General features: G+C 65.4%; 86 protein-coding genes, 1 tRNA gene, 1 rRNA gene, 4 pseudogenes and 2 riboswitches. Of the genes and pseudogenes, 43 read left to right on the forward strand and 49 right to left on the reverse strand.

Annotated features, from left to right (window positions below):
• The 6 genes and pseudogenes from AC1DGI_RS14550 to AC1DGI_RS14575 all read right to left on the reverse strand — a co-directional run.
• Positions 1-247 (reverse strand): annotated as a pseudogene (locus AC1DGI_RS14550) (transglycosylase domain-containing protein); the annotation flags it as partial.
• Between the two features lie 247 nt (positions 248-494).
• Positions 495-1,619, reverse strand: a complete 1,125-nt coding sequence (locus AC1DGI_RS14555; protein ID WP_476899349.1) for a S1C family serine protease — start codon at positions 1,617-1,619, stop codon at positions 495-497.
• A gap of 209 nt (positions 1,620-1,828) precedes the next feature.
• Positions 1,829-2,950, reverse strand: a complete 1,122-nt coding sequence (locus tag AC1DGI_RS14560) for an enolase C-terminal domain-like protein (RefSeq protein ID WP_476899350.1) — start codon at positions 2,948-2,950, stop codon at positions 1,829-1,831.
• 137 nt (positions 2,951-3,087) lie between these two features.
• Complete coding sequence (locus AC1DGI_RS14565; protein WP_476899351.1) at positions 3,088-4,656, reverse strand: GMC family oxidoreductase; 1,569 nt, start codon at positions 4,654-4,656, stop codon at positions 3,088-3,090.
• A gap of 68 nt (positions 4,657-4,724) precedes the next feature.
• On the reverse strand, positions 4,725-5,378 hold the full coding sequence (locus tag AC1DGI_RS14570) for a gluconate 2-dehydrogenase subunit 3 family protein (RefSeq protein WP_476899352.1): 654 nt from the start codon (positions 5,376-5,378) through the stop codon (positions 4,725-4,727).
• Positions 5,375-5,833, reverse strand: a complete 459-nt coding sequence (locus AC1DGI_RS14575) for a hypothetical protein (RefSeq protein ID WP_476899353.1) — start codon at positions 5,831-5,833, stop codon at positions 5,375-5,377. Before AC1DGI_RS14575 ends, AC1DGI_RS14570 begins: the two co-directional genes overlap by 4 nt.
• Before the next feature lie 78 nt (positions 5,834-5,911).
• Here AC1DGI_RS14575 and AC1DGI_RS14580 point away from each other — a divergent pair, with 78 nt between their 5' ends.
• Positions 5,912-6,424 (forward strand): MarR family winged helix-turn-helix transcriptional regulator, encoded by a 513-nt coding sequence (locus AC1DGI_RS14580; protein ID WP_476899354.1) that lies wholly within the window; start codon positions 5,912-5,914, stop codon positions 6,422-6,424.
• A 12-nt stretch (positions 6,425-6,436) separates the two neighbouring features.
• Here the strand turns inward: AC1DGI_RS14580 and AC1DGI_RS14585 are convergent, their stop codons facing one another.
• The 5 genes from AC1DGI_RS14585 to AC1DGI_RS14605 form a co-directional block, all read right to left on the reverse strand.
• Positions 6,437-6,826, reverse strand: coding sequence for a hypothetical protein (locus AC1DGI_RS14585; RefSeq protein ID WP_441402164.1), 390 nt, complete (start codon positions 6,824-6,826; stop codon positions 6,437-6,439).
• Positions 6,823-7,845: an SDR family oxidoreductase gene (locus tag AC1DGI_RS14590; RefSeq protein ID WP_476899355.1), complete on the reverse strand. Its 1,023-nt coding sequence runs from the start codon at positions 7,843-7,845 to the stop codon at positions 6,823-6,825. Before AC1DGI_RS14590 ends, AC1DGI_RS14585 begins: the two co-directional genes overlap by 4 nt.
• Positions 7,846-7,904: 59 nt before the next feature.
• The gene (locus tag AC1DGI_RS14595) at positions 7,905-9,677 is read right to left on the reverse strand and encodes a glycoside hydrolase family 15 protein (protein ID WP_476899356.1); all 1,773 of its coding nucleotides are present in this window, start codon (positions 9,675-9,677) and stop codon (positions 7,905-7,907) included.
• Positions 9,678-9,784: 107 nt separating this feature from the next.
• On the reverse strand, positions 9,785-11,620 hold the full coding sequence (locus AC1DGI_RS14600; RefSeq protein ID WP_476899357.1) for a thiamine pyrophosphate-requiring protein: 1,836 nt from the start codon (positions 11,618-11,620) through the stop codon (positions 9,785-9,787).
• A gap of 126 nt (positions 11,621-11,746) precedes the next feature.
• Entirely contained in the window at positions 11,747-11,965 is a 219-nt protein-coding gene (locus AC1DGI_RS14605; RefSeq protein WP_476899358.1) for a hypothetical protein, read from the reverse strand.
• A 233-nt stretch (positions 11,966-12,198) separates the two neighbouring features.
• On the opposite strand from AC1DGI_RS14605, the gene AC1DGI_RS14610 reads away from it, so the two are divergent.
• The 7 genes and pseudogenes from AC1DGI_RS14610 to AC1DGI_RS14640 all read left to right on the forward strand — a co-directional run.
• Positions 12,199-13,263, forward strand: coding sequence for a sodium:calcium antiporter (locus AC1DGI_RS14610; protein ID WP_476899359.1), 1,065 nt, complete (start codon positions 12,199-12,201; stop codon positions 13,261-13,263).
• Between the two features lie 238 nt (positions 13,264-13,501).
• Entirely contained in the window at positions 13,502-14,122 is a 621-nt protein-coding gene (locus AC1DGI_RS14615; RefSeq protein ID WP_476899360.1) for a hypothetical protein, read from the forward strand.
• Between the two features lie 11 nt (positions 14,123-14,133).
• Positions 14,134-14,304 (forward strand): annotated as a pseudogene (locus tag AC1DGI_RS14620) (IclR family transcriptional regulator domain-containing protein); the annotation flags it as partial.
• 271 nt (positions 14,305-14,575) lie between these two features.
• Positions 14,576-15,484: a glutamate ABC transporter substrate-binding protein gene (locus tag AC1DGI_RS14625; protein WP_476899361.1), complete on the forward strand. Its 909-nt coding sequence runs from the start codon at positions 14,576-14,578 to the stop codon at positions 15,482-15,484.
• A gap of 10 nt (positions 15,485-15,494) precedes the next feature.
• The gene (locus AC1DGI_RS14630; protein ID WP_441402398.1) at positions 15,495-16,142 is read left to right on the forward strand and encodes an amino acid ABC transporter permease; all 648 of its coding nucleotides are present in this window, start codon (positions 15,495-15,497) and stop codon (positions 16,140-16,142) included.
• A gap of 13 nt (positions 16,143-16,155) precedes the next feature.
• Positions 16,156-16,998: an amino acid ABC transporter permease gene (locus tag AC1DGI_RS14635; protein WP_476899362.1), complete on the forward strand. Its 843-nt coding sequence runs from the start codon at positions 16,156-16,158 to the stop codon at positions 16,996-16,998.
• Between the two features lie 1,789 nt (positions 16,999-18,787).
• Positions 18,788-18,844, forward strand: a pseudogene (locus tag AC1DGI_RS14640) (hypothetical protein); the annotation flags it as partial.
• An 88-nt stretch (positions 18,845-18,932) separates the two neighbouring features.
• Here AC1DGI_RS14640 and AC1DGI_RS14645 read toward each other — a convergent pair.
• The 3 genes and pseudogenes from AC1DGI_RS14645 to AC1DGI_RS14655 form a co-directional block, all read right to left on the reverse strand.
• Entirely contained in the window at positions 18,933-19,772 is an 840-nt protein-coding gene (locus AC1DGI_RS14645) for an IclR family transcriptional regulator (RefSeq protein ID WP_476899407.1), read from the reverse strand.
• 71 nt (positions 19,773-19,843) lie between these two features.
• Positions 19,844-20,877, reverse strand: a pseudogene (locus tag AC1DGI_RS14650) (aminopeptidase P family protein).
• Complete coding sequence (locus AC1DGI_RS14655) at positions 20,865-22,364, reverse strand: purine-cytosine permease family protein (RefSeq protein WP_476899363.1); 1,500 nt, start codon at positions 22,362-22,364, stop codon at positions 20,865-20,867. Before AC1DGI_RS14655 ends, AC1DGI_RS14650 begins: the two are co-directional and overlap by 13 nt.
• A 145-nt stretch (positions 22,365-22,509) precedes the next feature.
• Here AC1DGI_RS14655 and AC1DGI_RS14660 point away from each other — a divergent pair, with 145 nt between their 5' ends.
• On the forward strand, positions 22,510-24,093 hold the full coding sequence (locus AC1DGI_RS14660) for a PucR family transcriptional regulator (protein ID WP_476899364.1): 1,584 nt from the start codon (positions 22,510-22,512) through the stop codon (positions 24,091-24,093).
• Here AC1DGI_RS14660 and AC1DGI_RS14665 read toward each other — a convergent pair.
• Positions 24,090-24,764, reverse strand: a complete 675-nt coding sequence (locus AC1DGI_RS14665) for a GntR family transcriptional regulator (RefSeq protein ID WP_476899365.1) — start codon at positions 24,762-24,764, stop codon at positions 24,090-24,092. The genes AC1DGI_RS14660 and AC1DGI_RS14665 overlap by 4 nt on opposite strands.
• A 170-nt stretch (positions 24,765-24,934) precedes the next feature.
• Between AC1DGI_RS14665 and glyA the strand changes: the two genes are divergently transcribed.
• From glyA to purU, 7 genes are read left to right on the forward strand one after another with little or no spacing between them, the layout of a single operon-like run.
• Complete coding sequence (gene glyA, locus AC1DGI_RS14670; protein ID WP_476899366.1) at positions 24,935-26,275, forward strand: serine hydroxymethyltransferase; 1,341 nt, start codon at positions 24,935-24,937, stop codon at positions 26,273-26,275.
• Positions 26,272-27,492 (forward strand): sarcosine oxidase subunit beta family protein, encoded by a 1,221-nt coding sequence (locus AC1DGI_RS14675; RefSeq protein WP_441399730.1) that lies wholly within the window; start codon positions 26,272-26,274, stop codon positions 27,490-27,492. Before glyA ends, AC1DGI_RS14675 begins: the two co-directional genes overlap by 4 nt.
• A 15-nt stretch (positions 27,493-27,507) precedes the next feature.
• The gene (locus AC1DGI_RS14680) at positions 27,508-27,837 is read left to right on the forward strand and encodes a sarcosine oxidase subunit delta (RefSeq protein ID WP_441399729.1); all 330 of its coding nucleotides are present in this window, start codon (positions 27,508-27,510) and stop codon (positions 27,835-27,837) included.
• Complete coding sequence (locus AC1DGI_RS14685) at positions 27,834-30,809, forward strand: 2Fe-2S iron-sulfur cluster-binding protein (RefSeq protein ID WP_476899367.1); 2,976 nt, start codon at positions 27,834-27,836, stop codon at positions 30,807-30,809. The genes AC1DGI_RS14680 and AC1DGI_RS14685 overlap by 4 nt, the downstream gene beginning before the upstream one ends.
• Positions 30,802-31,437 carry a sarcosine oxidase subunit gamma gene (locus AC1DGI_RS14690; protein ID WP_441399727.1) on the forward strand — a complete coding sequence of 212 codons (636 nt, stop codon included), beginning with the start codon at positions 30,802-30,804 and terminating at the stop codon, positions 31,435-31,437. Before AC1DGI_RS14685 ends, AC1DGI_RS14690 begins: the two co-directional genes overlap by 8 nt.
• The gene (locus AC1DGI_RS14695) at positions 31,437-32,828 is read left to right on the forward strand and encodes an L-serine ammonia-lyase (RefSeq protein ID WP_441399726.1); all 1,392 of its coding nucleotides are present in this window, start codon (positions 31,437-31,439) and stop codon (positions 32,826-32,828) included. Before AC1DGI_RS14690 ends, AC1DGI_RS14695 begins: the two co-directional genes overlap by 1 nt.
• Before the next feature lie 3 nt (positions 32,829-32,831).
• Positions 32,832-33,725, forward strand: coding sequence for a formyltetrahydrofolate deformylase (gene purU / locus AC1DGI_RS14700; RefSeq protein ID WP_476899368.1), 894 nt, complete (start codon positions 32,832-32,834; stop codon positions 33,723-33,725).
• Here purU and AC1DGI_RS14705 read toward each other — a convergent pair.
• Positions 33,722-34,330, reverse strand: a complete 609-nt coding sequence (locus AC1DGI_RS14705) for a glycosyltransferase family 2 protein (RefSeq protein ID WP_476899369.1) — start codon at positions 34,328-34,330, stop codon at positions 33,722-33,724. The two genes, purU and AC1DGI_RS14705, sit on opposite strands and share 4 nt — an antisense overlap.
• Positions 34,314-35,261 carry an ATP-grasp domain-containing protein gene (locus tag AC1DGI_RS14710; RefSeq protein ID WP_441399723.1) on the reverse strand — a complete coding sequence of 316 codons (948 nt, stop codon included), beginning with the start codon at positions 35,259-35,261 and terminating at the stop codon, positions 34,314-34,316. The genes AC1DGI_RS14705 and AC1DGI_RS14710 overlap by 17 nt, the downstream gene beginning before the upstream one ends.
• A 313-nt stretch (positions 35,262-35,574) precedes the next feature.
• Positions 35,575-35,687: riboswitch (SAM riboswitch) on the forward strand.
• 14 nt (positions 35,688-35,701) lie between these two features.
• Between AC1DGI_RS14710 and AC1DGI_RS14715 the strand changes: the two genes are divergently transcribed.
• From AC1DGI_RS14715 to AC1DGI_RS14725, 3 genes are read left to right on the forward strand one after another with little or no spacing between them, the layout of a single operon-like run.
• Positions 35,702-36,007, forward strand: coding sequence for a DUF1737 domain-containing protein (locus AC1DGI_RS14715; RefSeq protein WP_476899370.1), 306 nt, complete (start codon positions 35,702-35,704; stop codon positions 36,005-36,007).
• On the forward strand, positions 36,004-36,423 hold the full coding sequence (locus AC1DGI_RS14720) for a rhodanese-like domain-containing protein (protein WP_476899371.1): 420 nt from the start codon (positions 36,004-36,006) through the stop codon (positions 36,421-36,423). The genes AC1DGI_RS14715 and AC1DGI_RS14720 overlap by 4 nt, the downstream gene beginning before the upstream one ends.
• A complete protein-coding gene (locus AC1DGI_RS14725; protein WP_441403359.1) occupies positions 36,420-37,628 on the forward strand; it encodes an O-succinylhomoserine sulfhydrylase in 1,209 nt (402 codons plus the stop codon). The genes AC1DGI_RS14720 and AC1DGI_RS14725 overlap by 4 nt, the downstream gene beginning before the upstream one ends.
• Before the next feature lie 12 nt (positions 37,629-37,640).
• On the opposite strand, the gene AC1DGI_RS14730 is transcribed toward AC1DGI_RS14725, so the two are convergent.
• From AC1DGI_RS14730 to AC1DGI_RS14750, 5 genes are all read right to left on the reverse strand, one after another.
• Positions 37,641-38,885, reverse strand: coding sequence for a glutamate--cysteine ligase 2 (locus AC1DGI_RS14730; RefSeq protein WP_476899372.1), 1,245 nt, complete (start codon positions 38,883-38,885; stop codon positions 37,641-37,643).
• 59 nt (positions 38,886-38,944) lie between these two features.
• On the reverse strand, positions 38,945-40,468 hold the full coding sequence (locus AC1DGI_RS14735; protein ID WP_476899373.1) for a UDP-N-acetylglucosamine 1-carboxyvinyltransferase: 1,524 nt from the start codon (positions 40,466-40,468) through the stop codon (positions 38,945-38,947).
• A gap of 152 nt (positions 40,469-40,620) precedes the next feature.
• Positions 40,621-41,424, reverse strand: coding sequence for an energy-coupling factor transporter transmembrane component T family protein (locus AC1DGI_RS14740; protein WP_441400693.1), 804 nt, complete (start codon positions 41,422-41,424; stop codon positions 40,621-40,623).
• Entirely contained in the window at positions 41,421-43,016 is a 1,596-nt protein-coding gene (locus AC1DGI_RS14745; RefSeq protein ID WP_441400691.1) for an ABC transporter ATP-binding protein, read from the reverse strand. Before AC1DGI_RS14745 ends, AC1DGI_RS14740 begins: the two co-directional genes overlap by 4 nt.
• A 13-nt stretch (positions 43,017-43,029) precedes the next feature.
• The gene (locus tag AC1DGI_RS14750) at positions 43,030-43,662 is read right to left on the reverse strand and encodes an ECF transporter S component (protein ID WP_441400689.1); all 633 of its coding nucleotides are present in this window, start codon (positions 43,660-43,662) and stop codon (positions 43,030-43,032) included.
• 69 nt (positions 43,663-43,731) lie between these two features.
• A riboswitch (TPP riboswitch) is annotated at positions 43,732-43,876 on the reverse strand.
• 146 nt (positions 43,877-44,022) lie between these two features.
• Here AC1DGI_RS14750 and AC1DGI_RS14755 point away from each other — a divergent pair.
• Together AC1DGI_RS14755 and AC1DGI_RS14760 are read left to right on the forward strand one after the other, a co-directional pair.
• Positions 44,023-44,562, forward strand: a complete 540-nt coding sequence (locus tag AC1DGI_RS14755) for a heme-degrading domain-containing protein (protein ID WP_476899374.1) — start codon at positions 44,023-44,025, stop codon at positions 44,560-44,562.
• Positions 44,563-44,603: 41 nt separating this feature from the next.
• Positions 44,604-44,867 (forward strand): DUF4235 domain-containing protein, encoded by a 264-nt coding sequence (locus tag AC1DGI_RS14760; protein WP_441400685.1) that lies wholly within the window; start codon positions 44,604-44,606, stop codon positions 44,865-44,867.
• Between the two features lie 250 nt (positions 44,868-45,117).
• Here AC1DGI_RS14760 and mnhG read toward each other — a convergent pair whose 3' ends face one another.
• From mnhG to AC1DGI_RS14790, 6 genes are read right to left on the reverse strand one after another with little or no spacing between them, the layout of a single operon-like run.
• Positions 45,118-45,510: a monovalent cation/H(+) antiporter subunit G gene (gene mnhG / locus AC1DGI_RS14765; RefSeq protein ID WP_476899375.1), complete on the reverse strand. Its 393-nt coding sequence runs from the start codon at positions 45,508-45,510 to the stop codon at positions 45,118-45,120.
• The gene (locus tag AC1DGI_RS14770) at positions 45,500-45,778 is read right to left on the reverse strand and encodes an MrpF/PhaF family protein (protein WP_476899376.1); all 279 of its coding nucleotides are present in this window, start codon (positions 45,776-45,778) and stop codon (positions 45,500-45,502) included. Before AC1DGI_RS14770 ends, mnhG begins: the two co-directional genes overlap by 11 nt.
• The gene (locus tag AC1DGI_RS14775; protein WP_476899377.1) at positions 45,775-46,320 is read right to left on the reverse strand and encodes a Na+/H+ antiporter subunit E; all 546 of its coding nucleotides are present in this window, start codon (positions 46,318-46,320) and stop codon (positions 45,775-45,777) included. The genes AC1DGI_RS14770 and AC1DGI_RS14775 overlap by 4 nt, the downstream gene beginning before the upstream one ends.
• Positions 46,317-47,927: a Na+/H+ antiporter subunit D gene (locus tag AC1DGI_RS14780; protein ID WP_476899378.1), complete on the reverse strand. Its 1,611-nt coding sequence runs from the start codon at positions 47,925-47,927 to the stop codon at positions 46,317-46,319. Before AC1DGI_RS14780 ends, AC1DGI_RS14775 begins: the two co-directional genes overlap by 4 nt.
• On the reverse strand, positions 47,924-48,487 hold the full coding sequence (locus AC1DGI_RS14785) for a Na(+)/H(+) antiporter subunit C (protein ID WP_476899379.1): 564 nt from the start codon (positions 48,485-48,487) through the stop codon (positions 47,924-47,926). The genes AC1DGI_RS14780 and AC1DGI_RS14785 overlap by 4 nt, the downstream gene beginning before the upstream one ends.
• On the reverse strand, positions 48,484-51,507 hold the full coding sequence (locus tag AC1DGI_RS14790) for a Na+/H+ antiporter subunit A (protein WP_476899380.1): 3,024 nt from the start codon (positions 51,505-51,507) through the stop codon (positions 48,484-48,486). Before AC1DGI_RS14790 ends, AC1DGI_RS14785 begins: the two co-directional genes overlap by 4 nt.
• A 139-nt stretch (positions 51,508-51,646) precedes the next feature.
• Here AC1DGI_RS14790 and AC1DGI_RS14795 point away from each other — a divergent pair, with 139 nt between their 5' ends.
• The 3 genes from AC1DGI_RS14795 to AC1DGI_RS14805 are packed head-to-tail and all read left to right on the forward strand — an operon-like array spanning position 51,647 to position 54,771.
• Positions 51,647-53,047 (forward strand): MFS transporter, encoded by a 1,401-nt coding sequence (locus AC1DGI_RS14795; RefSeq protein ID WP_441402043.1) that lies wholly within the window; start codon positions 51,647-51,649, stop codon positions 53,045-53,047.
• A gap of 39 nt (positions 53,048-53,086) precedes the next feature.
• Complete coding sequence (locus tag AC1DGI_RS14800; RefSeq protein ID WP_138768089.1) at positions 53,087-53,569, forward strand: cation:proton antiporter regulatory subunit; 483 nt, start codon at positions 53,087-53,089, stop codon at positions 53,567-53,569.
• A gap of 5 nt (positions 53,570-53,574) precedes the next feature.
• Positions 53,575-54,771 (forward strand): cation:proton antiporter, encoded by a 1,197-nt coding sequence (locus AC1DGI_RS14805; RefSeq protein ID WP_441402044.1) that lies wholly within the window; start codon positions 53,575-53,577, stop codon positions 54,769-54,771.
• A 69-nt stretch (positions 54,772-54,840) separates the two neighbouring features.
• Here AC1DGI_RS14805 and dcd read toward each other — a convergent pair whose 3' ends face one another.
• On the reverse strand, positions 54,841-55,416 hold the full coding sequence (gene dcd / locus AC1DGI_RS14810; RefSeq protein WP_476899381.1) for a dCTP deaminase: 576 nt from the start codon (positions 55,414-55,416) through the stop codon (positions 54,841-54,843).
• A gap of 181 nt (positions 55,417-55,597) precedes the next feature.
• On the reverse strand, positions 55,598-57,061 hold the full coding sequence (locus AC1DGI_RS14815) for a glycerophosphodiester phosphodiesterase (protein ID WP_476899382.1): 1,464 nt from the start codon (positions 57,059-57,061) through the stop codon (positions 55,598-55,600).
• Positions 57,062-57,327: 266 nt separating this feature from the next.
• Here AC1DGI_RS14815 and AC1DGI_RS14820 point away from each other — a divergent pair, with 266 nt between their 5' ends.
• Entirely contained in the window at positions 57,328-58,446 is a 1,119-nt protein-coding gene (locus AC1DGI_RS14820) for a glycosyltransferase (protein ID WP_476899408.1), read from the forward strand.
• Here AC1DGI_RS14820 and AC1DGI_RS14825 read toward each other — a convergent pair.
• From AC1DGI_RS14825 to AC1DGI_RS14835, 3 genes are all read right to left on the reverse strand, one after another.
• The gene (locus AC1DGI_RS14825) at positions 58,415-59,710 is read right to left on the reverse strand and encodes a hypothetical protein (RefSeq protein ID WP_476899383.1); all 1,296 of its coding nucleotides are present in this window, start codon (positions 59,708-59,710) and stop codon (positions 58,415-58,417) included. The genes AC1DGI_RS14820 and AC1DGI_RS14825 overlap by 32 nt on opposite strands.
• Positions 59,711-59,827: 117 nt before the next feature.
• Positions 59,828-61,279, reverse strand: coding sequence for a tyrosine-protein kinase domain-containing protein (locus AC1DGI_RS14830; RefSeq protein ID WP_441401883.1), 1,452 nt, complete (start codon positions 61,277-61,279; stop codon positions 59,828-59,830).
• Between the two features lie 74 nt (positions 61,280-61,353).
• The gene (locus AC1DGI_RS14835; protein WP_476899384.1) at positions 61,354-62,964 is read right to left on the reverse strand and encodes a glycosyltransferase family 39 protein; all 1,611 of its coding nucleotides are present in this window, start codon (positions 62,962-62,964) and stop codon (positions 61,354-61,356) included.
• A gap of 130 nt (positions 62,965-63,094) precedes the next feature.
• On the opposite strand from AC1DGI_RS14835, the gene AC1DGI_RS14840 reads away from it, so the two are divergent.
• On the forward strand, positions 63,095-63,754 hold the full coding sequence (locus AC1DGI_RS14840) for an arsenate reductase/protein-tyrosine-phosphatase family protein (protein ID WP_476899385.1): 660 nt from the start codon (positions 63,095-63,097) through the stop codon (positions 63,752-63,754).
• Here AC1DGI_RS14840 and AC1DGI_RS14845 read toward each other — a convergent pair.
• Positions 63,725-64,657 carry a glycosyltransferase family 2 protein gene (locus AC1DGI_RS14845; protein ID WP_476899386.1) on the reverse strand — a complete coding sequence of 311 codons (933 nt, stop codon included), beginning with the start codon at positions 64,655-64,657 and terminating at the stop codon, positions 63,725-63,727. The genes AC1DGI_RS14840 and AC1DGI_RS14845 overlap by 30 nt on opposite strands.
• Positions 64,658-64,778: 121 nt before the next feature.
• Here AC1DGI_RS14845 and AC1DGI_RS14850 point away from each other — a divergent pair, with 121 nt between their 5' ends.
• The 5 genes from AC1DGI_RS14850 to AC1DGI_RS14870 are packed head-to-tail and all read left to right on the forward strand — an operon-like array spanning position 64,779 to position 70,053.
• The gene (locus AC1DGI_RS14850) at positions 64,779-65,825 is read left to right on the forward strand and encodes a glycosyltransferase family protein (RefSeq protein ID WP_476899387.1); all 1,047 of its coding nucleotides are present in this window, start codon (positions 64,779-64,781) and stop codon (positions 65,823-65,825) included.
• Positions 65,822-66,814, forward strand: coding sequence for a glycosyltransferase family 2 protein (locus AC1DGI_RS14855; RefSeq protein WP_476899388.1), 993 nt, complete (start codon positions 65,822-65,824; stop codon positions 66,812-66,814). Before AC1DGI_RS14850 ends, AC1DGI_RS14855 begins: the two co-directional genes overlap by 4 nt.
• 36 nt (positions 66,815-66,850) lie before the next feature.
• The gene (locus tag AC1DGI_RS14860) at positions 66,851-67,552 is read left to right on the forward strand and encodes a polysaccharide deacetylase family protein (RefSeq protein WP_476899389.1); all 702 of its coding nucleotides are present in this window, start codon (positions 66,851-66,853) and stop codon (positions 67,550-67,552) included.
• Positions 67,553-67,601: 49 nt separating this feature from the next.
• Positions 67,602-68,696, forward strand: a complete 1,095-nt coding sequence (locus tag AC1DGI_RS14865; protein ID WP_476899390.1) for a glycosyltransferase family 4 protein — start codon at positions 67,602-67,604, stop codon at positions 68,694-68,696.
• Positions 68,680-70,053 (forward strand): MATE family efflux transporter, encoded by a 1,374-nt coding sequence (locus AC1DGI_RS14870; protein WP_476899391.1) that lies wholly within the window; start codon positions 68,680-68,682, stop codon positions 70,051-70,053. The genes AC1DGI_RS14865 and AC1DGI_RS14870 overlap by 17 nt, the downstream gene beginning before the upstream one ends.
• 167 nt (positions 70,054-70,220) lie before the next feature.
• On the opposite strand, the gene AC1DGI_RS14875 is transcribed toward AC1DGI_RS14870, so the two are convergent.
• The 7 genes from AC1DGI_RS14875 to AC1DGI_RS14905 form a co-directional block, all read right to left on the reverse strand.
• Complete coding sequence (locus AC1DGI_RS14875; RefSeq protein WP_476899392.1) at positions 70,221-72,737, reverse strand: right-handed parallel beta-helix repeat-containing protein; 2,517 nt, start codon at positions 72,735-72,737, stop codon at positions 70,221-70,223.
• Between the two features lie 509 nt (positions 72,738-73,246).
• The gene (locus tag AC1DGI_RS14880; RefSeq protein WP_476899393.1) at positions 73,247-77,194 is read right to left on the reverse strand and encodes a LamG-like jellyroll fold domain-containing protein; all 3,948 of its coding nucleotides are present in this window, start codon (positions 77,192-77,194) and stop codon (positions 73,247-73,249) included.
• 95 nt (positions 77,195-77,289) lie between these two features.
• Positions 77,290-78,057 carry a hypothetical protein gene (locus AC1DGI_RS14885; protein WP_476899394.1) on the reverse strand — a complete coding sequence of 256 codons (768 nt, stop codon included), beginning with the start codon at positions 78,055-78,057 and terminating at the stop codon, positions 77,290-77,292.
• Positions 78,054-78,854 (reverse strand): CDP-alcohol phosphatidyltransferase family protein, encoded by an 801-nt coding sequence (locus AC1DGI_RS14890; RefSeq protein ID WP_476899395.1) that lies wholly within the window; start codon positions 78,852-78,854, stop codon positions 78,054-78,056. Before AC1DGI_RS14890 ends, AC1DGI_RS14885 begins: the two co-directional genes overlap by 4 nt.
• Positions 78,851-80,059: a DUF1972 domain-containing protein gene (locus tag AC1DGI_RS14895; RefSeq protein WP_476899396.1), complete on the reverse strand. Its 1,209-nt coding sequence runs from the start codon at positions 80,057-80,059 to the stop codon at positions 78,851-78,853. The genes AC1DGI_RS14890 and AC1DGI_RS14895 overlap by 4 nt, the downstream gene beginning before the upstream one ends.
• 104 nt (positions 80,060-80,163) lie before the next feature.
• Entirely contained in the window at positions 80,164-80,622 is a 459-nt protein-coding gene (locus AC1DGI_RS14900; RefSeq protein WP_441402239.1) for an FAD synthase family protein, read from the reverse strand.
• 10 nt (positions 80,623-80,632) lie between these two features.
• Positions 80,633-82,078, reverse strand: a complete 1,446-nt coding sequence (locus AC1DGI_RS14905; RefSeq protein WP_476899397.1) for a sugar transferase — start codon at positions 82,076-82,078, stop codon at positions 80,633-80,635.
• A 686-nt stretch (positions 82,079-82,764) separates the two neighbouring features.
• On the opposite strand from AC1DGI_RS14905, the gene AC1DGI_RS14910 reads away from it, so the two are divergent.
• The 4 genes from AC1DGI_RS14910 to AC1DGI_RS14925 all read left to right on the forward strand — a co-directional run bounded on the left by AC1DGI_RS14910 (position 82,765) and on the right by AC1DGI_RS14925 (position 84,844).
• Positions 82,765-82,838: transfer RNA gene (locus tag AC1DGI_RS14910), tRNA-Gly, on the forward strand.
• Between the two features lie 104 nt (positions 82,839-82,942).
• Positions 82,943-83,089, forward strand: coding sequence for a hypothetical protein (locus AC1DGI_RS14915; RefSeq protein ID WP_441402237.1), 147 nt, complete (start codon positions 82,943-82,945; stop codon positions 83,087-83,089).
• Complete coding sequence (locus AC1DGI_RS14920; protein WP_476899398.1) at positions 83,086-84,246, forward strand: N(5)-(carboxyethyl)ornithine synthase; 1,161 nt, start codon at positions 83,086-83,088, stop codon at positions 84,244-84,246. The genes AC1DGI_RS14915 and AC1DGI_RS14920 overlap by 4 nt, the downstream gene beginning before the upstream one ends.
• Positions 84,247-84,487: 241 nt before the next feature.
• Positions 84,488-84,844 (forward strand): hypothetical protein, encoded by a 357-nt coding sequence (locus AC1DGI_RS14925; protein WP_476899399.1) that lies wholly within the window; start codon positions 84,488-84,490, stop codon positions 84,842-84,844.
• 111 nt (positions 84,845-84,955) lie between these two features.
• On the opposite strand, the gene AC1DGI_RS14930 is transcribed toward AC1DGI_RS14925, so the two are convergent.
• The gene (locus AC1DGI_RS14930; RefSeq protein WP_476899400.1) at positions 84,956-88,477 is read right to left on the reverse strand and encodes a bifunctional proline dehydrogenase/L-glutamate gamma-semialdehyde dehydrogenase; all 3,522 of its coding nucleotides are present in this window, start codon (positions 88,475-88,477) and stop codon (positions 84,956-84,958) included.
• A gap of 289 nt (positions 88,478-88,766) precedes the next feature.
• Positions 88,767-90,230, reverse strand: a complete 1,464-nt coding sequence (locus AC1DGI_RS14935; protein WP_476899401.1) for an amino acid permease — start codon at positions 90,228-90,230, stop codon at positions 88,767-88,769.
• A 142-nt stretch (positions 90,231-90,372) separates the two neighbouring features.
• On the opposite strand from AC1DGI_RS14935, the gene AC1DGI_RS14940 reads away from it, so the two are divergent.
• From AC1DGI_RS14940 to AC1DGI_RS14955, 4 genes are all read left to right on the forward strand, one after another.
• The gene (locus tag AC1DGI_RS14940) at positions 90,373-91,281 is read left to right on the forward strand and encodes a LysR substrate-binding domain-containing protein (RefSeq protein ID WP_476899402.1); all 909 of its coding nucleotides are present in this window, start codon (positions 90,373-90,375) and stop codon (positions 91,279-91,281) included.
• Positions 91,282-91,359: 78 nt separating this feature from the next.
• Positions 91,360-91,788, forward strand: coding sequence for an aspartate 1-decarboxylase (gene panD, locus AC1DGI_RS14945; RefSeq protein WP_441403538.1), 429 nt, complete (start codon positions 91,360-91,362; stop codon positions 91,786-91,788).
• 107 nt (positions 91,789-91,895) lie between these two features.
• Positions 91,896-92,822 carry an AEC family transporter gene (locus tag AC1DGI_RS14950; RefSeq protein WP_476899403.1) on the forward strand — a complete coding sequence of 309 codons (927 nt, stop codon included), beginning with the start codon at positions 91,896-91,898 and terminating at the stop codon, positions 92,820-92,822.
• Between the two features lie 111 nt (positions 92,823-92,933).
• Positions 92,934-94,103, forward strand: a complete 1,170-nt coding sequence (locus AC1DGI_RS14955) for a GmrSD restriction endonuclease domain-containing protein (protein ID WP_441402719.1) — start codon at positions 92,934-92,936, stop codon at positions 94,101-94,103.
• 36 nt (positions 94,104-94,139) lie between these two features.
• On the opposite strand, the gene AC1DGI_RS14960 is transcribed toward AC1DGI_RS14955, so the two are convergent.
• Positions 94,140-95,144: an LLM class flavin-dependent oxidoreductase gene (locus AC1DGI_RS14960; RefSeq protein ID WP_441402720.1), complete on the reverse strand. Its 1,005-nt coding sequence runs from the start codon at positions 95,142-95,144 to the stop codon at positions 94,140-94,142.
• Positions 95,145-95,323: 179 nt separating this feature from the next.
• Between AC1DGI_RS14960 and AC1DGI_RS14965 the strand changes: the two genes are divergently transcribed.
• From AC1DGI_RS14965 to AC1DGI_RS14980, 4 genes are all read left to right on the forward strand, one after another.
• Positions 95,324-96,193, forward strand: coding sequence for an aldo/keto reductase (locus AC1DGI_RS14965; RefSeq protein WP_441402721.1), 870 nt, complete (start codon positions 95,324-95,326; stop codon positions 96,191-96,193).
• A gap of 58 nt (positions 96,194-96,251) precedes the next feature.
• Positions 96,252-96,959, forward strand: coding sequence for a type 1 glutamine amidotransferase domain-containing protein (locus AC1DGI_RS14970; protein WP_476899404.1), 708 nt, complete (start codon positions 96,252-96,254; stop codon positions 96,957-96,959).
• A gap of 49 nt (positions 96,960-97,008) precedes the next feature.
• Complete coding sequence (locus tag AC1DGI_RS14975; protein WP_441402705.1) at positions 97,009-98,673, forward strand: helicase HerA-like domain-containing protein; 1,665 nt, start codon at positions 97,009-97,011, stop codon at positions 98,671-98,673.
• Between the two features lie 96 nt (positions 98,674-98,769).
• Positions 98,770-99,762: a hypothetical protein gene (locus AC1DGI_RS14980; protein WP_441402706.1), complete on the forward strand. Its 993-nt coding sequence runs from the start codon at positions 98,770-98,772 to the stop codon at positions 99,760-99,762.
• 91 nt (positions 99,763-99,853) lie between these two features.
• Here AC1DGI_RS14980 and AC1DGI_RS14985 read toward each other — a convergent pair whose 3' ends face one another.
• The 5 genes from AC1DGI_RS14985 to rrf all read right to left on the reverse strand — a co-directional run.
• Positions 99,854-100,711, reverse strand: coding sequence for a DUF559 domain-containing protein (locus tag AC1DGI_RS14985; RefSeq protein ID WP_441402707.1), 858 nt, complete (start codon positions 100,709-100,711; stop codon positions 99,854-99,856).
• Between the two features lie 157 nt (positions 100,712-100,868).
• Complete coding sequence (locus tag AC1DGI_RS14990) at positions 100,869-102,848, reverse strand: NHL domain-containing thioredoxin family protein (RefSeq protein WP_476899405.1); 1,980 nt, start codon at positions 102,846-102,848, stop codon at positions 100,869-100,871.
• Complete coding sequence (locus AC1DGI_RS14995) at positions 102,848-105,001, reverse strand: bifunctional copper resistance protein CopD/cytochrome c oxidase assembly protein (protein ID WP_476899406.1); 2,154 nt, start codon at positions 104,999-105,001, stop codon at positions 102,848-102,850. The genes AC1DGI_RS14990 and AC1DGI_RS14995 overlap by 1 nt, the downstream gene beginning before the upstream one ends.
• A 111-nt stretch (positions 105,002-105,112) precedes the next feature.
• On the reverse strand, positions 105,113-105,400 hold the full coding sequence (locus tag AC1DGI_RS15000; RefSeq protein ID WP_011776355.1) for an HU family DNA-binding protein: 288 nt from the start codon (positions 105,398-105,400) through the stop codon (positions 105,113-105,115).
• A 320-nt stretch (positions 105,401-105,720) separates the two neighbouring features.
• Positions 105,721-105,810, reverse strand: a 5S ribosomal RNA gene (gene rrf, locus AC1DGI_RS15005); the annotation flags it as partial.

The raw sequence follows: 105,810 nt of genomic DNA on the forward strand, positions 1-105,810 counted from the left end.
TGATATTCGGCGACATCTGCTCAAGGGGGATCTGTGTACGGTTCTCGCTGAACAGGGTCGCGATTTGCGACCCGTCGGCTGCGAGGACCCTCGTCACCTGTCCCGGCGGGGCCACCGTCAGGTCGCTGGGCAGGCTGTCAGAGAGCTGGGCCATACCGTTCGCTGCGATCCCGGCCAATGCGCCGGCCGGCACGGCCAGGCCCGCCGCGAACACCCCGCACACGGCACTGACGACGAGGAAGGCCATGATCCTGCCCAGCGTCGTGCCCGTGTCGAGGAGCAGGCGCCTGCCCGAGGCCACCCTCACCGGGGCGGGGAGGGCTTCCGAGGGCCCTCCAGTTGGGCCGGAGCGTCCCTCCGGTCGGCGGCCAAGTGGTATTCGCTTGAACATATCTGCTTTCCAGTTCTCAGGTGTGACAGTCCCAGCTGCCGATGCTGAATTCCGGGTCGTCTACGGCTGGAGACAGGAGACGTAGTTAAGGGTTGGGATCTGGCTAGTGCTGGGCCGCCAGGTCGCCGAGGGTGACGTGCAGGGTTTGGGAGGTTTTGCCGCGCAGCGCGTCGATGTCGACCTGCTGGCCGGGGTCCTGCTTTCTGAGGGCGGCGAGCAGGTCTGTCACGTTTGCCACCGGTGTCCCGGCGAATTTGGTGATGATGTCGCCGGCTTGCATGCCTGCCTGTTCGGCGGGGCTGCCCTGGGAGACGTTAATGACCAGCGCTCCGGTTGTCGTGGGAACGGAGAAGCGTTGGGCGAGTTGCGGGGTGATGTCGGTGGGGACCACACCGAGGGCGGCGTGCTTGACGGTGCCGCTCTTTAGCAGTTGGTCGGCGACCTCGGTGACGGTGGTCGAAGGGGTCACGAAGCCGATTGCCACTGCTCCGGAACTTGGCGGCAGGTACGCCTCTGAAAGTCCGATGATGTTACCGCTGGAGTCGGCCACGGCCCCGCCGGAGTTTCCGGGGGAGATGGGCGCATCGGTCTGGAGCAGGTCGATCGCGCCGTGCGGGGATTCCTTGGAGGGCGGCATGTTCCGGTGCAGGCTGGAGACAATTCCGGAGGTGACGGTTTCCTCCAGCCCCAGCGGGCTGCCGATGACCACGGTCATCGACCCCACCTCCGGGGCAGAGGAGGCGAACTTCGCGGCGGGAAGACCCGTGCGGTTGACTTTCAGGACGGCGACGTCGGTGACGTCGTCGACGCCGACGACGTCCGCCTGGATTTTTGAGCCGTCTGCGAACTGGACCTGGACGTTTTTGAAGGCCTGCTTTTGCTGGTCCTCCACGACGTGGGCGTCGGTGACGATCGAGCCGTCGCTGTGGTAGACGACGCCGCTGCCGAGCCCCACAGCGGTCCGGATCGTGACGACGGACGGCTCGACGTCTTTGACCACGCCGGGAATCGCTGGCAGGCCGGCCCCGGCGGGCAGAGCTGCCGGGGAAGCTGAAGCGCCGGGGGATACTGCTGAGGAACCGGATCCGGAACCGGACGTGGCGTTACCCGTGGGGTTACCGGTGCAGCCGGTCAGCGTGAGCGCCGCTGCGGTCACTCCGACCGCCGCATAGAGTCGAAAATGCTTTGCTGGTAGCCTGCGAAAAACATCCGGTCTGGTGTTGCTCATGGCGGTGATCCTCTCTTTGGGCCGCCCTGAGGAGCGTCCCAGCAGTGGGTGTTGGCGTGGTTCCCTGGTTGCTGAACGGCGTATCCCGCCGATGGTTAAAGGTCGTAGCTTCCTTCAGTTGAGTCGAGAATGGCTGGTTAGCGCTTTTTCCTTGGTTCGTGCCGGCATCGGCGCTATCCTTCTTGCCGACTTTCTCCGGTGTTGGTCGCCTAGCCCACGCGGTACTTTTCGATGTCGGACGTGCGAAGGGTGAGCCCGTTGCCGGGGGAGTGAGGGTCGGGGATGATTGCGCCGCGCGCAGGGTCCAGGGTTCCGTCGAAGAACGTCTGTTCGATCCGGACGTGGTCGTGGAACCACTCCAGATGCCGGAAGTTCTCCGTCGCGGCGGCGACGTGCGCGCTCAAGTGCGGTGCGCAGTGTCCCGAGACCTGGAGCCCGTTCGCTGCCACCAGGGCCGCGATGCGCAGCCATTGGGTGATACCGCCGCAGCGCGACACATCCAGCTGGACGCAGTCGACGGCCTCGGCCACGCACAGCCGCTGGAAGTAGAACAGGTCGGTACCGTACTCACCCGCGGCGACATCGGCGGATATCGCTTCCCTGACGGCCCGCAGGCCGTCCAGGTGATCGGCGGAGACCGGCTCTTCGAACCATGCCAGCCTGGATTCCCCGGCTGCCTCATAAACCCGTACGGCTTGTTTTGCCGTGTAGGCACCATTGGCGTCCACAAACAGTTCGGCGTCGTCTCCGATGATGGTCCGGGCCTGATGAATGCGCTCCAGATCCCGGGGAATGTCGGCCCCTCGGTCCTGCCCGATCTTTATTTTCACCCGTGGGATGTGCTGGCCGTGCACCCAGCCGCCCAGCTGGTCCTCCAGCTGCCGGCGGGAGTAGGTGGTGAACCCGCCGCTGCCGTAAATGTCCACCTCGTCGCGCATCGCTCCGAGGAGGCGGTACAGGGGAAGGTCAAGCAGGCGTGCCTTCAAGTCCCACAGGGCACAGTCCACCGCGGAGATCGCGTAGCCGGCGAGCCCGCTGCGGCCGGTATTGCGCACGGCCTGCAGCATCGCCAGTGCGGCGCCTCCGGTGTCCCAGGCTGACCGTCCGCCAACGGCCGGGGCCAGCATTCCGGTGATCAGCTGGGCGCAGGAGGGTGGAGCGTAGGTCCAGCCAAGCCCTTCGCAGCCGCCGGCGCGGGCCTGGACCACCACCATGGTGGTGGCATCCCAGGCGAAGGTGCCGTCTGCCTCAGGGCTGTCAGTGGGAATCGTGTAGGTGCTGACGTCCAGGCCGGTGAGGGCCGGATCGGGTCTGGTTCGCGTGGCGGGCATGGGTCAGCCTTTCTTATCCGGGGCGGAGATCTTGTCCGTGCCCCATTCCCGGAGCCGGTGCCGCAGGTAGCCTGCCATCCGTTCTTTTGCCATTGTGCGTTCCTTCCTTAGCAGGTGGCCGGTGGCCAGTGGTTGGCTCAGGTGGCTTTGTTGGCCCCGCCCGCGATCAGCCGTTCAGCGGCGCGCGCGGCGACGGCCATGATGGTCAGTGCGGGGTTGGCGCTTCCTTGGGTGGGCAGTACGCTGCCGTCGGTGATGTAGAGGTTGGGCACGGCGAAGCTGCGGCACTCCGCGTCAACGACGCCGTGCCGCTCGTCCGCGGCCATCCTGGCGCCCCCCACTAAGTGCGCGTAGCGGTTGATGGTGATGACCTCATCGGCGCCGGCGCCCTTGAGGATCTTCTCCATGACGTCCTGCGCGGCGCCCATGAGTTGGCGGTCGTTTTCGCACTGGGAGTAGTGGAAGTGCGCTACCGGCATCGAGTTGCGGTCCTTCTCCTGCGCCAGTGTGACCCGGTTGTCCGCCTGCGGCAGGAATTCACACAACGCGCCCAGGCAGGCCCAGTGCACGTAGTCGCTCATGTATGCGCGCAGCTTCGCCCCCCAGTGGCCCTGGGCGGCGACGTGCTCGGCCCAGGTGATGGGCAGCGGTGACACCGTCTGTACCGAGAACCCCCGCTTGTACGGTTTCAAGGGGTCCGTTTCGTAGAAGTCCTCCGAGCTGACCTCCGGCGGGGGAGCCTTCCACATCCGCACTTCAGCGTCGAACCTGCCGGCTGTTTGGGGTGCCCCCTGGACCATCAGGTACCTCCCCACCTGGTTGAAGTCATTGCATAACCCGTCCGGGAAACGCTTCGAGGTGGAGTTGAGCAGCAGGCGGGGTGTCTCGATGGAGTAGCCGGCGACGGCGACGATGCGGGCGCGCTGGAAGCGCGTGCGGCCGTGGCGGACGTAGTGCACGCCGGTGGCTTCGCCCGTGGTGTCGTCTACTTCGATCCTGGTCACCATCGAGTCGGCCCGTACTTCGGCGCCGTGGTGCAGGGCGTCCGGGATATGGGTGATCAGGGGTGAGGCTTTTGCGTTGACCTTGCAGCCCTGCAGGCAGAATCCGCGGTAGATGCAGTGTGGCCGGTTGCCGAAGCGGCCGTTGGAGATTGCGACTGGGCCGACCTTCGCGGTGATGCCGCAGGCCAGTGCGCCGCGCAGGAAGAGCTCGCCGTTCCCGGAGACGGGGTGCGGACTGTGTGGATAGGAGTGTGGATCGCCCCACGGCCAGTGTTCCCCGGCCACCGGAAGTTCGCCTTCGATGTCCTCGTAGTACGACCTAAGATCCTCGTACTCGAAGGGCCAGTCCGCGCCCACGCCGTCGGCCCGGTGGGTGTGAAAGTCACTGGGATGGAATCTGGGGGTGTAACCGGCATAGTGCACCATGGAGCCGCCCACGCCGCGGCCCGAGTTGTTTGAGCCAAGCGGCACCGGATCGTCCCCGGAAATTACCCGTGGTTCCGTCCAGTACAGGTGATGCGAGGCCGCCTCGTCGCTGACCCAGTCGCGCTCCGGGTCCCAAAACGGCCCCGCGTCCAGGGCCACGGCCTTCCAGCCGGCGCGGGCCAGGCGCTGCAGCAGGGTAGAACCGCCCGCGCCGCAGCCGACTATCACGATGTCAACCTCGTCCTCGTCCCGGAACCGCGCCATGTCGGTGCGCATGGCATGATTTGTTCCCGGTACGGGAGGCAAGAGCCATGCAGAGGCATTCCGATCCCTCACCGGCGCCATCAGTGCCTGCCTTTCCCGGATTTTGTTTTGGGACTGGCCGGATCCTGTCCGGGGCGCGCATCCGCCACTTCGAAAGGCTCACGGGCGTCGAGTCCAAGATTCTTGTATCCGCGTGGATAAGCGGGCCCGGCAAAACCAATCTCATCCCAGGCCAGGGGGTGGGAGTAGAAGGCCGTGCACGCATATCTGGTCCAGAGGCTCCACACCTGGGATGCCTGCTGCCCCCGCCACTGTTCGGCGTCGTGAATGTCCGTCAGGAGGCCTTCCTGCTGATCCCAGGACAGCTCGCAAAACGCGCTCCCGCTCCGTGCCCGGGCCTCGGCGTCCAACGCCGCGAGGGTGCTGCGCCAGGCCGCAGGGTCCGGTTCCATGCCCTCGTAGTGCCAGCCGTCGGTCTGGTCCTCGGCCAGGCGTGAGTCGACCAGATTGACCACCGGGACACGGGGCTCCTGGCTCTGGTCAAGGAGTTGGTCGAACAGTGCTCTTGCTGCTGCTTCCTCGGCAACGGTGAAGAACCGCAGGTCTGCCGGTCGGCCGAGGCGTGCCAGGACGACGCCTTGTGTCACCGGGTCCCAGTGGCCGGACTGGCCCTGGGCGCTGAAACCGGGGAAGCGTCCGCCGCCGTCCTTCGGGTCCAGCGGCAGGGCCGTCACTTTTCCCTCCTCAGCACGGACGCGAGCAGGCCCATGCCGCCCACGAGAGTCACCAGGAGCGGGGCCAGCAGCGGTGGACCCATCTCCATGTTGTATCTCAGGTTGGAAAACCCCCCGGGCTTCTGCGCTATGCCGCGGGCGTGCAGGTACGTCCCCTGCAGGCCGTTTGCCACAATCGCGGCGGAGGCCAGGGGGAGCGCTGTTTTGGCCATCCGCTTGCTGAACACGCCGGCGACGCCGGCCGCTGCTCCGACCGGGCCGAGGGCAACAGGGATCCACATCAGTTTGTTGCCAAAGCTTGCCTTGTCGTGTTCGAAAAATATTTCTGCCGCGGTAACCAGGGCGCCAATCGCCGTGAGCCCCGAAAGGGACCGTTCGAAGCGGCCGGTCTCCACGTTGCGGATCATCCGGTCGATCCCGTGGACGGGTGCCGCGGGCCTAACTGGTGTCTTCATGGCGCTCCTTGTCATCAAACTGGTTCTGCCGCGACGCAAACATTTCGTTTGCGCAACAGATGGATGGATACTCGTGGTGTGACGAATTCAGAAGGTGCAGAACAGACCGCCGGTGCGCGGACCGCGTTGGGCGGCAGTGAGGTGGACGCTGTGGTCCGGGCGGCCAACGTCTTGCTCCGCGTCGCCGCGCGGTCGGTGGCAGAAGTAGAAGACGTGGTGACGACGCCGCAGCTGCGGGTGCTGGTGCTCATCGCGAACCGCGGGCCGCAAAACCTCGGTGCGGTTGCCGTCGAGCTGAGGGTCCATCCCTCCAACGCCACGCGGACGTGTGACCGGCTGGTCCAGGCCGGGCTGATTGAACGGGGAGAGGATCCACAGGACCGCCGGTTGTCCAGGCTGGTCCTCACCGCGAAGGGCACGCAACTGGTGGAGCAGGTCATGTCCCACCGCCGTGAAGCGATAGCGGCGGTACTGGAACACCTGACCCCACAGACCCGAGAATCCCTGACCGAGGCCATGGACGCCTTCGCGCAGGCCTCCGGGGAAGCCGAAACCGACGACGGGCGCTTCGCACTGACCCTCCACCGCTGAATAGACATGGGTTCACCACCCCTTGCGGCGGCCCGCCGGCCGAAGGGCTGCGGCGCGGCGGGACCCGATCCGGCTGCTCAGGCCGAATTCGCCACCGGCGAATAGTCCGGCAATCGCGGCGTCCAAGGAGGCCGCCCTGCGGCGCCGGCGGTCCGTAACCGCCAAGGCGACCATGCTGGCCCAGTGCAATGAGTCCACCACGCCGCCGCCGAGGTGGAGTGCCCTGGAGGTAGGTGCCGCACCAATGATCAATGCCTGCAGGAGGTGCCTGGCGCCAAGAATGCGGACCACGACGCGGACGCGCCGGTCCGGCTGGTGTCCGAGCGCCAGACGGAAGATCATGCTCGGAAAGGCCAGTTGGCACAGTCCGTAAGCCGCCCGGGCGGCTTCCGTGGCCCTCACCGTCCCGTCCTTCCCAGCAGCGAGGCGCCCAAGGCCAGCAGACCCAGCGCGGTGGCACCGGCAGCGGCAAGGACGGTGCCGTGGTGGTGGGAGGCCCATAGTTGAGGGCTTCGCGTAGCCGAGCGGTCATCGAACGCCCCGTGGGTGCCGAAATCACGTTCCGCGTCGGCCGGTTCCCAGAGGTTGACGGGCTGTTCCGGGTCGCGGCGTTGCGGCCGTTGCTGGGAGGCGAATCCTGTCCGGGCGAGGTACCTGTCAAGCAGGCCGGGTGCCACGGCGTTCGCCACCAGGGTGGCCGCGGTGCTTGCCCCCACCCAGTACTCCCGGCGCTGCGGATGGGCGGCGGCAAAGAGTATGCCGCGGGCCGCGACTTCCGGCTGGTAAATCGGCGGCACCGGCTGGGCCTTGTTCGGCAGCCGGGAAAGCACCCAGCTGAACTGCGGCGTGTTGACAGCGGGCATTTGCACCATTGTCGTCTTGATCGGACTCCCATCGTGCAGCAACTCGCAGCGAAGTGATTCATTGAAGCCCTGGATGGCATGCTTGGCACCGCAGTAGGCAGACTGGAGCGGGATGCCGCGGTAGGCCAGTGCCGAGCCGACCTGGACGATAGTGCCGCGGTTGTGTTTCTTCATCCGGTCCAGCGCGATCATGGTTCCGTAGACGTAGCCCAGATAGCTGACGTCGGTGACGCGTTTGTACTCCTCCGGCTTGATCTCGGTGAAGGGGGCGAACACGGAAGTGAAGGCGGCGTTGACCCAGACGTCAATGGGTCCCAGTTCCTGCTCCACGCGGCTGGCTGCCGCGTCGAGTGCATCATGGTCGGACGTGTCCACCGCGATGGTTAGCGCCCGGCCCCCCGAGCGTTCGACTTCTTTGGCTGCGCCCGCAAGCCCTGCGTCGCCGCGGGCCAGAAGGGCGACGGAGGCGCCATGCTTGCCAAAGGCAATGGCCGTCGCCCGCCCGATACCGCCGCTGGCGCCTGTCACAACGATTGTCTTGTCTTTGAAGGTGTTCATGCGTGCTCCTCGTCCTGGCCCGGGCAGTTCGCCCCGGAGATGGTTGATGGTGCTCACTGCTACGAATTCAGGCCCCGCCATGGCGGCGGGGGATCTGCGAGCCGCCGGGATGTTTCCAGCAGGGCTGCGTGCACAAAAGCCTGGGGGAAGTTGCCCCGGAGCTGGCGCTGTTCAATGTCGTACTCCTCCGTGAAGAGTCCCGGTGAGCCGCAGGCCGCACGGTTTCTCTCAAACCAGCGCGCCGCTTCGGTGGTCTCCCCGCTTTGGTGCAGGGCCATGGCCATATCGAAGCCGCACAGCAGGAAAGCGCCCTCGGACTTCTCCAGCGGCCGTCCGTCCTGGCGGAAGCGGTACAAATACCCGTCGTGGCCCAGATCGTCCCGAACCGCCTTGAGTGTGGCCACGGACCGGGGATCGTCGGCCGGAAGGGCCCCCCGGATCACCGGGAGCAGCAGGGACGCATCGACGCGCTCGTCATCGGGTGCCCGTTGCCACCGCCCGCTGGAATGCAGGCAGTCGCTGGCCACATCGGTGATCAGGGCGTCAGCCTGCGAGGTCCACATGGCACCCTGCTGCGGTGGGGCATTGCGGCCGATGGCCCGCAACCCGGCTGCGCAGATGAGGCGGGAGTGGGCCCACCTCCTGTTCTCAAGTTCCCACATGCCCGCGTCAGGTTCCTGCCACCGCGCCATGATCGCATCTGCGCAGATCTCCGCCGCCTTCCAGTGCTCGAGGTTCAGCCGGTCATTCTCCGCAGCGGCGGCGAACAGCAGCAACGACTCCCCGAACGCGTCCAGCTGAAACTGGTCGTTGACCCAGTTGCCGGCCCTGCCGGACCCCCCGGGGTAGCCGGGTAACCCGACATCCCATTCATCCGGGACGCGGCCGCCCCCGGTGGTGTAGGCCGGCTTCATGTCCGGCCCGTCCGTGAGCAGCCTGGCCGCAACAAAACCGACCGCGTCGTCCAGCAGCGGAAACGTCTTGCAGGCCGCCGCGGACTGGCCGACAAAGCACTGATCCCGGATCCACGCGTAGCGGTAGTCGTAATTCCTTTTCTGCCCGGCCCGTTCGGGCAGGCCCATCGTCGACGCCGCGACCATGGCTCCCCCCGCCTCGGTCATACCGCGCAGAACGGCGTAGGACTGCCGGCAGTCATCCGCGGATATCGTGTTGTCGAAGCGGGGGACCGCCGAGTGCCACGCATTTTCCGTCGCGCTCCACGCCAACGCCGCCTGCACCGGCTCAGCGGGCAGTTCGCGGTCGGAGATTTCCAAAACCAGATCGTGGTGTTCGCCTTGGGCCAGTTCGAGGACCACTTCAAGTCCCCGCGCTCCTGCCTTGGCCCCCGCGGCTCCGCCGAGGCGGATTCTGAGGTTTCCGGAGTTCGCGGTCCAGAGGCTGTCGTGCCGGCTAAGCCGGCTCATCTTGTGCCTGCCGAAGTTCGCCCGGGCGTCCAGCGTCACCCGCACGCACGCAGGGCCCCGCACAGCACGGATCCGGCGCAGCAGCACGGCACGGTTAGGATCCCCGGGGTAAGCCAGCGCTTCCCGGCATTCAATAATCCCTGTCCCGGTTACCCACCGGCTCACCCAAATCAGCGTTCCGTCCTCGTACCGGCCGCCCCAGACGCTGTGACGATCGGTGGGGGTCACGGCAAAATTTCCCGGACCGCCCAGCAGGCCGGAGAAGACCGCATCGTCCTGCCATCGCGGTGCGCACATCCACGCCACGTCTCCGCCGGGGCCTATCAGGGCCGCACGGGCGCCGTCGGCCACCATCGCGTACTCGCGTAAGACGTGAGGGGGAAAGTCCGTCGACGAATTACTAAGCATGCTACATAGCCTAAGTGCAATGATTGCGTTTTCGCAATGAATAGCCTGAAGAATTGCTGGGCTCCCGGCGGTGGCCGAGCTGGTGTGGGGAATCGGTGGGGCGTTCCCTAATGTTGTTTCTCCTCGCGGTCCTGGCCAAGGTGGAGCTTTCCTTTGACGCGTTCGATTCCTTCGGCGACGAGGGCCTTGGCGGAGTCGCGCATGACCCCGATCTCGTCGGGGTCCTTCTTTAGAAGGGCTTCTGCGGTGTGCTTGGCGAACTCAAGGGTGATGTGCGGGGGAAGGGGTGGGACGTTCTTACTGGTGTAGGCGTCGATGAGGGTGACACCGTGGTTCGCGAATGCGGCCTCCCAGGCGCCGGCGACCTCATTGTCGGTCTTGACCCGGATGCCGGTGAACCCGAGCAATTCCGCCCACCCGGCGTAGTCTACCGACTGGACGTCCTGGGAGGCGGACCACACAGGGTTAGCGTCCTCGGTGCGCATTTCCCAAGACACCTGTGTGAGGTCGTTGTTGTGCAGAACCATGATGATCAACTGCGGGTTTTCCCATTCCTGCAGGTACTTTTTGATCGTGATCAGTTCGTTCATGCCGAGCATCTGGAAGGCCCCGTCACCGATGGTGCAGATAACTGGGCGGTCCGGATAGGCGAACTTTGCCGCTGTGGCGTACGGCATTGCCGCGAGCATGCTGGCAAGGCGTCCGGAAAGATCACCGAGCATGCCGCGGCGGAGCCTGATGTGGTGGCCGTACCAGTCTGCCGTGGATCCGGCGTCGGCGGTGACGATGGCCTGCGGGGGCAGTCGCTTGTTAAGTTCGTGGTAGACGCGTCGGGGGTTGACGCCGTCCTTGTAGGTCAGCATCGCCTGGGCTTCCATCTCGTTTTCCCACTCCACCATTTCCTCAGCGACGGTGTTCTGCCAGGAGAGGTCGGTTTTCGCCTCCAGGTGCGGGATGAGCGCGGTGAGGGTTGCCCTCACATCCCCCCACAGGTTGAGTTCGGTGGGGTAGCGCAATCCCATTTGCTCGGGCTTGAGGTCGACTTGGATCGCGCGGGCCTGTCCGCTCTCGGGCAGAAACTGGCTGTACGGGTAGTTGGTGCCGAGGAATACGAGGGTGTCGCATCCGCTCATCTGGTGGGCACTGGGCAGGGAGCCGAGGAGACCGAGTTGCTGCGAGTGGTGCGGCACGTCGGAGGGGATCACTTGTTTGGCGCGTAAGGCCGTGATTAGGCCGGCACCGCAGAGTTCGGCGGCCCTGAGGACCTCGTCGGTGGCCCCGTTTGCGCCGTGGCCGACAATGAAGGTGACTTTGCTGCCTGCATTGATGATGCCGGCGGCCTTCACGATCTCGCTTTCCGGGGGGCCGATTGAGATGGACGGGGCTACGGCACTGGAGCGTGATACCCAGTTCTGCGGAGTGAGTTCGGGCATCTTCATTCCCTGCACGTCGTGGGGAATGATGATCACGGCCGGTCCCAGCCGTACCCTGGCGGTACGGAAGGCAGTGTCAACGACCGCCTGGGCCTGCTCGGGTGAGACGATCGTCTGGACGTACACGGCGACATCCGACAGGGTGCGTTCGAGGTTGCTCTCCTGCTGCGTAAAGGTACCCAGCGAGTTCAGCCCCTGCTGGCCCACGATCGCGACAACCGGCTGGTTATCCATCTGGGCGTCATAGAGGCCGTTGAGCATATGGAAGGCGCCCGGGCTGGAGGTGGCTACGCAGACGCCGACTTCACCCGTGAACTTGGCGTGGGCGGTTGCCATCAGCGAGCAGATCTCCTCATGCGTGGGGCGCACATACTTCAGGCCTGCTTCATCGCGTTGGGCCTTCTCCAGGGCACCATCGAATTCGCCGATCCCGTCGCCGGGAAAAGCGAAGATGCGGCTGACTCCCCACTCCCTGACGCGTTGGACCACAAAATCGCTAACAGTTGCCATGGTTCTTCCTCCTACTATGGTGCCGGGCGGGCCAGGCCAGACGGGCGGCGTGCGGTGATGGCCGTCATGGTCATCGTGAGCGGTTTGGGGCCTACCTGAGGACCGCCGGCGCGCCGTGGTAATTGCTCAGCTGCCGGCCCGGACTGCCACAGCGGCGAGGATAAAGCCGGTGAGGGCAGAGGCGGCGCACAGTATCCAGAGCACGCCGACGACGCCGCTTTTCTGCCGTACGACGCGGGGTCCCGCCGTGGCCGCGACACCGGCCCGAATCAAGGCGGTACCCGCGCTGGCGATGGCGATTGTCCAGCACAGCCACTGGAAGACGACCGTTGAACCTTGTCCCATGGTCTTCCTTTCTAAAGGGGGCGTATGCGGCAGGCTGCCGGCACAGTAGTTCCTTGCATTTACGCTACCATTGCGTAAGCGCAATGGAAATAGTTTCACGTCGCCCCCTTGTCCTGGCACTCCGGGGACGTTGCTGTGCGACGCGGCTCAGAACCCGGGGAGCATACCATTGCGTCAGCGCAAATGAATGCTCCGTGAGCGGGCCAGCGGGCCCGGATTGGATCGTGGTAGTGATGGGGTCTTTGCCTCTGTGGCTTTTGATCGTTATCTTCGTCGGCGCCTCGGTCGTGATTTGGTTCGCCGGCATCCAGCTCTCCAGGAAAACCGACATTCTGGACAAGCGCTTCCATCTCGGCTCAGCTTTAGGCGGGTTGATTCTTTTGGCCATCGCGACGAATCTTCCCGAGCTTGCCATCACGGTCAGCGCCGCCATGTCCGGGAACCTGGAAGTGGCCGTGGGCAACATCCTCGGCGGCATTGCCCTGCAGACAGTCGTTTTGGTGGTGCTGGACGTCTTCGGCGTTAAGGGAAAGCACCCCCTCACCTACAAAGCTGCGTCCCTGACGCTCGTCATCGAGGCCGTGACTGTCGTCGCCGTGCTCGCCGTGGTCGTCGCCGGAAGCCAGATGCCATCAGGCGTGCTGTTCGCGCGCCTGACGCCGAGTGCGGTTCTGATCGCAGTCGCATGGGTTGTGGGTTTGTTGCTTGTCCAGCGCGCGCAGAAGCACCTTCCCTGGCAGGAGGAGGGCGAGGCCCCGGAAAGCCAGTCCGAACCCAAGGGTCACAGCAAGGCAAAAAGTCAGTACGACTCCACGAAAACAAAGGGCACCGGCGCTTCTGTTGCTGTTTTTGCTGTCGCCGCCGTCGCCACCCTGATCGCCGGCGTCGTGCTTGAACAAAGTGGCAGTGCAGCAGCGGACCAGCTCGGTCTCTCCGGTGTGCTCTTCGGCGCCACTGTGCTGGCCCTGGCAACCTCCCTGCCGGAAATTTCCACCGGCCTCGCCTCGGTACGCCAGGGTGATTACAAGCTGGCCGTCAGCGACATTTTTGGCGGAAACGCCTTCCTTCCGGTTCTCTTCTTTCTGGCGGTCCTCATCTCCGGCAAGGCGGTCCTGCCGCAGGCCCAGGCCACCGACATCTATCTCACGGCCTTGGCGATCCTCCTCACCGTCGTGTACCTGCTGGGTCTGCTTTTTCGGCCCCAACGGCGCATAGCGAGGATGGGGGCCGATTCCCTTATTGTGCTGGTGCTCTATGCGCTCGGCGTCGCCGGACTCTTCGTCGTCGCCGGAGGATGAGGCTGGCGCTGGTGTTGCGCCGGCTACGATGCCCGGTCGGCGCCAAGGGCCAGCCACCGGCCCCGGTTCCGGTGCGGACAGTGGAGGTCAGATGCGCCACCGCGACCGTCACATGAACCGCCTGCCTTTCGGCCCCAGCGGCGAGACATACGCGACGGGGGTAGCCCGTGGCCCTAGTAGCAGGGCCCTTGCCACACCCCACGAGCGGGACGCGGAGAACCACGATGAAAGGAAGCCCATGAAGACTGACCCAAGCAAGTCCGGCGCCGTCAATGCTGAGCCACTCAAAGGGGACCCCGCAGGACAGGACCCCACCGTTCAGGTCCCTGCTGCGGACGTGAAGCTGCAGCTTCAACTTGCGATCTTCGAGGCAAGCAAGGGCTCCGAAGGCAAAAGCCACGCCGAGATCCTAGAGAGGCTGCGGTCCGCTCTAGCCGCCCGCGGCGTTGCGGAACCACCGCCCACTTGGTTGGAGTCGGTCGCCTCTTCAGCGTTCTACGGCAAGCCCTACCTCATTGACTTCCCCACTGCGATCGCAGCAGACTCCGCCGTGCCCGCTCCCAATCAAGAAGTCCGGATCCGCCTCGCAGGCCGCCGCGAGCTTCGGGCGGAAAAGCTTCCGCCCGGAATCTTCCCCTCCACGGATGACTGGGACGTGCCCATCATCGAATCTCCCGCGGGCGCCCCCCAAGTTGTGAACCCGGCCATCATTTCCCGGCGGGCGACGAGAATCGCTGCGGGCCTGGTTTTGGTAGGAGTCGTCGTTGCGGCCGTAGTCCTGGTCATCCAGTCTGCCCGGGCATCCAACCGGCGCCAGACGACCCTGCGGGCCAACCCCCGCGGAGGGGAAGTCGGCTAGGGCAACAAGCTCAGAAAAACGGCGTCCGCTGTTTTGCCGCCGCCGTCGCCAACGCACCCACTCCCATGGCCCTCTCAGTCTCTGGGCCCGTTTCCAGGGTGGACCAAGCCTTTGCGGATCGAGCAGTTCCCCTACTTCAAGAAGCCGCCAAGGCGATCTCCGACGAGTTGAACGTGTTTTAGCAGCCGGGGCCACAGGTCGGAAGGCCCGATGAGGAGCGGCCCGGTGGCTGGCGGACCGGGCCAGGCGATCATCAGTCCACTTATTGTTACGATCTAGAACTGTTTTTTGTGGCGTTTGCCAATTCGAGAGCGATTCAGTCGTAGGTTGGACCCACAACGGCGATCAGGTGGGTGTCGCCGGCCACGAGAGGACCAATTCATGTCAGATCTTGATCGCGTTTCGTCACTGCTCTTGAGCCGGCGGGGGGCGCTTGCCCTTGGACTGGGAACATTGGGCGCAGGCGCGCTCGCCGGATGCGGCGGCACACCGTCCTTGCCGACACCGTCCGGCTCCGGCGGTTCCAGCGGGGCGGCCGGCGGTTCCGTTATCGACATGGCTGCCTACGACGCCGTCGTGGCGAAAGGTGCAGTGGCCGCTGATTCCGTGGTGCAGGCGAGCGCCTGGGCGAAAGCCATCAAGGCCAAAGGGCAGTTGGTGCGCGGCGGCACCGACACGTCGACGCTCTTTTCGCTGCGGGACCCTGCCACGGGAAAGGTGGCCGGATTTGATGCGGGTCTTTCACAGTTGCTGGCCAAGTACATTTTCGGCGAGCCTAAAGAGAATCTTGCTCAGGTTACGGTGGACACCCGGGAGACTCTGCTGCAGAACAACTCGGTCGATGTCATCTTTGCCACGTATTCGATCACTGCCAAGCGCGCCGAGAAAGTGGATTTCGGCGGTCCATACTACGAGTCGAAGTCGGCAATCCTGGTCAAGGCGGACAACACGTCCATCAAATCCGTCGCTGACCTCGCAGGCAAGACGGTCGCCACGCAAAGCGCGTCCACCGGCGTCACGCTCCTCAAAGAGGTCGCCCCTCAGGCGAACGTCCAGACTTTCGATGACAACCCCAAATGTCTTGCCGCGGTCCAGCAGGGGCGGGTGGAGGCTTACGTCATCGACCAGTCCATCTTGTTGTCCAATGCTGCCAAGAACAAGGACGTGAAAATCGTCGGCGAGACCTTCGGGAACAGCGATAAATACGGCATCGGGTTGCACAAAGGCACGGATGCACTGGCGTTCGTCAACGCGTGGCTGAAACTCGTGGAGTCCGACGGCTCATGGGACGGGCTGTGGAAGGCCACCGTTGGCCAGGTGCTGAAGACCGACCCGCCGAAGCCGCCTGCCATCGGCGCCTGAGGCAGCGTCTGTGGATCAGTTGTTTACGACCTACCTTGACCAGCTGCTGGCTGGGCTCTGGATGACGTTGCGATTGACCGCCGTTGGCTTCCTCGGTTCGCTGGTGGTCGGGACCGCAGTCGCGGCGTGCCGGGTCAGCCCGATTCTGCCCCTGCGCGCCTTGGGCCGGCTGTACGTGGAGCTCTTCGTCAACATCCCGCTGATCAGCTTGTTGGTGGTGGTCACGTTCGGTCTCCCGGACATCGGCATCACGTTCGACCTGTTCAGCTGCGCGGCCATCTCCATGATTCTGCTGGGCGGAGCCTTCACTTGTGAGGCGATCCGGACCGGGGTCAACGCGGTGTCGGTGGGCCAGGTCGAGGCCGCTCGATCCATCGGGTTGGACTTCTCCGGAGTGCTCCGGTTCGTACTTTTCCCCCAGGCTTTCCGCAGCGTCGTCCAGCCCGTGGTCAACGTGTTCATCGGCATCCTGCTGAGTTCATCCCTGGCCGGCGTCATAGGCGTGAAGGATCTCACTCTTCAGGTGTCGGAGATCAACAACGAAGCCGCGTTGGGGCTGACCACATACTTGCTGGCCGCCGTTGCGTATGCGGTTATTTCCCTGCTGGCGGGCGGCCTGGGAGCCCGGCTGGAACAACGGCTGCGGATTAAGCGATGAAGGGCTTCTAACCATGAGCACGCAGGACAGTCTCTTCGACGCGGCCGGCCCGAAGGCGCGGCGGCGGATACGCATCATCACGGCGCTCAGCCTCGCGCTTATGGCCTGCATCGCGGTGGCGGTGCTGCTGCGCTTTGGCCAGGCCGGGCAACTTGCCCCCGACCGCTGGGTTGAATTTACGCAAGGGCCCTACCTGCTCTTCCTGCTGGCCGGTCTGGGCAATACAGTGGCCGCGGCCGCTGTGTCCGCGGTCTTTGCCTTGCCGCTCGGTCTGGTCCTGGCGCTCGGCAGGCTGTCGCCGCGCACATCCCTTCAACGGTTCTCCACCGGCTGGATTGAGTTCTTCCGTTCTGTTCCGCTGCTCCTTGTGGTCTACATCTTTGTCAGCGGCCTTCCTCAATATGGGATCAACCCCGACATTTTCTGGAAACTGGTTATCCCGATCACGCTGTGCAGTTCTGCAGTCATGGCTGAGATCTTCCGGGCCGGTATCAGGGCCCTTCCCGCCGGCCAGAGCGAGGCCGGGCTGAGCCTGGGGCTGTCACAAGGACAGCTCATGCGCAGCGTCGTGCTGCCCCAAGCTGTCAGGATCGTGGTGCCGTCTATGGTCGCGCAGCTAGTGGTGCTGCTCAAAGACACCACCTTGGGCTACGCCGTAAGCTACCCGGAACTGATGAAAACCTCCAACAACCTGACCGCTTACACGAATCACCTGATCCAGACGTATTTGATCATTGCGGCCCTATATGTGGTTATCAACGTACTCATCTCACACCTGGCCCGTTACCTTGAGCGCCGAATTTCCGGGCGGGCTGCCCGATTGGGGCAGGAACCCCTGGAGGTGGGCATCGGATGAACGGACCGGCCGCGAGCCTGTCTTTTACCTGAGGGTGGCTCGCGCAGCATCAGGGAACGGGGCCGGGGATCCGCCCCGGCCTTCGCATTTTGTTCTTCCGCCGTGAGTTGTCCGGAAGGAACTGCAACACCATAGCGCTCGTTGATTCCCCGTCTTCCCCTGGCTAGGGATGTTGGTGCTCGGCCCAGGCCGGGCCCGCGGGGTGGCACAGGGCGGTAATCGGCGCTTGCTCCTGCGAGTACCGCGACTTCCTCACGGCGTGAACCGCGCCCGGCCCCAGCGGGGCTCATTTGATCTATCAGGTGATCGCATCAGGTGGCGGTGATGACGAGGCTGACGCTGTGGGGCGGCGGAGTGGTATCAGGGGGCAAGTCGGGCGTGGACGATGGCGCCCACGCCCGGGACGGCCGCCGTCAGCACCCACAGCACAATCCCGGTGGCAGTCATTTGACGATCAGGGTTCCGTACATGTTGGAGTGGTACGAGCAGGGGTAGGGGTATGCGCCGTGAGCGCATGGTGGGTCTAGGATCTACCTCGCGACCACAGTCTTGGACCAGCACGTCCGAGCACCCGGCGAGGGATTCTCTTGCGGACCACGCGGCGCCAAAATAGCGCCGCAATGGGACCGCCATTTAGCGCCGACGGTCACCGACGGGCGCCGTAGGGTTTCGTCTGTACTGGAACCGTGACACTTACAATCGCCCATTTCCGGCAGCGGTGCCGCTCCCCGCGGGACGGCCTAAACGCCGCTTCTGTTCGGAGGTGGCCAGCCAGTGGTTGGTGACTGTTGGCGATAACCCTGACTGCCTTGACAACGAGGCCCGCGCAGTCCTTGCCCGGGGCACGCGGAAGGGGTTTAGTACGGCCTGTCGGTTGGTCATGCAGGTCGCTCCTCGTTTCTCCATGAGCTCTTCGGAGAGGAGGGAACCGCCGCCATGATGTTCGTTGATTTCCAGCATGAGGGGCGCCCCGCAGTGCGGTGCTTATTCGGGGCCGGTCAGGTTCCGGAGGCCTACTCTTCATACCGGAGCGAAATTGCGCCCCGCCCGGGCGCTCGTTTAGGCAGCCCTGTTGGGGCGCGCCAGAAGTGGGCAGAACAGGGGGTGTGCACAATGTGCACACCCTGGGCTTCGGATCGGATCGTACTGGTGCCGGATTGGGCCGGACTGGCGATGTTTTCGGGGGAGTGGCGTGTTTTCAAGGCCTGGAGCCCGGTTCGAGTCCCACCTCGGGCACAAGTTCCCTGTTCAGGGGTTTTTGGTGTTTCTTCGCGTGCACATTGTGCACACTCTTGCCTCTGATCTGCGTCTCGGGTCTGTGGGTCCCCGACGGTCTATTTGCTTGTGTTGGAACGGCCGTCTACGGCGGTACCGCACTGTGGTGGCTGTGGTGGGCCTTCATCCTCGTTAGTCCGTTCCGTTGGGTTTTCGCGTTCACCACTTCATGGTGGCTGGGGGCGCTTACAACGTGACTTGTGAGTGTTCGTAGATCGACCTAGGGCTGTGGCCGGTCCAGAAAGTTCCGCGCTGATGCCCGTTCATGCAGGAACGCCGGGGGAACGTCATGACATGGAAACTGATCCGGAGTGGATCATGTGCCCGCTGAGCCTTGGCAGGTGGTAGAGGCTCATCCTCCCTGAAGCTACTCACCGTCGTGGGACACTGGACGCCTTCTTGAGTCATAGCGCTTCGAGCACGCTGACGTAGTTTGCGATGCCGACGCCGCCCATGTTTTGCACCGCGGCAATCCCGTGCCTACGCTCAGGGCGCGTGAAGTCCGGCTCCTTCATTGCTTGCCACCGGTCTCAGCGACCGCGTCGTCGCCAAACGGGTCTTCATCTCCGAGGTAACCGTGAAAACCCGTCTTGGGCACATTTACGGCAAACTCGAGGTCGAGAAGCCGTGGCAGCCATCGCGGCCGCTTACCGGCTGGCCTATCGACGGCGGGAAGGCTCTGCTTTCTCTGGCAAGCGGCCGCCGAGCCGTGTCGTTACCCGGGCCGCGGCAGATGCGCAGGCTTCTCCCAGGTCCTGCAGCCGTTCGCGTGAGACGCGGAATTTAGGAGCCGAGATCAGCACGGCGGCCGCTAGGGCGCCCCGGTGATCGTAGACGGGGGCGGCGACTCCCACTTCATCGATCGACGATTCCCCATAGTTGATTGCCCATCCCCGGACTGAAACCTCGCCGAGCCTGATCTTGTAGCCGTCGAGGCCCTCATCGTCGAGCCCCGGATAGGTGATTCCGCCGCTGCGCAGGAGGGCTGCGACACGTTCCGCGGGCTCGTTGGAGAGGAAGACCTGGACGGAGGCGCTCATGGCGTCCTTGTAGCGGGCTCCGAGTGGGGTGGTGTGTTTTATTTGGTGTTGGCTGGCAATTTGCTCCACGCACATTGATTCCGTGCCGTTCCAGACCATTAGGGCACTAGTTTCCCCTGTTTGCTCCGTTAGTTCCTGGAGGACCGGGTATGCTACGCGCCGCTCCTCCAGTTCCGCGAGCAACGGTCCGGCGACGGCGATCAACCCCAGGCCCAGCCGGAAGCGACGGGTTTCCGGGTCCCGCTCCACGAGGTTTTCCTGTTCGAAGGTGGATAAGATCCGTGAGACTGTGCTCTTGTGCAGGCCGACCCGGCTGGCTATTTCGGTGACTCCGAGCAGCGGCTCCTCGGCGGTGAACGTTCGCAGGACGGCGATGGCGTTGACGATGACGGAAGCACCTTTGGTGTCGCCGTTTGCGTGGGTCTCGGGGGTATCTGCTGAGGTCATTGTGTCTACCATCATTCCGTATAGGGACGGCAAAGCGGCGCCACGGTGGACGTGGCGCCGCCTTCTTTGCTGATGGCGAGAGCTCAGGCGCTGATGATGTTGTGTTCCGGGCCGAACGGGAACTTCGTGATGTTCTCCGCGCCGTCTTCGCCGACCACCAGGATGTCGTGCTCACGGTAGCCGCCGGCGCCGGGCTGGCCGTCCAGGACGGTGATCATGGGTTCCATCGAGAGGGCTTGATCAGTTCCAGGCCCCGCCGGTGGACCTCCACGTTGATGTTCCACAGTTCCAGGGAGCGGGCGTCCGGCTCGCCAAGGAAGAGGGTCCGCTCCAGGGCGGTGTAGTAGCCGCTGGTCATCGGGAAGCAGTTCAGCGACAGGATGTCGTGTTCCTGGAGCTTGCGGGTGGTGGCCCAGTTGTGGGCGCCGTCGGTGTTGAGGCCGGACTGGAACCAGACCCAGGTGTCGCGGATTTCGGAATCCGGGAAGGTCCGGGCAATCTCGTGCACCATSGCTTCGGTGCCGATCAGGGCGACCTCGTATTCGGTGATCCCGGGGGTGATGGCGTTGCGGATGGCTTCGCCGCCGAGGTCACCGATGCGTGCGCCGTGCTTGATGACGGCGATTTCTTCGGCGGACTTGATCATGCGCTGGCGCATGGCGTCCTGTGCGACGTCCACCAGGGTGGCGCCGTCGAACGCGGCCTGGATCTTGTTGCGGTTGTCCAGCGGCAGGGTGTCGTCCTCGACGCCGAGCCGGCGGACGGTGACGCCGCGGGTCCGCAGGGCCTCCTGGATGGCGAAGATGTAGTTGTCCCGGCGCCAGTCCGTGTAGACGATGTTCTCGCCGTAGCTGCGCCGCCACGGCATGCCGGCGTCGATGTTCGCGGTCACCGTCACGGTGTCGTCGGCCGTGACCACCATGGCGTAGGAGCGGCCGAAGTAGGTGAAGAGGAAGTCGGAGTAGTACTTGATGGAGTGGAAGCTGGTCAGCACGACGGCGTCCAGGTTCTTCGCTGCCATGATCGAACGGAGACCGGCAATGCGGCGTTCGAGCTCGGCGTCGGAGAACGTCAGCTGAACCTTCTGGCCGTTGTGGAGAACCTTCAGGCGTTCCAACTCGGAGACGTTTGAGGCAAGGGCGGTGGTGGACGGACACCGATGGGCACACCGGCCCGGATGCGGCTGCGGAAGCGCGGGTAGCCGAGGCCGAAGTAGATGGCCGAGGAGGTCAGGGTCCCGGCCAGCCAGGAGAGGTCAATGCCGCCCATGGCCGTCGCGATGGGGCCTTGCAGGGCCGGAACTCCGCCATACATGAACATCCAGGTCATGATGAGGCCGGCGAAGAAGGCGATGAACGCCGAGGGGTTGATGGCCTTGAGGGAGGTCTTCTTCGAGTCAAGGAAGAGGTAGGAGAAGTCCTTGTGGTGCCGCTCGAAGATGAAGTAGTGGACGGCCATGATGCCTCCCCAGGTGGCCACCCAGGCCACGATGGCGCCGAGCCAGGTGTCGAGGATCATTGCGAAGTCCTCGGCGAACATGAAGCCGATGACGGCGAACATGGACAGGATTCCCACGATGATCGACAGTTTGCGCCGGGAGATCTTGACATCCAGGGCCTGGAAGGCGACACCGAAGGTGTACAGGTTGATGATGTTGGTGGCGATGGGCCCGTGGATGACCAGCAGGATGACCGGGATGGCCAGGCTGCCGAAGTTGGAGACGATCAGTTCGCCGGGATCGGCCTGTCCGTTCTTCGTCGCGAGGCTGGCGCCGAGGATGCCGAGCCAGACGACGGGCAGGAACTGGCCCAGAACGCTGACCAGGAACAGCTTGGTCGGCTTGACCTTGCGGCTGACGAAACGGGAGTAGTCGGGAGCGTAGGTGAACCAGCCGATACCCCAGCCGATGCCAATGACGGTCATGATGCCGGACATCGCGGCGAGGCGCGGCATCCCCTCCAGGACGGCCCCCGCCGGCCCGGCGTAGCTCCAGTTGATGTCCAGCTGCGTCCAGGCGACGATGGACATTCCGACCAGGACCAGGATGGTGGGCGGCATCGTGATCCGTTCGAACTTGGAGATGGCGCGGTAGCCGCGGTAGCAGATGGCCACCTGGACAGTCATGATGACCGCCGCGACGGCGATGCGGACCGCGATGTTCTTTTCATTGGGGTCGACCCAGCCGATCATGCCGAACAGGGCAAGGATCAGGTCCAGGATGACCCAGGTGTTCACGGCGGACCAACCGATGGCGATGGTCGCCTGGATGGCGGCCGGAAGATAGGCCCCGCGGCGGCCAAAGGCGCCGCGGGCCAGCAGCATGCCGGTGGCACCGGTGCGCTGGCCCAGGATGACGAAGAAGCCAAAGCCGGCCATGCCAATGAGGTTGCCGACGATCAGTACCAGCAGGGTGTCGCCCAGACCCAGTCCCAACTGGATGCCGAGGGCTCCGAGGATCCAGTTGATGGGGGCAACGTTGGCGCCCGCCCAGATCCAGAACTGGCCGGACAGTTTCGTGGTCCGGGCGGATTCCGGGATGGGCTGCAGGACGTCTTCTACTTCGACGGTCGCCTCTTCGTGCGACCGTTGTTTAGCTTGGTTCATGCGCGTCTCGATTCACTTCGTTGTGATTGCCGAACGGAAGGTAGTTTCAGCTTATTGGTGATGCACAGCACAACCTAGATGCTTTTTGATTACACTGAACCCATATCAGGCGACGAAACGTCGCACGTTTACCTTTGGGGTATCCATGATCACGCTCGCAACCGTCCTCGAGTCCCAGCCGCTGGCCGCCGCCGACCCGGTGGTGCGCAGCAGTGTGCCCGGCACCCTGGAACGAGCTGTCCGCTGGGTGCATTCAAGCGAGGTGCTGGAGATTGCCCCGCTGCTGCGCGGAGGCGAGCTGCTGCTCTCCGGCGGGGAAGCCTTGCTGGCCCTTCCCCCACAAGAGCAGGAAAATTACATCCGCAGCGTGGCGGGACGGAAGATTGCCGCCTTGGCCCTGCAGACTGCGGGCCAGGCGGCGCCCATGTCGGAATGGCTGATTGCCGCGGCAAATGAGTACGGGCTGCCGCTGATTGACCTGCGCGCGGTGGTGCCCTTTGTCGACGTCGCCGAGGCAGTGAACCGCATGGTGGTCAACGAGCAGGCTGCCGCCCATGTGGTGGTCGACGACGCCTCCCGCCGGATTGCGCGCCAGATCACGGACCGGGGGCCGAATCTCCCGGTCATCCTCGAGATGCTGGCCACCTCGTTGGAGGCGGAGGTGTCGCTGACGGCGCCGGATGGATCCCCGCTCGGCCGCGCCGGCAGTGCCTTCGGCGAAGCCGGTGCCTTCGGCGAAGCGGGTGCCGCTGGCGAAGCGGGGGTCACCGACACGCCCGGCGCGGCCGGCCCGAGCCACGAAGAAGGCTCCCAGGCCGTGGCTGGCATCGTGGTCGGCGGTCAACTGGCGGCCCAGCTGACACTCCGTTCCCCGTCGCGTGATCCTTTCCTGCTTGAGCTTGCAGCCGACCGGCTCTCCGGCATCCTCGCACTGGCCCTCGCGCAGGCCTTCCGCCCGACGCCGGCCCAGGTGGCCGATGCGCGACTGTTGGAGACGGTGATCGAGGGCGGCGACGCCGCGATCATCGGCCCACTCTGGCTGCAAGCCGGCCTGCAGCCCGGACTGGCTGCCGTAGTGGCTGTCTTTCGGACGTCCGGGCGGGAAGCGAACTTCTCCACCGTCGAACGCGCCGTCCGTCTGGCGGGAGTGACCGTCAAGTCCCACCAGCGGGACGGCGAACGGGCGGTGCTGTTCACTGTGGCGCGCACTGAGGCGCACGCGGTCCGGGATGCGCTGCTCCGGGCAGCGCGGGGCGCCGTGGGCGGCTCCGAAGGCTTTGCGGCCTTCGGCCCCACCGTGGCCGACGGCCTGCGCGCGCACGAGTCCTATGTTGAGGCGCAGGAGACCATCCGGCTCGGGACACCGGCCGCGGGCGACGTGCTCGATGCCATGGACTTTCTGGGGCGGCGGATCCTGGATGCCGTGCCGGACCCTGGCTTCCTGGACTCCTACGTGGAATCTGGCCTGGCGGAAGTCCTCGAGTGGGACCGGAAACACGGCACCGCGCTGCTGGGGACGCTGCTGTGCTGGCTGGACTCCGGGTGCAACACGACTGCGTCAGCCGTCACCTTGAACGTTGAGCGGCAGACGATGCACAAGCGGCTGAGCAAGATCCAGGCCCTGCTGGGCGGGGACCCTCGAACCTCCGGCCGGCTGCTGACCCTCCATATCGTGGCCGCCGCGGCGGCGGCCACGCCCGCCGCGCACCCGGTCCGGCGCACGTCCTAGAGGACGCTGCGGATAGTCTTCTCGAAGCTGGTGACGTGCTCGAAGGCCAGGCCCGCCGCCCGTTCGGCGTCGCCATCTGCAATGGCGTGGAGCAGGTCGACGTGTTCGGTGATGTGGCCGGCGACGGACGGGATCTTGTCCAGCACCAGGCACCAAATGCGGGTCGCCAGGTTGTCGTACCGGATCAGCACGTCCTCCAGGTGAGGGTTCGCCGCGGCAGCGTAGATCTGCCGGTGCACCATGATGTCAAAGCGCATCAACGTGTGCTGGTCGGCGCCCCGCGGGTCCGAGCCGGAGATATCGGCCGCCAGCGACCGGAGCCTGGCCCGCATTTCAGGGTTGGCGGAGCGCGCAGCCCGCCGTGCCGCGAGCGGCTCCAGCAGTTCGCGGATCTCCGAGATGTCGGCCAGTTCCGTGATGTCGACGCGGGTGGCAAACGTTCCGCGGCGCGGATAGGAGACCACCAGGTGGTCACTCTCCAGCCGCTTGAGCGCCTCGCGGACCGGCGTGCGCCCAAACCCTAGCCGGGCCGCGAGAACCGAGTCGTTGATGGCCTCCCCCGGCCGAATTTCCAGCATGATCAGCTGGTCGCGCAGCTGCCGGTACGCCTGTTCCGACAGCGGCAACTCCGCGCCGCCTGCTTCCGTATCTTCCACCGCAAGGCTCGTCATGTCCCCTCCTCGTGTCTCACTTTGCGTATTGCCACCCCCGCCGCGGTTGTTTTAGTAACACCCTTGACGTGACGTGACCTACAACATATTGTTGCATTCAATCTAATATATCAGTCATGTATTAGTTGGCTAGCAGTTGTTGACTAGCCCTTGATCGAAAGGAGCAAGCCATGGCAGATGTGCTCACCGGCACCCTCTCCAGCGTCGACGCCGAAGTCGACGCAGCCATCGCCCGAGAGCTCGACCGCCAGCAATCGACGCTGGAAATGATCGCCTCGGAAAACTTCGCCCCCACGGCAGTGATGACCGCCCAGGGCTCGGTGCTGACCAACAAGTATGCGGAGGGCTACCCCGGCAAGCGGTACTACGGCGGGTGCGAACACGTGGACGTGATCGAACAGCTCGCCATCGACCGGGTCAAGGCCCTCTTCGGCGCCGAGGCCGCCAATGTGCAGCCGCACTCCGGCGCTCAGGCCAACGCCGCCGCGATGTTCGCGTTGCTGGATCCGGGCGACACCATCCTGGGCCTGGACCTGGCGCACGGCGGCCACCTGACCCACGGGATGAAGATCAACTTCTCCGGCAAGCTGTACAACGTGGTTCCCTACCATGTGCGTGAATCCGACATGACGGTGGACATGGCAGAGGTGGAGGCGCTGGCGCTGGAACACCGGCCCAGGCTGATCGTGGCCGGCTGGTCCGCCTACACCCGCCAGCTCGATTTTGCGGAGTTCCGGCGCATCGCGGACTCCGTTGGCGCCTACCTGATGGTGGACATGGCCCACTTCGCCGGCCTGGTTGCAGCGGGGCTGCACCCGAACCCGGTGCCGTACGCCGACGTCGTCACCACCACCACGCACAAGACGCTGGGCGGCCCGCGCGGCGGTGTCATCCTGAGCCGCGAGTCCCTGGCCCGCAAGATCAATTCCGCCGTTTTCCCCGGCCAGCAGGGCGGCCCGCTGGAGCACGCGATCGCGGCGAAGGCCGTGTCATTCAAGATCGCCGGAACCCCCGAGTTCAAGGACCGCCAGCAGCGCACCCTGGAAGGGGCCAAAATCCTGGCCGAGCGGCTGCTCGCACCCGACGTCGCCGAATATGGGATCTCCGTGGTGGGCGGCGGCACCGACGTCCACCTGGTCCTGGTGGACCTGCGCAACTCCGAACTGGACGGCCAGCAGGGCGAGGACCGCCTGCACCGGATTGGCATCACCGTGAACCGCAACGCGGTTCCGTTCGACCCCCGGCCGCCGATGGTCTCGTCCGGACTGCGCATCGGTACCCCGGCGCTGGCCACCCGAGGCTTCGGCGCAGCCGAATTCACCGAGGTTGCGGACATCATCGCCGAGGCCATCAAGGGCGAACTCAGCGACGAGTCCGCCGTGCTGCTCCGTGACCGCGTCACCGTCCTGACCGAAAAATTTCCGCTATACCCGAACCTGCCGTACCCGAACCCTACTTATCCGGACCCCGCCGCGGACGCCGGAACTACCCCGAACGGAGTTGCCCAGTGAGCACCGACCACCTCCCGGAGCACCCGGACTTCCTCTGGCGCAACCCGGAGCCCAAGTCCTCCTATGACGCCGTGATTGTGGGCGGCGGCGGGCACGGCCTCGCCACCGCCTACTACCTGGCCAAGAACCACGGCATGACCAACATTGCCATCCTGGAAAAGGGCTGGCTTGCTGGCGGCAACATGGCCCGGAACACCACCATCATCCGTTCCAACTACCTCTGGGACGAGAGCGCGGCGATCTACGAGCACGCCCTGAAGCTGTGGGAGATCCTGCCCGAAGAGCTCGAGTACGACTTCCTCTTCAGCCAGCGCGGGGTCATGAACCTGGCCCACACCCTGGGCGACGTCCGCGAAAGCATGCGCCGGGTCGGGGCCAACAAGCTCAACGGCGTGGACGCCGAGTGGCTGGACCCGAAGCAGGTCAAGGAACTCTGCCCCATCCTGAACATCAATGACAACATCCGCTACCCGGTCATGGGTGCCACCTACCAGCCGCGCGCCGGCATCGCCAAGCACGACCACGTCGCCTGGGCCTTCGCTCGCAAGTGCGATGAGCTCGGCGTGGACATCATCCAGAACTGCGAAGTCACCGGCTTCCTCAAGGACGGAAACCGCGTCGTCGGGGTCAAGACCACCCGCGGCACGATCCACACCGAGAAGGTCGGCCTCTGCGCGGCAGGACACAGCACCGTCCTGGCGGAAATGGCAGGGTTCCGGCTCCCGGTCCAGTCGCACCCGCTCCAGGCCCTGGTGTCCGAGCTGCATGAACCCGTCCACCCCACGGTGGTCATGTCCAACCATGTCCACGTCTACGTCTCGCAGGCGCACAAGGGCGAACTGGTCATGGGCGCCGGCGTGGATTCCTACAACGGCTACGGCCAGCGCGGTTCCTTCCACGTGATCGAGCACCAGATGGCGGCCGCCGTCGAACTCTTCCCGATCTTCGCCCGGGCCCACGTCCTCCGGACCTGGGGCGGGATCGTGGACACCACCATGGACGCTTCCCCGATTGTGGGCACCACTCCGGTGGAGAACATGTTCGTCAACTGCGGCTGGGGCACCGGCGGGTTCAAGGGGACCCCGGCCGCCGGCCTGACCTTCGCCCACACCATCGCCACCGGTGCCCCGCACCAGCTCAACAAGCCCTTCGCACTGGAACGCTTTGAAACCGGTGCCCTGATCGACGAACACGGCGCCGCCGCCGTGGCCCACTAGCGAAAGGTAAAGGACATGCTCCTGATTTCCTGCCCCAACTGCGGGCCACGAGATGAGACCGAATTCCATTACGGCGGCCAGGCCCACGTGCCGTACCCCGAAAACCCGGCAGAACTCACCGACCGCGACTGGGCCGAGTACCTGTTCTACCGCGACAACACCAAGGGCATTTTTGCCGAGCGCTGGCTGCACAGCACGGGCTGCCGGCAGTGGTTCAACATGCTCCGCGACACCGTTACCTACGACATCCAGGCCGTGTACCCGATGGGGCAGTTGCGTCCAGCCACGGGATCAACAGCCCCCACCGTCACCACCCCGGTTTCCCCGGAAGGAGCAATCAAATGACCGCCCAGCCGCAGCCCGCGCGTCTTAACGCCGGCGGACGCATCGACCGCAGCGTCACCTGGCGCTTCACCCTGGATGGCCGCGAATACGCTGGCCATCCAGGCGACACCCTCGCCTCCGCCCTGCTGGCCAACGGCCGGATCGCCGCCGGAAACTCGCTGTACGAGGACCGGCCGCGCGGCATCATGTCCGCCGGCGTCGAGGAATCCAACGCCCTGGTCAAGGTTGCGGCCCGGTTCCCCGGCCACGTCGCCGAGTCCATGCTGCCGGCCACCACGGTCTCCCTCGTGGACGGGCTCAGCGCCGAGTGGCTCAACGGGCTGGGCAAGCTGGACCCGGCCGAGGACTGTGCCGAGTACGACAAGAAGTACGTCCACACCGACGTCCTCGTGGTCGGCGGTGGCCCCGCGGGCCTGGCCGCGGCCCGCGAAGCCGTCCGCGCCGGCGCCCGGGTAATCCTCATTGACGACCAGCCTGAACTGGGCGGCTCGCTGTTGTCCGGATCCACCGCTCCGGACCTCGCGGACACCATCGAAGGGCAGTCCGCCCTGGACTGGGTGGCCAACGTTGAGGCCGAACTAATCTCCGCGGCCGAGTGCACGGTGCTGAACCGCACCAGCGCCTTCGGCTCTTACGACTCGAACTACGTCATCGCGGCCCAGAACCGGACCGACCACCTCCTGAGCCCGGCGGCGCCGGGCGTGTCCCGGCAGCGGATTTGGCACATCCGTGCCAGCCAGGTCATCCTGGCCCCGGGCGCCCACGAACGCCCGCTGGTCTTCGAGAACAACGACCGCCCCGGCATCATGCTCGCCTCCGCGGTCCGCAGCTACCTGAACCGCTACGCCGTGGCCGCCGGCTCCCGCGTGGTCATCAGCACCACCAACGACAGCGCCTACGCCCTCGCCGCCGACCTCCGCGCCGCCGGCGTCAGCGTCGAAGCCGTCGTCGACGCCCGGACGCAGCTGAGTGAAACCGCCGCTGCGGCAGCCGCAGCCGGCACCCGCGTGCTGATCGGCAGCGCCGTCGCCGACACCACCGCCGCCGGAACCGACACCGCCGGAACGGGCGGCCGGCTCCGCGGCGTCACCGTCCGGAGCATCAACGACGACGGCGAACTCACCTCCGGCGTCGAACAGATCGCCTGCGACCTGCTCGCTGTCTCCGGCGGCTGGTCACCGGTGGTGCACCTGCACTCCCAGCGCCAGGGCAAGATCCGCTGGGACGATGACCTGGCGGCGTTCGTCCCCAGCAGCGTCGTCCCCAATCAGCAGGTGGCCGGCTCCGGCCGCGGCAGTTTCGAACTCGACGACTGTGTCGCCGAAGGCATCGCCGCCGGGGCAGCCGCGGTCGGCGCCGCCGGCTTCACCGCCGCGGGCACGGAGGCCACGGCGGGAACGCCGACGCCGCCGCGCGCCTCGGCCCCGACCCGGCAGCTCTGGCTGGTTCCGGGGCAGGAAGGCGGCCCGGAGGACTGGCATCACCACTTCGTCGATTTCCAGCGCGACCAGACCGTGGCCGACGTCCTGCGCTCCACCGGGGCCGGGATGCGGTCCGTGGAACACGTCAAGCGCTACACCTCGATCAGCACGGCCAACGACCAGGGCAAGACCTCCGGGGTAAACGCGATCGGCGTCATCGCCGCAGCACTGCGGCAGGCCGGCGAAGCGTCCCGGGGCATCGGGGAAATCGGCACCACCGCTTACCGCGCCCCCTTCACCCCGGTGGCGTTCGCGGCCTTGGCCGGACGTCAGCGCGGCGAGCTCTTCGATCCCGCCCGCGTCACCTCCATCCACCCGTGGCACGTCGCCCAGGGTGCGCTCTTCGAGGACGTCGGCCAGTGGAAGCGGCCGTGGTACTACCCGCAGGGCGGAGAGGACATGGACGCCGCGGTGCTGCGCGAATGCGCCGCCGTCCGGGACTCGGTGGGCTTCATGGACGCCACCACGCTGGGCAAGATCGAGATCCGCGGCAAGGACGCCGGCGAATTCCTGAACCGCATCTACACCAACGCGTTCAAGAAGCTTGCACCGGGCTCGGCCCGCTACGGCGTGATGTGCACCCCCGACGGGATGATCTTCGACGACGGCGTCACGCTGCGCCTCGACGAGGACCGGTTCTTCATGACGACCACCACCGGCGGCGCAGCCAAGGTGCTGGACTGGCTGGAGGAATGGCTGCAGACCGAATGGCCCGAGCTGGACGTGCACTGCACCTCCGTCACGGAGCAGTGGACCACCATCGCCGTCGTCGGACCGAAATCCCGGGCCGTCGTGGCCAAGCTGGCACCGGAGCTGGACGCCGACGGCGGCCTCGACGCCGACGCCTTCCCGTTCATGACGTTCCGCGAAACGACGCTGGCCTCCGGCGTCAAGGCCCGGATCTGCCGCATCTCGTTCTCCGGCGAACTGGCCTACGAGATCAACGTGCCGGCCTGGTACGGGCTCTCCACCTGGGAAGCCGTGGCCGCGGCCGGCGCCGAGTTCAACATCACCCCCTACGGCACCGAAACCATGCACGTGCTCCGGGCGGAGAAGGGCTACCCGATTGTTGGCCAGGACACCGACGGAACCGTCACCCCGCAGGACGCCGGGATGGAATGGGTGGTGTCCAAGGTCAAGGACTTCATCGGCAAACGCTCCTACGCCCGCCAGGACGCCGGCCGCACCGACCGCAAGCACCTGGTCAGCGTCCTCCCCGTCGACGGCAGCATCCGGCTCCCCGAAGGAACCCAGCTGGTGGAGCAGGGCATCCCGGTCAATCCTGCCTACGGCCCCGTGCCCATGCAGGGCTTCGTGACCTCGAGCTACCACAGCGCCGCGCTGGGCAGGTCCTTTGCCCTGGCCCTGATCAAGAACGGCCGCAACCGCATCGGCGAGACTCTGGTGGCCGCCGCCGGCGACGAACTGGTGGACGTTGTCGTCGCTGAAACTGTACTTTTTGACTCTGAAGGGACCCGTAAAGATGGCTGACACTGCAGCACTCGAAAACTCCAAGAAGATCCAGACCCTCCGGAAGAGCCCGGCGTCGCACCTGGGCGCGGCTTTCGAAGCGGGCTCGGTCGCGGGCGTGGTGGAACTGCGCGAGGTGCCGTTCCTGACCATGGCGGGGCTCCGGCTGGCCCCGGCCAGCGCGGCCGGCGAGCGGCTGGCTGCCCTCACGGGCGGGCTGCCGGCCATCTCCGGGGAGGTCGGGGGTAGTGGCGACACCGCGGTGCTGTGGCTGGGTCCGGCGGAATTCCTGCTCGTGGCGCCCGCGGAGTCGCACGAAAGCCTGGGCGGCAGCCTCCCCCGGACGCTCATCGAGGGGCTCGGGGACGGCGAGGGACAGGTGGTGGATCTGTCCGCCAACCGCACCACGCTCGAACTTTCGGGTCCGCGGGCGCGGGCTGTGCTGGAAAAGGGCTGCGCCCTGGACCTCCACCCCCGCGTCCTGAAACCCGGGACGGCGCTGTCCACGGAAATCGGCGGCATCCCGGCCATCCTCTGGAAGACTGCGGACGAGACCTACCGGGTCCTGCCGCGGGCCTCCTTTGCGGAGTTCCTTGGCCGCTGGCTCCTCGATGCCATGCGCGAATTCGCGACCCCCGAGGTCCCCTAATGGCGCTCAGCGTCCTCGACCTGTTCTCCGTTGGCATCGGGCCGTCCTCCTCCCACACGGTCGGCCCGATGCGGGCGGCAAAACGCTTCGCCGACGGGCTCAAGAGCGACGGCCAGCTGAGCTCCACCACCAGGGTCCAGGCCGAACTGTTCGGTTCCCTGGGCGCCACCGGCCGGGGCCACGGTTCGGATAAGGCCGTGGTCCTGGGACTCCAGGGCCAGGACCCCGAGACCGTGGACACCGGAACCGCCGACGACCAGGTGGCTGCGGCCGCGCTCGACGCCGAACTCAGGATCGCCGGGGACCACCGGGTGGACTTCAACTGGGACGAGGATGTGGTCCTGCACCGCCGGAAATCCTTGCCGGCCCACCCGAACGGGATGACCTTCCGGGCGCTGGACCGCTCCGGGGCAGTCCTCCGGGAACGCAGCTTCTACTCGATCGGCGGCGGCTTCGTGGTGGCCGGTGACGCCGCCGGCACGGACAAGGTTGTCGAGGACACCACGGTGCTCCCGTATCCTTTCACCACGGCGGATGAGCTCCTGGCGACCTGCGCCCGCGAAGGCAAGTCCGTCTCGGACATCATGCTCGCCAACGAGCTCGTGTGGCGCAGCGAGGCCGAGCTCCGCGAGCGCCTGCTCAAGATCTGGGCCGTCATGCGCGAATGCGTGAGCAACGGCTGCGCCGCGGAAGGAATCCTGCCGGGCGGGCTCAACGTCACCCGCCGCGCGCCGTCGTTGTTCAGGACGCTTAGCGCCACCGATGCGGAACTGGACGGCGGAACCTCCGCCGACCCGCTGCTTGCGATGGAATGGGTGAACCTGTTCGCGCTGGCGGTCAACGAGGAGAACGCCGCGGGCGGGCGGATCGTCACCGCCCCCACCAACGGCGCGGCCGGGATCGTGCCGGCGGTCCTGCACTACTACACCAGGTTCGTCCCGGGAGCCGACGACGACGGTGTGGTCCGCTTTCTGCTGGCCGCCGCCGCCGTCGGCATCCTGTTCAAGATCAACGCCTCGATTTCCGGGGCGGAGGTCGGCTGCCAGGGCGAAGTGGGCTCCGCCTGCTCCATGGCCGCCGCCGGGCTCTGCGAAGTGCTCGGCGGGACGCCGGCGCAGGTGGAAAACGCCGCCGAAGTCGGCATTGAACACAACCTCGGCCTCACCTGCGACCCGGTGGGCGGGCTCGTGCAGATCCCGTGCATCGAACGCAACGCCATCGCCAGCGTCAAGGCCATCAACGCCGCGCGTCTTGCCCTGCACGGCGACGGCAGCCATAAGGTATCCCTGGATAAAGCCATCAAGACCATGCGAGAAACAGGAGCGGACATGAAAACCAAGTACAAGGAAACCTCGCGCGGGGGCCTCGCCGTGAACGTCATCGAGTGCTGAACGGTGACGGTTATCCAGTCTGAAGCGTCAGCGGCCGGGCCGCAGGTGGTGGAGCACGTACTCACCCTCGATTGCCCCGAGCAGAAAGGGATTGTGCACGCTGTTTCCGGATTCTTGCTGGAACACGGCTGCGACATCCTCGACATCAAGCAGTACGGGGAACGCTCCGAAGGGCATTTCTTCATGCGCGTGCACTTCTCCTCGGAGGGGGACGCATCCACGGCAGAACGGCTGAGGGCGGCCTTCCCCGCGGTGGGCGACCGGTTCGCGATGAACTGGCAGCTGGAGCGGCACGGTTCGAAACGCAGGGTGCTGATCATGGTGTCCAAGTTCGGCCATTGCCTCAACGACCTGCTGTTCCGGGCCAGGATCGGGGAATTACCGGTCGAGGTGGTGGCTGTTGTCTCCAACCACACCGACCACCAGACGCTCGTCGAATGGCATGGCATCCCGTTCTTCCATGTGCCGGTCACGGCCGCCACCAAGCCTGAGGCGGAACAGCGGCTCCTAGACCTCGTCGAGGAGTTCGACGTGGAGCTGGTGGTGCTGGCCCGCTATATGCAGGTCCTCAGTGATGACCTGACCCGCCGCCTGGACGGCCGGGCCATCAACATCCACCATTCGTTCCTGCCCAGTTTCAAGGGCGCCAAACCGTACCACCAGGCGTACGCACGCGGCGTGAAGACAGTCGGCGCCACCGCGCACTACGTCAACGCGGAGCTCGACGAAGGGCCCATCATCTCCCAGCAGGTGGTGGAGGTGGACCACACCTACGGCCCCGAGGACCTGGTGGCGGCCGGGCGGGACACCGAATGCAAGGCCTTATCCAATGCGGTCCGCTGGCACTGCGAAGGCCGCGTCATCCTGCAGGGCAACCGGACCGTGGTGCTGCGCTAGTTCCCGGTAGCGGGCGCTGAGAGCACCCGGTAGCCGGCGCGGCGTACCCGCCGGGTCAGTTCCGCGTCCACGCCTGCCGGGTCTTCCCGGAACGGCCCGACGTCCTCCAGCACGGATCGGCGGAAGGCCCGGATGTTGAGCGCCGGCATCCGGGCCCGCAGCCGGTTCAGCTTCGCCGGCCGCCGGTGCCCGCAGACCGCGCCGGTGCGCCTGTCGCCGAAACCCTGGAGCATCCGTTTGACAGTGTGCCGGGCCAGGATGCCGTCCGCGTCGACGAGCATCAGGACCTCGCCGGTGGCGTGCTGAAAGCCCAGGTTCAGGGCGGCAGCCTTACCGGCGCGGGCCTGCCGGACGACCTTGATCCGCAGGTCCGCGGCGGCCATAGCCAGCATGAGTTCGGCCGTGGTGTCGGCGGACCCGTCGTCGACCAGCACCACTTCGTAGCGGTCGTAGCTGGTGAGCTGGATGGACCGCACACAGTCCTCGATGTCGCCCGCCCGGTTGAAGGCGGGGACAATGATCGACACCGTGGGCCATTCGTCCAGCAGGGTGGGCGTGCCGCGTCGGCGGCGCAGCGCGGCGCTGACCTCAAACCGCAGCGACATTGGCATGCGTCGCCGGGCTCTGCCGGAAGGACGCCGGGTTGAAGGAAGGCAGCACGAAGGAGGCCAGGACGGCGTCGAGCAATTCGGGTGCGAGCGCGCTGTGGGCGCCGAACCGGGCGCTGACTTCGAGCACCACCGGGGTCCCGTCGGCGCGGCGCCGGACAACGACGCCGACCGGGCCGGTCAGGCCCAGCACGCGGACCGCCGCCATCGCTACATTCCCCACGTCGACGGCCTCTCCTGCCTCAGCCCGGCGGGCGCCCGCCGCGTTAGCCACCGCCCCTTGGGCCGCTTCCGTGTTCTCGACCACGACGACGAACGGCGCGGCGCTGTTGTGCGCCGGGGTGCCGAAAACCATCGGACCGTACTCAGTTCCCGGGATGAATTCCTGCACTATCTGGCCAGCCGGCAGATGGTGCCAGTCCACCTCCGCGCTGCCGTCGACGACGACCGCCCCGCGCCAGCCGCCCGCGACGCGGGGCCGGACGACCACCGGGCCGCCCAGGGCGTCCATGGCGGCGTCGGCGCTGGCGAAGTCCCTCGGCACGCCGAATCGGGGGACGGGCACACCGGCCGACTGCAGCTGCCAGGCGGTGTACAGCTTGTCGCCGGCGAGCGCCACAGGACCCGGTTCGCCGATGACGACGCGGACGTCGGGACCGAACCCGGCGCGGAACGCTGCCAGCTGCGGCAGTTCCTCGCTCACGGTGGGAATGACGAGGTTGACGTCTTCGGCGGCCACCAGCCGGCGGAGTGCAGAGACCAGTTCCGGGTCCGAGGCCCCTGGGACACGAACACCGGTGATGCCCGAGCCTGCCGGCAGCTCGCGGATGTCGGTGCCCAAGACGGGAATGCCCCGTTCTTTGAGCTGGGCCGCTATGGCGTGTCCCGCGGCGCCCCCGGCCCCGGTAACCAGCGCGCGGGGCTTCACAGGTGGCCCTCTTGATGAGACGTGAGCATAAGAATCCAATTCCTTTGCTGAAGTTCCGGCCGCCCCAGTGCTGCGCCGGACAAATTGGTGGATGGAGGTGCCCCCTCAGTAAAAGGGACGTTTCTATCGGATAGCCCGAGTAGGGGCTACCCGAATCTGCCCCGAGGGCCCCGCCGCGCGGCTCGGGCGCTACTGGGGTTGATCCGGGGGCTACCCGAGGCGCTGTCTTGGAATGCCGCAAGCCCGCGGACCGTGACCTCACATGACGCCGGCCCCGGTGCCGGGCGCCGTCGTAAGTGTTAGATTTTTTGTGAGTAATGAGCCCCGGCGACAAGCCCTGACTTGCCGGGCGGCAACCCTCCTTTCGCGGCGGGGTGCCTCAGGTGAAAACTCGGCAATCGACCATTCGAGCTGCAAGCGTGAGAGTAAGGAGACCCGTCATGCCCGACGCGTCCGCGCCCGCTGTGCCCGGCACAGCCGCCGCCCCGTCCCCGGCCGTTCCCGGTCCGGGCACAGAAAAACCACTGGCCTACCGGCTGTTCACCGGCCCCGATGACCGCAGCTTTTGCGAACGCATCTCGGCCGCACTGGCCGACGGCTACGTCCTGCACGGCAGCCCCGCCGTCACGTTCAACGGCAGCACCGTCATAGTGGCCCAGGCCGTCGTGCTGCCGGCGGCAGTCGCGGCCGGCAGCGGCGGCAGCGGCGGCTTCGACGGCGGCTTCGACGGCGGGGACCAGGCATGAGCTACGCCGGCGATCTGAGTCCGCGCCAGGCCTGGGCCAAACTTGGGGCCGGCGCGACCCTGGTGGACGTCCGCACCGCGGCGGAATGGGAGCAGATCGGCATTCCGGTCACCGCGTCCGCCGCCGACGGCCGCCGGGATCCGCTGTTCATCCAGTGGAGCCTCGCCGGCGGGACCCCCAACCCGAACTTCCTGGAGCAGCTCCGCCAGCAGGCGCCAGCGGCCGACGCCGAGCTCCTCTTCCTCTGCCGCTCCGGAGTGCGCTCTGTCGCCGCCGCCAACGCCGCCGCGGCCGCCGGCTTCACCGCCTACAACGTGCTGGAGGGCTTCGAGGGCCAACCGGACGAGACCGGCGCCCGGACTGTAAACGGCTGGAAGAACCGCGGCCTCCCCACCCACGGCGGAAGCACTAAATGAGCTTCAATCCCGACGCCCAGGGCTGGAGCCCGGAAACCCAGGCCGTCCGCGGCGGCCTCGACCGCACCGGGTTCCAGGAAACAACCGAGCCGATCTTCCTGAACTCCGGCTTCGTCTACGAATCCGCCGCCGCCGCGGAACGCGCCTTCACCGGCGAGGACGAGCGCTTCGTCTACTCCCGCTACGGGAACCCCTCCGTAGCCACCTTCCAGGAACGGCTCCGGCTCCTGGAAGGGACCGAGGCGTGCTTCGCCACGGCGTCGGGCATGTCCGCGGTCTTCACCGCGCTCGGGGCGCTGCTCGCGGCGGGCGACCGCGTGGTCGCGGCCCGGTCGCTCTTCGGATCCTGCTTCGTGATCCTGAACGAGATCCTGCCGCGCTGGGGGGTGGAGACGGTCTTCGTGGACGGCCCGGACCTCGAACAGTGGCGGGCGGCGCTGTCGGTGCCGACCACCGCGGTGTTCTTCGAGTCGCCGTCGAACCCGATGCAGGAGATCGTGGACATTGCGGCCGTGAGCGAACTGGCGCACGCCGCCGGCGCCACGGTGGTGGTCGACAACGTCTTCGCCACTCCCCTGCTGCAGCGTTGCGGCGAGCTCGGCGCCGACGTGGTCGTGTACTCCGGCACCAAGCACATCGACGGCCAGGGCCGGGTGCTCGGCGGCGCGATCCTGGGCACCAAGGAGTTCATCGAGGGCCCGGTCAGGCAGCTCATGCGCCACACCGGTCCGGCCCTATCCGCCTTCAACGCCTGGGTTTTAAGCAAGGGCCTGGAAACGATGGCCCTGCGGGTAAGCCATTCCTCGGCCTCCGCGCTGCGGCTGGCCCAATGGCTCGAGGAACAGCCGGCCGTGAGCTGGGTCAGGTACCCGCTGCTGGCGTCCCATCCGCAGTACGAGCTGGCCGCCCGGCAAATGAAGGCCGGCGGCACCGTGCTGACTCTCGAGCTTGCGCAGTCGCCCGGGCGCTCGGCGAAGGCCGCCGCCTTCGCGCTGCTGGATGCGTTGCGGATCATCGATATCTCCAACAACCTCGGCGATTCCAAGTCGCTGATCACCCATCCGGCCACCACCACCCACCGCGCCATGGGGCCCGCCGGGCGTGCCGCGATCGGCCTCAGCGACGGCGTCGTGCGCCTGTCGGTGGGCCTGGAGGACGTCGATGACCTGATCCGCGACCTGGGGCAGGCGCTCAAGCAGGTCTAGCCGCGGCCAGGCCTAGCCACGGCGCACCCGTGACAGCACCGGGGCCGGTTCCGCAGCAGTGTCGGCGTCGGCGCCGCGCAGCGTGACGCGCACGGCGTGGGCGACGACGGCGGCCAGGCCGGCGTCGTCGGCGGGGTTGTCCAGCCCCGGGGCGCGGAGTGCCTGCCGCTGCAGCTGTGAACCCGTACCGTTCGCCAGGATCCGGTCCACGCCGCGGCGGGCCAGCTCCAGTTCCCCCTGCTCGGCGAGGACGGGCGCCAGGAACTCCACCAGCGCGTGCACCACCTCGGCCGCCGGCGCCGGCCGGAAGCTCCCGAAGTCCAGCAGCTTGCCGCGCAAGCCGCAGTTGCTGGCCTGCCAAGCCGCCATCTTCAGCAGCACCGTGGGCACCGGAGCGGGATCCACGCCGTCGCGCCACTCCCGGCTGGCTGACTCCACGAGGGCGCGCACCAGCACGGCGATCAGCGCGGCATCCTCCGCGCGCAGGCAGACGTCCGCAACCCGGACCTCCACGGTGGGGTGATAGCGGGCCAGCCGGGCATCGAAATAGACCATGCCCTCGTCAAAGAGCACCCCGGTCTCCAGCAGCCGGGAAACGACGCGCCGGTACATTGCCACGCTGCCGAAGATCATGGAGGGCCCGGCCGCCGGCCAGCGGTTCCACGCCTGCGTGCGGTAGCTTTCGAAGCCGGTCACCGTACCGTTCCAGAACGGCGAGTTGGCGCTGATCGCAATCAACACCGCCAGTTTGTCGCGGATCCGGTCCAGGACTGCCACGCCTTCCTCAGGGGAGCCGATGCTGGTGTGGACGTGGAAGCCGCAGGTGAGCTGTTCCCGCACGGTGAGGCCGAAGCGTTGCTGCATGCTGGCATACCGCGGCTTGGGCGTCGTGTGGGTGGTGGATGCCCGGGGCGACGTGGCCAAGGCGGCCACCCGGGCGCCGAGGACGCGGGCGGCTTGGTCCGTGAAGGCGCGGGACTGCCGGATCTGATGGAGCAGCCCGCCGTAATCCAGGCACGGCGCCGTCTGGGTCTCAATCTGCTCCAGCTTGAGCTCGAAACTGAAGCTCGACTCTTCGTGAGCCGGTTCCGCCGCGGCGGACTGCTCGACGTCGGGCGCAGGCGCGCCGGACGTCGGGGACGGTTCGACGTCGGGCGCAGGCTTCAACCCGCGCAACAGCGCATCGGCCAGCGCCAACGGAACCCCGGTGGCGGGGTCCACGATCAGGAGCTCCTCCTCGACGCCAAAGGTGCGCATGCACCTATTGTCCTCAGCACCCGTCCCGGCGCGCTACCCCAACCCGAGGCTCAGGCGATTCAGTCTTGGAAATACTCGATCTTCGCGCCGATGGTGTTGAGCCGCTCGGCCAGGTCTTCGTAGCCGCGCTCGATCACGTAGATGTTGCGCAGTTCGGACACGCCCCGCGCGGCCAGCATGGCCAGCAGCAGGCATGCGGCCGGGCGCAGGGCCGGCGGGCAGCCGACTTCCGCCGCCCGCCACTTGGTGGGCCCGTTGACGTAGATCCGGTGCGGGTCCAGGAGCTGGACCTGGGCTCCGAGCTTATTCAGCTCGGTCAGGTAGATGGCCCGGTTCTCATACACCCAGTCGTGAATCATCGTCTGGCCGTGCGCGTTGGCGGCAATAACGGCGAAGAACGGCAGGTTGTCGATGTTCAGGCCGGGGAAGGGCATCGGGTGGATCTTGTCCTCGGGGGCCCGCAGGTCCGAGGGCTTGGTGGTGACGTCCACCAGCCTGGTGCGGCCGTTGCGGGCGACATATTCCGCGGAGACCTCCAGTTGCTGGCCCATCTGCTCGAGCGTGGCCAGTTCGATCTCCATGAACTCAATCGGGACCCGGCGGATCGTGACTTCCGAGTTGGTCACAATCCCGGCGGTGATCAGGCTCATTGCCTCGATCGGGTCCTCGGACGGAAAATACTCGACATCGGCGTCGATGGACGGGCGGCCGACGATTTTCAGCGTCGTGGTGCCCACGCCGTCGATCTGGACGCCCAGCATCTGCAGGTAGAAGCAGAGGTCCTGGACCATGTAATTGGGGCTGGCATTGCGGATAACCGTGCTGCCGCAGCGGTGGGCGGCGGCCATGATCGCGTTCTCGGTCACGGTGTCGCCGCGCTCGCTCAGCACAAAGGTCCGGTCGAGGCCGTCCGACGGCGGGGCCTGGACGCTGTAGAAACCGGACTTCGCCTCGACACTGAGTCCGAACTGCCGGAGCGCCTGCATGTGCGGCTGCACGGTGCGGGTGCCGAGGTCGCAGCCACCCGCGTAGGGCAGCCGGTACTGGCTGGACTCATCGAGCAACGGGCCCAGGAGCATGATGACGCTGCGGGTGCGGCGCGCGGCTTCGACATCCATCGAGTCGAGGTCCAGCACCGCGGGGCGGCGGATCTGCAGGTCGGTCGCGTTGAGCCACGTGCATTCGACGCCGATGCTGGTCAGTACCTCGACGATCCGGTTGACCTCCTCAATCCGTGCCAGCCGCCGCAGGACGGTGGTGCCGCGGTTGATGAGGCTGGCGCACAGCAGGGCGACGCCGGCGTTCTTGCTGCTGTTGACGTCCACCGCGCCAGAGAGGGTGCGGCCGCCCTCGACCCGGAGGTGGGTCATCTGCGGCCGGCCGACCTTGACGATGCTGCGGCCGAAGATCGATTCAAGCCGCTGGATCATTTTCAGGCTCAAGTTCTGCTTGCCCTGCTCCATCCGGGCGATCGCGCTCTGGCTGGTTCCCAGCTCGGCGGCCAGCCGTCCCTGGGTCCAGCCCTTCTCGCCGCGGGCATCCCGGAGCACGGCGCCAACGTATTCAGCAGTCTGTTGAGTCATAGTCAATAAATATCACGGATGAGCTATTCGCCCCCTCGGAGCGCGCCATTTGCAGTCAAGCTCACAGAATAATCATCTCGTGCGATATATCGTGCTATATCCCGTGCGGTATCTTGCCCGGTATATAGCGCAGCTCGACGCCGGAGCGGGCCCTACTGCTGCGCCAGGAACACCATGTTCCAGGTCCCTGCGCCGATGGCCGATGCCATCGCGGTTCCGGCGATCAGCAGCCCGCCCAGCACCACCCACGCGTCCAGCCGGCTGAACGTCGCTTTCCGCGCCCAGGTCCGCTGGGCGCCGCCGAAGCCGCGCGCTTCCATGGTCACCGCGAGCCGGGAGGCACGGCGGACCGCCTGGACCAGCAGCCCGAAGCTTTGCCCCAGCATGGCCCTCAGCCGCTGGCCCGGGTTGCCGTGCGAGCCCACGCCGCGGGCCCGCCGGGCCATGCCGATGGTCTGCCATTCTTCCGCCATGAGTCCCACCAGCCGCATCGCGGCCAGGGTGCCCAGCACGAAGCGGTGCGGCAGCTTCGCCTGTTGGGCCAGCGCGTCCGCCAGGTCCGTCGGGTCGGTGCAGCTCATCAGCAGGACTGCCGGCAGGGCAATCGCGAGGCCGCGCAGCAGGAATCCCACCCCGAGCTGCAGCGATCCTTCGCTGATCGACCAGACGCCGACGTCGAGCAGTATCCTTCCGCGGTCAGCCGCCAGGATCGCGGTACTCCAGCCGCCCACGGCCGCCGCGAGGATGAGGGGCCAGCCGCGTTGCCAGAGCAGGCCCAGGGTCAGGCCGGCGAGCGGGAACAGCAGGAGTTCGAAGCCGAGGGCCACGGACGCGGACACCCAGTCAATAGACAGCGCCAGCACCACGGTGATCAGCAGGACGCCGGAGAATTTGGCCAACGGGTTGGCGCGGGTCAGCAGCGCGGTGTTTCCGTTCAGGGTCAGGGCGTTCCTCATGGCGCCGCCACCCCCGGCGTCGTCCGGCCGGGCAGTCCGGGTTGCGCGGCGTCGAGGTGCAATTCGGCCCCGCCCAGGACCTGGCTGAACTCCGCATCGTGGGTCACCGAAACCACGGCGGTCCCTGCGTCCAGCAGCTCGGATAGGAAGGAGGCCAGCTCCGCCCACGTGTTGGCGTCCTGGCCGAAGGTGGGTTCGTCCAGCACCAGCACCTGCGGATGGGCAGCCAGCACCGTGGCCACGGACAGCCGCCGCTTTTCGCCGCCGGAGAGCGTGTAGGGGTTGGCGTCCACCAGGCCCGTCAGGCGTAAACGTTCCAGCAGCTCATCCACCCGCTCTTCGCCGCGGCCCAGCTGGCGTGGGCCGAACGTCAGTTCGTCCAGCACCCGGCCCGTGACGAACTGGTGCTCCGGTTCCTGGAACACCGTGCCGATCCGGGCGATCAGCTGCTGGGCCTTCCACTTGTACGGATCGATGCCCGCGCCCGCGCTCAGCTCCGTGGTGGCGGACACCGAGCCCGCGACCGGCGCCAGCAGACCGGCCAGGGTTAGGGCGAAGGTCGATTTCCCGGAACCGTTGGGGCCGGTGACGGTCAGCGCCTGCCCGGCGCGGACCTGGGCCGTGATCCCCGACTGCACCGGCGTGGGCGGCACCGTGCTGAAGCCGCGCAGCAAACCGGTGCGGCGGGGGCGTTCGCGGGACACGGCCAGCTCCTCGGCGGCCAGCAGCAGCTGCGCCGGCCCGGCTCCCGCGCCAGCCCCGCGGCGGGCCCGGGTGGCGGGCACGTAGCCGGGAACCCAGACGCCCGCGGCGATGAGCATGTCCCGCGCCTGTTCGAGGACCTGGTCCGGCGAGCCGTCCAGCAGCACGGCGGGCTCCGTGCCGGCTGCGGTTCCCGGCTGGAGCACGACGATCCGGTCCACCAGGTCTTTCCAGACGGCGACGCGGTGCTCCACCACCACCAGGGTGGCCCCGGTCTTGTCCAGGCAGCGTCCGACGGCGTCGCGGACCTCAAGGACCCCGGCCGGGTCAAGATTGGCCGTGGGTTCGTCCAGCAGCAGCAGCCCCGGCCGCATCGCGAGGATCCCGGCGAGCGCCAGCCTTTGCTTCTGGCCGCCGGAGAGCGCCGACGTCGGGTGCTGCAGCGGCAGGCCGGCGAGCCCGACGTCGTCGAGCGCTTCCGCCACCCGGCGCCAGATGTCCGCCGGCGGCACGGAAAGATTTTCCGCCCCGAAGGCGACGTCGTCGCCAAGCCGCGACAGCACCACCTGGGTTTCCGGGTCCTGTTGCATCAGCCCCGCCCGGCCGCGCCGGGCCCGGGGCGGGGCGCCGTCGATCAGCAGGCTGCCGGTCTCATCGGAGTCCTCGTCGTCATCACTAGCGCCCGCGGCGGTGTTGTCGCCCAGCACCCCGGCCAGGGCGTGCAACAGCGTGGACTTGCCGGCACCGGAGGGGCCCAGCAGCAGCACCCGCTCGCCCGGGCGGATGTCCAGGTCCAGCCCGCTGACGGCGGGCCGGGGCCGTCCGGCGTGCCGCCAGCCCCAGCCCCGGGCGGTGATCGCGGCCGGCCGGACGTCGTCGAAAGTTCTCATGCGTGTGCGGGCATCAGGAGAACACTGGTTCCGATGCCGCCTTACGGGATGCGAAAGACGCGAGCACCCCGGTCCTGGCCAGGCCCCGGGTGGCCAGCCAGGACAGTCCGCCGGCGATCACGGCCCCAGAGACGGCGCAGAAGACGATGTAGGCGAGCTTGTCACCGGCCTCGTAGGCGATGTTCCAGCCCCAGGGCAGGAAGGAGTCGTTCAGGCCGCAGAACAAGCCCGCGCCGGCACCGGCCAGGAGGGACACGGGCAGGTTGAACCGCTTGTAGAGGAACGCGGCGAAGACCAACTCGGCGCCCAGGCCCTGCAGAATGCCGGAGATGAGCACCGTGGTGCCGTACTGCGAGCCCATGATCAACTCGCCGGTGGCAGCCACGGCTTCACAGAACAGCGCCGCGCCCGGTTTGCGGACCACGAGCATGCCCAGCAGCGCCGGGATCATCCAGCCGCCGGCATACAGCCCGGTCAGTGGCGGGTAGACCGCGTTGACCGGGACGGAGACCAAGTTGGCCCCCTGATCCCAGGCCCAGAAAATCACGCCGCCGGCAACAGCGATCAACGCCGCCAGCACGATGTCGACCACGCGCCAGCTGTACTTGCCGGTGGTCAGTGTCTGCTTCGCAGAAATATCCGTCATGTCGTCCTCCTGAGGTACAGGAGGGGAGGGCGCTCCGGCCGCGGCGCAACTTTCGTCGCGGATGCCGGGCACCCCGAGAACTCGACTCCCTTGCGCCGGTACTAACCGGATCAGGTTCGAGGGTCTGCGGCTGTCCGCACTCTCAGCGCCCACCTGCGGTTTCCCTGGATTTGCTCCAGTGATGCCCGACGGCGGCGCTCCCCTGTCGTATTGAAAATCACCCTTGTGGGCTGGGCCAGTTTACACCCGCCGGGCCCCCAACTGAATCGCAGTTGGTGTCGTTTTGAGCGCTCATAACGACAACAGCTGCGAGCTACTTGGGGTTGCGCAGCGGCGGCCGCCTAACCGAAGCTGAATCCCATGAGCGACGCACCAGTTCCTGGCCCCGACTATGACCCGGATTCCGCGGAACCCCAGCCGCCCGGGTCCCTGGGCGCGCTCATTGGCCGCATCCTGACCGAAATCGCGGAACTGCAGTTCCGGACCTTCAGCAAGGACGACGCCCTCGATCTTGGGCTCCTCCTGGTCGAACTCGGCCGGCAGCGCTCCCACCCGATCGCCATCGACATCACCAAGGGGGAGCAGGTGCTCTTCCACGCGGCCCTGGAGGGCGCTACTCCGGACAACGAGCGCTGGATCAGGGCCAAACAGCGCACCGCCGTCCGGTATGAGGTGCCGTCGCTGCTGGTGGGCCTGCGGGCCCGCGCTGCCGGCCGGCGGATCGAGGACAACGCTTGGTTCGACCAGCAGGAGTTTGCGGCCCACGGCGGTTCGTTCCCCATCTACCTGCGCGGAACAGGGGTCGTCGGCACCGTCACCGTCTCCGGGCTGCCGCAGAAAGCGGACCACGAACTGGTGGTCGAGGCCTTGTCTGAAATCCTCGGCCGCTCGGAACGCTAGGCTAGGGTCAGCCCTGTTTCCTCCCGCTAGGAGCACGAAGTATGAACATCATCATCAAACTGCTTGGCACCGGCATCAGTCTGCTCGCTGGCTTCGTCGGCACCAAGATGGTCGACACCGTCTGGGAAAAGACCACGGGCAACAAGCCCCCCAAGGGTCACGACGACGACGTTCCCACCACGCTGCGCTCGGCCCTGACCTTCGCCCTGATTTCAGCCTCGGTCAGCGCAGTTATCCAGGTCCTCGCCAACCGCGGCACGCAGCGCGCGGTCACCCGCTTCGCCAAAACCCAGGACCTGGTCTAAGGCGCATGGTTTAGGGCGCGTCCACGGCGCACCGTCATCCGGGGCCGTTCGGGAATGTAGCAACCCGCCCGGGGGCACTTTGCATGGATTTCGAGACCGCCGGGGTTAGTCAGCGGCGTGACTGTGTCAAAGTGCCCCCACACGGCGTGCCGTCAACCCGGCGCAAGGTAGACCGGGCCCGCCAGGCGACCCGAAGCGCCGCCAAGAGCAGCCAGGCCTCGTCAGCTTCACCCGGGGCGCTGGCGGCTTCTCACTCGTCGTCGGTGAATCCGCGTTCGCCAGCGGCCTGCTGCACCACGGCCTCCAGCTCGTCGGCGCTGAGCAGTTCCGGATGCAGGTGCTTCGTACGGTAGCCGGCCCGGCCCACCATGTGGGCCGAGACGGGCACCGTGAGCAGCTGGAATATCCACGCCACCACCAGCACCGGCCACACCCACCAGGTGCGCAACTGGAGTCCCACCGCGCAGAGCAGCAGGAATAATCCCAGCACCTGGGGCTTGGTTGCGGCGTGCATCCGGGTCATCAGGTCCGGAAACCGCAGGAGGCCGATGGCCGCGCCGAGTGACATCAGCGCGCCGACCACCATGAACACGGCCGAGACGGCATCGATCACGGCGTCGGCGGAAAACGTCTCAGGACTCATTGGGGTGCCTCCTCCGATCTGCGACGAAGCGTGCCACGGTCACCGAGCCGACGAAGCCGATGAGCGAGATGGCCACCAGCAGCATCAGGTTGTTCAGGTGCCGGTTTACGGCCATATCGATGCACAGCGCCGCGCCCAGGATGGCCAGCAGCACGTCGGCGGCGAGCACGCGGTCCAGTAGCGAGGGACCCCTGGCGATGCGGATGATGGCGCCGGCCGCGGCGAGCGAGAGCACGACGGCGGTGACGGTCAGGACGAGCTGCATCATGCGCCCACCTCCTGCTCCAGTGCGGACAGTTCGGCCCGGGTGCCCATGATCCGGATCAGCCCGGCTTCGGTGTCGCGGACCTCATTGCGGAGCTTGGCCGCGTCCTCGGCGTTGCGGACGTTGATGCCGTGGATGTACAGCGTGGACGTGGAGCGGTCCACCTCCACCACTAGGGATCCCGGGATCAGCGAGATGACGTGCCCGGTGGCAGTCACCAGCAGGTCGGAGTGGCTCCGGAGCGGGACGGCGACGACGGCGCTGATCACCCGCGGCCCGCGGACGACGGCGAGGAAGAGGACCTGGAAGCTGGCTGCCACCACTTTGGCCAGGAACACTGCGGCGAAGCGTGCGGCGCGCAACACGTTGAAGCGGCCTCCCAGCTCCACCGGCGGCAGATAGAACAGCCGGGCCACCGCCACCGCGATCAGCGCCCCGAAGAGTAGGTTGCCGGCACTGAAATCCTGCCAGAGGGCGCCCCAGACGATGACGAGCCAGACCAGGAGGGGCAGTTCCTGGCGCAGGGAGATCCGCTTGCGGGTCATTTGCCGCCCTCCTGCTGCGCCGGTTGGGCGATCGGCGGAACCGGCGCGTCCTCACCCAGCACGGCCTGGATGTACGCGGTCCGGCCCAACATTTCCTGGGCGGACTGCCCGGCCACGCCGAAGAGGGGTCCCGCAAAGACCGTCAACGCCACGCCGAACAGCACCAGGCCCAGCGTGGAACCCACCATGGTCCGCGGTAGCAGGGTCACCCGCTGCCCCGCGTCGGCACCGGCGGCCAGGGCCTCGGGCGAGGCCAGCAGTACCGGGTCGGGGTGTTCCGCGTCTTCGGGTTTGCGCCAGAAGGCGCGGTTCCAGACCCTGGCGATGGCGAGGAGGGTCAGCAGGCTGGTCAGCACGCCGCCCGCCACCAAGGCGTAGGCCAGCGGCGTGCCGAGCGCGACGCCGGCCTGCAACAGACCGAGCTTGCCCAGGAAGCCGGAGAACGGAGGGATGCCGGCCAGGTTCATGGCGGGCACGAAGAACAGCACGGCCAGCAGTGGCGAGAGCTTGGCGAGGCCGGCGATCCGGTCCACCGAGGAACTCCCGGCGCGGCGCTCGATCAGGCCGGTCACGAGGAACAGACTGGTCTGGATGGTGATGTGGTGGGCCACGTAGAACACCGCGGCCCCCAGCCCCGCCACGGACGACATCGCCAGGCCGAACACCATATAGCCGATATGGCTGACCAAGGTAAACGAGAGCAGACGCTTGATGTCGCTCTGCGCCAGGGCACCGAGGATCCCCACCACCATGGTCAATAACGCCGCGACCATCAGCGGAGTGTTGAAGGAGTCGCCCGGGAAGAGCAGCGTCTCGGTGCGGACGATCGCGTAGACGCCCACCTTGGTGAGCAGGCCGGCGAACACGGCGGTGACCGGAGCCGGCGCCGTCGGATAGGAGTCCGGGAGCCAGAAACTGAGCGGGAACACGGCGGCCTTGATGCCGAACGCCACGAGCAGCAGGACGTGCAGCAGGTTCCGGGTGCCTTCGTCGAGGCCGGCCAGCTTGATGGCCAGGTCCGCCATGTTGATCGTCCCCGTGGCGCCGTAAATCATCGCGATCGCGAGCAGGAACAGCACGGAGGACACCACGGAGACCACCACGTATGTCACGCCGGCACGGATCCGGGGACCGGTCCCGCCGAGGGTCATCAGCACATAACTGGCGGTCAGCAGGATCTCGAAGCCCACGTAAAGGTTGAAGAGATCCCCGGAGAGGAAGGCGTTGGACACACCCGCCACGAGGATCAGGTAGGTGGGGTGGAAGATCGACACCGGGGCGTCGCTGTCGCCGTCGGCCATGCCCTGGCCGGAGGCGTAAATCAACACGGCGAGGCTGACCACCGAGGACACCACCAGCATGAGCGAGGAGAACTGGTCCACGACCATCACGATGCCAAAGGGCGGAAGCCAGCCGCCGATGCTCACCGCCGCCGTGCCGCCCTCCCAGACGGAGGCCAGCAGCCAGCATTCCAGCAGCAGGGTCAGCGAGAGAATCGCGATGCTGACAGTCCGCTGAGCCCGGGTATTCCGGATCAGCAGGAAGGCCAGGGCGGCACCCAGGATGGGGAGGACGACGGCGAGCGGGGCGAAGCTGGCGATGTTCACTTGGGCCCTCCTTCCTGGTCGGGGCTGATGTGGCGGGAACCGGGTTGTTCTTCGGCGGCCGCGGCCGCGACCGGAATCCGGCGGGCGCCGGCCGGCACGGTGTCCTCGTCGTCGGTGCCGGCCTCGTCGTTGCCGGCGCTGGCCACGAGGGGGAACTCCGAGGTTTCCACCGGAATTTCGGCGTCGTCCTCGGCGTCGAAGCTGGGGGTCGCCGCCACGCGGCGGTCCTCGGCGTCGTCCTGGATTTCGTCTTGCCTGGCCAGCACCCAGGTGCGGTAGATAATGCCCAGCATGAAAGCCGTGACGGCGAAGGAGATCACGATCGAGGTCAGGATCAGCGCCTGCGGGAGCGGGTCGTTGTAGTCCCCGGCGGCGGTGTCCTTGTTGAAGAACGGGGCGAGGCCCGCGTAGCCGCCGGTGGTCAGGATCAGCAGGTTGGTGGCATTGGTCAGCAGCATCAAGCCCAGCAACACCCGGGTGAGGCTGCGTTCCAGGAGCAAGTAGATGCCGCAGGCGTAGAGCGCGCCCATGACCGTCAGCAGGGTCAGATTGACGCTCATGGGCTCCCCTTTGCGGTGGATTCGGCCGGCAGGCCTTCGGAGTCCAGCCCGGCAGCGGGTTCTTCCGGCCACCCCTCGTGCTGTTCTTCGAAATTCTCGTCGATCTCCGCGCCGAGGCTGCGCAGCACGTCCAGGGCCAGGCCGACGACGACGATGTAGACGCCGATGTCGAAGATGGTGGAGGTGACGAACTTGATGTCGCCGAAGACCGGCAGCCAGAGCTCGATCACCGCGGTCTGAAAGACCTGTCCGCCGAGCAGCAGCGGCGCCACTCCGGACGCCGCGGCCGTGGCGAGCCCGATCCCCAGCAGCGCTCCGGCGCTGACCGGGGTCGCTTCGCGCAGTTCGAAGCGGCCCCCGGCGAGATAGCGGACGGCGAGCGCCAGTCCGGCCAGGAGGCCGCCGGCGAAGCCCCCGCCCGGAAGGTTGTGGCCGGCCAGCAGCAGGTAGATGGAGAAGACGATCATCGAGTGGAAGATCAACCGGGCGACGACCTCAAAGATGATCGAGCGGCGTTCCGGGGCCAGGGTCCGCCCGGCCACGAGCCACGCGTCGCGGGTGGACGCCGCAAACCGGCGGCTCATGGCCAGCGCCGCGCGGTCCCTGGTGTGGGCGGTCACCGGTGTGCGGCGCCCGACGGTGCCCGCGGCCACGGACGAGGACGGACGGATCCGGTCGCCGCGGCCGCGGACGAAGATCAGGCTGGCGACGCCGGTGGCGGCGAGTGCCAGGACGGAGATCTCCCCGAACGTGTCCCAGGCCCGAATGTCCACGAGGGTGACGTTGACGATGTTCTTTCCTCCGCCGCCCTCGTAGGCCAGGTGCGGGAACTCCAGCGAGACCGGCGTCGCCACCCGGGCCCCCAGGGCGTGGATCGCCACGAAGATCATGGTGATCCCGAAAGCCGCCCCGATGATTACCCGGATCACGCGGTACTTGCCGCCGGTACGGTCCCGCAGTTCGGCCGGCAGGCTGCGCATGGCCAGCACGAACGCCACCAGGATGATGGTCTCCACCAGCATCTGCGTCAACGCGAGGTCCGGGGCGCCTTGAAGCGCGAACATCAACGCAATTCCGTAGCCGGTGACCGACACCATCAGCACGGCCAGGAACCGTTTGTTGGCCCGCACCGCGGCGAGCGCACCGATCACGATGCCAACGCCGACGACCGGCTGCAGCGGGGAGCCGGGGTCCACGAAGTATAGGTTGCCGGGAAGTGGCTTGTTGGCCAGCAGCAGCGCCGTGAGCGGGAGGGCGAACGCGACGGTCAGGATCACCGCCAGGTAGAAGAAGAGCGAACCACGCTGCGTGCGGCCGGTGACCCAGACCGCGGCGTCGTCCAGGGCGCCGATGGTGAGCTGGTAGGCGCGGTCGCCGTCGACCCAGCCCGGCACCCGGCCCTGGGCTCGGGAGACAGCATTCCGGCCGTAGAACATCGCCAGCCCCAGCGCGAACGTGACCGCCGTCAGACCCAGCGCCGGGGTGAACCCGTGCCACAGGGCCAAAGGCCCGGCGGCGGAGTGCCCGGCTGGGGCCTCCGCGTCCCCGCCGCCGGGCACAAACAGTGCCGCGTACGGCTGGATCCAGGCGTCCACCGGCGCCGGCCACACGCCGTACAGCACGGTCAGCAGGCTGAGCACCGCGGGTGCGGCCAGGAAGCCCGGCTTGATGGCCTTGAACGGGGTAGCGGACACACCCGGTTTGAAAGCGAAGGCGCCCCACATGAAACGGGCGCTGTAGGCGAAGGTCAGGACCGAGCCCAACACCACGCCGATCAGGATGACGGGCCCCCAGAAGCCGGAGCCGGAGTGGTGAACGAACACCTCGAACACGGACTCCTTGGCCACGAATCCGGCCAGCGGCGGCACGCCGGCCATCGAGGCGGCACCGACGGCCGCCACTACCGCCAAGGCACGGGACGACCGGTACACGCCGGAGAGCTTGCGGATGTCGCGGGTCCCCGCCTGGTGGTCGATGATACCGACCACCAGGAACAGGGTGGCCTTGAAGAGTCCATGCGCCAACAGCAGGGCCAGGCCGGCGAGCGCCGCGTCGGGCTGGCCGAGGCCCACCACCATAGTCAGGAAGCCCAGCTGGCTGACCGTGCCGTAGGCGAGGATGAGCTTGATGTCGGTTTGCCGCAGGGCGCGGTAGCCGCCCACCAGCATGGTGGCCAGCCCCAGGCCCAGCACCACCGGGAGCCAGAACGTTGTCTCGGCGAACCCGGGGGCGAGCCTCGCCACGATGTAGATGCCCGCCTTGACCATGGCGGCGGCGTGCAGGTAGGCACTCACCGGCGTCGGCGCGGCCATCGCACCGGGGAGCCAGAAGTGGAACGGGACCAGCGCGGACTTGGTGATCGCACCGACCAGAATGAGCACGACGGCGGCTGCCACCGCCGCGGCGGCGGGTCCCGCCACCAGCTCGGGCGCCATCTGCAGGATCGCAGAAATCCGGTAGGTTCCTGCGGCGGCCCCCAGCATGATCAGCCCCACCAGCATGGCCAGGCCGCCGGCCGTGGTCACCACCAGTGCCTGCAATGCCGAACGGCGGGCCGACAGCCTGGTGCGGGCGTAGCCGATCAGCAGGTAGGACAGCACCGTGGTGAGTTCCCAGAAGATGAACATCAAGACCAGGTCGTCGGCGGTGACCAGCCCGAACATCGCCCCGGCGAAGGCGAGCAGCTGGGCGCCGAAGCCGCCGAGATAGCTGTCCTTGTTCTTGAAGTACCGCGCACAGTACACGAGGACCAAGGCGCCGACGCCCAGGATCAGCAACGACATGACCCAGGCCAGGGCGTCCATCCGGAAGGCCAGCTCCAGCTGGAGCTGCGGGACCCACGGCATGACCACCGCAACGGCACCGGCGTCGGAGTACACCGCCCCGTGCTGGAGGGCCAGCCAGACGAACGATCCGCCGGGCACCGCCGCCAGCGCGTAAAACGCGTTCCTGCCGAGCCTGCGGAAGAGTAACGGCGCCACAGCAGCCACCGCGAAGTGCACGGCAAGGACTGTGATCACTGGTATCTCCGCAACGTCAGGCATTCGATGGTCAAAGTTGGAGCAGGCGGGGCATAGGTTAGGTTCAGTGCGTCTAGTTTACCAAGCGTGCACAAATTCTTTGGCCAGTGACGTCCCTACGGACAGCTACTATCAGCCTATGAACTCCGCCCCCGCCCCCGAGTCCACGCATCCGGCCTCGGAGCTCGAGTCCGGCAGCGCCGTCAGCAACAAGGGCAGGATCCTGGCCTGGGCCGCCTGGGACTGGGGTTCCGCGGCCTTCAACGCCGTCATGACCACCTTCGTTTTTACCGTGTACCTGACCTCCAAAGCGTTCGGCGGCGAAGACGAGGCCTCCGCGGTCCTTGGCTCCGCCCTCGCCGTCGCCGGGGCTGCCATCGCACTGCTGGCCCCGGTCACCGGCCAACGCTCGGACAGCGGCGGGCGGCGCAAACTCTGGCTCGGGGTCAACACCGGCGCCGTAGCACTGCTGACCGGACTCTGCTTCTTCGTTTTCCCGCGGCCGGAGTTCTTGCTTCTCGGCGTGACGCTGATCGCGCTTGGCAACGTCTTCTTCGAATTCGCCGGCGTCAACTACAACGCAATGCTGGCCCAGATCTCCACACCCGCGAACATCGGCAAGGTCAGCGGCTTCGGCTGGGCCGCGGGCTACCTCGGCGGCATCGTGGCGCTGCTGATTGTGCTGCAACTCTTCGTGCAGCCCAGCATTGAGTGGTTCGGGGCGTCCACCCAGGACAGCCTGAACATCCGCCTCGTAGCGGTGTTTTCCGCGCTCTGGTTCCTTGTCTTCGCGGTACCCGTGATGTTCGCCGTCCCGGAAGTACCCAAGGCCAGGCAGGCCAGACTGGGGTTCTTCGCTTCCTACGCCCTCCTGGCGCGCCGGATCCGCGCCATCTACCGAACCAGCCCGCACACCATCTTCTTCCTGCTGGCCAGTGCCATCTTCCGGGACGGGCTCGCGGCGGTGTTCACCTTCGGCGGGATCATCGCCGCAGGCACCTTCGGCTTCGATCTCAAACAGGTCATCTTCTTCGCCATCTTCGGCAACGTAGTCGCCGCTGCCGGGGCTTTGATGGGCGGATTCCTGGATGACAGGATCGGGCCGAAGACGGTCATCATCGGTTCGCTGATCGGCCTGCTGGTGGCCGGCAGCGCCCTGCTGGCCTTGGGGAACGGGAAATATTCCTTCCTCGGCATGGATTGGTCGGGCAGCATGACGTTCTGGGTGTTCGGCTTATTCCTCTGTCTTTTCGTGGGTCCGGCCCAGTCCTCGTCCCGCGCCTACCTCGCCCGACTCACCCCGCACGGTGAATCCGGCGAGTTATTCGGCCTCTATGCCACCACCGGCCGGGCGGTCAGCTTCCTGGCGCCCGCGCTGTTCACCCTGTGCATCACGGTGGCGACCCCCTTCGTTGCCCCCGGCGAAGCGCAGCGCTGGGGCATCCTCGGCATCATGGTGGTCCTGCTGGCCGGGCTGCTGGTCATGCTGCCCGTCAAGTCGCCGGGCAACACGGACATCGCCGTGGTGCCCGCAGCCTGAACGGCACCGAAAACTCCGACGGCACACTAGGCTGAAGACATGAATGTGGATGAAACAGACCTTCCCGGCCTGGGCCGGCGCAAGGACTTCATGACCGCCTCGGGACGCCGGATCGGCGTGGTCGAATACCGGGAGGGCCAGACCGAGCTGATCGTCTCGACCTGGGACGATCCGGACACCTGCCAGGCATCCATCCCGCTGACCGCCGACGAGGCGGCGGCCCTCGGAAACCTGTTGGGCGGACAGCGGCTGGCCATGCAGCTGTCCGAAGCCCACCGGGAAGTGCCCGGGATCGTCACCCGGCAATTCTCGATCGCCGCGGATTCCCCCTTCCAAAACCAGCCGATGGGCAAGGCCTGCATCCGGACCCGCAGCGGCGCGTCGATCGTCGCCATCATGCGTGAGGGCGAGGTACTCCCCTCGCCGGGCCCCGACGTCGTCCTGCATCCCGGCGACCTCCTGGTGGCCGTGGGCACGCAAGAGGGCCTGGACACGGCAGCCGGCATCCTGCGCAACGGATAAGCGGCATGGATCCGCTCGCCCTGACCCTCATCGAATTGGGGGCCGTCGTGTTCTGCCTGGGCCTGCTGGCCAGGCTGGCCGGGCGGATCGGCATGTCACCCATCCCGCTCTACTTGGTCGGCGGCCTGTTCTTCGGGGCGGGCGGCATGGTCAAGCTTGAAGGGATGCACGAATTCGCGCATCTCTCCAGCGAAATCGGCGTCATCCTGCTACTACTTATGCTGGGGTTGGAATATACGGCCGCTGAGCTGGTCACCGGTCTGCGGCGTTCCTGGCAGGCGGGCGTGCTTGACCTGCTGCTGAACTTCCTGCCGGGGGCGGGGCTGGCGCTGTTACTGGGCTGGGGCCTGGTGGGGGCGATGGTGATGGGGGGCGTTACCTACATCTCGTCGTCCGGCATCGCCGCGAAGGTGATCACCGACCTGGGCCGGATCGGTAACCGCGAGACGCCGGTGATCTTGTCCATCCTGGTCTTCGAGGACCTGGCCATGGCCGTCTACCTGCCGATCCTGACCGCCACGCTGGCCGGGGTCAGTTTCCTGGTGGGCCTGCAGACCGTGGGGATCTCCCTCGCCGTCGTCACCCTGGTGCTGGTGGTTGCCTTGCGCCACGGCCACCACGTGTCCAAGGCCGTCCACAGCGAAAACTCCGAGGTGTTCCTGCTCAACCTGCTGGGCGCAGCGCTGCTCGTCGCGGGCCTGGCCGCCGCCATGCAGGTGTCCGCCGCTGTGGGCGCCTTCATGCTCGGAATTGCTATCTCGGGCGCCACCGCACACAACGCCACCAGGATCCTCGAGCCCCTGCGCGACCTGTTCGCGGCAATCTTCTTCGTGGTCTTCGGCCTCAACACGGATCCGACGTCCATCCCCCCGGTGCTCGGCTGGGCTCTGATCCTGGCCGTCCTGACTGCGGGAACCAAGATGATCACCGGAATCTGGGCGGCCAAGCGGGCCGGGGTTGCCGTTCCCGGGCGCCTCCGTGCCGGAGCGGCCCTGATTGCCCGCGGCGAATTCTCCATCGTGATCGCCGGGCTCGCGGTGGCTTCCGGCGTGGTGCCCCGCGACCTCGCCGCCCTGGCCACCGCCTACGTGCTAATCATGGCCGTCATGGGTCCGCTGGCGGCCCGGTTCGTGGAGCCGATCATGCGGGTGCTGCGCCGCCCGGCCCGGCGGGCGCCCCTGCCGTTCCGTCCCGCCGGTTAGGGGACTGCCCTCAGGGGAGGTCCTCAGGAGGTCCTCAGGGGACAGAGCCCTGAGGGAACTGCCAGACCGCTAAATATTGGTGCGGTGGAAATTAAGGTGGCTACGGCTGGCCGTCGGGCCGCGCTGCCCCTGGTAGCGGTTGCCGTATTCACCGGAGCCATACGGGTGTTCGGCGGCCGAGCTCAGCCGGAAGAAGCACAGCTGGCCGATCTTCATGCCAGGCCAGAGCTTGATCGGCAGGGTCGCCATGTTGGACAGCTCCAGGGTGACGTGGCCGGAGAACCCCGGATCGATGAACCCCGCCGTCGAGTGCGTCAGCAGCCCCAGCCGGCCCAGCGAAGACTTACCTTCAAGCCGTGCGGCGATGTCGTCCGGCAGGGTGACGGTCTCATAGGTCGAGCCAAGCACAAACTCGCCCGGGTGCAGGATGAACGGCTCCTGCGCGTCGACCTCGACCAGGCGGGTCAGCTCGGGCTGGTCCTCGGACGGGTCGATATGGGCGTACTTGTGGTTGTCGAAGAGCCGGAAAAAACGGTCAATCCGCACGTCCACCGACGACGGTTGAACCATCTCGGGGTCGAACGGCTCCAGTACAATCCGGTTCGAATCGATTTCGGCGCGAATGTCGCGGTCAGAGATCAGCACAGGATCAAAAGTACCGCACGGATTGGCGGCTGGTACGCGTGGCAGGAGCGACGGCCTTGTGTTACTTGCCCGGCTCCCCGAGGAACGCCCTGGTCTCGCACTGCGGTGCCAACCTGACGCGACGTTCCTTCCTTTGCATGCACGCGCCCGCCACGCAGCGGGACGGTCCCGTACCTAGGCATCATCGCGAAACTGAGATCGATCGGAACTCCACCGGCTCTTGCCCGTCATGAGCCTTGCAGAGCATGATGTAGCCGCCCCTGTGAGTGGTGTCCGCAACGGCGAGGGTCTGCTGACCGCCGTCCAACCGCGAGCATTGGATCTCCGCGGGTGTCACACGGATCGAAAATTGCAACCATTGCCCCTCCTGGGGGGCGGGAGTGTCTGAGGATGCGATGACTTCAGGCGCGGTTCCGTTTTCCGCACGGCGGTAGAGCTCGACTTTTCCGGCGTCGTTGATCAGCAGATGGTATCCGCCCGAGGTGCCAGGGACGTTGGGCAGGTAAGGACGGTCGTCCCGCAAAGCGAAGGCGACACCTATCTGGCCTGCATTCCGGGGGATTGGCCCAGCCCATCTGACCTGAAAGTCGATCGAATACGTGTCCGCCGAAATCGGGCACAGCGACCCCATTGAGTAACTGAAGTCGGAACCGTCGTCCATCCTGATGGATCCGCTGTCGGGCTGAATCTTCGGCTGCAGCTTCCAGTTGATAGTCCACGGCAAATCGCCTGCGCCCCGGTTGCCGGAGGCAAAGGAGTCAGACTTGGCGAGTGGTACATCCTTTGTCACATATGGAATGTTGGAACACATGAGCCCCCGAACACCCAAAGCCAGCAGTCGGTCCCGCATCCATCGCGTGTGAACTTCCCACACGATCACTGGCTTACCGAACACCTGCAGCCCGGTTACCTCGGCGTCGGTGGCTGCATGGTACAAACCTAGATAATCAAAATTCGGCGCGTATTTGGCGTACGTGGCGCTGCTGCCATCAAGGAAGTAACCCCAGGTCTTGTAGCCACGGGCCGCGGCCTCCACCCGCGTTGTGGAGGAGGCTGGCTGTTTCCACACAAAATGACTCGTGGAGTCCGGATAACGGTCCATGAGGTCCAGCAGTGCCTTCGTGTTTGTCCCCTGTTTATCTTCGATGAAGATGACATGTGTGCCGGCATGGGCGTCCAGGATATCCTCTAATTTGGGAATGGGTTGCGGGGCCGAAGCCGGCCCGAGCCACTGCCGGGCATCATTGCGGAGCTCTGATATTGAGGCATAAGTCTGTTGGGAAATTTCCTGATCGTGGCCGGTCAAATGAAGCGTGTTCGTGTCATGGTGGCAAACCAAAACGCCGTCAGACGTCGCGCTGACGGAGACTTCGATGGCCTTGACGCCGTAGGCGATTGCCGCTGAATAGGCCAGCGCAGTATGTTCCGGCCAGTTGTCTCCAGACCCGCGATGAGCTATATAGAACGGGGTGGTACCGAGCAGGCTTGCAATAGTGAAATCCTTGGCGGGGGCCTGCGTAGAGGAATCTTCCCCGCAACCTGCAAGTACAATCGTTGCGCTAGACACGAAAAGGAATTCCCGCCGCGAAAAACGCCGGAATTTCCCCGTCATGGGTACTTGGCCGGCAGTGCCATTATCCAACACATCACCTTCTCGATTGCTCCCCGAATGGACATCAACCGCTTCACCACCTTGACGTCCGGCTACCACGCATAAAGTTCGCGCAAGACGCTGGGGCGCCAGGCTGAAGTTGTATAGGCTGTATGCTACCCGCCCGGTCAACGATTGGGCGCCTATGAATTGCCACACTGGTGATCGGAGCAAGGGTGCAATCTTCCGCTTTCCCGGCCGGATTCCGTTCGAGACGTGAGCGAAATTCCACTGCAGCCAACGGTGCACCGAGCGTTCTGGTGGCCCATCCTAGTCCTGACCTATATGGTTCAGACCGGGTCCTAGTTGAAAGCGTCAAAGGGCTAGTGGCTGGCGGCATGAGAGTCACCGTGACGCTGCCCTCCGCCGGTCCTCTGGTGTCGGTGCTCGAAGAGACGGGCGCCGCCGTCGCCATCTGCCCCTCCCCTGTCCTTCGCAAGAGCATCCTGAAGCCTAAGGGCTTCGCACAATTTAGCGTCCAGGTCGGCAGGGGAACAGCAGGAGGGCTGCGGTTGATGAGGACCTGCAACCCGGATATCGTCTACATCAACACCATGACAATTCCGCTGTGGTTCGTTTTGGCGAAGCTGTTCAGGAAGCCGATCCTCACCCACGTCCACGAGGCGGAAGGCTCCGCTCCCAAACTCCTGAAGGTTCTTTTGTCGGCCCCGCTCCTGCTCTCGACGTCGATCGTCGCAAACAGCGCCTATAGCGCCTCCGTCCTAAGGGGCGCGTTTCGGGGCTTGTCCTCGCGCACCGTCGTCGTTTATAACGGGGTCCCAGGCCCCTACCATCCTGAAGCGCCGCGCGCCGTCATCACCCCATCTGTCAGGCTCCTCTACATTGGACGCCTGTCGTCGCGCAAAGGAGTGGACGTTGCCGTCCGCGCCCTGAGTCACATCAAGCAGCGTGGCCTGGACGCTTCACTCGACATCGTTGGTGCTGTTTTTCCTGGTTATGAGTGGTATGAAACGGATCTTCGTGAATTGGTGGCAGCGCTCGGCCTCCAAGACGACGTGACCTTCCACGGATTTACGCCAAACGTCTGGCCGCACATCGCCCGCGCCGACGTTGTGCTCGTCCCCTCCCGGCTGGACGAACCTTTTGGAAACACCGCCGTTGAGGCCGTGCTGGCAGGACGGCCGGTTATTGTCAGCGACACTTCCGGCCTGCGCGAAGCCGCCGGAAGCTATGCGAGCGCCCAACTGGTCCCGCCGGGGGATGCGCGGGCGCTGGCCGCGGCAGTTGAAAAAGTGGTAGGCGACTGGGCCAGTTATCGGGATGATGCGCAGATCGACGCAGCCAAGGCCTTCACCAAGCACAGCTCCGAGTCATACGGCGCCCGGATCAGAGCTGAGCTGAAGGCTCTCTTGGCTTAACCGGGCCGCTTCCGCGCCGTCTTCCCTCCGTCGTCGGCAGCAAAGCCGGCGGCGGGTCATCGGTTGCTGCAGACAAATCATCAATGGCCGGGAGAAAGGAGGCGACTGTTTTCCGGGCAAGGATAAGACCCACAGCCAAGGCCATCGTCGGCACGGACGTGTACATAGGGCTAAACAGGATGTTCCAAAGCGTAATTATGGACAGGAAAAGCACCAGTCCCGTGGCCCGCCGGCCAGCTACAGCTGTGACGATCCAATGAACCATGTGCGTCAGAATCAATGCGGCCGCCGCAACCCCTCCAAGCCCAAACAGCACCCAGAAGTCGCCCAGCACGGAGTGCAATTCGAAGTGGGTTCCGAGCATGTAGTTTTCCACATAGCCGTTATTAGGCGCGTAATGGATTGCTGCCATACCCGTTTTGGCCACCAAAATGTCTTGCAGTGACGGAGTTATCCCCACCCCAAATCCCCACGGCCGGGATTGAAACAACGCAGCAGTTGCGGCCATCTCGGGCCGCGCCCCCACGAGGAGGGATCCAGTCAATGCGATCTGTTCCACTGAGCGCTGTTGGGCACCCGCACCGAGGTAGCCGTCAACCAATAATCCGGTCCCCACGTTGTAGGTCACCAATATCAGGCTGGCGAAGGCAACCAGGGTCTTGGCCACCGATCGTCGGACGCTGCGCCCCTGCGGGATCATCTGCCAAATGACCAGCGTGAATGCGAGCATCAGCATCCCGAACAGAGACCTGGCATCGTTTGCCCCGGACACGATCGCCAACACCAGAAGCAGCGCCATGTCCACCATGCGCGGGCTTGGCCCCCATTTCCGGCGCGCGTAGCTGGCCAGCGACAACGCAATGACGATTGCGGGGACAGCGTACCCGAATTTCCAGAGGTTCTCCGTGGCGCGCCCCGCTCCTGAAACGCCCAGGACCAATCCAAACCCCAGGCCTAATCCCACGAGCCAATCCGGCATCAGCGTCCGTGCCCAGAGTATTACGCCGACTGTGAGGAAGAGGCTGCCAAAGACGACGGAGTTATTGAAGTAGCTGATGCGGTCAAATCCGTGGTCCGCCACGCTATAAGCAGACAAGAAAAAACCAAGGAGGAGGGCCGCCGCACCGATCGTCACGAAGCCTCGTCCTCCCCGGTAGCGCCCGAGGCTGGACAACCAGACAGGGCTGAGCGCCAACGCCGCAACATCGCCGAGGGTCAGCGCCTGATTGATCTCCTGGCGCAGACCCAACAAGACGAGCAGCACGAAAGCCACAACCTTCGCCGCCGAGTCCGGACGCGACGCGAAGGGGCGCGCGGACGGCCCGGCAGCTCCGGGGGAGCCACGAAGGGCGCTGTTCCCGCGGATCTCGGCCATCTTGGGCTACGAACCCGTGCGCACATGCGCGGGGTCGTTGTGCTCCTTGGTAACGGACACGGTCTTGGTCTTCGGTACGTCGCCGGGAGCTTGGGCCGCAGCTTTAGACAACGCACGGCGTCCGTCATTGCCGTAGCCATATGAGCGTTCGTTGCGGGATTCTTTTACTCCGTTCAGGATGATTCCCAGCACGTGGCCGTTGACCCCGTCGATCGCATCCAAGGCGGAAGCCAGTTGCCCGCGTCTGGTCGCCGCTGCCCGCGCGACGAAGACTGCGCCGTCTGTAATCCGGGACAACGCCAGGCTGTCCGTGACGGGAAGTAAAGGAGCAGAGTCCAGGACAACAATGTCGTAGTCCACTGCGCATGCCCGGACGAGTGCGGCCATGGCCTCCGAGTTGATCAGCTGATTCGGGTTCGGAGGTATGGCGCCGGACGGCAGGACATCGATGGTGCCCCAGGGTTCGATGACGTCCCGGAGTTCGGCAGCCCCGGCGAGCACGTTGCTGAGGCCGACCTGCCCCTCGATCTGACAGTAATGGGCAATTCGCGGTTGCCGGAGGTCGGCGTCGACAAGCAGAACCCGGTCGAACTTCTCTGACAGGGCCAGCGACAGATTCACTGCCGTCAGGCTCTTGCCTTCTCCCTCGGAGGCGGACGTCACGACCACTGATTGCACGGCGGCATCGGGATTGATGTATTCAAGGTTCGCTGCCAGGCGCCGGTAGGATTCGGCCGAGCGTCCGTGCGGGGTCACTCTCATGACAATGTCATTGGGAGTCCTGCGTCGAGCCCCCGGAATGGTGCCGAGCAGCGGGACATCGGTAACGCGCCGGAGGTCCTTCAACGCCTTGATCCGAGTGTCCAGCAGTTCCCGGCCCAAAGCGTAGATGACCGCAAGCACCAACCCAACCAGTGCTCCAGTTAGTGTGGAGAGCTGGGTGTTAGGCGCGAAAGGGTGTACTGGCGCCTGAGCCTCAGCTACTTGCTGCATGGCGACCGCAGGTGTTCCTACCGCAGTTCTCGGTGATATGCCTTGGACTGTGGTTGCTAGAGAGGAAGTTACGGCATTAGCGATCAGCGCTGCTTGTGCCGGGGAGGGATCAGTGACGGAAATGTCGATGAGTACCGTGTTAAGCGGCGAAACGGCTGAAACAGATTCACCCAGCTTTTCCGCGGTGGTATTGAGGCGCAGGCGAAGGATGACCGGTTCCAGCACCGAGGGCAATTTCGCCAACTGCGCATACGACTGCATGAGGTTTTGGGTATAGGTGGATCCCTGAACCAATTCCGACGTCGTTTCACCTCGCTGGGCGGACACAAAAACGCTGCTGCTGGCCTTGTACATCGGCGGGGTGCTCCGGGCATATCCGAAGCCAACGGCCCCACCGAGGAGAGTCAGCACACACAAGAGGGCCCAGCTGCGCTTCAGTGCCCCCAAATACTCTGAAAAATCCATATGCCCGTCTCCCAGATACGTTCTCGTTTCGATGCCTCATGCTACCGGCGGCAACCCAGCATTATTCGTAGAAGTCACCTTGTGAATTCCTGAATGGAGTCGAGGGGACCGGACCACGCAAGGCGGGACTGAAACCCCGCGGTCCGCAGTTTCTCGTCATCAGCCTGCGCAAAGGCAACAGGATAATCAATCCGCCGAATCAGCCACACCCTCTGCACCCCTTTCAATTTGTCCAAGGAATCTCCAAGAAGTCGCGAAGATCCGTCGAGAGTGCCGTCGGCGGCGCCCGGAACATGAAAAGTCAGGTCCAGCAGGCCGGAAAAAGCTTCGGGGTAAGCGACGGCGATGCGCCGCAGCGTTAGTCCCGTTTCGGCTTCCGAGGGCGGATATCGGGGACTGAAATACACCGCATCCTGCGCCTGTGCGTGTGCGCCCATGTACTCCGCCACCTCCATCCAATCAGTGCCGCTTTTCGCCTGGGCCTGGCGTTGCGAGAGGTAGATTGGAATGGTAAACAACACGATCATGACCCCCGCCGCAGCCCGCATCCAGTGTCTCGGTAGGAGCCGCGCGCCGGCAGCTATCAAGATCGCGACCGCCGGCGTACTCAGCGAAAGGTACCGCGGGTTGTACATGGGATGGATCAAGAGCGAATAGAGCCCGATGGCCAAAGTCGGAAGAACGATCTGCGGAACGATCCACACAAACCACTTGGGCAAGGAAGCCCTCCGGAGTGGGATCAACGCCCGTTGGACGGCGAAACACATCGCGAGCCAGGAAAGGCCCGCCAGCGCTATGGCCGCGATCACCCACGGTTCGTTCGTCCCCGTTCCGCCTTCTTGCGTGGTGGGCGTATCGCCTAGGAACCACTGGTTGACGACCACGTTTTGAATCCACCGTGTCCAGCCCAGGTCTTGATCACTGACCTGGCCGCCTTGCCTCATCGACAGATACAGCACGGGCGCGCAGGCCAACATCCCCACAGCCGCGGCCAGGAGCCATCGGAACCGCTGCCGCCATCTGACGCCCCTCAGCGCCAGCAGCGTCACGGCATGTGAGGCAATCAGCAGGACCAGGTACAGGTTGATCGCTACGGATATCGCGGCAAACGCTGCGTAAGCGGTCCAATGCCGCGCTGTTTTGTGTCGCAGTGCCCCGACCAGGAGCACGGACAGCCAGACTGCGGCCGCAGCGCTGAAGGCATAGGACCTGGCCTCAATGCCCATCCACGTGACCCTGGGGAGCACCCCAAACACCAAGGCGCTCCACAATGCCAACCTGGATCCGCCCAATCCACGGGCCAGGACATATACACCGGCCGCTCCGGCTCCGACTGCCAAGGCGCTGGGCATCCGCAGGCTCAGGGCAGACTGGCCAAAAAATTCGATCCAAAAGTGCATCAGTAAGTAGTAAAGGCCATGGACGGCATCGACATTTTGGAGCATCCGCCATAACTCCGGAAGGCTACGACTTGCGCCGGTAATGGTGGCGGCTTCATCGGTCCACAAGGAGACCCGCCATGAACCAGCGAGAGCCAGCAACGCGGCGAAGCTGCCGATCAGCGCGGCCCGGGTGCCGTCCCGGAGTCCAGTTGCCCGGACAAACACCCAGTTTGGCCGTCGAGCCTGGACCACCTTAGCCGGCAGCGTGGAGTCAACGGCGGCGTGATCCGCAGATCGGAGCATGCTCCTCCTCGAACTCCGTGGCGCTGAGACGTGCGCCCGCGCAGTCGGCGGGGACAGCATGCGAGCAGTGCATTGGATGCGTCAGACCTCTGTGTGGAAGCAGCCCCTTGGACTATCTTTGAATCCTGCCATGATTCATCGCTATCTGGGAAGCAGCCAAATGCCCATAATTCTCGTCGTCTGTTCCGGAAACGTGTGCCGCTCTCCTTTGGCTGCAGCCATTCTGCGTGAACAGTACGGCCTCGATGGTCTGACTGTTCGGAGCGCGGGCACGGCGGCCATTCCTAGCCACTCAATGTGCGAACGCGCCTCCGCCATGACAGGTTCTGAGGGCGTCCCGGTCATCCACCGGGCGCGGGTCCTAACTGCCCAGCTGGTCGAGGACGCCGACCTCATCCTTGTCGCCGCTTACGAACACCGGACCGCCGTCGCTCGGTTGCGCCCGTCAGCCAGGCGGAAGACCTTCACGCTGAAGGAGGCCAGCGTGTTCATGCGGAGCGTAGTTGCTGTTCGGGCGCTGAGCTCTCAGGGCGGCACTGGAGCTCAGGAGAACACGTTGGGCCCAATTGTCCGGCAAATGAATGACATGCGGGGGGCCGGCAAGCTGGCCGCGCCCAAGCGATCCCTCGCCATCTTCCCCGGCCGGTCTTCAGATTCCACTGCTTATGGCGAAATATCGGACGGTCATTGGGGGAATGAGCGCGCGCACCGGAAAACACTCGAGGAAGTGGCCATCGCGAGTCGATCGATCGGTTCCGGGCTAGCGGGAATTCTGGGCGTCCCGCATTAGCCGCAAGCCGTCCCACGTTCCCATCGCGGCTGCCCGTAACGGCGGCAGGGGCCTAAGGAACTGGCGTCGACCCCCCCGCAGGAGAATGTCGCGGGCCGCGCGGATGGCCGTGCGCTTCCAGGCACGTTGTGCGTCCGGGCCAAGGTTCACGCCCGCAAAGAGCAACCTATTGCGGGCGTTGTAGTAGTAGTAGGTAGCCGACTTGGCCCGGTTCGCAGGGCTTGCCGCCGCGTCCGGGTGGGTGCCTCCTTCGTCGTGCATGGCAGGGACGCCGTGGACGACCCGGATTTTAGCGCCGGCGGCCAGAACCCGGTATGACAGGTCCACATCTTCCCAGTACAAGAAATATCGTTCATCGAAGCCGCCCACTTCCTGCCATAATTCATGGCTCACCATCAGGCAGGCACCGGTAAGCCAAGGAACGTTGCGTCCCGGCGCGGCCGCGGAGTTCTTGCGGCTGGCCCTGGTTGACCCATCGTTCAGGTCAAGGTCCGAGCCGTCAAACCAGACCGTACCGTCGGGCCGGAAAATCTTCGGCGCCAGCAGCGTCATAGGCTCCGCATTTGCCTCCTCCCGCAGCGAGCGGAGACTCTCCGCATTGAGTGCGGCATCCGGATTCAGCAGCAAAAAGAATCGGGCGCCGGCGGCATAGGCCGCGGCAACGCCCAGGTTCATACCCCCGCCAAAACCCACGTTTGTGGCGGGGAGCACCGTCAACCACCCGCGGCGCTCCGCCAAGGTCACCACCGCTTCCCGCTCGGGGATGTCCGAAAAACTATCCACGATGACGACTATTGCATCCGGTGAGTGCTCGGAGACAGGTACGAGGTTCCTCTCCAGAAGCTCATGGGAGCCATAGTTCACCACCACAATTGCCACCGGCGGAAGTTCTGAAGGCGTCATGGTGGGAAGACTATCCTTTCGCCCAGAAGCGGACTAGTAATTTGAGGTCATTATGAGAGGATACGTCCAAGCCACATGCGTAATGGATTCCAATGCTGCTCATTCGACGAGGTATTGACTATTGAACAGTTCACTGGCGGTATTGCAGTCTTTCCCTGTCCCCCGTTCCACGACCAACCCCTACTTGGTTCAGCTGGCCCGCGGGCTCCGGGAGCTGCCCGGTGTGACGGTGGTAAATTTCAGTTGGCGCGCGGCCCTCCTCGGAAAGTATGACGTCTTCCACGTTCACTGGCCCGAGATTCTGGTCAGTGGCAGCAGCCCGCTAAAGAAACTCGTTCGGCAGGCGCTCAGCGTGGCCCTCTTGTGCCGCCTCGCTCTGACCCAAACCCCGGTGGTGCGAACCATCCACAACATCGAGCTGCCGAAGGACATCTCCGTCCTTGAGGTATGGCTGCTGCGCCTGATCGACCGCCGAACCACGCTTTATGTTCGGTTAAACTCCGAAACGCCTCTTCCGAAGGGCCAGCCCAGCGTCATCATCCCGCACGGCCACTATCGTGACTGGTTTTCCCGCTTTCCGAAGGCAGAAAAGATACCGGGCCGAATCGGATACGTAGGCCTGATACGACGGTACAAGGGCGTAGAGGATCTGATCAAGGCCTTTCGGCAGACAACGATATCCCACCCCGGACTCACACTTCGGCTGGGAGGCAATCCCTCCACACGGGAAATCGGCGAAAAGATCGCGGCCTTGGCCTATGGTGATGACCGCATCCGCCTGAATTTGGAATATGTCTCCGACGCAGAACTCGTTAAGACCATTACCAGTTCAGAGCTCGTGGTCCTCCCCTACCGATTCATGCACAATTCGGGGGGAGCATTGGCCGCCCTGTCGTTGGATCGGCCGGTGCTGGTTCCCGCCAACGAAGTCAACCAGGCGTTATCCGAAGAGGTAGGCCCGGGCTGGGTATTTCAGTACACCGGCGCGCTGACACCGGAGAGTATCCTCCAAACATTGGCGTCCCTCGCGGAGGATGCCCCGCGCACTCGCCCGGACCTTGCAAGGCGAGACTGGCGCAACGCCTCGTCGGCGCACAAGAAAGCCTACGAAAAGGCAGTGGCTTATGCCGGCCAGGCGCCTCAACTACAGAAGGCCATGCGCCCATGAAACCGCAGACGCTTCTCGTTGCGGTGCTGACGTATCGGAGGCCCACCACGCTTAAGCGCGGCCTGGAAACCATGCTCGAGCACGTGACGAAACTCGCCCAGGACTCAGACCGCTCAATCTCGCCCAGCATCGTTGTTATTGACAATGATCCGGCGGAAAGCGCCCAGGATACTGTCATAGCCTTCAACTCGGAATTGATTCGATACGTGGCCGAACCAGTGCCCGGCATCTCCGCCGGTCGAAATCGGGCATTAGACGAAGCTGCGCACCATGATTTGCTTCTGTTCATCGATGACGACGAGGAGCCGCAAGAACACTGGCTCGAACCGCTGTTGGACACGTGGCGAAAGACTAACCCGGCTGCTGTCATGGGGAGGGTGGTCTCGCAGTTTGAAGCTGACCTTGACCCGTGGATCGCCGCGGGCGCCTTCTTCCGTCGACGGCGGATGCCGACGGGGACCGTGATACCCACGGCAGCCGCAGGAAATTTACTCCTCGACATGCACCAGATCCGGAAGGCCGGCGTGCGTTTCAACGACAGCTTCGGCCTCACGGGGGGCGAGGACACGCTTTTCAGCAGGTTGCTGGTGCGGGCGGGGGGAACGATACTTTGGTGCGACGAATCCGTGGCCACCGATTTTGTTCCGGCGGACCGCACCACCCGTGAATGGGTTCTCCGGAGAGCGTGGAGCCATGGAAATTCAGCCGCTTTGGTCGACATCCATTCGACGCAAAGGGCAATGCACAAGAGCATGGCACGCCTGCGATCCGTTGTGCGCGGGGTGCTGCGCATGTGCGGCGGTTCACTACGTTTCGGTTTCGGGGTGATCGCCGATTCCCACCGCCACCAGGCCCGAGGGTTGCGCACCGCCTATCGCGGGGCCGGCATGCTGGCCGGAGGAGTCGGAGTCGCCTACCTCGAGTACTCGCGGGAAGCGCATTTGCGCCCGTGGATGAAACGGGCGCCAGCCCGCCGGAGAGGGCGGTAACGGATGAAAGAAGTGAGGAGGATCGTAAGCCGGGTCGTGAAGCCCGTTATCCGCGCCCATTCCGCCTTTGTCGGCTCCATCGTCGCCGTCAATACGGCAGTTCCGAACATTGTCCTGACGTACGACGACGGTCCGGAACCCGGCGGAACTGACAGAATCCTGCAGGTGCTTGATGAGCGGCAGCTCAGCGCCACGTTCTTCGTCCTGCTCAGCCGGGCCCGCCGTCATCCCGGCCTCCTGGCAGAGGTCGCAGCCGCGGGTCACGAGATCGCCCTCCACGGACTTGATCATCAACGGCTGACCGGCTTCTCCTCCCGCGAAGTCTCGCAACGGACCAAGGATGGCCGTTCCGAACTCGAAGACCTGACGGGTCAGCGGGTCGAATGGGTCCGTCCCCCGTATGGCCGGCAGACACTGACTACGTGGCGCGCTGTCCGGTCGGCCGGACTCATGCCCGTTATGTGGGGGGCGACCAGCTGGGATTCCAAGGTGGCGTCCCAGGCGGACCGCGTCCAGAAAGCCATGACCGGGGCGGTTCCGGGGGCTATCCTCCTCTCCCACGACGGTCACGCCGGCCTGGGAGACGGCGTCGACGACGGCCCCCCGCCGTCGTTGGACCGGGGGGATCTCACAGCCCGCATCCTCGACTCGTACGCCGACGCCGGGCTGGGCGCATGGGCGCTGCGCGAATCCTTGCAGCACGGAACTCCGGTGCTGGCGGCCTGGTTCAAGAGATGACTCGATTCCGAACAGCGAACGTGGGGGTGGAACTATGACAATGGTCCGGATGAAACTCAAACGCGCCCGGCTCTATGAGTCGATCCGCACCGCCCATCTGGAGCGCGCCCATCAGCTGAAGCCGGCCGCAATAATCTATCGCCAGCGGCGTTACGATTTTGACGCCGACCTGGCTCGTGGCCTGGAACTGATCGAGGCCAGCCCGCTCAGGGCGGCACTGATCCTCGCCCGCTCCGACGTGACCGCTCTGGAAGTCAACGAACCACTGATGCTATCCAGCCTTCCGAGCACCGCGGTTGCGCTATTGGCATTGGCTGCCCGAAGGCTGCTCGGCGGCAGGCGCGTGCTGGTGGTGAGCTATGCCATTGGCAACAGCGACCCGTATCCACAGCGGCTGCGCCACTCGTGGAAGTCCTCACTGCGCAAGGTAGTCGAGCGGCGACTCGCGGCCATTGTCTGGAAAAGAGTGGACCGGCTGGCCTTTGGCACTGCGGCCGCGCGGGACACATATCACGGGCTGCTGCCGCAATCGGACGGTCGCACGGAGGTGCTCATCCCAGCCGTTCCCGCCGCTTGTTCATGCGAGCCCGGACAATTCAGTGACCCCCATCGAGTGATCTATCTGGGGGACTTGTCGCAACGCAAAGGGTTTCCCCTTCTACTCGAAGCTTGGCCCTCGGTTCGGAACGCGAACCCGGCAGCCCGTCTCACTATCGTCGGCAAAGGAGCCCTGGTCGACCAGGCTCTCGCCAGCGCTGCGGCGGACAGCAGTATCGACGTTGTCATCGACCCGCCTCGAAGTGAAATCCACCGCCATTTGCGGCACGCCCAAGTGCTTGTCCTGCCCTCGCAGTCCACGCCGATCTGGCGTGAGCAGGTGGGGCTTCCCATCGTCGAAGGCTTGGCGCATGGTTGTTCGGTCGTCACGACGACCGAGACGGGACTGGCATCGTGGCTGGCAGAGCATGGTCATTCCGTGGTGGCAGCGGGGTGTTCCGCCGGTGCCCTGGGAGAAGCGATCAAGGACCAGTTGCTCCGGGCCGCGGGGCGCAGCGACGTCATCGCCACGCTGCCGCAGCTAGACGGACGTCTGGCCGCCGATTCGTGGCTTTTTGAGACGGATTCACGTGACTACCAGACTTGATCGGAAGTCCGTACAGGACCGTTCGGCCGGACGCCGAGGCCTGCTGGCAACAGTGGGCGGCACGGCAGCGACCAAAGTCGCAGTTATGGGAGTTTCGGGGCTGCTGGGCATCGTAACCAGCCAACTGATAATCGCCCATTTCGGCACGGACGCATATGCACAATACGGATTGCTGTCATCGATCCCGAGCCTGCTGCCCTTCGCGGACCTTGGCATTGCTGCGGTCGTTATCAACGCGGTGGCGGGGTCGTCGAAGCCTAAGTCCGACGAGTATGTGCTCGGCGCGATTCTCACGGCCATGCGTATCCTCCTGGTCTCAGGTCTAATCTTCATCGTTATTTCGTTTGCGGTCTATTGGCTCGGTTGGTGGCCCGCCATTCTGGGGAATGGCCTCCTCCCGGGGGACGGCGCCGTGGCGGCCTGCGCCTGCCTGGCCCTCTTTGGCCTGGCGCTCCCGTTATCGATCGGTCAGCGCATTCTCGTCGGCCTTGAGCGGACCAACGTCCAGGTCATGAGTCAGATTGTTGTAGCGCCACTCATTTTGACCGCCGTTCTCGTCACCGTGGGAATCGCAGCCCCCGCAGGAAGTTTCCTGGCAACGTTTTCCTACATTGCAAATGCCATAAATTCTCTTATCTGCCTCATAATTGCAGGGCGTCTTATCTCGCCTCAGCTCAAGTCCGCTATTCGTGCAATTCCCCACGTCAGGCGCCATCGTGGAGTCCGGGCAGCCCATCTGGCCTGGCCTATGCTTCTTCAGATGATCGCGTTGCCCGTGGCGATGCAGACAGATCGCCTTTTGCTGAGCCATTTGACAACGGGGAGCGAATTGGCCCAGTATAATTTGGGCTCCCAATTGTACGGAATCGTCATCCAAACCGTTGCTGCCGCAGGAATCGCTTTCTGGCCCATATACGCCAAAGCCCGCTCTGCGTCCCGGGTGGAGTCTCCGTTGATTCCGACTCTCTGGTTTGCTACGGGCGGCGTGGCGCTGGGGATCGTTCTAGCCGCGCTTTCACCCTTGGTGGTGGATTTCATCTCCGACGGAAAAATTCAACTCGACAAGTGGCTGATTTTCGGATTCGTTGTGTTCGTGGGCCTGCAGGCAGCAAAATACCCGGTAGGTATGTACATGACAGATCACCAGGGACTCCGCTTTCAAACCATCCCGATCTTCATTATGGTTCCTTTGAACCTAGGTCTCTCTTGGTGGCTGATCGGCCTATTAGGCGCTGGCGGCCCTATCGTCGGTTCGGCCATTTCCGTAGCTGTCTGCCAGGTCGGCCCGAACATCTGGTACGTGAATAGGGATCTGAAACGACGCAGGGCGGCGGCACTCGCGTCCGAGCCTACCTAGGTTGCATCCCTGGCGGGGTCGAAGTGGCCTCACAACATCCTTCGGGGGCCGCAAGGGCTTGTATTCCCGGATCGGCGCTGGGTGCGGGCCAGCAGCCACGGCACGCCACGGGTGTGGCGCGTACCGTGACCGCTGGCCGGACCGGGCCAAACGGGCCTGATTCAGGCTTAGAAGCGCCCGACCACTGTGCTGCCTGCAGGCTTGCCGATCGCCGTGGCCACGTCCTGTGGCAGCGGAACAGCGATGGCGGTCGACTTCGCTGCCAGAGCTGCCATCTGGTCAATCGGGACGCTGGTGTCGGTGCTGGCATTCTTCCAGCTTGCACCCTTGGCGGCGGCTAGAGCGGCGGGGGTTTCGTAGCGCGCAAGAGTTACTCCGTCATTGCCGCCCCACGCAACCATTGTCGGGTCCGTTGTGACAACTCGCTTGTTAAAAAGGTTTCCTGTAATTACGACATTCATGTTATCCACGGGAATCTTGGTGACGCCGTCAAGCGCATAGAACTGAAAGCGGCCCCCGTTTCCGTATACATTGTTAGATATCGTAATGTTGCGTGTCAGCCACGGAGTTGTCGGATCGACGGCCGGTTGGCGCGGATCTTGTCCGGCGAAGCTCGAGACCGCCTGCCGGCGTTCATCTTGGGCCAACTTGACCCCGAACAGTCGGTTTCCGCCGATGTTATTGTTGAAGACCTTTACATTTCCCGTGTTGTAAATGAGGATTCCGGTCTCTTGGCCGTTGGTCTCGTTGTTTGCAACGATCGCGGTATCGGATATTTCGATTTCAATGCCGTTGATCCCGTTTGAGGACGAGGTGTTATTGGAGACGTTTGCAGTGTTTACGGACTCATCCAACCAAATCCCGGTACTGCCCTGGTTATTGCTGGTGTCGTTGTTGACAATCTTAATACCACGCGAACGAGTCACCTTGATTCCTCCCGCGACCGGCTCCGGCTTGAATCCCTCGGCATTGTTAAACGAAACAATCGAGTCCTTGATAACCAGACCGTACGCGGCATTGACACCGATGCCGAGCATGCCGTTTCGTTGCGCGGTGACGCGTTCGGCGATGCTGTCATTGTTTTGAATTGCAATGCCGATCATCGCGTTGTCAACGACGGTGAGATTCCGAGCCGCGGCGGACGTGGCGGCCAGGACAACGGCGGCGCGGGACTCATAAGGCGTGGCGTAGCGGCGCACCCCGAATCCCTGCAGCGTGGTTTTAGTGGCTGAAGAGTAGATGGCCTGGCCCAGATTGCTGGCCCGCACTTCGTGCCCCGCGGGATCGCTCCCGAGCCGGATCGTATTGGCTGCGTTATCCACGTAGAACGTCCCCGCAACCACCTGAGCAGCGGACCCGACCTGCTTGAGCGAGACCCCGTCCAAGAACACTTGGTCCGGCCGGGCCGCCATGGGCTTAGCCGAATTCACGTATCTCGGGTTGTCTGCTACACCGTCCATGGAATTGGAGAACTCGGGGGTCCATCCTGATGCGAGCCAGGTGGCGCCCGATTTCTGCCAGGAAGCCACCGGCACGGACCCGTCCAACCAAACAGCCTCGTCGGGGTAAGACTGAATCGTCAGCGACTTGTTGGACGGAATTGTGACCGACTCGTTGTAGGTGCCTTTTCGCAGCACTATGACCTGGCCGGACTTCGCATGAGCGACGGCGCTAGCAAGGGTCTTCAAGGGGGCAGCCTGGCTGCCCGGTTGTGAGTCCGTGCCCTTGGCGACGTCGACATATATTGCGTCGGCCGGCGCGGCGTACACGGCCGAACCGACGGCGGACGCTCCACGTCCCGGTTGAGGGGCCGGTGCCGGGGCTGGAGCGGGTGCCGGGGCGGGAGCCGGGGCCGGAGCGGGGGCCGGGGCCGGAGCGGGAGCGGCTCCGATGTTAACGACGTGCAAGTCGTCCAGAACAGTACTGACCGGCGCCGAGTTGCCGCCAGACATGTACTCCCAGATACCAACGGCTCCCGCACTGGCGATCCTAGTGGCGGAAGTGTCCGCGACCGAGAGCTGCCAGTTCGGGACCGCGCTTCCGTCAAGCCAGGCGCGTCCTTGGATGGACACAGAAGACGTACCCGTGACACTGAATTCGATATGGGCCTTTTGGTTGGCGCTCAGCAACTGCGGCAACTGCACTTTTCCCAGATTTACGTCAGTCCCGTTGGTAATCCTTGAGACGGCAAGGAATAACTTGCCCCCACTCATCACCTCCAGGCGCCCCCGGTAGGCGGCACCGGAGCTCTGCCGGCGAATATCGAGGGCGTGATACAGGCCGAATTGACCCGCGGGAACCGAAGGTAACATCAGCGCCCCTTGGACATTGACATCGGTCGCAGAGACTGCAGGCAGCACGGCAGACAGTGACTGCCCTGGCGGCAGTCCATTTACCCTGGCTGTGCCGTTCACAACGGCGAGACCCGCCTTGGCCGGGTTGTCCATTGCATAGGTGCCTCCGGTTTCGGCATTGCCCCAGCCGGCCAGGGAAGTGCGGCTAAAAGTGTCGCGGGCAACTTCGGAGGACGTTGTGGAGGCACTTTCGGGGCGGGTGACTGCCGCGCTGGCGGCAGGAGCCAGGCTGACTGCTGCCATCGCGAGCGAAACAGCACAGATCAGGGGAGCTACTAATTGCCTTGGCCAGCCGTCGCCGGGGGGATCTTCCAATATTTTGCGCGTCAATTAGGGGCTCCTCGTGGATGATGGCAACCGAGACAAGCCCGCCGGTAATCGACGAGCTTGCAGGCTGTGGGCAAATACACGCAGCGAAGACGAACGTTCACGCCGTCTTCAGACCGTTCCCCCAGCGGGACGCAATAACACAACCAGAGACCAAATTGCAGGTAAGCGAAAAGCATACTTTTGCTGCAAACGGTCACACTACACGGGATGAAATCTTCGATCAAATCTGCTGGCCATCCAGGATCACCCTCAGCAGCCACAAGTCGTACTTTCCGATTGGTGCTATTTGGATCGTGAGGCCGGCTCTCCGCGGGCCGTACGACGGATAATAACCGTGCGACAGCCGCGGGCGGCCACTGATCGGCTCCGCCGTTCTCCTCCGATCGTCGCGCCCGTGGCAAAGATCTTCCGCGCTGCCGGGATCTCCTCGCGGCAAGAAACACGGCTGGTCCGGACCCTCGAAGAGGATCCGGACCAGCCGACAGTGCAGTTTTGCTAAACCGGGTCGATCACTCCACCCTCCTAGTCACCCAGTTGGTGAGGGACAGGGTGACAGGGCCGTTGGTTGCGGTGCCCGAAAGATACGTCATCACGCCTACGGATCCGGCGCTTTGCATGGTAATTGCAGCGTCCGTTGCCGTCACTTGCCAGGCTGTGGGTTCGGCAACGGCCGTGTTCCACACCTTGGCACGTAGGGTCGTCGGCGAGTTCCCGGAGACCTGCAGTCGGACGGCCAGTTGCATGCCCGCTGTGTAGGTCAGGCCCGGCACCGTGATGCTCTTTAGGGTGGTCTCAGTTCCTCCCGCCGTGGACTTCAGATCCAACGTCATCAACCCGGACTTTGAGATCCAGATCTTTGCCAGGTAATCCCCCGCCCCTGATACGCGTCGGCCGATGACGGTTGTGAAGAATCCGCCCCCGTCCGACAGCTTGTCCAGTGACAGCTGGACCTGGGTATCAGACGACGTAGACGAAACGGATCCGAGGGTCGCCGTGAGCTGTACGCCCTTGGCCGTGATCATCTTGCCGCTGCCATTGTTCACGGCGAAGTTGGCATTGCCGCCTGAGGTACTCCAGTTACCGCCCACATCGGCTTTCCCGAAACCATTGGCTACGATTCGAGCGAACCCGTCCTGAGCCAGCGGTGCCGCCGTGACCGTCACCGGCTTCGTCACCGAACCCGTGCCGCCCWGGTTATCCGTCACCGTCAGCTTCACCTGGAAAGTGCCCGCAGCAGCATACGTGTGCGAAGGAGACACACCCGAACCCGCCGCAGTCCCGTCACCGAAATCCCAACCGTACGAAACAACCGTGCCATCCGGATCAGAAGAACCCGACCCATCAAACGACGCCGCCAAATTCACCGCCGAGGACGTAAACGCCGCCACCGGCGACTGATTCGCCGGCTGCCCGGCGCTCCCGAGCGCAAAGTGGTTGGCTACGTCCGCGTCGGACAGTGCCACCGGATAAACCGCCACCTCGTCGATTGCGCCGGCAAAGTACGGCTGCGGTCCCCATGTGTTGTCGCTGCCGACCCGCCAATACCCGGAGTAGGGCTGGGCCTGCGTCTGGGGGTTGGTGCCTACGACCGTTCCATCCACGTACAGCTTCATACCGTCAGAAGACTGGGTCGCCACCATGTGGTGCCAGGCTCCGTCGTTGTACGACTTTGGCGAAGTAATGGTATTTGTCTGGCCAGTCCAGACCCCAAAGGTCAAGGCGCCGCTGGTCTCCATATAAACGTGCCGGTCGTAACTGTTCGAGAGCCCCGTTGGCTGGTCGCCAAAGCCGATCAGCTTGCCGCCCTGCTGAGTAGTCGTGTTGAACCAGAGTTCCTCCGAATAGGTTGTCGGATTCGCAAATACATTTGCGCTGGACAACAGGCCGGACGTCCCGTTGAACGTGGCCGACGTGTTGGTCGTCCCGGCAATCCCAGAGGGACCTCCAAGAGTCACCCCGTCAACATAGGTGCCAGGATTATCCGAGGGGCTGCTGTCTGCCGCGGTGGTGCCGTTGCTCTCTCCCAGCCTCCAGTACAGATCGGGTGCCCCCTGGAACACGGCTTTGCCGTAACTGTCGGCCGGCGCGACGGGAATGTTCAGAGTGCGGCCGGAGTCGGTGAAGTGCTTCTGCACCTGTTGCAGGGTGATGACGCCTGGGTAGATCGACACTTCGTCAATGGCACCCCGGAAGAAATCGCTCGAGGGGCCGCCGGGCCAGCTTGCGATGCTGTCCCCGCCGATCCGCCAATATCCGGTATACGGCTGGCCTTGTGTCACATCGCTGCGTTGCCCAACTCGCTTTCCGTCAACATAAAGAGCCATTCCGTTGGCTCCAAGGCTGGCCGCGATCTGATGCCACTGGCCGTCGTTGTATGTACCGGCGGTGCGCAATGTATCGGTCGATCCGGTGTAGACGCCGAAGTAGATGTGGCCTGCATTGTCCATATAGATATGACGGTCGTAGTTGTTGGAGTTCCCCGTGGGGTTGTTGCCAAACCCAAGAATCTTTCCGCCCGACGTCGTCGTGGTGTTGATCCACGTCTCCGCGCTGAAGACGTCCGGACCAGGAATTGCCGTTTGAGTGGACGCCGACCCGTTGACGGTGCCGTCAAAGGTGCTTGCCGTGTTGGGGTCACCAGTGACAGCGCCCGGGGTGCCTCGCGTCACTCCCGTCCCCGCGACGGCGTCCGACCAGCCCGCCCAGTCAACGAGGGAGCTCCCGCTGCCTTCGCCGAGCCGCCAGTAGCTGCCGGCACCATCGGCCAAAACGTCAGTGGCATAAGCACTCATACTTCCAGCGGAGGCGACGGTTACCGTGACTCCGTCCGACCTGGCGATGTTCCCGAACGGGTCGGTAACGAAGATGCGGTAGCTGTGGGTCGAGCCCGGCACGAGCCCGGTGTCCTGAAAGCCCATGGCCGCCCGTTTCCAGAAAGTGGAGGCCTGGGTCGTGGTGAAGATGGGAGTGGTCTGGTGATCGTCACGGATGACGTCGTACTTCAGGTTCTCGTTGTCCTTGTCCCAGTTGGCCTGCCAGGCGACCCGGACAGTTCCGGTCGCAAGGGAGAGCACCGTGGGGTTCATGGCGCTGCCTGTTACCACGGGGCCTTGCTTGTTGGGAGCAATGGTCTTGACCGCGAACCTGACCAGACCCTGTTGGGCGGTTCCGTTCACGGTGGGAAACTCGCCACCGAGAATGACGTACTGGGAATTGCCGTTGATGGTCCAGGCCGCCTGGCTCTGGCCGGTAAACGATCCGACGTCAAGATCCGGAAACCACGGCAGCAGGGAGGGCCGGGGGGTGCCCTCGTAGTTGTAGTAGCCATACGGATCTGCCGTTATAGTTCCGGTTGCTGCCTTGCTAAAAGCCAATGCGTGGTGGAAGGTCCACTTCGGGTCGGTCTGAGGGAAGCCGCCGATGTTGCCGCAGTAGTGGTCATGGCTGACGGTGTAGACCGCCGTATCGGAGGCGTATACCCCATAGGAATCACCGTGGCAGTCCTCCACCCAGTTGAGCACCCCTCCGTCCCAACTGGCAGAGAACGCGCCTTCAAGGTTGCCCCCCGAGCCGAACACATATCCGGTTCCGTAGACATTGGTCCCGTCGGAGGTGAGGCTATAGATTGAAGACTGCGTTCCGCCGTTGCGCACCAGACCGTTCACGGCCCACGGGAGCAACGCCGCCGTCGAGGTGTCCAGGGCGGCCATGCCATAGCCCGGATTACTCGAACCATTAATACTGGTGAAATTACCGCCGACCACGACTTTGGTGCCGTCCGGAGAGATCACCATGTTGTTCACGTCGCCCCCTGCCACCACGGGGTTCCAGCCAAGCAGCCCGGCGTCGGAGGCCCGGACTGCAGCAAGGTGTGGCCGGCTGACCGAACCCACGCCGCTGAACCAGCCGCCCATGAAGACAGAAGTGTTGGTGGCAGCCAGGGCATAGACGCGCGAATTGACGTTCGGCGCAAAACTAGTGATCAATGCCCCGGTGACCGGGTTCAGGGCCGCCACATATGGCCGTGACACGCCATTGACCGTAGTAAAAGCACCGGCGACATAGATCCGGGAACCATCCGGGGAGACCGTGATGGCTTTCGCCTGGGCGTTCAGGCTCGCCACGAACGTCGTATTGAGCTTTCCGGTCGTAATGTCATAGGCCAGAATGTTGTTCCGCGCCACCGTGTTAGTGCCCGGCGCGGACCCGGCAGGCCGCGCCGTCGTGAAGTTTCCGACCACATACACGGTGTTGCCAACCACGAGCTGCTGCCACGCCACACCATCAATCTGGACCGTCGGCAACGCATCCGCAGTGACCGTGGGTGGTGTGGCCGGGTTGGCCGGATCCAAAGGCGCAGTGTCCGCCGTGGCAGCCGGGACCGGCAAAACCGCGATCGCCAGCATCATTGCGACGGACACCCCGAGAACGAGCAGTCTCTTACTGACTTCAAACACAGACCGCACTGTTAATCCTCGCGGTGGCGCACTAGATGGACGATTCTTGTCCCCGCGCGGTCGCGCCGGAACACTATCGAATCTCGATTCGATGCTCATGACTTCCCCTCAGACGTTGTGATGGACCCTGCAAAAGCTGCAATGGGTGAAGAAACTTCGTAATTCAGATAGATGTAAACCTGACCACGCTGGTCCATGGGCAGTAGGAAAACGAAGACGGCGGAGGCCGTGGCGCCCGCACCCACAGATTCTGGGAATCTCGCTGCGCCGGGTCCGCTCAGTTGCAGAGCAGGAGTCCGGTTCGGCCCGTACTCGACGTTGATAAGTGCGCCTTCGAGCGATACAGACTTTGCGGACTGATTGTGGACGGAAACCGTAAACCGAATGGCGGGGCCTGCTATCTCGCCGGGGCCTGCTGCCGTGCCCGTCACCGATTCAAACTTTGTGATGTCGGCCGTGACGCCAGGGCGCAACGCCGCGGGGTCAGTGATGGCCACGGGAGCGGACACGAGCTGCGGCGTAGCAGCAAGTTCTGCCTCCGACTTGACCTTCGCGCCTGTCGCCGTTGGTGCGGCCGCGGCGGACTCCCCGGTGGAACTAGGTGCAGGTGTTGCCGCAGTGCCGGGGGCAACACCGTTCGTTTGCGAAGCAGCAGTCTGCGGCGGCGCCTGCGTCGCTGAGGACGGGGCGGCACCGGCCTGTGTCGCGTCCTCCGCGCCGGTCCGGGCGCTGGGGGCCACTAGAGGGGAAGCCCAGATACCCCCGCCGATCAGGATCACCGCTAAAACGAGTCCGATGAACAGTGGTTTCTTCCCTTTTCGGTCTTCCGGAGAAGGATTCTCTGCAGTTCTTGTGCTGTTCATGATTTACTCCGAGTTGAGACCGGTTGAGAAATTGACAGGAACTTCATATCGCCGAACCACCGAACTAAAGCCAGCGTGAGGTGAATCGAATTGGCGGCGAAAAACAAGGAATAGACGGTAAAGAACATCCACGGTGCGCCGAGAAGAACGAAGATGAAACAGAGCACACCGTAGTCCGTCGGCACCAAGAGGATGGACTTAAACACGGATCCTCGCTTGGGGATTGCCTGCCGGCCGGATTTGAGCAAAGCCGTCGTCTTGAGCTGGTCGTTGAGGACCATGGCGAAGAACGAAACCGTTCCGACAATCGCGTAGCCGATGGGCACGAGGAGCCACCCCTCCGGGTGAAGCTGGAAGTGGCGGTAGGCCGCCACCAGAACCGCCAGGTGTAAGCTGACGATTTTCGTGCAATCCACCACATGGTCCAGCCACTCACCGGCCAGGGACCCTACTCCCCGAAGGCGAGCTAATTGCCCATCGGCGGAATCGAGGATGTAACCCACCGCCAAAGCAGCCCAAATGACCGCGCCGACCCACCAGTCTGGGGTAGCGAGCGCCAGCAGCAGGATTGCCCCGAAAGTGAAGCCTGCGCTGACGCCGGTCACTTGGTTGGGCGTCATTGCTGCTTGATGTGTCAGCGCGGCGGCATATCGCCCCAGCCTCCGGTTGACCAAGATTGAGTAAGGCGGGGCCCCGGCGGCCACCGACTTCTGTGCAGCGCCCAACGCCGCCAGTGTTTCGTGGAAACTGGACCGAGACAGGGAGACCTGTTCCGGCTGGACGTCGCCGAGACTCACGATGCCGCCCTGCTTTCGTCCGGAGCTTGGCTGGGGGCGGAGACCCAACTGGTTCGCACAGGGCCTTGAGCGCGGGTGAGGGTGCGGGAAGCCAGCGCATAGCAAAGGGACTCATATCCGTCGGCTACGACGTCCCAGTCATATTGAGCGGCGATTTGCCGCCCGTGCTCCGCCCTGAACCGGATTCTGCCGGGGTGCGCTTCTGCCTCCCCCGCCAACTTTGCGACGTCGTCCGGGTTCCGGAAATATCTTCCAGCCGAACCGAGTACCTCCCGGTTGAAGTTCACATCAAAGGCGTTCGTCGCCGCACCGGCGCCAATTGCCCGGAGCAATGAGGGATTGGTGCCTCCCACTGAGTGACCGTGCCAGTACACCAGCGCGTTGGCGTAGAGCTCGTCCAGCAGTTCTTGGTCCCACACGCCGCCGAGGAATTTCACCCGCGCGTCCGAGGATTCCTGGACCTTCTGGTTGTACACATGGCCGTACGGCGTGGAACCGACGACGACCAGCGGAAGCCGCGCATTGCTGCGGACATAGCCCTCCACGATCGTGTGGACGTGGTTTTCCGGCTCCAGCCGAGCGACTACTAGGTGGTACCTGCCCGAAACCAGGCCGATGGAGGCCAGACGTTGGGGCTCTTTCGGGGCCAGTAGCGGTGCACCGTAGGTAATCAGCTCCGTCGCAGCATCAAAGGTGGTCCGGTAGTAGTCACGGATTCCGGCGGCATCGGCGATTAGGGCGTTGGAGAACCGCACGGCAAAGCTTTCGGCCCAACGGTAATACCGTTTTCCAACCGGCCCCCACTTTGCGCGCTTCCATTCCAGCCCGTCCATGTGTGTGGCAACCGGCAGCTTGGCCAGGCGGAGGAGCGGGAGCCAGGGTGCGTTGGCCGCATTGAAGACAATTGTCGCGTCCGCCCTGCTGCCCAAAAGATGGGCTACCGAAAGCCCGGTGTGGCTAAGGGTTTCGAGCGACCGTCGCCGCAGGGCCGGCAGATGCACGAGTCGCATGCCGGCGAATTCCTTTGCCCCGCTCACCGCCCCATTTCCGGACCGGCAGTACACCGTCACAAGGTGTCCGCGCTCGGCGAGCCGGCGGCCCACTTCCTCCACGCACGTTTCGAATCCGCCATAGTGAGCGGGCACACCCCGCGTACCCACCAAAGCAATCCGCAGACCAGCACGCTTAGGAGTTGATTCCTTCACTTTTCCCCCCTGGGAACTTCGTATTTTGTTTGATCGAGACCTTGCTGCGGAGCCGGAGACCGTACCGGGACCGTTCCTATCTGAGGTAGTTGCTCAAGCGACGCCTAGGGCAGGGCCTGTAACGCCGCCCACTCCCGAGGCCCGGAATTCAGGAGTTCCAGGCTCCTCCGAAGGGAGGTGCTCGACGTGTGCATGGTGTACGGAAAATAGACGACCTCGACGCCCACAGCGGCAAACTCCCGCTCCAGGGCGAGGCCCTTCGGGGTGTTTCGCCAGTCGTCACCTTTGAAGACAATGTCGAAGGGATGCCGCCGCCAGGTGTCGATCTTGCGCGGCAGGGTTTCTGCGATCGCCTCATCGACGTACCGGATCTGCCGGACGATCTCCAGCCGCTCCGCCAGGGGAACCACCGGCGGGTGGCCCTTTGTCGCGACGAGAAGTTCGTCCGCGACGACGCCGGCAATCAGGAAATCGCAGTGCTCCTTTGCGTGCCGCAGCAAGTTGAGGTGGCCAACATGGAATAGGTCAAAAGCACCTGCCGCGTATCCGATTCGAGTCGTCATTGGTCCCCCTTCAGAAGGCGTCGGCCGGGCTGCGCAGGGCTCTGAAAGTCCTCCACAGGATGATCAGGTCACCGGTTAGCGACCAGTTCTCTACGTAATAGAGGTCCAACCGAATGCTTTCCTCCCAGGGGAGGGTGGACCGGCCGTTGATTTGCCAGAGTCCAGTGATTCCAGGCTTGATAAGCAACCGCCGGTTCGTGAACTTCTCGTAGCGTTCGACTTCACTCAGCAGCGGCGGACGTGGGCCGACCAGGCTCATTTCCCCAGTCAGCACATTCCAAAATTGAGGAAGCTCGTCGAGCGAGTACTTGCGCATCCAGCGACCGCACTTGGTGACCCGCGGATCATTCCGGATCTTGAATAGCAACCCGGAACCCTCATTGAGCTCCCGCAGGGACTCCAGATCAGATTCCGCCGTCTCCACCATCGACCGGAATTTCAGCATGTGGAAGGGAATGCCGTTCTTGCCCGCGCGGAGCTGGCGGAAGATGACAGGACCACAGCTGTCATGTTTGACGACGATGGCGAGAGCGAGCATGACGGGAGACAAGACCACTAACGCCAAGGACGCAGCAAGAATGTCTAAGGCACGTTTCAGGACATGCTTGGCGCCTGCGTATTGGGGAAGCTCCACATGCACCAGCGGCAATCCATCGACCGGACGCCAGTGGATTCGAGGGCCGGCGACGTTGGTCAGGGTAGAGGCCAGGACGAGCTCCGTCCCGGTTGCCTCCAGCTTCCATCCCAGTTCCCGGATGTATGTGCTGCCACCGGGGACCCGTCCCGCGACGATGACCGCGTCCGCGCCCGCGACTTCCACCATTCTCGATACATCAGCCAGGGTCGACACAACCGGGATCCGGTACCACGGCGGCCGCAGCTCCGTGGACTTCTCCAAGGTGGGCAACCCCACCCCGGAGATCTCGTAGCCGGCGGTCGGATTCTTCTGGATCTGGTTGATGACATACTCGACGTCTGGCCGGTCTCCGATCACCACCACCCGTGACAGGTACTTGCCTTCGGCCCGCTTTTGGTTCAGCCACCGGCGCCAGAGCCAGCGGCTGCCGGTAAGTAGCAGCAGGCCCAGTGGCAACGCCACGGCGAAGTAGCCGCGCACCACGTCGAACCTGACGAAGACCATCGCAATTGCAAGGGCGCCGAACAATTTGAGAGTGGCCTGTGCCACCCGTTTGTACTCCGCGGCGCCGACACCAAACGTACGGCGGTCGCGGGTGGGATAAATCTCGAGGGAAGCGAACCACGCCACAAGGAGCAGTGTGGAGACCATCAGGTACCGCGCTTCAAATTCCTCCCCGGCAGGAGTCGACGCTTCGGTGCCGAACCTGAACACATAGGCCGAAGCCACCGCAACGATAATGGCTGCGGCATCGGTGATTCGGAGGCGGTTGGCGAAGTTCCTCCATCGAAGAGAGACCGCCCGCCTGGAAGCCGCCATGTCAATCCGGTGTTCGTCGTCCCACACCGAGTGCTGAGGCGGCGCAGAAGTTTGCACCCGGCCTGGAACACGTACCTGGGCTGTAAAGCGGGACGCCGGGTGGAACGCCCGGCGGTGCTTGAGCTCGCTCACTTCCGCCCCCGGGTGGAATTGGCAGCGCCGGCGGCCCGCTGGGCAGCAGGGTTAGAAAGGAAAGCGGATCGATCAGTCCGCTCCGTTAGCAGCGAAACATGAACACCGATCGACGAACGAGGAAACATGGCGAGACCTTCCAGCGACTGGTTCGACTGTGGTCTGGCCTAGTCAATAAGATGACTTTTGTCCGCACACGAGTGTGGACTACCTCTTTTCGCTTCCACGGCCACTCGCCGCGAGCGGCAGGTACTACGTGGATCTGAGATCGGGCTACGTAGTCCGACGCCGCGGCATCGCGCCAGGTCGTGTGGCATTTTCCTTGCCGGACCGACGCATGGCATTGCGGCCGGTGGCATCGAAAGGGGGCGCCCTGGTGAAAAGCGGCGGGCATCCAAACAAGCCCAGGAAAACGACCAAGCACACACCGTCGGGCCGGAGACCGGAACAGGCGTTGTGTCGGTGTACCGGGAATTCTCTCGACTGGGGTAAGGTGAATCTCGTTGTTCCGCAGGGTGTGTTCCGGCATTCCGGACCAGTTCCTCTGCGGCTCTGCGGCTGTAGCTCAATGGTAGAGCGCTAGCTTCCCAAGCTTGATACGCGGGTTCGATTCCCGTCAGCCGCTCCAGTCGGTCCCCGTTCCGCGTCCGCATCACTGCGCCGGAGCCGGTTAGGTGGCTACCTGTATCGTTCGAAGTCAGGAACCTCTTCGGTTCCGCTACAGGAGCGATCATGGCTGACAAATCCCCCCGTCAAGCAGCATCCAAGAAGTCCGGCAAGTCCCTCAAGGAAAAGCGAGCGGACAAGAAGGCAGCCGCAGCGCCGCCCAGCTCCCTGGACAAGGCGACCGCCAAGACGGCGAGCCCCAAGAAGAAGTGACCGGTCCCTCGAACCATCTCACCCTTGGCGTCCTGGCCACCACGCGGAAACCGGACGAGCGCCGGCTTCCCATCCATCCCGGCCATATTGAACGCATCTCCACGGAGCTCAGGCAGCAGCTGATCCTGGAAGAGGGTTACGGCGAACACTTCGGCGTCACGGACGCCCACCTGGCCGGCCTCGTTGGCCGGATCGCGCCGCGGGCCCGGCTCCTGGCCGAGGCCGACGTCGTCCTGCTGCCCAAGCCGCAGCCCGCCGACCTGGCCGAGCTCCGGGACGGACAGGTCCTCTGGGGCTGGCCGCACTGCGTCCAGGACCGGGAGATCACCCAGCTGGCGATTGACAAGAAGCTGACGTTGATCGCCTTCGAGGCTATGAACCACTGGGCAAGCGACGGCGGGTTCGGCCTGCACGTGTTCCACAAAAACAACGAGCTGGCCGGATACTGCTCGGTTCTGCACGCCTTGGCTCTCACGGGTACCACCGGCGACTACGGCCGCCGGCTGAGCGCCGTCGTGATCGGCTTCGGCGCCACCGCCCGTGGCGCCGTGACGGCCCTCAACGCCCACGGCGTCCACGACGTGCAGGTGCTGACCAGCCGCGGGGTCGCCGCGGTGGGGTCGCCGATCCATTCAGTACGGATCGCGCAGTTCGACCACGACGACGAGGCGCCGTACCTCAGCGAAGTGATCACCGAACGGGGCCGGGTGCCGCTGGCGCCCTTCCTCGCGGAGAGCGACATCGTAGTCAACTGCACGTTGCAGGATCCGAATGCGCCGTTGACCTACCTGCGCACCGAGGACCTGGACGCTTTCCGGCCCGGCAGCCTGATCGTGGATGTGTCCTGCGACGAGGGTATGGGATTCAGCTGGGCGCAGACCACCACCTTTGCCGAGCCCATGTTCGCCGTGGGCGACCACATCAACTACTACGCGGTGGACCACAGCCCGTCCTACCTCTGGAAGTCAGCCAGTTGGGAGATCAGCGAGGCGTTGCTTCCCTTCCTGGAGCCAGTGCTTTCCGGGCCCACCGGCTGGGCTGGCAACGAGACGATCAGCCGCGCGGTCGAAATCCGCGACGGTGTGATCCTCAACCCGGCTGTCCTCGAGTTCCAGCACCGCCAGCCGGACTACCCGCACCGGCCTGTGGCCGACTAGCGGTTTACTCGGTGTGGAACCAGTCGCCTCTACTTGCCATTGGGACCTGCTACCTATCCGAAGTACTCGTGTGGGCGGCCGCTCCCTAGCCATTGAAGCCCGGGGGTACTTGCCCTATCCTGACTGTGTTGCAGGTCAAGCAGAGGCCTGCTAAAACGATTCGAAAAATCGAACGTTGCCCGTTGTTGCAGCCATCTGGCATTGGCGGCAGGTTGCGGCAAGCGTTCGGGATAGGCCAGCAATGACGCCAGCCACAAATCGTCCACACCGCACCATGCGGCCCGGCCGCCCGTTGACCGCCGGACGTCCCCTGTCAACGACGTCACGCCTCGAGAACGCGACGCACACCGGACTCGGCCGCCTCGACCCGCACGTCGCCCACTTCCGGAATGAAGACGACTATGTCGGCATCCCTTATTGCGAGCGATGCGGCAGCGGCGAATTCGTGTACCTGGAGACGTTCGTTCCCGCGAAGCACCATCGTGACGGCACCGTCAGCAAGTTGGGCGAGGTGACCTACTTCTGCTCCGGCTGTGAGGACTATTCCGCGCATGCCGTCCCCGCATCCTGGGTACCGCCCGGCTGGTACCTCGGCTGATAGCCGACCCGCACCTGTACTAACTGCTTTAACATCGCCGCTGTGGCCGCGCCGAAGTGCGGCCACAGCGGCGATGTTGCTTTCCGGGCTGCGAGGTTCCCGGAACCCCGCCTAGATCAGGCCGTCGGAGATATTGTTGGCGGTTCCGAAGCGGTGAGCCGTGATGCTGACGGCCTGCTCATGCAGGAACGGCAGCAGCTCCACGCGCCCGGCTTCCGTGACCGAGTGGGAGTACACAGCCAGGTCGGGGCGGCCGCCGGTGGCTTCCGCCAGCGCCTTCGCGTCGCCGCCGATCAGCCGGATCCGCGGCACCGACAGCTTCGCTGCCGCGGCCAGCCGCGCGGCGGTCGCCAGCCATTCGGCGTCGTTCTCCGCCGTGACGCCGATCCCGAGTCCGGAGAACACGGCGCGAAGCTGCGAGGGAAGCTGGACGGCGCTCGATACCGAGAGTTCCGATCCCGCCAGCACGCCGGCCGCAACAACCCGGACCAACCGGCCGAGCGGCTCCCCCTCGGAGAAGCGCACCGTGACCGGCAGCGGGCGGTAGCGGAAGACGTTGCGTTCGGCGCTCAGCCCGGAGACGTCCCTGGCGGTGCCGAATTCCCCGGCCCAGGCCTGGGCGTCCGAGGCCAGCGAGCGCTGCAGCGGGGCGAGCTCAGCGGCGGTCAGGAATCCCTTGGCCGCCTCCTCGATCCGGCGCACGCCGGAGTGCAGCGCCGGCTGGGCGGTTGCGGCGGTCCCGGCGGTACTGGGCTTGCTGACCCATTCACCGAGCCCAGCGAGGTAATTGGGGCCGCCGGCCTTGCTGCCGGCTCCGACGGCGGACTTCTTCCAGCCGCCGAAGGGTTGACGCTGCACGATGGCTCCGGTGATGCCGCGGTTGACGTAGAGGTTGCCAGCCTGGACGGTGTCCAGCCAGAGCGCCAGTTCGTCCGAATTGAGCGAGTGCAGGCCCGAGGTCAGTCCGTACTCGATCTGGTTCTGGAGAGCGATGGCCTCCTCCAGGGTCTCCGCCGTCATGACTCCCAGGACCGGGCCAAAGAACTCTGTGAGGTGGAAATACGATCCGCGCCGAACCCCGTAGCGAACACCCGGGCTCCAGAGCCGGCCGGACTCGTCCAGTTGCTTCGGCTCAACGGCCCAGGCCTCGCCCTCGCCGAGGGTGGTCAACGCATCGAGGAGCTTGCCGCCGGCAGGCTCGATGATCGGCCCCATCTGGCTGGCGGGATCCTCAGGGTAGCCGACCTTGAGCGAGGTAACAGCGTCGATCAGCTGGTTGTGGAAGCGCTTGGAAGTGGCGACAGACCCCACCAGGATCACCAGCGACGCGGCGGAGCATTTCTGGCCGGCGTGGCCGAAGGCAGAGTACGCGACGTCCTTCGCGGCCAGGTCCAGGTCGGCGCTCGGGGTGACGATGATGGCGTTCTTACCGCTGGTTTCGGCCAGCAGGGGCAGGTCCTTCCGGAAGGAGCGGAACAGCTCGGCCGTCTCGTAGCCGCCGGTCAGGATGACGCGATCCACGGCGGGGTGAGAGATCAACCGCTGACCCAGCTCCCGCTCGCCCAACTGCACCATGGTCAGCACGTCGCGCGGCACGCCGGCTTCCCAGAGCGCTTCGATCATGACGGCACCGCTGCGACGGGCCTGCTTCGCGGGTTTAATCACGACGGCGGAGCCGGCCGCGAGCGCGGCGAGGGTGGAACCGGCGGGGATGGCGACCGGGAAGTTCCACGGCGGAGTCACCACGGTCAGCTTCGCCGGGACGAACGTGGCGCCGTCGACGTCGTCGAGCTTGCGTGCCGCCTCGGCGTAGTAATGCGCGAAGTCGACGGCCTCACTGACCTCGGGATCGCCCTGGTCGATCGTCTTGCCGGTCTCGCTCGCCATGACTTCGAGGAGGTCGGCTCGGCGGGACTCCAGGACGTCGCCGGCGCGGTGCAGGACCTCGGCCCGCTCGGCGCCGGTGAGGGCGCCCCAGGCCTTGCCCTTGGCCAGGGCAGTGTCGATGACGGCGTCCAGGGTCGCCTCATCGGTGATCGTGGCGGCCTCGACGGCGGCGTTGCCCAGCATGGAAGTTGCCACGCGGCCCAGGATGGCGCGGCCCCAGTCGCGGTTGGCGGGCAGCGACGGATCGGTATCCGCGGTGTTTTCGAAGGAGTCGGCCGGCATCGGCTCAGCCGGAAGGGCTCGGTTCTGCAGGCGGTTCGGGACCGGGACGTCGTCGTCGAGCTTAGCGAGCGAGGCGAGGAAACGCTGCTTCTCGCGCTCGAAGAGAGATTCGTTTTCGCTGAGCTCAAACACGGCGGACATGAAGTTGTCCTGGCTGGCGCCCTCCTCGAGGCGGCGGATCAGGTAGGCGATCGCCACGTCGAACTCGGCGGGATGGACCACCGGGGTGTAGAGCAGGAGCGAGCCGACGTCTTTCCTGACGGCTTCTGCCTGGCCCTGCGCCATGCCGAGCAGCATCTCGAACTCGATACTCTGCCGTGCGGTATCCGCGATGCCGCGCTGCTTGGCCAGCAGCCAGGCGAAGGCGACGTCGAAGAGGTTGTGGCCGGCGACGCCGATCCGGACGTTGCGGACCCGGTCAGGGTGCAGTGAGTAGTTAATGACGCGCTTGTAGTTGGTATCGGTATCCTGCTTGGTGCCCCAGGTGGCGAGCGGCCAGCCGTGGACGGAGGCCTCAACCTGTTCCATCGGCAGGTTGGCGCCCTTGACCACGCGGACCTTGATCGCGGCGCCGCCGTCGGCGCGCCGGGCGGCGGCCCAGTCCTGCAGCCGGATAATCGCGGACAGGGCATCCGGCAGGTAGGCCTGGAGCACGATGCCGGCCTCCAGGTCCTTGAACTCGGGCTTGTCCAGGATCCGGGTGAAGACCGCAATGGTCATGTCCAGGTCCTTGTATTCCTCCATGTCCAGGTTGATGAACTTGGCCTTGGGGAAGGATGCCGCCCGGGCGAAGAGCGGCGTGAGCTTCTCGACCACGTGCTCCACGGCCTCCTCGAAGGCCCAGACGGAGTGCGGGGCCACGGTGGAGGAAACCTTGATGGAAACGTAGTCCACATCGGGCCGGGCGAGGAGGGTGTGCGTGCCCTCGAGCCGGCGGGAGGCTTCGTGTTCGCCCAGTACGGCCTCACCCAGCAGGTTCACGTTCAGTTTGATGCCGTCCTTGCGGATCTTCGCGATGGCCGGGCCCAGCTTGGCGTCGGTCGCGTCGACGATCAGGTGGCCCACCATTTCACGGAGCACGCGGCGCGCAATCGGGATGACGACCTGGGGCAGGACCGGGGCCATCGCCCCACCGACGCGGACCGCGCTGCGCATGTACCACGGCAGGAATGCCGGGACCTTGGGGGCAAGGGCGGCGAGGTTGCGCGCGGCGACCTGCAGGTCTTCGGGTCGGACGACGCCGTCCACGAACCCGACCGTGAAGTCCAACCCGTTCGGGTCCTTCAACACGCCGGCGAGCTGCGCGGCGGAGGCATCGACGGGTACTTCGGCCGCCGCGGTGAGCCAGCGGCGGACCAGCGCGATGGTCTCCCCGGCGAGGGCCGAGGCCTCCAGCACGGGCGAGCCTTCCGAGACGGCATCGTTGCCGGCTTCAGGCCCGGAATCCGTTGAAGTATGGGTCATGGCTGCACTCGTTCTTTCTCAATATGTGGACGGTTCTAGATTCAGTATGCGACCGGGTTTTCATAAGATAAAGCGATGTTTTCCGAGCAATACTGGTTAGAAATCTAGAACCTTCCGTCATCCCCGGCTCCCCGCGACGCTCCCGCAGATCCGGCACCCTTCCCTGCGACGCTCCCTCAGGTCCGGCGGCCTTCGGCGCGACGCTCCCGCAGATCCCGACCGGATCTGCGGGGGCGCGTCGAGGGTGGCGTGGGCGGGAGCGCCCAACGCCGTCGTCGTCCTCTCCCGGCTAGCCGACGTGGCGGTGCATCTCGACGGCTTCCTCGTGCCGCGGGCTGTCCGGGTTCATCAAGGAATGCTTGCGGCCATAACCGAAGTAGATGGCCAACCCGACGACCAGCCAGACGACGAAACGGACCCACGTCTCCCAGTGCAGTTGCACCATCAGGAACAGAGAGGCCAGCATGCCGAAGAGCGGAACCACAGGCATGAAAGGCAGCCGGAAGGTTCGCGGGGCCTCGGGCCTCTTGTAACGGAAAATAATAACGGAGAGGCAGACGACGACGAACGCGGCCAGGATGCCGATGTTCGTCAGGTCCGCGACGGCCTTGATCGGGAAGACTCCCGCCAGCACAGCCGATGCCGCGCCCGCAATCCACGTCACGCGCTGCGGGGTGCCGTGGCGGTCCGTCTTGGCAAACCAACCCGGCAGCAGGCCGTCGCGGCTCATCGAGAACCAGACCCGGGTGACACCGAGGAGGAACGTCAGCATCACGGTCAAAATGGACAGCACGGCAAAGACGGAAATGATCGTCGCAATCACCGGCAGACCCACTCCGTTGAAGGCGGACGCGAAGCCGGCCTTGGGGTCGATGTCCTTGTAGTTCTGCATGCCCGTCAGGACCAAAGTCGCGGCGGCGTAGAGCAGCATGGCGACGATCAGGGACATGATGATCGCCTTCGGCATGTGCTTCTTCCCGTCCGTCGCTTCCTCCGCGGCCGTGCTCATGGCGTCGTAGCCGAACACCGCGAAGAACACCGTGGCGGAGCCGGCCAGTACGGGGCCAAAGCCGCTGGGCATGAACGGGTTGTAGTTGTTGGTGTTGATGTAGAAGATGCCCAGGCCGATGATGAACAGAATGAGGACCACCTTGATGGCAACCGCCACCAGCTCGAACCGGCCGAAGGTCTTGGTGCCGCGGGAAAGGATCCAGGTCACCAGCAGGCAGACGGCAATCGCGGGGACATTGACGACGCCGCCCGTCCCCTCATCGAACGTCGAGGTCATCCAGGCGGGCATGTGGAGTCCGATTCCGGCGAGGAACGCGTCGAAGTAGCCGGAGATGCCGATGGCGACCACCGCCACGATCGCGACGTACTCCAGCAGCAGGTCCCAGCCGATGAACCAGCCGATCACCTCACCCAGCGCCACATACCCGTAGGTATAGGCCGAGCCGGCGCGCGGAATCATGCCCGCGAATTCGGCGTAGGACAGGGCTGCCGCCGCGGACGCCAGCCCCGCGATCAGGAAGGACACCAGCACGGCCGGGCCGACGCCGGGCTCACCCTGGCTGCCGTGGGCCACCAGGCCCGCCAGCGAGAAGATGCCGACGCCGATAATGCCGCCGACGCCGATGGCCGTCAGTTGCCACAGACCCAGGCTTTTGAACAAGCCGCTGTGTTTGTTTTCCTCTTCAATGTCATCGATGGGCTTGCGCCGCATGATCGATTTGGTCAAGTCTCTGGTGCTCATCGGGGCCTCCCGCATAGAGGTGTCGCCCATCAACCCGCCCTGTGATGGGGCTTACTCGGTGACAACAGTATGCAAGCCGGATTCCATTAGATAAAGTGAATTCTCCTAATCAATAACCATTAGAATTCACAAAGGAATATTGATGCTCGACGTCCGGCGGTTGCGCCTGCTGCGCGAACTGAAGATCCGCGGCACGCTGGCCGAAGTCGCCGAAGCGCTGCAGTACAGCCCGTCGTCGGTCTCGCAGCAGCTGGCGCTGCTCGAGAAGGAAGCCGGCGTCGAACTCCTGCGGAAAACAGGCCGCCGGGTGCAGCTCACTCCGCAGGCGGAAGTGCTGGTGGCCCATACCGCCCAGCTGCTGGAAACGCTGGAGCAGGCGGAGGCGGACCTTGCCGCGTCGCTGACCACGGTGACCGGCACGGTGCGGATCGCCGTCTTCCAATCCGCGGCGTTGGCCCTGATGCCCGATGCCCTGACCCGGATGTCCGCCAGCTACCCGGAGGTCCGGGTCGAAATGATCCAGCGGGAACCCGAGACGGCCCTCCACGAAACCTGGGCGCGGGACTTCGATCTGGTCATTGCCGAACAGTATCCGGGTCACGCGGCGCCCCGGTACGCTGAACTGGACCGGATCCGCCTGACCGGCGACGCGATCCGGCTGGCGGTCCCGCCTGCGTCGCCGGAGCGCCTACCTGTCAACTCCCTTGCGGACACCGCGGGCCTGCCGTGGGTGATGGAGCCCCGCGGCGCGGCGTCCCGGCACTGGGCCGAGCAGGCCTGCCGGGGCGCCGGGTTTGAACCCGATGTCCGCTTTGAGACCGCCGACCTTCAGGCGCAGATCCGCCTGATCGAATCGGGCAATGCGGTGGCGCTTATGCCGGACCTGGTGTGGACCGGCCGGGGCACGACCGCCCAGTTGCTCGAACTCCCGGGCAATCCGCACCGCACCGTCTTCACGTCCGTGCGCCGCTCCAGCGCCACACGTCCGGCCATCCTGGCGGCCCGCGAAATCCTCGCCGAGACCGCAGCATCAATCGCGCCGGCCTCCTGAAAGCGCATCCGCCAGCACCCCCCCGTGTCTGCTGGCTCACAGCGGACCGACCGGCACCGGCGCTAGACTGGTGCTGTTATGAATCGAACAATCTTCAAGTCCAAGATCCACCGCGCCACGGTCACCCACGCGGACCTTCACTATGTCGGCTCGGTCACCGTGGACCTGGACCTGCTTGAGGCTGCCGATATCCTTCCCGGCGAACTCGTCGCGATCGTCGATGTCACCAACGGCGCCCGGCTCGAGACATACACCATCGCCGGCGAGCGCGGGTCCGGGGTCATCGGTATCAACGGGGCCGCAGCGCACCTGATGCACGTGAACGACCTCGTCATCCTGATCACCTACGCCCAGATGACCACGGAAGAGGCTAAGGCCTACACCCCCAAGGTGGTCCATGTGGACAAGGACAACAGGGTGGTCCAGATTGGCAACGATCCCGCCGAGGGCCACACAGCCGGCCTCCTGCGGCCGCCGTACGCGCTGAACAACGCCACCCTGAACTAGCGGTCCGGCCGCCGTAAGGGCAGGACGCGGCTGGCCGAGGTCAAATCTGATTATTGTGGGATGGTGATCACAGCCTCTCCCCCGCCCATTCCGCTGCGGACAGCCGCGTGCTAGGCGTCCTGGCAGGCTTCTTCGTCGTCTGGTTTATCATCCTGGTCGGCATGTTCGTCGGCCGACGCAATATTCTGGGCGAGAACGCCCGCTCTGTCCTCAGTGCCCTGACGTACTTCGTGGCGAGCCCAGCCCTGCTGTTCGAGACGCTCAGCAAAGCCAAACTGCATGACGTCTTCGCGGCGCCGCTGCTGGTGGCCGCAGTAGGTGCGCTTACGACGGCGGCCCTCTATTTCGGCGTCGTGCGCTTCCTGCTGAAGCGCACGCTGCCGGAGGCTCTGGTGTCGTCGATGAGCGCATCGCTGGCCAACTCCGCCAACCTCGGCATTCCCATCGCAGTGTTCGTCCTCGGCGATGCCAGCTACGTGGCGCCGCTGCTGATCTTCCAACTCGCCTTCTTCACGCCGTCGTTCCTCATGGTCCTGGATGCCACCACCAGCGCCCACCGGACAACGCCGCTAAGCTTCGTGCTGATGATCCTGCGGAACCCCATGATTGTAGGAACCGGGCTGGGCTTGCTCGTGGCGGGGACCAACTGGGAAGTCCCGGCCCTGCTCTTGCAACCCATCCACCTGATCGGCGGGGCCGCGATCCCGGCCATGCTGTTGTCCTTTGGCATGAGCTTAAACGGATCACGGCCACTGCAGGGCTCGGCAGGGCGCCGCGCCGACACGCTGCTGGCCAGCTGCTTCAAGCTGATCGTGCACCCGCTGCTGGCCTTCCTCTTCGCACGCTTCGCCCTCGGCCTGGCGGACCAGGCCCTTTTCGCCGTGGTGGTCACATCCGCCCTGCCCACGGCGCAGAATGTTTTTGTGGTGGCCAACCGGTACCGGACCGCACTCACGGTCGCCAAGGACACCGTCCTGATCACCACCGTGGTCGCCGTCCCCGCCATGATCGGAGTGGCCCTGCTCCTCGCCTGAGTACTCCCAGCCCGGACCCCGGCGTGGCACCGGCCCGGTTCCGGGGACGCCGCCGGTAGGCTGTACCAGGCTGAAGACGGCCGGGAATCACGCACGAATTTGGGGGAACGATTGCGCAGGCTTGTTTCAGGCAGGGTCATTTCAGGCAGCGTTGATGCCGGCAGGCGCGATTCCGCCAGCGTTCGCTCGGGAGCTTCCGGACGCAGGGGCGCCGTCGACTGGATCGCCTGCGGCGCCGTCGGGCTGCTGCTGATCTCGTCCACCGCTTGCGCTGGCCCTACGCCCGCCGCTGCCGACCCCGCGGTCGAAACGTCGTCCAGCGCCCCCTCCGCGACCCCCTCGTCCACGCCGACCGCAACGGCCGATGCCGGCGCCCCGTTGGACCCGGACACTGCCCCCGCTGTCACCCTCTCCGGGGCGTCCGCTCCGCAGCAGCAGCCGGCCTACGCCAGTAAAGCCCTGGATGTACTGGCGACCCTCCCGATCAAGGGCAGGGCGCCCAAGACCGGATACTCCCGCGACCAGTTCGGCCAGGCCTGGGCCGACGTCGACCGCAACGGCTGCGATACCCGCAACGACACGCTCCGCCGCGACCTCACAGCAGTCGCCCTCAAGCCCGGGACTCGGGACTGCGTCGTGCTCTCCGGCGCCCTGAACGACCCCTATACAGCCAAGCTGATCAGCTTCGTCCGCGGAAACACCACAAGCACGGCCGTCCAGATCGACCACGTCGTGGCGCTCAGCGATGCCTGGCAAAAGGGCGCCCAGCAGCTCAGCCCGGCCCAGCGCCTGGCATTCGCCAACGATCCGCTGAACCTCCTGGCCGTGGACGGCCCCGCGAACATGCAAAAGAGCGACGGCGACGCCGCCACCTGGCTGCCGCCGAATAAGTCCTACCGCTGCTCATACGTGGCCCGGCAGATCTCGGTCAAGGCCAGCTACGCGCTCTGGGTCACCCAAGCCGAGCACGACGCCATGGCCCGGATCCTTGCCGACTGCCCGGACGCTCTGGCCCCCACGAACGCGCAGCCACCCGCTCCGGCTCCGGCTCCGGCTCCCGCCGCGCCGGTCCCTGCACCGGCCGCCCCGGCCCCGGCCGCCCCGGCCCCGGCCGCGCCGGCACCCGTCCCTGCGCCGCCGGCGCCCCTCCCGGTACCGGCCGCTGTCTCCTACGCAAACTGCGCTGCCGTGCGGGCCGCGGGCGCGGCCCCGCTCCGGCGTGGCCAGCCAGGCTACAGCAGCAAGCTGGACCGCGACGGCGACGGGATCGCCTGCGAATAGCCGGCCCGGCCGTGGCTCAGCCCGCCGGCCGTGACGCTAGGCGCGGCGCGGAGCGAGGTCGGCGATTCCGGCGACTTCGGCCAGCAGCTCCACGGAGCGCAGCCGGTCTGCAACGGCGGCGCTCTGGTGCGCGACGATCAGTTCGTCGGCGTCGGCGTGCCGGGTGAACTCCTCAAGGTATTCCAGCACGGCGACAGGGGTGCCGATGGCAGAGTATTTCATCATCTGCGCCATGTGCTGGCCCTGCGGCGAGTCCAGGATCATGTCCGCCTCGTCGTCGCTGAAGACCCGTCCGTTGCCGAAGAACAGCGAGACCCGGGCCCGCTTGGTGGCCTGGAACATTTCCTGCGCGTCGGCGGCGGAATCCGCGGCGATCACGTTGACGGCGGCAATCACGTGCGGGGCATCCAGTTGCTCGGAGGGCCTGAATTCCCGGCGGTAGATTGCCACGGCGTCCTGCAGCGCATTCGGGGCGAAGTGCGAGGCGAAGGCGTACGGCAATCCCAGCTGGGCAGCCAACCTGGCCCCGAACAGCGACGAGCCCAGGATGTAGAGCGGCACGTTGGTGCCCTTGCCCGGGGTGGCCTCCACGCCCGGGATACGGGTCGGGCCGGTCAGATAGCCCTGCAGTTCCAAGACGTCCTGCGGGAAGCTGTCCGCGCTCATCGGGTCGCGACGCAGGGCCCGCATGGTGTTCTGATCGCTGCCCGGGGCACGGCCCAGGCCCAGGTCGATCCGTCCGGGATGCAAGGTCTCGAGCGTGCCGAACTGCTCGGCGATGGTCAGCGGCGCGTGGTTCGGCAGCATCACGCCGCCGGCACCCAGCCGGATGGTCTTCGTCTGCGCGGCAATGTGGGCGATCAGGACGCTGGTCGCCGAGGACGCGATGGACGACATGTTGTGGTGCTCGGCGTACCAGATGCGGCGGTACCCCAGCTCCTCGGCACGCTGCGCCATGGCCACGCTGCCGGCGAAGCTTTCTGCCGCCGTCTGGCCCTTGCCGATGATTGCCAGGTCAAGGATGGAAAGCGGAACAGTCACGGAAAAGCCGGCCTTTCGTAGCGGAGCGAAATGTGGGGAGACCCCGGTGCGCCGGGCCGGAAACCGCCCGGACGCCTACAAATGCCAACGACGCCGGCGCCCGTCTTATTTCTGCCCGAACGGTTGGCCCGCGGGCAGCTCGGCGGAATACTCAGCACCCTTAGTGTGTTGCCGCCTCCATGAGCCAAGACAACACACAGCATCAGGAAGTGTCTGCGACGATCGACCTGTCGGACCTGGGCACGGTTCACCGCCTGGGCTTCGGCGCCATGCGCATCGTCGGCGACGGCGTTTGGGGCGAGCCGGCCGACCGGACTGCCGCCGTCGCCGTCGTGCGTCGCGCCGTTGAACTGGGCGTCGACTTTATCGATACCGCCGATTCCTACGGGCCCAACATCAGCGAAGAAATCCTTGCAGAGGCACTTCATCCCTACCGGGAAGGCCTGAAGATCGCCACCAAGGTCGGGTTCACCCGCACCGGGCCGAACCAGTGGGTGCCGGTGGGCCGGCCCGAGTACCTGCGCCAGCAGGCCGAACTGAGCCTGCGCAAGCTCAAGGTCGAGGCGCTGGATCTGCTGCAGCTGCACCGGATCGACCCGAAGGTCGACGCCGAAGAACAGTTCGGCGTCCTTCGTGAGCTCCAGAACGAGGGCAAGGTCAAGGCCCTGGGCCTGTCCCAGGTCAGCGTGGCCGAACTGGAGCAGGCAGGGAAGCACTTCACGGTCTCCACCGTGCAGAACCGGTACAACCTGACCGACCGCAGCTCCGAGGACGTCCTGAATTACGCGGAGGAGAAGGGCATCGGCTTCATCCCCTGGGCCCCCATCTCCGCTGGCGAACTGGCCCGTCCGGGCGGCCCCCTCGACGCGGCCGCCAAGCGGTTGGGCGCCACCACCTCCCAGGTGGCGCTGGCGTGGCTGCTGCGCCGCTCCCCCGTGATGATGCCGATCCCGGGAACGGGCTCCATCAAGCACCTCGAAGAAAACCTGGCCGCCGCCGGCGTCGTCCTCGACGGCGCCACCTTCGCCGAGCTCGAAGCCGCACGCTAGACCCACCCCCTATCACCACCCACCAGCCGGCCCGTGGCCGGCAGAACAGGAGTACACCATGGCCAACATCCTGATGGTCGTATCCGCCGCCGATTCCCTGACCATGCGCGACGGCAGCAAGCACCCTACCGGCTACTGGGCCGAGGAACTGGTCGTCTCGCACCAGACCCTGACCAAGGCCGGCCACACGGTCCACATCGCCACCCCGGGCGGTGCCAAGCCCACCGTGGACGAGGTCAGCCTGGCCCCCGATTCCGCTGGCGGCCAGGACCGTGCGGACGGCTTCCGCGCTTACCTTGCCGAGATCGACGCCGAACTTTCCGCGCCGCTGGTTTTGGCCGACGCCAGGCTCACCGGTTATGACGCGATCGTCATGCCTGGCGGCCACGGCCCGATGGCGGACCTCTTCCAGGACGCAGACCTCGGCAAGCTCCTGACCGAAGCCAATGCCCAGGGCAAGATCATCGCCCCGTTCTGCCACGGCCCCGCCGGCCTGCTGAGCGCCGTCGACGGCGACGGTACCTTCGCCTTCGCCGGCCGTCGCGTCACCGTCTTCAGCAACGAAGAGGAACTCGGCGGCGGCACTGGCGAGAACACCCCTTGGTTCGTGGAGGACGTCCTAAAGGACAAGGGCGCCGTCGTCGAGAACGCTGCCGCCTGGAGCTCGCATGTGGTCCGCGACGGCAACCTCATCACCGGCCAGAACCCGCAGTCCAGCGAGGATGTCGCGCAGGAAGTCCTCAAGGCGCTGACCGACGCAAAGTAATTTCGGCCGACGCCGGGTCCGGGCTGCCGGACCCGGCTAAGCTAACGGCATGGCCATGAAATCCACCGCAGATAAAGTCGCCACCATCCAGCAGGGCTACACCCTGGAGGGGCCCACAATCGAGCTGGGAGCGGCGATCGTCGACGGCGAACTCCACAAGGACGCCCAGGTCCGGCTGCCGCTGGCGATGATGAACCGGCACGGCCTGGTGGCCGGGGCGACCGGCACCGGCAAGACCGTGACGCTGCACATGATGGCCGAGCAGCTTTCGAATGCCGGCGTCCCGGTGTTCCTCGCGGACATCAAGGGCGACCTGTCCGGGCTCGCCACGGCCGCGACGGCCAGCGAAAAGATGAAGGCCCGCACCGAGAGCATCGGCCAGGCCTGGTCCGGCAAGACTTACCCGGTGGAGTTCCTGGCCCTGGGCGGGGACGGCAACGGCATCCCCGTCCGCGCCACCATTACGTCCTTTGGTCCCATCCTGCTTTCCCGCGTTATGGAGCTTAACGACACCCAGGAATCCAGCCTTCAGCTGGTCTTCCACTTCGCGGACCAGAAGAAGCTGGAACTGATCGATCTCAAGGACCTCCGCGCCGTCATCCAGTTCCTCACGTCGGACGAGGGCAAGGACGAACTTGCGGAACTGGGCGGCCTGTCCAAGGCCACCGCCGGCGTCATTCTCCGCGAACTGATTAACCTGGAAGCGCAGGGCTTGGAAAAGTTCTTCGGCGAGCCCGAGTTCGACACCGCCGAGCTGCTCCGGACCGCCCCGGACGGCCGCGGCGTCGTCACCTGCCTGGAACTCCCCACCCTGCAGACCAAACCCATGCTGTTTTCGACGTTCCTGATGTGGCTGCTCGCGGATCTTTTCCACGACCTCCCTGAGGCCGGCGACCTGGAAAAACCCAAGCTGGTGTTCTTCCTGGACGAAGCCCACCTGCTGTTCAACGGTGCGTCTAAGGCCTTCCTGGACGCCATTACCACGACCATCCGGCTGATCCGTTCCAAGGGCGTCGGGATCTTCTTCGTCACACAGACGCCCAAGGACGTGCCCGCCGACGTCCTGGGCCAGCTGGCCAACCGCATCCAGCACGCCCTCCGTGCGTTCACCCCGGAAGACGCCAAGGCCCTGAAAGCGACCGTCTCCACGTTCCCGGTCAGCGACTACGACCTTGAAGAAACTCTCACCTCCGCCGGGATCGGCGAGGCCGTCGTTACCGTAATGAATGAGAAGGGCGCACCGACGCCGGTTGCGCTCACCCGGCTGCGTTCCCCGGAATCGGTCATGGGCCCCAGCACCGACGACCTGGTCAAGAGCAGCGTGGCCGGCTCCGCCCTGCTGGCTAAGTACGGCACCGCCGTGGACAACGTCTCCGCCTACGAGAAGCTGGCAGGCCAGGCGGCCGCGACAACCGGCCCCGCAGCCGGCGGTTCCCCCAACGCAGTGGACGCGGACGCCCGCCAGATCGAAGAAGACGTCCTCGGGCGGCCCAGCAGCCGGCCGGCGCCGGGACAGGACAGCGGACGGGAAGCAGCGCAGCCGCAGCGGGGCCCGGAAGCGCCCGCCGGCGGTGGGGTGGCCGGCGAAATAGTCGGCGCGCTGGGCGGGGCCTTGGGCGGCGGCCTCAAGAGCATGGTCCGGTCCATGGGCAGCCAACTGGGCCGGGAACTGCTTCGCGGCGTATTCGGCACGGCTTCCCGGCGCCGCCGCTAGGCACCGCCGGACAGTGCCCGCCGTGCCCTGACCTCCCGCCGTCGTGCGGCAGCACCTGTATTCAGCGGGCGTGCAGGTAATCTAAGGTACGTGCAGATGAGTCAGGCGTTGGTCAGGATTGCAGCCCTGTGGCTGTTGGGCCTGATGCTCGCCGTGGCCGGCGCCGTCGTCGCTGTCAATCTGGTGAACAATTCGATTGCCAGTCCGCAGCAGCCGGTGCGCGAATATCTGGACGCGCTGCAGAAGGGCGACGGCGCGAAAGCCCTCGGCCTACTGCGCGCCACCGTACCGCAAAGCAACCCCGCGATGCTCGACGGAGAGGCGTTGAAGACCGCGGCCGCGAAGATCTCCGGTGTGAAAGTCGGTGCCGCGCAGGACCGGGGCAACAACCAGGTCATGGTGCCGGTCGATTACACCCTCGACGGCAGCCAGCTGCACACCGAGTTCCTGCTACAAAGCTCCGGCACCCAGTGGCTTTTCTTCCACGACTGGTCCTTTGTGCCGGCCGCGTTGCCGGTACTGGACGTCACCGTTGTGAACTCGAACCAGGCCTCCCTTAACGGCGTTCCGGTGAACATGCCCAACGGCCGCAACTCCTTCGCCGTGTTCTACCCCGGCGAGTACGAGGCGTCCCTGAACGGCCAGTTCTTCGCCGCGCCCGCGACCCGAACAGCCCTCTCCGGCCGGGACATGCCCACCGCGCCGCTGAACCTGCTGACGCAGGCCACGGACGGCCTCAAGGGTGCCGTCAGCGCCAAGGTCAAGGAGTTCCTGGACAATTGCGCCGATCAGGCCGACAAGGCGCAGCAGCTGCAGCCGGGCTGCCCGTTCTACCACACCACCAACAACCGCATCGTGCCAGGGACCATCGACTGGAGCATCACGGACTACCCGGCCGTCAGCATCGAACCCTTCGGCGGCCGCTGGGTGGTCGCCCCGCTGGACGGCAAGGCCCGCATCAAGGCACGGCAGGAGGACCTCTTCACCGGTGCCGTCACGGAACTCAACGCGGTCCACGATTTCAGCTTCACCACCCGCCTGGACATCGACGGCGACACGATCAAGCTCACCCCACAGCTCACCGGCTAGAGGCCGGCCGGGTTTGCCTGCCCGTGTTCCCTGCCCGGAGCGGAACCGGCCTGTTTTTGAGCCTGCCAGGTCCTGTTTTCCGGCCCTAGGGTCACCGGCGGGCACCAAAGCCGGGCCGCTGCGGCCACCGCTGGGACCCCCGGGCCAGTACCTCCCGCACTTGGGCGAGCACCCCGTCCGGGCCGTAGACGACGTCGTCGTAGAAGAAGCGCAGCACGGGGAAGCCCTGGACCATGGCGGCGTTATCCCGCCGGCGGTCCTTCTTATACTGCCGTGACTCAAGGTGGAAGGCCAGTCCGTCGATTTCTACAATCAGGAAGCCTTCCAGCAGGAAATCGACCCTGCCGATGCCGTCAATCCACACCTGGGTTTCGGTGAAAATGCCAGCGTCCCGGAAAAGTACCCGTGCCAGTGTTTCCAAGAGAGAGTCCGCGCCCCACTCAACCCGGGCCACCACGTCCCTTGCCTTCCCGCAGCGGTTTCCCCGAAGATGCCGGAGCAGGAACCCCAAGTCAATGTCGCCGCGGTTGTAGGCGCTCTCGACGATGACCAAGGACTCCAGGGGCGGCAGGCAGAGAAGGGCGTGCAGCAAAACGTCGGGAAGTCCCGCGACCGCTCCCGAAGCCGACTGGGTCAGGGCTGTTCGGTGGCTGACACAGGCAGTGTTCCGCCGCCCGTTTCCGTGCCAGTAGTGCGGCAAGGAGGCCGGTCGCAACACCCATAACTTGAACCGGGGTGCCGCGGAGGCACAGGTCAGCAGGGCCCGGGACTGCTTGGCGGCCACCAGCTCGGGGTCAGCGCCGGGAAGCGCCAGCACTCCCCGCTCCACCCGGAGGATTTCGCCGCTGCGCACCGCACGGCGCACGGCCGGTTCGCCCGCTCCCCGGGCAATGACCGCGCGGGTCAGTGCGACGCCGCCCTGGGAGAGGAGAATTTGCACAGGATCCATGGCCCCACTGTGCAGGTGCCCGGCCAGCCCCGGCAGGCAGGGACGGGACCATGTGGACAACGCGGGCCCGGACTGGCCCGGCAATGGCCGCGCCGGTCCGCCCTAGCTGCGTCGGCAGGCGGGACCGGCAGCCAAAACCGGGCCGGTCCGGCGCGCCTTAGTCCATCCCGCGCAGGTCAAGGACCAGTTCGGTGTCTCCGTCGGCCTGCAGGAGCACCGGGATGCCCCAGTCCTGCTGGTACAGGTGGCACGCCGCGTGGTCCGGGATCTCGCCGTCTTCAGTCTCGGGGCCGTCGCACGCCGCGGCACGCGCCGTTATGTGCAGCACGCCCTCGGGGACGTCTGAAGCCAGCTCCAGGGTCCGGAGCAGGCCCACGGAGGTCCCGCTGCCGGCCACCAGCAACTCCGGCGGAGTGGAGGAGATCTTCAGCTGCGTCGGGTCGCCCCAGCGGTCATCCAGCTTCTGTCCGGTCGGGGCGGTGAAACGGACCGTCAGGGACAGGAGCCCGGGAGCCACGGGGCTCTTGGGACGCTGCGTCTGCGCGGCACCTTCGTCCACCTGCTGCGCTTCCTTGGGGATCGGCACGTAGACAAGCTGGTGCTTGTTGGCCTCAACCACCACCAACAGCGGCTCTGCACCGGCCACCCGGGTGTGGTCCACAATCACGTCCGATGGTTCGGACAGCCCGCGCGCCAGCGTCGAAACCGTCCCCGAGGCGGGGTCATAGCGGCGGACCGCGCCGTTGTACGTGTCCGCGATCGCCACGGAGCCGTCGGGCAGCACCGTCACGCCGAGCGGGTGCTGGAGTCGGGCCTCAGCCGCCGGGCCGTCGCGGAAGCCGAAGTCGAACAAACCCTTGCCGACCGCGGATTCAACCGTGATGGCGCCGTCGTCGGCGATCACGAGTTTGCGCAACGCCGAGGTCTCGGAGTCCGCCACCCAGATGTTGCCGTCAGCGTCTTCGGCAAGTCCGGAGGACTGGGCGAACCAGGCTTCGGCGGCCGGGCCGTCGAGCAGGCCCTCGAGGCCGTTGCCGGCGACGATCGACACGGCACCGGTGACCGGGTCAAAGCTGAAGATCTGGTGCACGCCGGCCATGGCCACGACGACGGCGTTGAGCTTTCCGGACCAGACGACGTCCCACGGGGAGCTCAGCGAAACCTCCAGCGGGTCCGCCTCCAGGGGCGCACCGTAGGCGGCCCCTTCCTCGTCCACGCGCGCCGGGCCAGTCTCAAGTAAGCGCTGGATGCCGTTGCCCGCCAGGGTGGTGGCTGTGCCGCCGGCGAGCGAGAGTCCGCGGAGCCGGTGGTTGACCGAGTCGGCAATCACGACGTCGTAGCCGGCCTTCGCGGCCACGGCCTCCGGGAGGAGCACGAGGCCTTGCGGTTCGTTGAAGCGGGCGTCAGCGGCACCGCCGTCGGCGTAGCCTTTCTCGCCCGAACCGTAGGTGCCCAGCACCGTTTCGAAGTCTGTGGAGAGTTCCACGAGCCGGTGGTGGCCGGTGTCGGTGACCAGCCAGGACCCGGCGTCGGACTCCGCCGCGGCTTCCGGTGCAGCCGGGCCGCCGCGGCCGGCCGGCAGGTAGAGGGCCTTGCCGGGGAACCGCAACGTCCCCGACGTCGGCTCCGGCGCCACGTAGGGCCCGTCGCCGCGGTGCAGGGTGCCTTTGGCCTCGTGCTCGGCGATCAGCTCGGGGATAAGCACGGCCAGGCCGTCCGCGTGGCCCTCGCCGGAGAGGTGCGCCACGATGTAGCCCTCGGGGTCGATGACCACCAGGGTGGGCCAGGCTCGGGCGGTGTAGGCCTTCCAGGTGTCCAGCTCCGGGTCGTCCAGGACCGGGTGGCGGATCTCGTAGCGCTCGACGGCGGCCGCCAGCGCCACAGGGTCCGCTTCGTGCTCGAACTTGGGCGAGTGCACGCCGACGGTCACAAGGACGTCGGAGTACTGCTGTTCGAGCGGTCGAAGCTCGTCCAGGACGTGCAGGCAGTTGATGCAGCAGAAGGTCCAGAAGTCCAACAGAACGATCTTGCCGCGCAGGGACTCAAGGTCCAGGGATTTGCCCCCGGTGTTCAGCCAGCCACGGCCTACGAGTTCGGATGCCCTGACCCGGAGGTGGGTGCGTACGGTTTCGCTCATCAGCGTCCTTCCAGCTTTGAATTGCGTTCTGCCAGCTTCGCGTCGCGCTCGGCGAGCTGGGCAAACATATCGTTGTAAGCGGTGAGATCGGCGTCGTTATTCCTGTCCGCCGCCCGGTCGGTGCGTTTGGACTCCCGTGCATCGGAGCGGGACCACATGACTGCGACGCCGATCGCCACCAGCAGGGTGGGCACCTCGCCGATCCCCCAGGCCACCGCACCGCCCATCTGCTGGTCCAGCAGGGCCGACGGGCCCCAGCTGCGGCCCAGGTTGCCGAAGTAGTCCGCGGCCAACAGCCCCGTACCGCCCATGATCGAGACGCCGAAGAAGGCGTGGAAGCCCATGGTGGCCAGCAGCAGCAACAACCGCATCGGGTACGGTGCCCGCCGCGGCAGGGGGTCGGTGCCGATCATGGTCAACACGAAGATGTAGCCGGTGAGGGCGAAGTGCAGGTTCATCAGCTCGTGGCCCACGTGGTCGCGCATGGCGTAGCCGAATGCGTCCGAGTAGTAGAACAACACGATCGAGCCGGCAAAGTTTGCCGCGGCGAACAGCGGGTGCGTGACGAGCTGGGAGAACTTTGAGTGCACAAAGACCAGCAGCCATTCCCGCGGCCCGCGGGAGCTGTCCCGCCGCGGGGTCAGCGCCCGTAGGGCCAGCGTGACCGGCGCCCCGAGGACGAGGAAGATCGGCGCCACCATGGTCAGCGCCATGTGGTCCACCATGTGCGCGGAGAACAGCACCCGGCCGTAGACCGACGGCGGCCCGGACGTCACGAATGTCAGGACCACCAGTCCGATCAGCCAGTTGATGGTCCGGAACCAGGACCACGAGTCCCCGCGTTGGCGGACCTTGCGGATTCCGAGGATGTAGGACGCCAGGCCGAAGACGGCGACGGCAACCCAGAGCCAGTCGAGCCGCCACTCTGTGAGCCAGCGCTGCGGAGTCAGCTCGGGGGGCAACTCGTAGCCGGAGAGGATGAACGCCGGGGAAGCATCCGGGGCGAAGGTTCGCGGCTGCGGCGGGGCCGAGCGGCCGAGCGCCACGGCGATTCCCATCGTCGCGCCCATGACTAGCAGCTCCACGAGCACCAGCTGCCAGAGCACGCGCCGGGCGGATAGGCCGGCTCCCTTGACGCCCAGCTGGGGGATGACCCAGCGGCGGTGCATCAGGCCTATGCCGCCGAGGACCAGGGTGGCCGCCGTTTTGGCCAGGATGAGCTGCCCATACCCGGACCCGAAGAGGTCGGTCCAGCTGGTGAGCCTGATGCTCGCGTTGATCACGCCGGAGGCGAAGACCAGGGCGAACGCGAAGCCGGCCAAGGCCGAGAAGCGGCGGAAGGTCGGCTCGGTGACGTCGGTCCTACCCGCGGCGCCGGCCCCGGCCGAGCCCGCCAAGACCCCCGACAGGAGGGTCAACACGATGATGCCGCCCACCCAGGCCGAGACACCCACGAGGTGAAGGCCCAGGGAGTTGATGGCACCTTCGTGGTCGCTGGAGCTGGACGAGTGGCCGATCAGCGCCGACGGGACCAGCCCCACCATGGAGAGAATGAGGGTGAGCGCCAGCGCTCCCCGCGATCGGACACCGAACAGCGCGGTGGTGACCACCGCGGCGATGATGACCACCGTCAGCCAGGCCCGCCCGGTCTCGATATCTGTCATGAAGTAGACAAGGGACTTGGTGAATTCCGGGTCCGCCGAAACGGCCTGGCCGGCGATGTCCGAGTAGCTCAGGACCAGCACGCCGACGGCGGAGAGAGTCCAGACGACGCCGGCGACTGCGGTGATTGCCAGCGCACGGGTGAAGGCGGGATGCTCCGGGGCGTCTTTGTCCTTGGACGGGCGGCCAGTGAGGTTTCTGGGCAGGATGGCCACGGCGAAGATCAGGCCGCCGATCACCGTCGCCAAGGCTGCGTTGTGGAGGGCCTTGCTGGCGGGGAGCCCCCAGCGGACCAGCGCGCCCGGATCAGAGACCGAGCGTGCCCCGGCCGCGCCGGAGAAGAGCAAGGCCGCCACGAGGCCCAGGAACAGGGCGACCAGGCCGGCCAGCTGCCAGCCACGGGAAATCCCCGCCGTCCCGGCGCCGGAGCCACGCCCTCCCGCGGTCGGGGTGGGGGCTGCTGGGGTTCGGGGTTTTGCTGCGGAAGGCACAACTCCATTGTCCGCTACGCCTGCGCGGGCGCCGAATCCGTGTGCCTGCGATGAACGCAAAAGGAGCGGCAACCCCTAGGGTTGCCGCTCCTTTCAAGCGTTCGAAGAAGACTACTTCTTCTTGGCGACTGCAGCCTTCAGCTTGGAGCCGGCGGTCAGCTTGACGCTGTGGCCAGCGGCAATCTGGATGGTCTCGCCGGTCTGCGGGTTGCGGCCGGTGCGAGCTGCACGGTCGGTGCGCTCGACGGCGAGCCAGCCGGGGATGGTGATCTTCTCGCCCGCGGCGACAGAGGTCTCGAAAACCTCGAACAGTGCATCGAGCACGGAGTTGACGGCTGCCTGGCTGGTGCCGGCCTTGCCAGCTACCTCTGCAACAAGTTCACTACGGTTCTTAGCCATTTATGTCCTCCTGGACGGTTCTAATTTCTGAAGCCTGCACGCGGCATGCATACAAGCCACTCTTCGAAAACTTACCAGCTTGCCGCCGCCAAGGCGGCAAATTCCGCGTGTTTTCGCGCTTTTTTGGGAAAATTTCCGGGTTTCGACCGCATTTTGCGTCGCTTTCAGCCCTCAGCGTACGCACTCCGGTCTGGAGGCGGGAGGCAGGGGCCCGGCAGTGCCCCGCCGTGGCTGCGGCGGGGGGGGTTGGTGGTGGTGGTTGGGGGGTTAAAGGGGGAGAGCCTCCAACCTGGTGGTTGGAGGCTCTCGACCTAATGGTTGTCCGGCGGTGACCTACTCTCCCACACCCTCCCGGGTGCAGTACCATCGGCGCTGTGGGTCTTAGCTTCCGGGTTCGGGATGGGACCGGG

This window comes from Arthrobacter sp. 05N428_2 (assembly GCF_056397065.1).

Excerpts from the sequence above, each read along its gene's own strand:
- AC1DGI_RS14555 (WP_476899349.1), bottom strand. The coding sequence starts at position 1,619 with ATGAGCAACACCAGACCGGATGTTTTTCGCAGGCTACCAGCAAAGCAT.
- AC1DGI_RS14560 (WP_476899350.1), bottom strand. The coding sequence starts at position 2,950 with ATGCCCGCCACGCGAACCAGACCCGATCCGGCCCTCACCGGCCTGGAC.
- AC1DGI_RS14565 (WP_476899351.1), bottom strand. The coding sequence starts at position 4,656 with ATGCGCACCGACATGGCGCGGTTCCGGGACGAGGACGAGGTTGACATC.
- AC1DGI_RS14575 (WP_476899353.1), bottom strand. The coding sequence starts at position 5,833 with ATGAAGACACCAGTTAGGCCCGCGGCACCCGTCCACGGGATCGACCGG.
- AC1DGI_RS14590 (WP_476899355.1), bottom strand. The coding sequence starts at position 7,845 with ATGAACACCTTCAAAGACAAGACAATCGTTGTGACAGGCGCCAGCGGC.
- AC1DGI_RS14595 (WP_476899356.1), bottom strand. The coding sequence starts at position 9,677 with ATGCTTAGTAATTCGTCGACGGACTTTCCCCCTCACGTCTTACGCGAG.
- AC1DGI_RS14600 (WP_476899357.1), bottom strand. The coding sequence starts at position 11,620 with ATGGCAACTGTTAGCGATTTTGTGGTCCAACGCGTCAGGGAGTGGGGA.
- AC1DGI_RS14605 (WP_476899358.1), bottom strand. The coding sequence starts at position 11,965 with ATGGGACAAGGTTCAACGGTCGTCTTCCAGTGGCTGTGCTGGACAATC.
- AC1DGI_RS14610 (WP_476899359.1), top strand. The coding sequence starts at position 12,199 with ATGGGGTCTTTGCCTCTGTGGCTTTTGATCGTTATCTTCGTCGGCGCC.
- AC1DGI_RS14615 (WP_476899360.1), top strand. The coding sequence starts at position 13,502 with ATGAAGACTGACCCAAGCAAGTCCGGCGCCGTCAATGCTGAGCCACTC.
- AC1DGI_RS14635 (WP_476899362.1), top strand. The coding sequence starts at position 16,156 with ATGAGCACGCAGGACAGTCTCTTCGACGCGGCCGGCCCGAAGGCGCGG.
- AC1DGI_RS14645 (WP_476899407.1), bottom strand. The coding sequence starts at position 19,772 with ATGGTAGACACAATGACCTCAGCAGATACCCCCGAGACCCACGCAAAC.
- AC1DGI_RS14655 (WP_476899363.1), bottom strand. The coding sequence starts at position 22,364 with ATGAACCAAGCTAAACAACGGTCGCACGAAGAGGCGACCGTCGAAGTA.
- AC1DGI_RS14660 (WP_476899364.1), top strand. The coding sequence starts at position 22,510 with ATGATCACGCTCGCAACCGTCCTCGAGTCCCAGCCGCTGGCCGCCGCC.
- AC1DGI_RS14665 (WP_476899365.1), bottom strand. The coding sequence starts at position 24,764 with ATGACGAGCCTTGCGGTGGAAGATACGGAAGCAGGCGGCGCGGAGTTG.
- glyA (WP_476899366.1), top strand. The coding sequence starts at position 24,935 with ATGGCAGATGTGCTCACCGGCACCCTCTCCAGCGTCGACGCCGAAGTC.
- AC1DGI_RS14680 (WP_441399729.1), top strand. The coding sequence starts at position 27,508 with ATGCTCCTGATTTCCTGCCCCAACTGCGGGCCACGAGATGAGACCGAA.
- AC1DGI_RS14685 (WP_476899367.1), top strand. The coding sequence starts at position 27,834 with ATGACCGCCCAGCCGCAGCCCGCGCGTCTTAACGCCGGCGGACGCATC.
- AC1DGI_RS14690 (WP_441399727.1), top strand. The coding sequence starts at position 30,802 with ATGGCTGACACTGCAGCACTCGAAAACTCCAAGAAGATCCAGACCCTC.
- AC1DGI_RS14695 (WP_441399726.1), top strand. The coding sequence starts at position 31,437 with ATGGCGCTCAGCGTCCTCGACCTGTTCTCCGTTGGCATCGGGCCGTCC.
- AC1DGI_RS14705 (WP_476899369.1), bottom strand. The coding sequence starts at position 34,330 with ATGTCGCTGCGGTTTGAGGTCAGCGCCGCGCTGCGCCGCCGACGCGGC.
- AC1DGI_RS14715 (WP_476899370.1), top strand. The coding sequence starts at position 35,702 with ATGCCCGACGCGTCCGCGCCCGCTGTGCCCGGCACAGCCGCCGCCCCG.
- AC1DGI_RS14720 (WP_476899371.1), top strand. The coding sequence starts at position 36,004 with ATGAGCTACGCCGGCGATCTGAGTCCGCGCCAGGCCTGGGCCAAACTT.
- AC1DGI_RS14725 (WP_441403359.1), top strand. The coding sequence starts at position 36,420 with ATGAGCTTCAATCCCGACGCCCAGGGCTGGAGCCCGGAAACCCAGGCC.
- AC1DGI_RS14730 (WP_476899372.1), bottom strand. The coding sequence starts at position 38,885 with ATGCGCACCTTTGGCGTCGAGGAGGAGCTCCTGATCGTGGACCCCGCC.
- AC1DGI_RS14735 (WP_476899373.1), bottom strand. The coding sequence starts at position 40,468 with ATGACTCAACAGACTGCTGAATACGTTGGCGCCGTGCTCCGGGATGCC.
- AC1DGI_RS14740 (WP_441400693.1), bottom strand. The coding sequence starts at position 41,424 with ATGAGGAACGCCCTGACCCTGAACGGAAACACCGCGCTGCTGACCCGC.
- AC1DGI_RS14745 (WP_441400691.1), bottom strand. The coding sequence starts at position 43,016 with ATGAGAACTTTCGACGACGTCCGGCCGGCCGCGATCACCGCCCGGGGC.
- AC1DGI_RS14750 (WP_441400689.1), bottom strand. The coding sequence starts at position 43,662 with ATGACGGATATTTCTGCGAAGCAGACACTGACCACCGGCAAGTACAGC.
- AC1DGI_RS14755 (WP_476899374.1), top strand. The coding sequence starts at position 44,023 with ATGAGCGACGCACCAGTTCCTGGCCCCGACTATGACCCGGATTCCGCG.
- AC1DGI_RS14760 (WP_441400685.1), top strand. The coding sequence starts at position 44,604 with ATGAACATCATCATCAAACTGCTTGGCACCGGCATCAGTCTGCTCGCT.
- mnhG (WP_476899375.1), bottom strand. The coding sequence starts at position 45,510 with ATGAGTCCTGAGACGTTTTCCGCCGACGCCGTGATCGATGCCGTCTCG.
- AC1DGI_RS14770 (WP_476899376.1), bottom strand. The coding sequence starts at position 45,778 with ATGATGCAGCTCGTCCTGACCGTCACCGCCGTCGTGCTCTCGCTCGCC.
- AC1DGI_RS14775 (WP_476899377.1), bottom strand. The coding sequence starts at position 46,320 with ATGACCCGCAAGCGGATCTCCCTGCGCCAGGAACTGCCCCTCCTGGTC.
- AC1DGI_RS14785 (WP_476899379.1), bottom strand. The coding sequence starts at position 48,487 with ATGAGCGTCAATCTGACCCTGCTGACGGTCATGGGCGCGCTCTACGCC.
- AC1DGI_RS14795 (WP_441402043.1), top strand. The coding sequence starts at position 51,647 with ATGAACTCCGCCCCCGCCCCCGAGTCCACGCATCCGGCCTCGGAGCTC.
- AC1DGI_RS14800 (WP_138768089.1), top strand. The coding sequence starts at position 53,087 with ATGAATGTGGATGAAACAGACCTTCCCGGCCTGGGCCGGCGCAAGGAC.
- AC1DGI_RS14805 (WP_441402044.1), top strand. The coding sequence starts at position 53,575 with ATGGATCCGCTCGCCCTGACCCTCATCGAATTGGGGGCCGTCGTGTTC.
- AC1DGI_RS14830 (WP_441401883.1), bottom strand. The coding sequence starts at position 61,279 with ATGGATTTTTCAGAGTATTTGGGGGCACTGAAGCGCAGCTGGGCCCTC.
- AC1DGI_RS14835 (WP_476899384.1), bottom strand. The coding sequence starts at position 62,964 with ATGCTCCGATCTGCGGATCACGCCGCCGTTGACTCCACGCTGCCGGCT.
- AC1DGI_RS14840 (WP_476899385.1), top strand. The coding sequence starts at position 63,095 with ATGATTCATCGCTATCTGGGAAGCAGCCAAATGCCCATAATTCTCGTC.
- AC1DGI_RS14845 (WP_476899386.1), bottom strand. The coding sequence starts at position 64,657 with ATGACGCCTTCAGAACTTCCGCCGGTGGCAATTGTGGTGGTGAACTAT.
- AC1DGI_RS14855 (WP_476899388.1), top strand. The coding sequence starts at position 65,822 with ATGAAACCGCAGACGCTTCTCGTTGCGGTGCTGACGTATCGGAGGCCC.
- AC1DGI_RS14865 (WP_476899390.1), top strand. The coding sequence starts at position 67,602 with ATGAAACTCAAACGCGCCCGGCTCTATGAGTCGATCCGCACCGCCCAT.
- AC1DGI_RS14885 (WP_476899394.1), bottom strand. The coding sequence starts at position 78,057 with ATGAACAGCACAAGAACTGCAGAGAATCCTTCTCCGGAAGACCGAAAA.
- AC1DGI_RS14900 (WP_441402239.1), bottom strand. The coding sequence starts at position 80,622 with ATGACGACTCGAATCGGATACGCGGCAGGTGCTTTTGACCTATTCCAT.
- AC1DGI_RS14905 (WP_476899397.1), bottom strand. The coding sequence starts at position 82,078 with ATGGCGGCTTCCAGGCGGGCGGTCTCTCTTCGATGGAGGAACTTCGCC.
- AC1DGI_RS14915 (WP_441402237.1), top strand. The coding sequence starts at position 82,943 with ATGGCTGACAAATCCCCCCGTCAAGCAGCATCCAAGAAGTCCGGCAAG.
- AC1DGI_RS14925 (WP_476899399.1), top strand. The coding sequence starts at position 84,488 with ATGACGCCAGCCACAAATCGTCCACACCGCACCATGCGGCCCGGCCGC.
- AC1DGI_RS14930 (WP_476899400.1), bottom strand. The coding sequence starts at position 88,477 with ATGACCCATACTTCAACGGATTCCGGGCCTGAAGCCGGCAACGATGCC.
- AC1DGI_RS14935 (WP_476899401.1), bottom strand. The coding sequence starts at position 90,230 with ATGAGCACCAGAGACTTGACCAAATCGATCATGCGGCGCAAGCCCATC.
- AC1DGI_RS14940 (WP_476899402.1), top strand. The coding sequence starts at position 90,373 with ATGCTCGACGTCCGGCGGTTGCGCCTGCTGCGCGAACTGAAGATCCGC.
- panD (WP_441403538.1), top strand. The coding sequence starts at position 91,360 with ATGAATCGAACAATCTTCAAGTCCAAGATCCACCGCGCCACGGTCACC.
- AC1DGI_RS14965 (WP_441402721.1), top strand. The coding sequence starts at position 95,324 with ATGAGCCAAGACAACACACAGCATCAGGAAGTGTCTGCGACGATCGAC.
- AC1DGI_RS14970 (WP_476899404.1), top strand. The coding sequence starts at position 96,252 with ATGGCCAACATCCTGATGGTCGTATCCGCCGCCGATTCCCTGACCATG.
- AC1DGI_RS14975 (WP_441402705.1), top strand. The coding sequence starts at position 97,009 with ATGGCCATGAAATCCACCGCAGATAAAGTCGCCACCATCCAGCAGGGC.
- AC1DGI_RS14980 (WP_441402706.1), top strand. The coding sequence starts at position 98,770 with ATGAGTCAGGCGTTGGTCAGGATTGCAGCCCTGTGGCTGTTGGGCCTG.
- AC1DGI_RS14985 (WP_441402707.1), bottom strand. The coding sequence starts at position 100,711 with ATGGATCCTGTGCAAATTCTCCTCTCCCAGGGCGGCGTCGCACTGACC.
- AC1DGI_RS14990 (WP_476899405.1), bottom strand. The coding sequence starts at position 102,848 with ATGAGCGAAACCGTACGCACCCACCTCCGGGTCAGGGCATCCGAACTC.
- AC1DGI_RS15000 (WP_011776355.1), bottom strand. The coding sequence starts at position 105,400 with ATGGCTAAGAACCGTAGTGAACTTGTTGCAGAGGTAGCTGGCAAGGCC.